The 113,346-nt window shown below is 53.0% G+C and carries 107 protein-coding genes, 1 tRNA gene, 1 pseudogene and 2 riboswitches; of the genes and pseudogenes, 57 read left to right on the plus strand and 52 right to left on the minus strand.

Going from position 1 to position 113,346, the window contains the following annotated elements; genetic code table 11:
- Positions 1-189: 189 nt before the first annotated feature.
- Together J4E70_RS14820 and J4E70_RS14825 are read right to left on the minus strand one after the other, a co-directional pair.
- On the minus strand, positions 190-642 hold the full coding sequence (locus J4E70_RS14820) for a DUF2846 domain-containing protein (protein WP_213890431.1): 453 nt from the start codon (positions 640-642) through the stop codon (positions 190-192).
- A 409-nt stretch (positions 643-1,051) separates the two neighbouring features.
- Positions 1,052-1,127 (minus strand) — tRNA-Lys (locus J4E70_RS14825).
- Positions 1,128-1,229: 102 nt separating this feature from the next.
- On the opposite strand from J4E70_RS14825, the gene dapF reads away from it, so the two are divergent.
- From dapF to J4E70_RS14840, 3 genes are read left to right on the plus strand one after another with little or no spacing between them, the layout of a single operon-like run.
- Entirely contained in the window at positions 1,230-2,072 is an 843-nt protein-coding gene (dapF, locus tag J4E70_RS14830) for a diaminopimelate epimerase (RefSeq protein WP_213890432.1), read from the plus strand.
- The gene (gene mtaB / locus J4E70_RS14835; protein ID WP_213890433.1) at positions 2,072-3,334 is read left to right on the plus strand and encodes a tRNA (N(6)-L-threonylcarbamoyladenosine(37)-C(2))-methylthiotransferase MtaB; all 1,263 of its coding nucleotides are present in this window, start codon (positions 2,072-2,074) and stop codon (positions 3,332-3,334) included. The genes dapF and mtaB overlap by 1 nt, the downstream gene beginning before the upstream one ends.
- Positions 3,331-3,960 (plus strand): glutathione S-transferase, encoded by a 630-nt coding sequence (locus J4E70_RS14840; protein ID WP_213890434.1) that lies wholly within the window; start codon positions 3,331-3,333, stop codon positions 3,958-3,960. The genes mtaB and J4E70_RS14840 overlap by 4 nt, the downstream gene beginning before the upstream one ends.
- Before the next feature lie 62 nt (positions 3,961-4,022).
- Here the strand turns inward: J4E70_RS14840 and J4E70_RS14845 are convergent, their stop codons facing one another.
- A complete protein-coding gene (locus tag J4E70_RS14845; RefSeq protein ID WP_213890435.1) occupies positions 4,023-4,457 on the minus strand; it encodes a 6,7-dimethyl-8-ribityllumazine synthase in 435 nt (144 codons plus the stop codon).
- 79 nt (positions 4,458-4,536) lie between these two features.
- A riboswitch (FMN riboswitch) is annotated at positions 4,537-4,682 on the minus strand.
- Between the two features lie 66 nt (positions 4,683-4,748).
- On the opposite strand from J4E70_RS14845, the gene J4E70_RS14850 reads away from it, so the two are divergent.
- The 8 genes from J4E70_RS14850 to J4E70_RS14885 all read left to right on the plus strand — a co-directional run bounded on the left by J4E70_RS14850 (position 4,749) and on the right by J4E70_RS14885 (position 10,622).
- On the plus strand, positions 4,749-5,372 hold the full coding sequence (locus J4E70_RS14850; protein ID WP_213890436.1) for an FMN-binding negative transcriptional regulator: 624 nt from the start codon (positions 4,749-4,751) through the stop codon (positions 5,370-5,372).
- A gap of 54 nt (positions 5,373-5,426) precedes the next feature.
- Positions 5,427-5,711 carry a hypothetical protein gene (locus tag J4E70_RS14855; RefSeq protein WP_213890437.1) on the plus strand — a complete coding sequence of 95 codons (285 nt, stop codon included), beginning with the start codon at positions 5,427-5,429 and terminating at the stop codon, positions 5,709-5,711.
- Positions 5,708-6,319 (plus strand): glutathione S-transferase, encoded by a 612-nt coding sequence (locus J4E70_RS14860; RefSeq protein WP_213890438.1) that lies wholly within the window; start codon positions 5,708-5,710, stop codon positions 6,317-6,319. The genes J4E70_RS14855 and J4E70_RS14860 overlap by 4 nt, the downstream gene beginning before the upstream one ends.
- 120 nt (positions 6,320-6,439) lie before the next feature.
- Positions 6,440-6,730, plus strand: coding sequence for a hypothetical protein (locus J4E70_RS14865; RefSeq protein ID WP_213890439.1), 291 nt, complete (start codon positions 6,440-6,442; stop codon positions 6,728-6,730).
- 344 nt (positions 6,731-7,074) lie between these two features.
- On the plus strand, positions 7,075-7,638 hold the full coding sequence (petA, locus tag J4E70_RS14870) for a ubiquinol-cytochrome c reductase iron-sulfur subunit (RefSeq protein WP_213890440.1): 564 nt from the start codon (positions 7,075-7,077) through the stop codon (positions 7,636-7,638).
- A gap of 11 nt (positions 7,639-7,649) precedes the next feature.
- Positions 7,650-8,975, plus strand: coding sequence for a cytochrome b (petB, locus tag J4E70_RS14875; RefSeq protein WP_213890441.1), 1,326 nt, complete (start codon positions 7,650-7,652; stop codon positions 8,973-8,975).
- Positions 8,976-8,989: 14 nt separating this feature from the next.
- Complete coding sequence (locus tag J4E70_RS14880) at positions 8,990-9,799, plus strand: cytochrome c1 (protein WP_213890442.1); 810 nt, start codon at positions 8,990-8,992, stop codon at positions 9,797-9,799.
- A gap of 151 nt (positions 9,800-9,950) precedes the next feature.
- Complete coding sequence (locus tag J4E70_RS14885; RefSeq protein ID WP_213890443.1) at positions 9,951-10,622, plus strand: hypothetical protein; 672 nt, start codon at positions 9,951-9,953, stop codon at positions 10,620-10,622.
- Between the two features lie 3 nt (positions 10,623-10,625).
- Here J4E70_RS14885 and J4E70_RS14890 read toward each other — a convergent pair whose 3' ends face one another.
- The 3 genes from J4E70_RS14890 to J4E70_RS14900 are packed head-to-tail and all read right to left on the minus strand — an operon-like array spanning position 10,626 to position 13,835.
- Positions 10,626-11,318, minus strand: coding sequence for a thiamine ABC transporter ATP-binding protein (locus J4E70_RS14890; protein WP_213890444.1), 693 nt, complete (start codon positions 11,316-11,318; stop codon positions 10,626-10,628).
- Positions 11,305-12,879, minus strand: coding sequence for a thiamine/thiamine pyrophosphate ABC transporter permease ThiP (locus J4E70_RS14895; protein ID WP_213890445.1), 1,575 nt, complete (start codon positions 12,877-12,879; stop codon positions 11,305-11,307). The genes J4E70_RS14890 and J4E70_RS14895 overlap by 14 nt, the downstream gene beginning before the upstream one ends.
- Entirely contained in the window at positions 12,855-13,835 is a 981-nt protein-coding gene (locus J4E70_RS14900) for a thiamine ABC transporter substrate-binding protein (RefSeq protein ID WP_213890446.1), read from the minus strand. Before J4E70_RS14900 ends, J4E70_RS14895 begins: the two co-directional genes overlap by 25 nt.
- A gap of 37 nt (positions 13,836-13,872) precedes the next feature.
- Positions 13,873-13,971, minus strand: a riboswitch (TPP riboswitch).
- A 90-nt stretch (positions 13,972-14,061) separates the two neighbouring features.
- Between J4E70_RS14900 and aroC the strand changes: the two genes are divergently transcribed.
- Entirely contained in the window at positions 14,062-15,162 is a 1,101-nt protein-coding gene (aroC, locus tag J4E70_RS14905; RefSeq protein WP_213890447.1) for a chorismate synthase, read from the plus strand.
- Positions 15,155-15,811, plus strand: coding sequence for an HD domain-containing protein (locus J4E70_RS14910; protein WP_246531780.1), 657 nt, complete (start codon positions 15,155-15,157; stop codon positions 15,809-15,811). Before aroC ends, J4E70_RS14910 begins: the two co-directional genes overlap by 8 nt.
- Here J4E70_RS14910 and J4E70_RS14915 read toward each other — a convergent pair.
- From J4E70_RS14915 to J4E70_RS14935, 5 genes are all read right to left on the minus strand, one after another.
- Positions 15,808-16,674 carry a DMT family transporter gene (locus tag J4E70_RS14915; protein WP_213890448.1) on the minus strand — a complete coding sequence of 289 codons (867 nt, stop codon included), beginning with the start codon at positions 16,672-16,674 and terminating at the stop codon, positions 15,808-15,810. The two genes, J4E70_RS14910 and J4E70_RS14915, sit on opposite strands and share 4 nt — an antisense overlap.
- Positions 16,675-16,752: 78 nt before the next feature.
- Positions 16,753-17,040, minus strand: coding sequence for an HU family DNA-binding protein (locus tag J4E70_RS14920; RefSeq protein ID WP_213890449.1), 288 nt, complete (start codon positions 17,038-17,040; stop codon positions 16,753-16,755).
- Positions 17,041-17,172: 132 nt separating this feature from the next.
- Positions 17,173-18,654, minus strand: coding sequence for an AMP nucleosidase (locus J4E70_RS14925; protein ID WP_213890450.1), 1,482 nt, complete (start codon positions 18,652-18,654; stop codon positions 17,173-17,175).
- Positions 18,655-18,656: 2 nt separating this feature from the next.
- The gene (gene ade, locus J4E70_RS14930; RefSeq protein WP_213890451.1) at positions 18,657-20,465 is read right to left on the minus strand and encodes an adenine deaminase; all 1,809 of its coding nucleotides are present in this window, start codon (positions 20,463-20,465) and stop codon (positions 18,657-18,659) included.
- Between the two features lie 13 nt (positions 20,466-20,478).
- Positions 20,479-21,369: a LysR substrate-binding domain-containing protein gene (locus tag J4E70_RS14935; protein ID WP_213890452.1), complete on the minus strand. Its 891-nt coding sequence runs from the start codon at positions 21,367-21,369 to the stop codon at positions 20,479-20,481.
- A 113-nt stretch (positions 21,370-21,482) separates the two neighbouring features.
- Here J4E70_RS14935 and J4E70_RS14940 point away from each other — a divergent pair, with 113 nt between their 5' ends.
- The 3 genes from J4E70_RS14940 to J4E70_RS14950 are packed head-to-tail and all read left to right on the plus strand — an operon-like array spanning position 21,483 to position 24,261.
- A complete protein-coding gene (locus J4E70_RS14940; protein WP_213890453.1) occupies positions 21,483-22,244 on the plus strand; it encodes a class II aldolase and adducin N-terminal domain-containing protein in 762 nt (253 codons plus the stop codon).
- Between the two features lie 44 nt (positions 22,245-22,288).
- Entirely contained in the window at positions 22,289-23,281 is a 993-nt protein-coding gene (locus J4E70_RS14945) for a sterol desaturase family protein (protein WP_213890454.1), read from the plus strand.
- The gene (locus J4E70_RS14950) at positions 23,281-24,261 is read left to right on the plus strand and encodes a sterol desaturase family protein (protein ID WP_213890455.1); all 981 of its coding nucleotides are present in this window, start codon (positions 23,281-23,283) and stop codon (positions 24,259-24,261) included. The genes J4E70_RS14945 and J4E70_RS14950 overlap by 1 nt, the downstream gene beginning before the upstream one ends.
- Positions 24,262-24,267: 6 nt before the next feature.
- Here J4E70_RS14950 and J4E70_RS14955 read toward each other — a convergent pair whose 3' ends face one another.
- Positions 24,268-25,206, minus strand: a complete 939-nt coding sequence (locus J4E70_RS14955; protein ID WP_213890456.1) for a GlxA family transcriptional regulator — start codon at positions 25,204-25,206, stop codon at positions 24,268-24,270.
- An 80-nt stretch (positions 25,207-25,286) separates the two neighbouring features.
- Here J4E70_RS14955 and J4E70_RS14960 point away from each other — a divergent pair, with 80 nt between their 5' ends.
- The 3 genes from J4E70_RS14960 to J4E70_RS14970 are packed head-to-tail and all read left to right on the plus strand — an operon-like array spanning position 25,287 to position 29,258.
- Positions 25,287-26,447 (plus strand): acyl-CoA dehydrogenase family protein, encoded by a 1,161-nt coding sequence (locus J4E70_RS14960; protein WP_213890457.1) that lies wholly within the window; start codon positions 25,287-25,289, stop codon positions 26,445-26,447.
- Position 26,448: 1 nt separating this feature from the next.
- Complete coding sequence (locus tag J4E70_RS14965; protein WP_213890458.1) at positions 26,449-28,479, plus strand: acetate--CoA ligase family protein; 2,031 nt, start codon at positions 26,449-26,451, stop codon at positions 28,477-28,479.
- On the plus strand, positions 28,476-29,258 hold the full coding sequence (locus J4E70_RS14970) for a carnitinyl-CoA dehydratase (protein WP_213890459.1): 783 nt from the start codon (positions 28,476-28,478) through the stop codon (positions 29,256-29,258). Before J4E70_RS14965 ends, J4E70_RS14970 begins: the two co-directional genes overlap by 4 nt.
- Positions 29,259-29,326: 68 nt before the next feature.
- On the opposite strand, the gene J4E70_RS14975 is transcribed toward J4E70_RS14970, so the two are convergent.
- Genes J4E70_RS14975 through J4E70_RS14985 form a run of 3 tightly spaced genes read right to left on the minus strand, consistent with a single transcriptional unit; the run spans position 29,327 to position 30,412 of the window.
- Positions 29,327-29,638, minus strand: coding sequence for a YciI family protein (locus J4E70_RS14975; protein WP_213890460.1), 312 nt, complete (start codon positions 29,636-29,638; stop codon positions 29,327-29,329).
- Between the two features lie 17 nt (positions 29,639-29,655).
- Positions 29,656-30,090, minus strand: coding sequence for an SRPBCC family protein (locus J4E70_RS14980; RefSeq protein WP_213890461.1), 435 nt, complete (start codon positions 30,088-30,090; stop codon positions 29,656-29,658).
- A 1-nt stretch (position 30,091) separates the two neighbouring features.
- Positions 30,092-30,412, minus strand: coding sequence for an ArsR/SmtB family transcription factor (locus J4E70_RS14985; RefSeq protein WP_213890462.1), 321 nt, complete (start codon positions 30,410-30,412; stop codon positions 30,092-30,094).
- A gap of 203 nt (positions 30,413-30,615) precedes the next feature.
- Between J4E70_RS14985 and J4E70_RS14990 the strand changes: the two genes are divergently transcribed.
- From J4E70_RS14990 to J4E70_RS15020, 7 genes are all read left to right on the plus strand, one after another.
- Positions 30,616-31,755 carry an ABC transporter substrate-binding protein gene (locus J4E70_RS14990; protein ID WP_213890463.1) on the plus strand — a complete coding sequence of 380 codons (1,140 nt, stop codon included), beginning with the start codon at positions 30,616-30,618 and terminating at the stop codon, positions 31,753-31,755.
- A 69-nt stretch (positions 31,756-31,824) separates the two neighbouring features.
- Positions 31,825-32,739, plus strand: coding sequence for a branched-chain amino acid ABC transporter permease (locus J4E70_RS14995; protein ID WP_377609942.1), 915 nt, complete (start codon positions 31,825-31,827; stop codon positions 32,737-32,739).
- Positions 32,739-33,722 carry a branched-chain amino acid ABC transporter permease gene (locus J4E70_RS15000; RefSeq protein ID WP_213890465.1) on the plus strand — a complete coding sequence of 328 codons (984 nt, stop codon included), beginning with the start codon at positions 32,739-32,741 and terminating at the stop codon, positions 33,720-33,722. Before J4E70_RS14995 ends, J4E70_RS15000 begins: the two co-directional genes overlap by 1 nt.
- The gene (locus J4E70_RS15005) at positions 33,715-34,470 is read left to right on the plus strand and encodes an ABC transporter ATP-binding protein (RefSeq protein WP_213890466.1); all 756 of its coding nucleotides are present in this window, start codon (positions 33,715-33,717) and stop codon (positions 34,468-34,470) included. Before J4E70_RS15000 ends, J4E70_RS15005 begins: the two co-directional genes overlap by 8 nt.
- On the plus strand, positions 34,467-35,159 hold the full coding sequence (locus J4E70_RS15010; RefSeq protein WP_213890467.1) for an ABC transporter ATP-binding protein: 693 nt from the start codon (positions 34,467-34,469) through the stop codon (positions 35,157-35,159). Before J4E70_RS15005 ends, J4E70_RS15010 begins: the two co-directional genes overlap by 4 nt.
- Positions 35,160-35,338: 179 nt before the next feature.
- On the plus strand, positions 35,339-36,385 hold the full coding sequence (locus J4E70_RS15015) for a glycosyltransferase family 2 protein (RefSeq protein WP_213890468.1): 1,047 nt from the start codon (positions 35,339-35,341) through the stop codon (positions 36,383-36,385).
- Between the two features lie 104 nt (positions 36,386-36,489).
- On the plus strand, positions 36,490-37,500 hold the full coding sequence (locus J4E70_RS15020; RefSeq protein ID WP_213890469.1) for an NAD-dependent epimerase/dehydratase family protein: 1,011 nt from the start codon (positions 36,490-36,492) through the stop codon (positions 37,498-37,500).
- A gap of 115 nt (positions 37,501-37,615) precedes the next feature.
- On the opposite strand, the gene J4E70_RS15025 is transcribed toward J4E70_RS15020, so the two are convergent.
- The 7 genes from J4E70_RS15025 to leuC all read right to left on the minus strand — a co-directional run bounded on the left by J4E70_RS15025 (position 37,616) and on the right by leuC (position 44,092).
- Entirely contained in the window at positions 37,616-38,125 is a 510-nt protein-coding gene (locus J4E70_RS15025) for a DUF2167 domain-containing protein (RefSeq protein WP_213890470.1), read from the minus strand.
- Positions 38,094-38,510: a DUF2167 domain-containing protein gene (locus J4E70_RS15030; RefSeq protein WP_213890471.1), complete on the minus strand. Its 417-nt coding sequence runs from the start codon at positions 38,508-38,510 to the stop codon at positions 38,094-38,096. Before J4E70_RS15030 ends, J4E70_RS15025 begins: the two co-directional genes overlap by 32 nt.
- A 141-nt stretch (positions 38,511-38,651) precedes the next feature.
- Positions 38,652-39,758: a 3-isopropylmalate dehydrogenase gene (leuB, locus tag J4E70_RS15035; RefSeq protein WP_213890472.1), complete on the minus strand. Its 1,107-nt coding sequence runs from the start codon at positions 39,756-39,758 to the stop codon at positions 38,652-38,654.
- Between the two features lie 74 nt (positions 39,759-39,832).
- The gene (locus J4E70_RS15040) at positions 39,833-40,909 is read right to left on the minus strand and encodes an endonuclease/exonuclease/phosphatase family protein (RefSeq protein ID WP_246531783.1); all 1,077 of its coding nucleotides are present in this window, start codon (positions 40,907-40,909) and stop codon (positions 39,833-39,835) included.
- Positions 40,906-41,748, minus strand: coding sequence for a hypothetical protein (locus tag J4E70_RS15045; RefSeq protein WP_247078473.1), 843 nt, complete (start codon positions 41,746-41,748; stop codon positions 40,906-40,908). The genes J4E70_RS15040 and J4E70_RS15045 overlap by 4 nt, the downstream gene beginning before the upstream one ends.
- 305 nt (positions 41,749-42,053) lie before the next feature.
- A complete protein-coding gene (gene leuD / locus J4E70_RS15050; RefSeq protein WP_213890474.1) occupies positions 42,054-42,659 on the minus strand; it encodes a 3-isopropylmalate dehydratase small subunit in 606 nt (201 codons plus the stop codon).
- An 11-nt stretch (positions 42,660-42,670) separates the two neighbouring features.
- Complete coding sequence (gene leuC / locus J4E70_RS15055) at positions 42,671-44,092, minus strand: 3-isopropylmalate dehydratase large subunit (protein ID WP_213890475.1); 1,422 nt, start codon at positions 44,090-44,092, stop codon at positions 42,671-42,673.
- Positions 44,093-44,392: 300 nt separating this feature from the next.
- On the opposite strand from leuC, the gene J4E70_RS15060 reads away from it, so the two are divergent.
- Together J4E70_RS15060 and J4E70_RS15065 are read left to right on the plus strand one after the other, a co-directional pair.
- Positions 44,393-45,700, plus strand: coding sequence for a mechanosensitive ion channel family protein (locus tag J4E70_RS15060; protein ID WP_213890476.1), 1,308 nt, complete (start codon positions 44,393-44,395; stop codon positions 45,698-45,700).
- 56 nt (positions 45,701-45,756) lie between these two features.
- The gene (locus J4E70_RS15065) at positions 45,757-47,166 is read left to right on the plus strand and encodes an amidase (RefSeq protein ID WP_213890477.1); all 1,410 of its coding nucleotides are present in this window, start codon (positions 45,757-45,759) and stop codon (positions 47,164-47,166) included.
- Between the two features lie 17 nt (positions 47,167-47,183).
- Here the strand turns inward: J4E70_RS15065 and J4E70_RS15070 are convergent, their stop codons facing one another.
- Complete coding sequence (locus J4E70_RS15070; RefSeq protein ID WP_213890478.1) at positions 47,184-48,206, minus strand: permease; 1,023 nt, start codon at positions 48,204-48,206, stop codon at positions 47,184-47,186.
- Between the two features lie 89 nt (positions 48,207-48,295).
- On the opposite strand from J4E70_RS15070, the gene J4E70_RS15075 reads away from it, so the two are divergent.
- The 7 genes from J4E70_RS15075 (at position 48,296) to J4E70_RS15105 (ending at position 54,956) form a co-directional block, all read left to right on the plus strand.
- The gene (locus J4E70_RS15075) at positions 48,296-49,150 is read left to right on the plus strand and encodes a LysR substrate-binding domain-containing protein (protein WP_213890479.1); all 855 of its coding nucleotides are present in this window, start codon (positions 48,296-48,298) and stop codon (positions 49,148-49,150) included.
- A gap of 306 nt (positions 49,151-49,456) precedes the next feature.
- On the plus strand, positions 49,457-49,813 hold the full coding sequence (gene rsfS / locus J4E70_RS15080; RefSeq protein WP_213890480.1) for a ribosome silencing factor: 357 nt from the start codon (positions 49,457-49,459) through the stop codon (positions 49,811-49,813).
- Positions 49,813-50,283, plus strand: coding sequence for a 23S rRNA (pseudouridine(1915)-N(3))-methyltransferase RlmH (gene rlmH, locus J4E70_RS15085; RefSeq protein ID WP_213890481.1), 471 nt, complete (start codon positions 49,813-49,815; stop codon positions 50,281-50,283). Before rsfS ends, rlmH begins: the two co-directional genes overlap by 1 nt.
- Before the next feature lie 132 nt (positions 50,284-50,415).
- On the plus strand, positions 50,416-51,936 hold the full coding sequence (gene gpmI, locus J4E70_RS15090) for a 2,3-bisphosphoglycerate-independent phosphoglycerate mutase (RefSeq protein WP_213890482.1): 1,521 nt from the start codon (positions 50,416-50,418) through the stop codon (positions 51,934-51,936).
- A gap of 14 nt (positions 51,937-51,950) precedes the next feature.
- Complete coding sequence (locus J4E70_RS15095; protein WP_377609936.1) at positions 51,951-53,075, plus strand: murein hydrolase activator EnvC family protein; 1,125 nt, start codon at positions 51,951-51,953, stop codon at positions 53,073-53,075.
- A 6-nt stretch (positions 53,076-53,081) separates the two neighbouring features.
- Entirely contained in the window at positions 53,082-54,419 is a 1,338-nt protein-coding gene (locus J4E70_RS15100) for a S41 family peptidase (RefSeq protein ID WP_213890484.1), read from the plus strand.
- A gap of 42 nt (positions 54,420-54,461) precedes the next feature.
- Positions 54,462-54,956 carry an RNA pyrophosphohydrolase gene (locus tag J4E70_RS15105; protein WP_213890485.1) on the plus strand — a complete coding sequence of 165 codons (495 nt, stop codon included), beginning with the start codon at positions 54,462-54,464 and terminating at the stop codon, positions 54,954-54,956.
- A gap of 22 nt (positions 54,957-54,978) precedes the next feature.
- On the opposite strand, the gene J4E70_RS15110 is transcribed toward J4E70_RS15105, so the two are convergent.
- From J4E70_RS15110 to dapE, 4 genes are all read right to left on the minus strand, one after another.
- Positions 54,979-56,325, minus strand: coding sequence for a lytic murein transglycosylase (locus J4E70_RS15110; RefSeq protein WP_377609898.1), 1,347 nt, complete (start codon positions 56,323-56,325; stop codon positions 54,979-54,981).
- 96 nt (positions 56,326-56,421) lie between these two features.
- A complete protein-coding gene (rnr, locus tag J4E70_RS15115; protein WP_213890486.1) occupies positions 56,422-58,680 on the minus strand; it encodes a ribonuclease R in 2,259 nt (752 codons plus the stop codon).
- A gap of 84 nt (positions 58,681-58,764) precedes the next feature.
- The gene (locus tag J4E70_RS15120) at positions 58,765-59,331 is read right to left on the minus strand and encodes a TIGR04282 family arsenosugar biosynthesis glycosyltransferase (RefSeq protein WP_213890533.1); all 567 of its coding nucleotides are present in this window, start codon (positions 59,329-59,331) and stop codon (positions 58,765-58,767) included.
- 22 nt (positions 59,332-59,353) lie between these two features.
- The gene (dapE, locus tag J4E70_RS15125; RefSeq protein WP_247078501.1) at positions 59,354-60,502 is read right to left on the minus strand and encodes a succinyl-diaminopimelate desuccinylase; all 1,149 of its coding nucleotides are present in this window, start codon (positions 60,500-60,502) and stop codon (positions 59,354-59,356) included.
- Between the two features lie 302 nt (positions 60,503-60,804).
- Between dapE and J4E70_RS15130 the strand changes: the two genes are divergently transcribed.
- Positions 60,805-62,388 (plus strand): Hint domain-containing protein, encoded by a 1,584-nt coding sequence (locus J4E70_RS15130; RefSeq protein WP_213890487.1) that lies wholly within the window; start codon positions 60,805-60,807, stop codon positions 62,386-62,388.
- Positions 62,389-62,616: 228 nt separating this feature from the next.
- Positions 62,617-63,573, plus strand: a complete 957-nt coding sequence (locus J4E70_RS15135; protein WP_213890488.1) for a Hint domain-containing protein — start codon at positions 62,617-62,619, stop codon at positions 63,571-63,573.
- 18 nt (positions 63,574-63,591) lie between these two features.
- Here the strand turns inward: J4E70_RS15135 and J4E70_RS15140 are convergent, their stop codons facing one another.
- Both J4E70_RS15140 and dapD read right to left on the minus strand, forming a co-directional pair.
- On the minus strand, positions 63,592-63,939 hold the full coding sequence (locus J4E70_RS15140; protein ID WP_247078505.1) for a hypothetical protein: 348 nt from the start codon (positions 63,937-63,939) through the stop codon (positions 63,592-63,594).
- Positions 63,932-64,759: a 2,3,4,5-tetrahydropyridine-2,6-dicarboxylate N-succinyltransferase gene (gene dapD / locus J4E70_RS15145; RefSeq protein WP_213890490.1), complete on the minus strand. Its 828-nt coding sequence runs from the start codon at positions 64,757-64,759 to the stop codon at positions 63,932-63,934. Before dapD ends, J4E70_RS15140 begins: the two co-directional genes overlap by 8 nt.
- Positions 64,760-64,861: 102 nt before the next feature.
- Between dapD and J4E70_RS15150 the strand changes: the two genes are divergently transcribed.
- Positions 64,862-65,701: an LOG family protein gene (locus J4E70_RS15150; RefSeq protein WP_213890491.1), complete on the plus strand. Its 840-nt coding sequence runs from the start codon at positions 64,862-64,864 to the stop codon at positions 65,699-65,701.
- A gap of 3 nt (positions 65,702-65,704) precedes the next feature.
- On the opposite strand, the gene J4E70_RS15155 is transcribed toward J4E70_RS15150, so the two are convergent.
- The 4 genes from J4E70_RS15155 to J4E70_RS15170 form a co-directional block, all read right to left on the minus strand.
- Entirely contained in the window at positions 65,705-66,625 is a 921-nt protein-coding gene (locus J4E70_RS15155; protein ID WP_213890492.1) for a cation diffusion facilitator family transporter, read from the minus strand.
- A 3-nt stretch (positions 66,626-66,628) separates the two neighbouring features.
- Entirely contained in the window at positions 66,629-67,816 is a 1,188-nt protein-coding gene (gene rlmN / locus J4E70_RS15160; RefSeq protein ID WP_213890493.1) for a dual-specificity RNA methyltransferase RlmN, read from the minus strand.
- 41 nt (positions 67,817-67,857) lie between these two features.
- Positions 67,858-68,913 (minus strand): Hint domain-containing protein, encoded by a 1,056-nt coding sequence (locus tag J4E70_RS15165; protein ID WP_213890494.1) that lies wholly within the window; start codon positions 68,911-68,913, stop codon positions 67,858-67,860.
- 86 nt (positions 68,914-68,999) lie between these two features.
- Positions 69,000-69,530, minus strand: coding sequence for an invasion associated locus B family protein (locus tag J4E70_RS15170; RefSeq protein ID WP_213890495.1), 531 nt, complete (start codon positions 69,528-69,530; stop codon positions 69,000-69,002).
- Positions 69,531-69,709: 179 nt separating this feature from the next.
- Here J4E70_RS15170 and J4E70_RS15175 point away from each other — a divergent pair, with 179 nt between their 5' ends.
- On the plus strand, positions 69,710-70,708 hold the full coding sequence (locus tag J4E70_RS15175; RefSeq protein ID WP_213890496.1) for an asparaginase: 999 nt from the start codon (positions 69,710-69,712) through the stop codon (positions 70,706-70,708).
- Between the two features lie 31 nt (positions 70,709-70,739).
- Here J4E70_RS15175 and serB read toward each other — a convergent pair whose 3' ends face one another.
- Entirely contained in the window at positions 70,740-71,615 is an 876-nt protein-coding gene (serB, locus tag J4E70_RS15180; RefSeq protein WP_213890535.1) for a phosphoserine phosphatase SerB, read from the minus strand.
- Positions 71,616-71,773: 158 nt separating this feature from the next.
- Between serB and J4E70_RS15185 the strand changes: the two genes are divergently transcribed.
- From J4E70_RS15185 to J4E70_RS15195, 3 genes are all read left to right on the plus strand, one after another.
- Positions 71,774-72,928, plus strand: a complete 1,155-nt coding sequence (locus J4E70_RS15185) for a phosphoserine transaminase (protein WP_213890497.1) — start codon at positions 71,774-71,776, stop codon at positions 72,926-72,928.
- Between the two features lie 74 nt (positions 72,929-73,002).
- Positions 73,003-74,598: a phosphoglycerate dehydrogenase gene (serA, locus tag J4E70_RS15190; RefSeq protein ID WP_213890498.1), complete on the plus strand. Its 1,596-nt coding sequence runs from the start codon at positions 73,003-73,005 to the stop codon at positions 74,596-74,598.
- A gap of 93 nt (positions 74,599-74,691) precedes the next feature.
- The gene (locus tag J4E70_RS15195) at positions 74,692-75,441 is read left to right on the plus strand and encodes a metallophosphoesterase (protein WP_213890499.1); all 750 of its coding nucleotides are present in this window, start codon (positions 74,692-74,694) and stop codon (positions 75,439-75,441) included.
- A gap of 4 nt (positions 75,442-75,445) precedes the next feature.
- On the opposite strand, the gene J4E70_RS15200 is transcribed toward J4E70_RS15195, so the two are convergent.
- The 3 genes from J4E70_RS15200 to J4E70_RS15210 are packed head-to-tail and all read right to left on the minus strand — an operon-like array spanning position 75,446 to position 78,252.
- On the minus strand, positions 75,446-75,634 hold the full coding sequence (locus J4E70_RS15200) for a DUF2783 domain-containing protein (RefSeq protein WP_213890500.1): 189 nt from the start codon (positions 75,632-75,634) through the stop codon (positions 75,446-75,448).
- Between the two features lie 11 nt (positions 75,635-75,645).
- Positions 75,646-77,247 carry an FAD-dependent oxidoreductase gene (locus J4E70_RS15205; RefSeq protein ID WP_213890501.1) on the minus strand — a complete coding sequence of 534 codons (1,602 nt, stop codon included), beginning with the start codon at positions 77,245-77,247 and terminating at the stop codon, positions 75,646-75,648.
- Positions 77,248-77,301: 54 nt separating this feature from the next.
- On the minus strand, positions 77,302-78,252 hold the full coding sequence (locus J4E70_RS15210; RefSeq protein ID WP_213890502.1) for an MBL fold metallo-hydrolase: 951 nt from the start codon (positions 78,250-78,252) through the stop codon (positions 77,302-77,304).
- A gap of 156 nt (positions 78,253-78,408) precedes the next feature.
- Here J4E70_RS15210 and J4E70_RS15215 point away from each other — a divergent pair, with 156 nt between their 5' ends.
- A complete protein-coding gene (locus J4E70_RS15215) occupies positions 78,409-78,975 on the plus strand; it encodes a DUF2585 domain-containing protein (RefSeq protein WP_213890503.1) in 567 nt (188 codons plus the stop codon).
- A gap of 27 nt (positions 78,976-79,002) precedes the next feature.
- Here the strand turns inward: J4E70_RS15215 and fahA are convergent, their stop codons facing one another.
- The 6 genes from fahA to J4E70_RS15245 all read right to left on the minus strand — a co-directional run bounded on the left by fahA (position 79,003) and on the right by J4E70_RS15245 (position 85,628).
- Positions 79,003-80,283 carry a fumarylacetoacetase gene (gene fahA, locus J4E70_RS15220; RefSeq protein ID WP_213890504.1) on the minus strand — a complete coding sequence of 427 codons (1,281 nt, stop codon included), beginning with the start codon at positions 80,281-80,283 and terminating at the stop codon, positions 79,003-79,005.
- Between the two features lie 10 nt (positions 80,284-80,293).
- Entirely contained in the window at positions 80,294-80,932 is a 639-nt protein-coding gene (gene maiA, locus J4E70_RS15225) for a maleylacetoacetate isomerase (RefSeq protein WP_213890505.1), read from the minus strand.
- 10 nt (positions 80,933-80,942) lie between these two features.
- A complete protein-coding gene (hmgA, locus tag J4E70_RS15230) occupies positions 80,943-82,307 on the minus strand; it encodes a homogentisate 1,2-dioxygenase (protein WP_213890506.1) in 1,365 nt (454 codons plus the stop codon).
- A gap of 118 nt (positions 82,308-82,425) precedes the next feature.
- Complete coding sequence (locus J4E70_RS15235) at positions 82,426-83,385, minus strand: PLP-dependent cysteine synthase family protein (RefSeq protein ID WP_213890507.1); 960 nt, start codon at positions 83,383-83,385, stop codon at positions 82,426-82,428.
- Positions 83,386-83,391: 6 nt separating this feature from the next.
- Positions 83,392-84,429 (minus strand): L-threonine 3-dehydrogenase, encoded by a 1,038-nt coding sequence (tdh, locus tag J4E70_RS15240; protein WP_213890508.1) that lies wholly within the window; start codon positions 84,427-84,429, stop codon positions 83,392-83,394.
- The gene (locus J4E70_RS15245) at positions 84,426-85,628 is read right to left on the minus strand and encodes a glycine C-acetyltransferase (RefSeq protein WP_213890509.1); all 1,203 of its coding nucleotides are present in this window, start codon (positions 85,626-85,628) and stop codon (positions 84,426-84,428) included. Before J4E70_RS15245 ends, tdh begins: the two co-directional genes overlap by 4 nt.
- 247 nt (positions 85,629-85,875) lie before the next feature.
- Between J4E70_RS15245 and J4E70_RS15250 the strand changes: the two genes are divergently transcribed.
- Entirely contained in the window at positions 85,876-86,820 is a 945-nt protein-coding gene (locus J4E70_RS15250; RefSeq protein WP_213890510.1) for a homocysteine S-methyltransferase family protein, read from the plus strand.
- 108 nt (positions 86,821-86,928) lie between these two features.
- Here J4E70_RS15250 and J4E70_RS15255 read toward each other — a convergent pair whose 3' ends face one another.
- Positions 86,929-87,492 (minus strand): helix-turn-helix domain-containing protein, encoded by a 564-nt coding sequence (locus J4E70_RS15255; RefSeq protein ID WP_213890511.1) that lies wholly within the window; start codon positions 87,490-87,492, stop codon positions 86,929-86,931.
- Between the two features lie 98 nt (positions 87,493-87,590).
- Here J4E70_RS15255 and J4E70_RS15260 point away from each other — a divergent pair, with 98 nt between their 5' ends.
- Positions 87,591-88,034, plus strand: coding sequence for a MarR family winged helix-turn-helix transcriptional regulator (locus J4E70_RS15260; RefSeq protein ID WP_246531781.1), 444 nt, complete (start codon positions 87,591-87,593; stop codon positions 88,032-88,034).
- A 70-nt stretch (positions 88,035-88,104) separates the two neighbouring features.
- On the plus strand, positions 88,105-89,280 hold the full coding sequence (locus J4E70_RS15265; protein ID WP_213890513.1) for an acetyl-CoA C-acyltransferase family protein: 1,176 nt from the start codon (positions 88,105-88,107) through the stop codon (positions 89,278-89,280).
- A gap of 15 nt (positions 89,281-89,295) precedes the next feature.
- On the opposite strand, the gene pbpC is transcribed toward J4E70_RS15265, so the two are convergent.
- The gene (gene pbpC, locus J4E70_RS15270) at positions 89,296-91,338 is read right to left on the minus strand and encodes a penicillin-binding protein 1C (protein WP_213890514.1); all 2,043 of its coding nucleotides are present in this window, start codon (positions 91,336-91,338) and stop codon (positions 89,296-89,298) included.
- Entirely contained in the window at positions 91,335-96,776 is a 5,442-nt protein-coding gene (locus J4E70_RS15275) for an alpha-2-macroglobulin family protein (protein ID WP_213890515.1), read from the minus strand. The genes pbpC and J4E70_RS15275 overlap by 4 nt, the downstream gene beginning before the upstream one ends.
- A 141-nt stretch (positions 96,777-96,917) precedes the next feature.
- Between J4E70_RS15275 and J4E70_RS15280 the strand changes: the two genes are divergently transcribed.
- Complete coding sequence (locus tag J4E70_RS15280; RefSeq protein ID WP_213890516.1) at positions 96,918-99,164, plus strand: response regulator; 2,247 nt, start codon at positions 96,918-96,920, stop codon at positions 99,162-99,164.
- A 782-nt stretch (positions 99,165-99,946) separates the two neighbouring features.
- Entirely contained in the window at positions 99,947-100,369 is a 423-nt protein-coding gene (locus J4E70_RS15285) for a VOC family protein (protein ID WP_213890517.1), read from the plus strand.
- Here J4E70_RS15285 and yaaA read toward each other — a convergent pair.
- The 3 genes from yaaA to J4E70_RS15300 all read right to left on the minus strand — a co-directional run bounded on the left by yaaA (position 100,342) and on the right by J4E70_RS15300 (position 103,531).
- On the minus strand, positions 100,342-101,130 hold the full coding sequence (gene yaaA, locus J4E70_RS15290; RefSeq protein WP_213890518.1) for a peroxide stress protein YaaA: 789 nt from the start codon (positions 101,128-101,130) through the stop codon (positions 100,342-100,344). The two genes, J4E70_RS15285 and yaaA, sit on opposite strands and share 28 nt — an antisense overlap.
- A gap of 5 nt (positions 101,131-101,135) precedes the next feature.
- The gene (gene recQ / locus J4E70_RS15295) at positions 101,136-103,175 is read right to left on the minus strand and encodes a DNA helicase RecQ (protein WP_213890519.1); all 2,040 of its coding nucleotides are present in this window, start codon (positions 103,173-103,175) and stop codon (positions 101,136-101,138) included.
- Positions 103,176-103,243: 68 nt separating this feature from the next.
- Positions 103,244-103,531, minus strand: coding sequence for a YggT family protein (locus tag J4E70_RS15300; RefSeq protein WP_213890520.1), 288 nt, complete (start codon positions 103,529-103,531; stop codon positions 103,244-103,246).
- Between the two features lie 137 nt (positions 103,532-103,668).
- Here J4E70_RS15300 and J4E70_RS15305 point away from each other — a divergent pair, with 137 nt between their 5' ends.
- The 5 genes from J4E70_RS15305 (at position 103,669) to arfB (ending at position 107,920) form a co-directional block, all read left to right on the plus strand.
- The gene (locus J4E70_RS15305) at positions 103,669-104,208 is read left to right on the plus strand and encodes an acyl-CoA thioesterase (protein WP_213890521.1); all 540 of its coding nucleotides are present in this window, start codon (positions 103,669-103,671) and stop codon (positions 104,206-104,208) included.
- A 63-nt stretch (positions 104,209-104,271) separates the two neighbouring features.
- Positions 104,272-105,606: an MFS transporter gene (locus J4E70_RS15310; protein WP_213890522.1), complete on the plus strand. Its 1,335-nt coding sequence runs from the start codon at positions 104,272-104,274 to the stop codon at positions 105,604-105,606.
- Positions 105,603-106,472, plus strand: coding sequence for a penicillin-insensitive murein endopeptidase (mepA, locus tag J4E70_RS15315; protein ID WP_213890523.1), 870 nt, complete (start codon positions 105,603-105,605; stop codon positions 106,470-106,472). Before J4E70_RS15310 ends, mepA begins: the two co-directional genes overlap by 4 nt.
- 117 nt (positions 106,473-106,589) lie before the next feature.
- Entirely contained in the window at positions 106,590-107,231 is a 642-nt protein-coding gene (locus tag J4E70_RS15320) for a queuosine precursor transporter (protein ID WP_213890524.1), read from the plus strand.
- A gap of 266 nt (positions 107,232-107,497) precedes the next feature.
- On the plus strand, positions 107,498-107,920 hold the full coding sequence (gene arfB, locus J4E70_RS15325) for an alternative ribosome rescue aminoacyl-tRNA hydrolase ArfB (protein WP_213890525.1): 423 nt from the start codon (positions 107,498-107,500) through the stop codon (positions 107,918-107,920).
- A 49-nt stretch (positions 107,921-107,969) separates the two neighbouring features.
- On the opposite strand, the gene J4E70_RS15330 is transcribed toward arfB, so the two are convergent.
- The gene (locus tag J4E70_RS15330) at positions 107,970-108,158 is read right to left on the minus strand and encodes a hypothetical protein (protein ID WP_213890526.1); all 189 of its coding nucleotides are present in this window, start codon (positions 108,156-108,158) and stop codon (positions 107,970-107,972) included.
- 104 nt (positions 108,159-108,262) lie between these two features.
- On the opposite strand from J4E70_RS15330, the gene J4E70_RS15335 reads away from it, so the two are divergent.
- Together J4E70_RS15335 and J4E70_RS19725 are read left to right on the plus strand one after the other, a co-directional pair.
- On the plus strand, positions 108,263-109,345 hold the full coding sequence (locus tag J4E70_RS15335; RefSeq protein WP_213890527.1) for a hypothetical protein: 1,083 nt from the start codon (positions 108,263-108,265) through the stop codon (positions 109,343-109,345).
- 20 nt (positions 109,346-109,365) lie between these two features.
- Positions 109,366-109,809, plus strand: a complete 444-nt coding sequence (locus tag J4E70_RS19725; RefSeq protein ID WP_425516553.1) for a deaminase — start codon at positions 109,366-109,368, stop codon at positions 109,807-109,809.
- Here J4E70_RS19725 and pncB read toward each other — a convergent pair.
- Both pncB and pncA read right to left on the minus strand, forming a co-directional pair.
- Positions 109,806-111,098, minus strand: coding sequence for a nicotinate phosphoribosyltransferase (gene pncB, locus J4E70_RS15345; protein ID WP_213890529.1), 1,293 nt, complete (start codon positions 111,096-111,098; stop codon positions 109,806-109,808). The genes J4E70_RS19725 and pncB overlap by 4 nt on opposite strands.
- Before the next feature lie 87 nt (positions 111,099-111,185).
- Positions 111,186-111,794 carry a bifunctional nicotinamidase/pyrazinamidase gene (pncA, locus tag J4E70_RS15350; RefSeq protein WP_213890530.1) on the minus strand — a complete coding sequence of 203 codons (609 nt, stop codon included), beginning with the start codon at positions 111,792-111,794 and terminating at the stop codon, positions 111,186-111,188.
- 101 nt (positions 111,795-111,895) lie between these two features.
- On the opposite strand from pncA, the gene trhO reads away from it, so the two are divergent.
- Complete coding sequence (trhO, locus tag J4E70_RS15355; protein WP_213890536.1) at positions 111,896-112,798, plus strand: oxygen-dependent tRNA uridine(34) hydroxylase TrhO; 903 nt, start codon at positions 111,896-111,898, stop codon at positions 112,796-112,798.
- A gap of 102 nt (positions 112,799-112,900) precedes the next feature.
- Positions 112,901-113,214: pseudogene (locus tag J4E70_RS15360) on the plus strand (flagellar motor protein MotB); the annotation flags it as partial.
- Between the last annotated feature and the right edge of the window lie 132 nt (positions 113,215-113,346).

Below are 113,346 nucleotides of genomic sequence, written 5' to 3' on the forward strand. Positions count from 1 at the left end.
CACCGATCCCACATCTCAGATTTCTGTTTGTCCGTGTAAAACGTCCGCGTCCGATATTTCATCTCTAACACTCCATCTTTCCAAAAAGACTAAAGTGTTGCGACCACCCGTTGAAACCGCCGGACAATCCAGGCATTTGTTGCGCAAATGTTGCTCGGCGACTGACGGGCGCGTTGTTAAGTGAGGAAGTTACATTGAACCGATTTCGTACAGACCACTGAAGGCCAAAGCACCAACTTTACCCATGCCTGTTTCTCTCGGAACAACTTTTAGATCGACCCGGCCTACAAGTATGCCGAAGCTAATGGTGCATTCAACATACGCCGTCTGACCAGCCCCGATAACCACCGTGAGGGTCTCCGTGTTCTCAGTGGCCGCAGTAATGGTGTTGCTTCCCGTGGGAACGTCGACGAAGAACACCTTGTTGGGTTGGCAAGTATCCGTTCCCTTGCCATTCACAGATATCATTGGCTGAACCGCAGCTCCCATCACCTGAGTGCGATAGAAGACCAGTCTCGCCTCGTTATTCTGGACCGCAGGAACCGAAGGTGCTGACTCCGACAAGCTATTACCTGAGGCACAGGCCGAAAGCCCGAGGGCTAGTACGCTGAAAATACCAGCTTTCCCAATTGATTTCTGCATGCTTCTCTCCCCCAGAGCTTTGCTACAATTTCGTTCAGCCTAGATCGACAGCACCAGCATTGCCAGCACCGATACTCATTAACCATGGTCAAGTGAACTTTTTGCCCGGAAAGGCCAATCTCGCTGTCGATTGGAATTCCTGATTGAACCTTGAATGTTCGCTTTGGCTCCAACCAGCCGTTCGCTGCGGTTGGGGCGAAAGGTCGCTTTGTTCAGCGGCTCTTCATGGGTGTTAGGCTTTGACGCCTTTTTTGAGGCGGTCTATGGGGAAAGGAAAGATACCCTAAATTAGGGGAATTTCGTGGATAATGTCCCCCATATGTCCCCCAGAATCGTTACTGGGGGAAAAGAGACAGGGCTACGTTGAACATATACAGCGTCAAGCCGTTGATTTAAAATAGAAAAGATGTGGTGAGCCCTACTGGGTTCGAACCAGTGACCTACTGATTAAAAGTCAGCCGCTCTACCAACTGAGCTAAGGGCCCTCACGAGGCGCCGTCTTAGGCAAGCTGACCGCAGGGGTCAAGGACGAAATTGCCTGAATCAGCCCTCTGGATTGATTTTTCCGCTTAACCTATATGATGCGCATGGCAGATTTGACTCTCCAGACGGGCGGGCTTCCGTTTCGCAAGATGCACGGGCTTGGCAATGACTTTGTTGTTGTCGACGCAAGAAGTGCGCCTGATTTGGTGAATGAAGATACCGCTCGGGCAATTGGGCACCGGTCTTTCGGGGTCGGCTTTGATCAGCTTGCGGTGTTGCGCGAGTCTGACGTTGCGGATCTGGATGTAGAATTCTGGAACTCTGATGGGTCAAAAGCAGATGCCTGCGGCAACGCCAGCCGTTGTGTTGCAAGGATCATAATGGACGAAACCGGGCAGAAAGCTGCCAGCATCCGCACGGGACGCGGAACCCTGCAAGCCGTAGATGCCGGAGAGGGCCTGATCAGCGTGAACATGGGACAGCCGCAACTGGAGTGGGATCAGATACCACTTGCCCATCCTGTTGATGATCTGAACGCCTTGCCAATTGAAGGGGCCCCCGGTGCTGCTGGTATTGGAAACCCACATATGGTTTTCGTCGTTAATGATGCAGAAGCTGTACCATTATCAGACGTCGGCCCAGCGCTGGAACATCACCCGCTATTCCCGGAGCGCACGAACGTTGAATTCATTCATGTGATTGACCGTCAAACCTTGCGAATGCGCGTCTGGGAACGCGGCGGAATGATAACCCTCGCTTGTGGGTCTGGTGCCTGTGCTTCTGCGGTTGTGGCGCATCGCAAGGGTCTGACCGACCGCAAGGTGACGATCCATCTGGATGGTGGTGATCTCGAAATTGACTGGCGCGATGACGGTGTCTGGATGACTGGTCCAATTACGCATGTCTTTGACGGCGTAATCCGTCGTGAGTTTCTGGAAAACATCTGATGTCAGGCAGCCCCCCCCTTTTCACGACGCTTGGCTGTCGCCTGAACGCCTATGAAACCGAGGCGATGAAAGAACTGTCTGCCGCCGCCGGTATCGAAAATGCTGTTGTCGTGAACACCTGCGCCGTCACGGCAGAGGCTGTACGCAAAGCCCGGCAGGAAATTCGCAAACTGCGCCGCGCGCATCCTGACGCGAAACTGATTGTGACAGGCTGTGCAGCGCAGACTGAACCGCAAACCTTTGCCGAGATGGGCGAAGTCGACCTTGTCATCGGCAATACAGAAAAGATGCAGGCCAGCATCTGGGCATCCATGCGCGGCCCGGATTTCATCGGGGAAACGGAGCGCGTGCAGGTTGATGACATAATGTCAGTCACCGAAACAGCCGGGCATCTGATTGACGGGTTTGGCACAAGGTCGCGCGCCTATGTTCAGGTTCAGAACGGCTGTGATCATCGCTGCACCTTTTGCATTATCCCTTATGGACGCGGCAATTCGCGGTCTGTCCCTGCTGGTGTTGTCGTCGATCAGATCAAGCGACTGGTCAACAAGGGTTACAATGAGGTCGTATTGACCGGTGTAGACCTGACAAGCTGGGGTGCTGATCTGCCCGCAACGCCACGCCTTGGCGACTTGGTGATGCGGATTCTCAAATTGGTTCCAGACCTGCCCCGCTTGCGGATTAGCTCGATAGACTCCATCGAGGCTGATGAAAACCTTATGCAGGCGATCGCAACAGAACCACGTCTTATGCCGCACCTTCACCTTTCCTTGCAGGCGGGTGATGACATGATCCTGAAGCGCATGAAACGGCGCCATCTGCGGGACGATGCAATCGCGTTCTGCGAAGAGACGCGTCGTTTGCGCCCCGACATGACTTTTGGCGCTGACATCATCGCGGGCTTTCCGACGGAAACGGAAGAAATGTTCGAAAACTCTCTGAAACTCGTGACCGAGTGTGACCTGACATGGCTGCATGTGTTTCCCTATTCAGCTCGTGAATGCACACCTGCAGCGAGGATGCCGGCTGTCGATGGGCGTGCAATAAAATCACGGGCGGCACGTTTGCGTGCGGCGGGCGAAGCTCAGGTTGCGCGCCATCTTTCCGATCAAGTCGGCAAAACCCACCATATTCTGATGGAAAACCCGCACATGGGGCGGACAGAGCAGTTTACCGAGGTGAATTTTGCGGCTGATCAAACCGAGGGTAGCCTCGTCACAACCCGGATAACGGGTTATGACGTTCATCGGTTAACAGCATGACTCTTCCGATTCTTTACTCCTTTCGGCGCTGCCCCTATGCGATGCGCGCACGATTGGCGATTGCCAGCGCCGGGATCACCTGTGAACTACGAGAAATCGTTTTGCGCGATAAAGCACCGGAATTTCTAGCGGCATCCCCTAAGGGAACGGTTCCGGTGGTCGTTGCCGATGGTGAGGTGCTTGAAGAAAGTCTTGACGTGATGCACTGGGCACTTGGCGAAAATGACCCCGAAGGATGGCTGAATGTGCCGCAAGAAGCCCATAGCCTGATTGATGAGGCGGATGGTCCCTTCAAGTCTGCCCTTGATCGCACGAAATACGCAACGCGCTACAAAGATGCAGACCCATCGGTCGAGCGGGAAAAGGCTTCTGTTTTCTTGCGCAAACTCGACATGATGCTTGTTGAGCAACTCTATCTGTTTGGTGAAAGCCCGAGTATCGCAGATACGGCTATTGCACCCTTCGTACGGCAATTCGCCAATATCGAAAAAGATTGGTTTGACGCGCAGCCCTGGCCGAACCTTATTGAATGGCTCGAGAGGTTTCTTTCCTCAGAGCGGTTTACGGCAATCATGAAGAAAAACCCAAAATGGCAGGCCGGTGATCACGTCGTGTTGTTTCCCTGAAAGCGTTGCCAGAGGCAAAAAAGATTAATGCCTCCGGCGGGGATATTTTTCGGAAAAAGAATTCAGGCTGCTAGAGAAGCCCTTGTCTTGCCAATCATCAACGCTGCCTTTGCGGCCTCGCGTCCTTTTTCAACAAAATGCGCGCGGTATATTTCATTGTGGTGATCGGTTTCCTGATAGTGGTGCGGGGTCAGAGAGACTGACAGCACTGGAACACCTGTATCCATGCCTGCACGCATCAAACCATCGACCACAGCTTGCGCCACAAAGTCGTGCCGGTAAATGCCGCCGTCAACCACGAATGCGGCTGCAGCCACAGCGGCGTAACGACCGGACGCCGCGAGATCACGTGCCACAAGCGGCATTTCAAACGCACCAGGCACATCAAACACATCGACCTGAGAGGCCGGGATCAGCTCGCAAAACCCATCAAAGGCGCGATCAACAATATCTGAGTGCCAGTTTGCCTTAATAAAGGCGTAGCGGGTGGGTGTCATAGTTCTTTCCTTTCATTCCAGACACGTCACCCAGAGCGTGCAAACGAAAGGAACGCCAAGGCACCATGCCTTACCACCCAATCGTCCTCTTCCATCCGGACTATGACCGTCGGCTCTGGAATCACACCAGATCTGCTGACACCCCGATATCCGGGGCCGCTCGCGGGCTTATGGCTTGCGCCACACACCGCCGGTGGGGAATTTCACCCCGCCCTGAGAACACAGCCAAAATGGCTAAGCCTTGGCCTGAAGGCAAGACCCGGATAAGACATTTTCAAACAGAGACGCGACATGCACCCAAACCCTGCCTTCAGACAGATGCCAGATAAAGCGAATCGAAGTTTTGCGCAGAAGTGCGGTTTTGGCATTCTTTCTGTAAACGGATCGGAAGGTCCGCTGCTGTCACATGTTCCGTTTTTACTGTCTGATGACGGTAAGGTTGCAGAGTTGCATCTGGTAAGGTCAAACCCGATTGTTCGCACGCTAAGTGAACCAGAGCCGGCGGTTGTAGCTGTTTCTGGTCCGGACAGTTATGTTTCACCTGACTGGTATGGAATCGATGATCAGGTGCCAACATGGAACTATGTTGCGGTACACTTGCGTGGTCAGTTGATAAAAGAGCCACAGGAAAAGTTAAGAGGTTTACTCGACCGGCTTTCGGCGCGGTTTGAGGCGGACCTGCTGCCAAAAACCCCTTGGGTTTCTGGCAAAATGAGCGATGGCGTTATGGACAAGATGATGCGCCAGATCGTTCCAATTAGACTCGAGATCACCAGCATTGACGGTACATGGAAGCTTGGCCAGAACAAGACTGATGAGGTCCGCAGCAACGCAGCGTCTCAGATGGATGCATCTGGAACAGGTCACGAAACACGCCACCTTTCGGCGCTGATGATGGCCCCATCCAAAGCTTGATTGGACATCGGCAGACTGGCTTCTTACATTTGAAACACAGATTGGGAGGAGATAATGCCGTTACCCCTTGCCCCGGTTGCAGGTCTTGCATTGCGTTATGGCGCCGTTGCGTTGGCGGCTTACGCTGTCACGCGCACCATTGAACGAGGCCGCCGCGATCAACGCGCTGAAGACGCGCTCGACGAACTTGAAGAAGGTGCAACGTTGCGTAGCGATGGTGACCAGACCAACGCTGGCTTTCATTTTAAAAGAACGATCCGGCTGGGAACAATGGGCCCCGGTGTGGATATAGACATTTCGGCTTTGGGCCGTATACGCATCCGAAAGGCATCTGAATGAAACTATACTACAGCGCGACCTCGCCCTATGTACGCAAGGTCATGGTCCTATTACATGAGGCAGAACAGACCGAAGCGGTCGCACTGGAACCCACACACGGTACTCCATTTGAAGCGTCAGCAAGCGCAATCGCGCAAAACCCGCTTGGTAAAGTTCCCGCATTGGCGCGCGACGATGGCCCTTCGCTGTATGACAGCCGTGTCATTTGCCGCTATCTAGACGCGCGTTTTCAAGCGGGCTTCTACCCAGACGGTGCCAGACTGTGGGATGCCCTCACGCTCGAGGCCACTGCGGATGGTATTCTCGATGCAGCACTTCTGATGGTTTACGAGGGTCGTTTACGCCCCGAGGAAAAACAATTTCCAGATTGGGTTGAGGCGCAATGGAGCAAGGTATCCAATGCCGTCGATGCCGTTAACAGCCGCTGGATGAGCCAGCTGAACGGCTCTCTTGATATGGGGCAAATTGCAATAGGCTGTGCACTTGGGTATCTCGACTTGCGCCACGATGCACGGGGTTGGCGCACGGGACATGAGGCACTGGCAGACTGGTACGAAAGATTCGCAGAACGTGAGTCGATGCTAGCAACGGTCCCTCCTGCTGGCTAGCATTTCACTGCATTGAGCTGGATTAGGCGTTTCTCCGAAATTGGACTAAGCTCAGAACCCTGAAACGAGTTGTACTGAACAACTCTGCTTGGCAGAGCGAATATACTTGGGGGGACTGAAATGTTTGCACGGATAACAACCTACAAACTTAAACCAGGAACGGTTGAAGCATCTGAAAAAATGCTTGAACGGATCAAGCCGCAAATTCTGGCGCTGGCCGGATTGAAGCATTTCATCAATGCCGTGGACGCGGACGGGAACGGCTACATCATCTCGATTGTCGAAAGCGAGGAAATTTCAAATGCAAATCAGGCAAAAGTTGCTGAGCTTTGGCAATCATTTGGCGAATTCCTTGCAGAACCCCCAAAACCGGGTGGATACAGAGTCATAATGAATGAGTCGGTCGGCTAAAACCGAACTCTCAATTCGAAAAACATGTACTGGCGATTTGAGGTTTTCTTACTTCTGCCGGGTGATTTCTTGTGCTGGTCGACTGGAGTTGACGCAAATTCAGGGTCCAGAGGCGTTTTGGATGCGAAGTTAAACACAAAACGGCAATTTTTGTCTTCCTGACCCTCGAATACCACTGTAAATTGCACTAATGAACCGCGACAAAACCGCATCTTTTTTATTTGAGCCGCATTGTCTTCTGGACGGAGCGCATTTGGGCGGATAAACAGCCGCGCGAGAAGGCTACGTTCACGCGTGGTCATTTTAACGTTAAGGCCGTTCGGCCAGGGAAGGGAGAAACTCTCGTGTCTCACGCAGAAGATCACGAAGGCACCCGCCGGGATTTCCTCTATTATGCAACGGCAGGCGCAGGCGCTGTGACAGCCGGAGCAGCGGTTTGGCCGCTTGTAAATCAGATGAATCCAAGTGCCGATGTTAAAGCGCTGGCATCGATTCGTGTTGATATTTCAGGTATCGAAACCGGAACGCAGCTGACCGTCAAATGGCAGGGTAAGCCAGTTTTCATCCGTCGTCGTACGGAAGAAGAAATCGAGGCTGCCCGCAATGTCGATATGAGCACGCTGATCGATTCGAGCGCGCGCAACGACAATGGAAACGAATCCGCTGACGCATCAGATGAAAACCGCGCGCTTGACGAAAACGGCGAGTGGCTGGTGATGATGGGTGTATGTACGCACCTTGGTTGTGTGCCGCTTGGTAACGCAGCTGGTGAATTTGGTGGCTGGTTCTGCCCATGCCACGGGTCGCACTACGATACGTCTGGTCGTATTCGCAAAGGTCCGGCTCCGGAAAACCTTCCGGTGCCTGTCGCCAACTTCGTCGATGAAACGACGATCGAGCTGGGTTAAGGGAGGCACAAATGTCCGGAATTCCGCACGACCATTACGAGCCCAAGTCGGGTATCGAAAAATGGCTCCATTCACGCCTGCCTGTGGTTGGCCTTCTCTATGATACACTGATGATCCCCACACCCAAAAACCTGAATTGGATGTGGATCTGGGGTATCGTCCTTACATTCTGCCTCGTATTGCAAATTATCACCGGCATCATTCTGGCGATGCATTACACGCCGCATGTCGACATGGCGTTTGCCTCGATTGAGCATATCATGCGCAATGTGAATGGCGGCCACATGATGCGCTACGTTCATATGAACGGTGCATCACTGTTCTTCGTGGCGGTTTATGCACACATCTTCCGCGGCCTTTACTACGGATCTTACAAGGCGCCGCGTGAAGTTACGTGGATCATCGGGATGCTGATTTACCTTTGCATGATGGGCACGGCGTTTATGGGTTATGTTCTGCCCTGGGGTCAGATGTCTTTCCACGGTACTGCTGTGATCACCGGCCTCTTTGGTGCGATCCCGGGTATTGGTGAAGCAATTCAGACATGGCTTCTGGGCGCAAGCGCAGTTGGGCAACCGGCACTTAACAGGTTCTTCTCACTTCACTACCTGCTGCCGTTTGTGATTGCTGGGCTTGTGGTTGTTCATATCTGGGCATTCCACTCAACCGGTAACAACAACCCAACCGGCGTCGACGTACGCAAGGACTCTAAGGCTGTTGCGGAAAAAGACACCCTTCCGTTTTGGCCATACTTTGTGATCAAAGACGTCTTTGCACTGGCCGTTATCATGTTGATTTTCTGGGCGATCGTCGGCTTTATGCCGAACTACCTTGGCCACCCGGACAACTACATCGAAGCGAACGCGCTGGTGACGCCTGCACACATCGTTCCCGAATGGTATTTCCTGCCATTCTACGCGATCCTGCGGGCCTTCACGGCTGATGTCTGGGCTGTTCAGCTTGTAAGCTTTGTCACCGGTGGCATCATCAACGCCAAGTTCTTTGGTGTTCTGGCAATGTTTGGCGCAATCGCCGTTCTGGCGTTGGCTCCTTGGCTCGATACTTCATCTGTACGCTCGGGTCGTTACCGTCCGATGTTCAAATGGTGGTTTGTGCTTCTTGTGATCGACTTCTTTGTTCTGATGTGGGTTGGCGCACGCCCTGCTGAGTTCCCGTATGACTGGATCTCACTGATCGCATCCGCCTATTGGTTCGCCTACTTCCTGATCATCCTTCCGCTATTGGGTGTGATTGAGAAACCAGAGGCACAACCGGCCACCATCGAAGCAGACTTTGACGCACACTACGGCGCCAAAGCTGAAACGCCGGCCGAGTGAAAGGGACAATGACAATGATCAAAAAACTAGCGATCACCGCCGTCACGGCCCTTGGCCTTTCAACCGGAGGCGTTTTTGCAGCCGGTGGCGAGCAACACATCGAAGATTTTGCTTTCTCGTTCGAAGGACCTTTTGGCAAATTCGATCAGAACCAGTTGCAACGCGGCCTGCAAATCTACACCGAAGTCTGTTCAGCCTGCCACGGCATGCAATATGTCTACTTCCGCAACCTCGCGGATGAAGGCGGACTTGGGTATTCAGAAGACCAGGCACGGGCTTACGCTGAAAACTTCGAAGTCTGGGATCCCGAGCTTAGCGACGGTGACGGTGATTTTCGCACGGCGACCCCGGCGGATCACTTCCCTGCAAACACTGCGGCTGGTGCGCCTGACTTGTCTTTGATGGCAAAAGCGCGCGCGGGTTTTCACGGGCCATATGGCCTAGGGATCAATCAGGCCGTTCGCGGCATGGGTGGTGCTGAATATATCGCTTCGATCCTGACTGGCTACACCGGCCACGAAAAAGAAGAAAACAACGTCACTTTCTATGAAAACACTGCCTTCCCGGGCGGCTGGATTTCAATGGCGCCGCCGCTGGTTGGTGAAGATGTAGAGTACGCCGACGGCCACTCTAACGATCTTCACCACGAAGCAATGGATGTTTCTGCCTTCCTGATGTGGGCTGCAGAACCAAAAATGATGGCTCGTCAGCAAGCAGGCTTCATCGGTGTTTTCTCTCTCTTGATTCTGTCGGTGCTGCTCTATCTCACCAACAAACGGATTTGGGCACCAATCAAGAAAAGAGCGAAATCTGGCGAAGCATAGAACTCGTTGATTTTAAAATGAACAAACCCCGCCATTCGGCGGGGTTTTCTTTTGTTAGCCTGTATCACTATCCTGTCAGTCGATCGTGATACGCTCCACCTTTTTTGCTGTGCTAGGGTGAACCTGCACAAATTGATTAAAGGCGCACAGCATGGCTGCGGGCACACTAATAAAGCATTTCTCTAACCATAGACGCCGTTTCGTGGTCCTGATCATATTTCTCGCGATTCTGTTTTTGGGTTGGTACTTTGGGCAACGCGCCGCAAGTTATGCGTCCAGCGAAGCCGTACTCAATGACGAACCCCTGATGCGGATGATGATACTGACCATTGCTGGTCTCTACATCGTCACATCGGCGATACCCTTTGTCCCCGGTGCAGAGATCGGGTTTGGTATGCTGATGATCTTTGGCGCAAGTGCCGCGATACTGGTCTATCTGTGCATGGTGGCCGCTTTGCTGATCGCCTACCTGATTGGCCGGTTTGTACCTGCCGCACTTATTGCCAGAGCATTTGCATATCTGGGATTCGAACGCGCACGAACTCTGGTGGAGAATCTGGCTGGTCTGGACCACAAAGAGCGCCTTTCCTATTTGGCAGAGAACGCACCGAACCGTATTATTCCGTTCCTGCTAAAGCACAGGTATCTTGCGCTGATCGCTGTGTTAAACCTGCCGGGTAACGTTGTTCTTGGCGGCGGTGGCGGCATTGCATTTGCAGCAGGCATGTCCGGGCTATATCCACTGCCCGCGTTTGTTATTTCACTCCTGATTGCCGTCGCGCCAGTGCCTTTGATGTTCGTGCTGTCGCACAATTTTTTCTGAAGGCTACCCCAGATACCTTTTCAACGCGTCTGGCGGGTTGGCAAATAGCGTGGCCGTATCTATTGGCGGATGCGCAATACCCTCTGCCACAAGGATTGTTTGGCTTGAAATGCGCACTGCATCATCCGGGTCGTGGCTAACCATCAGCAGGGTTGCGCCTGTCTCATCAAGCAGGTCTGCCAGAAGGGTTAGCATCTCACCCTTTAATGCCGGGCCGAGCGCACCGAATGGCTCATCCAGCAACACAAGTGGTTTTTGACGCAAGATCATACGTGCCAACGCAACACGAGCGATCTGCCCGCCCGACAAAGCGGCTGGTTTGCGGTTGCCGAACCCTTTCAACCCCACTCGTTCAAGAGTATTACTCACGGCCTCTTTTTGCGAAGAGGATAGCCTCAAATCAGAACGCAGGCCAAGGCCAACATTCTCCGCAGCACTTAAATGTGGGAACAGGTTATTGTCCTGAAACAACAAACTTAGCGGTCTTTCTCCCGGCGGAAGGTCAGCCAGATCAACCCCATCCCACAGGATTTTGCCACTTCCGGGTTTCAGGAAACCTGCGATGGCTGCGAGCAAGGTTGATTTGCCCGCCCCGGATGGCCCGATTACAGCAACCCTTGCTCCTGTTGGGACTGACAGATCAGCCGTAAGGCAAAAATCGTCCTGAACAATTTCCAATCTTTCAAGTGTCAGCATCAACACGACCCCCACGATCAAAAACCCAAAACAGACACAGGCTGAGCGCCAACAAGACTAGCGCCGCTCCTGCCGCGTCGCCCATCCGGTAGGCCGTCATTAAACGAAACATCTGTAACGGTAGTGTCGCGCTTTCAGGATCAGCAAACAATGCGATAACCCCAAGGTCCCCCATAGACAACGCTGCCGCAAGACCAGCAGCGAACCCAAGCGGTCTGCGCATCCGTGGCAAGATCAGCAACCGCATCCGGGACCAGCCTGACAGACCAAGACTGTCAGCGAGGCGACCAAAGTCATTTTCGATGTCGCGCAGTGCGGGGCTCAACGCGCGCAAGGCGAATGGCAGGCTCATCGCGGCGTTTACGATAGCTGTTACCGGCAGCGCCAGATCGGACGGGCGCGCAAACGGGAAGATCATGATAAATAACCCGGTCCCGACAACCAAAGGTGACGCAGCAATCGTCAGATATCCAAAACCCTCGACAAATCCGGCGGTTCGTTTCTGGCCAAGTTTGACTGCAAGCAATGCCAAGGACAAAGCCAGGCTGATCGCGAGTGCTGCAGAACCCAAGGCCACCAGTACTGATCTGAACGCAGACCACCAGACAACATCAGGCAGCGTCCAGACTGCTCCGGCACCTTTAAGAAAGATCACGACCAGGGGAGTGAGCAAAAACAGCTTGGCGAACACAAGGACAGTAAAATCCTGCGCGCGAAGCACCGGATTGCTCGTGTCCCACCGTTCAACAGTCCGGTCAAGGCCTGCCCCCATGCCTGCAGGTGTTGCCACACGCCACGCGATAACCGCAACAACCGCGCATAAACCAAATTGAATGACAGCAAGAAGAGCCGCTTTTCCAAGATCAAAGTCAAACCGGAACGCCTGATAAATCGCGAGTTCCAGCGTTGTCGCCTTTGGCCCCCCACCCAATGCAAGAACAACCGCAAAGCTGGTCATGCAAAGAAGGAAGATCACCATGAAGATACCCGGGACAACTGCGCGCAGCATTGGCCATTCCAGAACACGCTGTATGTCTGCATTGTCAAAGCCAAGCGAGGCTGCAAGACGAAACCGCTCTGCCGGGATGGCCAGCCAACCTTGCAAAATAAGGCGTGTCGCAAGGGGGATGTTGAAAAAGACATGCGCCAGAACGACGCCGTGTAATCCATAAATATGAACAGGCGGCAAACCCACCCAGCCAAGCATCGTGCTGAGTATGCCTGACCGGCCAAACACCGCGAGCAATCCCAGCACCGCAACAATAACCGGCAGGATAAACGGCGCGCCAAGCAATGTAACAAGCGCTGAGCGTCCGAAAAACTGCCGCCGCGCAAGCGCGCGTGCCACCGGCACTGCAAGAAGCACGCTTAGAGATGCCGAAAGGAACGCCTGCCAAAGCGTAAACCTTAACGCAGCCCAATCTGCTGGGCGCAAGGCGGATACCCCCTCTGCCCGCGTTACTACGGCAGCCAATGTGCCGAGCGTCAGCAAAAGGATGAGGGCGGCAGAAACCGCCCCCAAGCCGTAGACCGGCTTTATTGGGACAAGGCGTTTCGCCATTCTTCCAGTGCTCCGTCCCGCACGTCATTCGCTTCTTGTTCGGACAAGAAGATCGCCTTTTCAGGCGTTCCTAACTGCAAAAACTGTGCGGGTAGTTTCTCTGCATCAAGCTGGGCGGGGTAGGACCAGTTGCTTGTCGGGATCATAGACTGGAACTCCTCTGACAGGACGTATTCCATAAACGAGTCAGCAAGTTCCGGCTGATCGGTCGTCGCGATTTTCCCCGCCAACTCGACAAGCACATAGTGGCCCTCATCAAAAATCGCCGCCGATTTTGTCAAATCCTCTTCGGCTATGATATGATAGGCGGGCGACGTGGTGAACGACAAAACCATGTCAGCTTCGCCATCCGTGAACATACCGTAGGCTTCGGACCAGCCTTTGGTCACGGTCAGGATTTTTGGCGCAAGCCGTGTCCAGGCGTTTTCCGCATCATCCCCGTAAACCGATTTCACCCAAAGCAACAGGCCAAGACCAGAGATCGAACTCCGTGGGTCCTGAATAACGATTTTCACATCGTCCGGCATCTCTAGCAGCGCTTCAAAGCTGGTGGGTGGGTTTTCAAGCTTGGTGTTGTCGTAGACGAAGGAAAGGTAGCTCCAGTCAAAGGGCAGAAACACGTCATCCGACCATTCAATCGGCAGCGTGAGGCCACTGGTGTCTTGACCATGTGTACCAAACAAGCCTGATTCCCGCGCCTTCAGCGTGACATCGGTGTTCAGGCCAATGACAGCATCCGCCTCTGTCCGTTCCCCTTCAAGCAATAGCCGGGGCAGAACATCACCCGTGATAAATTGCAAATCACAGGCGCAGCGTTCTTCAAACCCTGCTTCAATGCCGGGGCCCGGGCCCCATTCAGACGCAAAGTAGTCTGGTGCGTAAACTGTCAGAACGGGTGCCTCTGCCGCAGCCATGCTGGCTGCACAAAGTCCCGCGGCGATCAGTGGATATTTCATATCTCATCCTCTATTTGCCGACGGGCGGATATCGGGATGAGTGCATCTCAACCTTCCCTCCGCCGGTCTTAACCGGTTCAGGTTCAACGGGTCCGCTATTGCATCTCAGCCAGTAAAGGCCCCCCGAGGTAAGGATGTCTCTAGGGCGGCATAACGCACTTGGCAAGCCAAAACCCCTTGAGACAGGCGCCGCCGCCCGGTAGAGCAGTTGAAAAGGAGCGTTTGCATGAGCATCAATACATTCGGGCATCTCTTTCGTGTAACTACGTGGGGCGAAAGCCACGGGCCCGCTTTGGGCGCGACAGTGGATGGCTGCCCCCCCGGTGTGCCGGTCACTCCCGAAATGCTCCAGCATTGGCTCGACAAGCGCAAACCCGGCCAGAGCAAGCACACCACGCAACGGCAAGAGGCCGATCTGGTACGCATTCTGTCCGGAGTGTATGAGGGCAAAACCACAGGCACGCCGATTCAGTTGATGATTGAAAACACCGATCAGCGGTCTAAGGATTATGGGGATATCGCCGAAACCTTTCGTCCCGGCCACGCAGACATCACCTACCATCAAAAATACGGCAACCGTGACCCGCGCGGTGGCGGCCGGTCGTCGGCACGTGAAACCGCTGCACGGGTTGCAGCGGGTGGGGTTGCGCGCGAAGCGATCAAGGCTTTGGTGCCTCATGTCGAGATCAGGGGTTACATGGTTCAGATGGGCGAAATGCACATTGACCGAAGCAGATTTGACTGGGACGCGATTGACCAGAATGATTTCTGGATTCCCGATGCAGGTGCCGTTGAAGATTGGGACGCCTATCTTGGAAAAATCCGAAAATCAAAAAACTCGGTTGGGGCCGTTGTCGAGGTTGTGGCGCGTGGCGTCCCGGCAGGCATAGGCGCGCCTGTCTACGGTAAGCTTGATACCGACCTTGCCGCCGCGATGATGTCAATCAATGCCGTAAAGGGTGTTGAGATTGGTGAAGGCATGGCGGCGGCAGCGCTAAAAGGCACTGACAACGCGGACGAGATATTCATGGGGCCGGATGGACCCGAGTATAGCTCTAACCATTCGGGCGGCATTTTGGGTGGAATAAGCACTGGTCAGGATCTCGTCGTTCGTTTCGCCGTAAAGCCAACGTCATCGATCCTCACACCACGCAGATCGATCCGCAAAGATGGCACCCCGATCGAGGTGGTGACCAAAGGCCGGCATGATCCCTGCGTTGGGATTCGCGCAGTTCCGGTCGGCGAAGCAATGATGGCCTGCGTTATACTGGACCACCTGCTGTTGCACCGTGGCCAGGTTGGTGAAAATCAGGGCAAGATTGGCTGATTTACACCAACAGTTTCGCCGGATCGTTGCGGATCACATGGCGAATGATGCTGCGCATGACCTCGCGCATCTAGACAGGGTCTGGCGAAACTGTCAGCAGATTGCCGAAGGCGAAGGTGTGGTTGCTGGAAGCACCCTCTTAGCAGCGGCCTATTTTCATGATCTGGTAAACCTGCCAAAAGATGACCCAAACCGGGTGGGTGCGTCGACTATGTCCGCAGATGCAGCTGAGGGGCTACTTGCTCCATTTTCGTTTTCCGAGGAAGGCATTGCAACAATCAGACACGCGATAGAGGCACATAGCTACTTTGCGAACATTCCTGCGCGAAACATAGAGGCGAAGATTTTGCGGGACGCTGATCGGTTAGATGCGCTGGGAGCCATTGGTATCGCGCGCGCCTTTGCTGTCGCGGGTTCTTTAGGGCGTGAACTTTATAATCCAACCGACCCATTTCCAACAATCCGTGCACTTGATGATCTACGGTTCTCAATTGATCACTGGGCCGCAAAGCTCTTAAAGCTTCCTCGTAAGATGTCGACCGATACCGCCCGTAAGCTGGCAACAGAGCGGGCCGCAATTATGTGCAGGTTTTTGGAAAATCTCGCGAATGAAATTGGCCACAAATTACCCGAAAACTGGGGTGGCTAAGCGCGTTGTTTAGACAACTGCACCGCCAGAATGCCCACAGTGATGATCGCGACACCAATCAGGTCTATCCCGCCTATCGCTTCGCCAAGTAAAACACCGGCGATTGCAACACCAAAGAATGGATTCAGGAAGTGAAAGGTCGCTGCGCGTACAGCACCTATTCTGCCAACCAGTGCGAACCAAACCCAGGTTGCCAGTACACCCGGAACCAGCGTTGTGTAGATAAACGCAAAACCCAGCCTCCAGGTGAAGTTAACTTCAATTGTTTCCAGCCCGGCTGACGCGACGGCAAGGATACCCGCGCCAACAAACATCTGCAGCCCGACAATCATCATGACATTTCCGCCGGATGATGCCCCCCGCACCGAAAGTGTGGCAATGGTCAGGGCTACGGCGGCGATTCCGCACAGGCTGACGCCGTAGAGGTCAACTCCACCGTTAATCCGCGTACCCATAATCAGGCCAACGCCAATTACGCCCGCCAGCAGGCCGAGTACCGCAAGCGGGCGAAGCCGTTCGCGGAAAACCACCCAGCCAGCAAAGGCAACCATCAGTGGCATCATCGATGCGATGATAGAGGCAAGCGACGCTTCGATGGTTTGCATCGCAACAAAATTAAGCCCCAGATATAGCGCGTTCTGGCACAGCCCAAAAACAAATGTCGCACGCCATTGGTCGCGCGTCAGGGTCCAGCATTGGCCCATCATCCGGGCGAGCCCCACGCCGATGATTCCAGAGATAAGGAACCGAAGCGCCAGTGAGCCCAACGGAGGCGCATCCATCACGATGACCCGTGCAGAGGTAAAGGCCGAAGACCACATCAATGCAAAGGCAAGCCCCATGCCTATCGCACGTATGTCCATTCCTGCCTCCAAATGAAAAGGGTCGCCTGTGTCAGGCGACCCTAATGTATTCAGCGTTGGGGACAATCCCCGAACGTATTAGCCGTTGACGCCGTCTTTCAGCGCTTTCGCGATTGTCATTTTGACAACTTTGTCGGCGTCTTTTTTGATCTGCTCGCCAGTAGCGGGATTGCGAACCATGCGCTCTGGGCGTTCGCGGCAGTAAATTTTACCAACACCTGGAAGGGTCACAGCGCCGCCGCCGGTTACTTCGCGCGTGATAACCGCGATAACTGCGTCCAGTGCGCCGTTCGCTGCTTTTTTGTCTGAGCCCATTTCGTCGGCCAGAGCAGCTACAAGCTGGGTCTTTGTCATTGGTTTTGCCATTGTATGTCTCCTCATGAAGCCCTGATAACTTGGGCATTATTGGGCGCATTTAACGGCATGTTGTGATGGGACACAACAATTAGTGGTAAAATTCTTCAGTTTTTCATGTATTTTGTGCTGATTTTCGCCGTCTCAGAGGAACGCGGTCTCTTCAAAGCTACGCAATTTGCGTGAATGGATGCGTTCCAGTGGCATTTTCCGCAATGCTTCCATAGCGTGTATACCTATTTTCAAATGCCGCGACACCTGTGTTTTATAAAAATCCGAGGCCATTCCCGGTAATTTCAACTCACCATGAAGAGGCTTGTCTGAAACACACAGTAATGTCCCATAAGGGACGCGAAAGCGAAAACCATTTGCTGCGATCGTTGCACTTTCCATATCCAAAGCGATGGCGCGCGACTGTGAAAGACGCTGAACCGGGCCTGACTGGTCTCTCAACTCCCAGTTGCGGTTGTCAATGGTGGCGACGGTCCCCGTTCGCATGATGCGTTTAAGCTCAAATCCTTCCAGTTTGGTAACTGACGCAACTGCCTGTTCCAAAGCGATTTGAATTTCCGCAAGCGGTGGAATCGGAACCCAGATTGGCAGATCGTCATCCAGAACATGATCTTCGCGCAGATAAGAATGCGCGAGCACGAAATCCCCAAGGTTCTGAGAGTTCCGCAGCCCGGCGCAATGCCCGACCATCAGCCAGGCATGAGGCCGCAAAACCGCAATATGATCTGTTGCGGTTTTGGCGTTTGAAGGACCCACCCCTATGTTCACCAGTGTGATTCCCGTCCCATCCGCGCGTTTCAAATGATAGGTCGGCATCTGCGGCAATTTCGCTGGTGCGTCCATTATTTGGTTTGGCGAAGAGATCTCCGCGTTTCCCGGCCCAACGAAACCTGTGTAGCCGTTGTTTGGGTCGGCAAGCATTTCACGTGCGTATGCCTCAAACTCTTCTATGTAGAATTGATAGTTGGTGAACAAAACGTGGTTCTGGAATTGTTCAGCCGGTGTTGCCGTATAATGTGCCAACCGCGCCAAAGAATAGTCCACGCGCTGTGCAGTAAACGGACCAAGCGGGCCTGACTCGTCCGGATTTTTGTAACCAAAGCCATTCACTATATCATCATTTGTGGTTGAAAGATCTGGCACATCAAAGACGTCGCGCAGTGGATACTCCATGCACCCTTCTTGCGGAACATTCACCTCTGCGTCACCCGCGACCGCGAAATGAACCGGCATTGGTGTGTCAGATATGCCTATCACCACGGGAACACTATGATTGCACATCAACAAATCTATTTGCTGGCACAGGTAGTTTTCGAACAAATCGGGCCGAGTAACAGTGGTTGAATAAGTTCCCGGAACTGCGACATGGCCGAAACTCAGACGGCTGTCGGCTTGGGCGTAACTTGTCGTCGTAACCCGAATTTCGGGATAAAATGCTCTGTACCGTCTATCGGGCCGCGGGCCTGTCGCTTTTTCTGAAAACCTCTCGCTCAGGAACTGAGTGGCTGTGCGATAAAGGTCTTTCAGCCTTTCCACTGCTGCCTTGGCGTCGGTGAAGCTTTCATGTGCGGGAACGGCCGGGGTTTCTACATCTATTTCGAAATGTGCTGTCATTGTTATTTTCCTTTTTCAAACAGCTCTGTCAGCTCAAACTTTGTGACGTCCACCAAGCCCAAATCAGAGATACGTAGTTCTGGGATAACAACAAGTGCCAGCAGTGAATGCTGCATATAAGCATTGTTCAGCGTGCAGCCACAGACCGCCATAGCGGCGACCATTTTATCAGCTGTTTCTGCCACCTCTTGTGCGGGTGCATCTGACATGAGACCTGCAATTGGCAGTTTCACCAAGGCCAGTTCGCGTCCGTTCTGCCAGACAGTGATACCACCGCCAACATCTTGCAGCCTGTTCGCAGCCATCGCCATATCAGCATGATTCGTACCGACAACGATCATGTGATGGCTGTCATGCGCGACCGTCGACGCGATCGCCATATCACCAGTATATCCGAACCCGGACACAAAACCATTTACCACACCACCAGTACCCTGATGTCGTTCCACCAGTGCAATTTGGCAAACATCCTGAGCGGGGTCCCCTTCGACCATTCCGTCCACGACGGAAAGTTCTGCTGTCAAAGCTTTGGTTGGGGCTTGATTTTCAACAACGCCGATAACTTTTGCAGTAACCGTGTTCGCGCCTTTCGGGGCTGTGATATGGAAGTCAGCACCAATCAGCATGCGTCCCATATTCACGGTTTTCCGTACCTTTTCCGGCCACTTCAGATGCGGGCATTCAACCTTTACCACCCCATTTTCCGCCACTGTTACTCCACGTGCAATGACGCGGTTTATTTGCAGTGTTTTAAGGTCCGACGTCAGAACAACATCAGCGCGGCGCCCAGGGGCGATCGACCCAAGTTCCCGCTCCAACCCAAAATGGGTTGCTGTATTGATTGTCGCCATTTGCAGTGCGACCAGCGGGTCGCATCCACATTCGATTGCATGGCGCACAACGCGGTTCATATGGCCGTCGTTGACCAGCGTGCCTGAATGGCTGTCATCGGTGCAAAGAATAAAGTTGCGGGAATCGAGCCCTTTTTCCGTAACCGCTGTTATCTGGGTTTCAACGTCGTACCAGGCCGAACCAAGCCGCATCATGTGCCGCATTCCCTGCCGGGTACGGGCAATTGCATCCGCCTCGCAGGTTCCCTCGTGATCATCTGCGGGTCCGCCTGCCGCGTAGGCGTGGAAAGCCGGGCCAAGGTCCGGGCTTGCGTAATGCCCCCCAACGGTTTTACCCGCGTTCTGGGTCGCTGCGATTTCGGCCAACATTTTTGGGTCAGCATTGACCACGCCGGGAAAATTCATCATTTCCCCAAGCCCAACAATACCGGGCCAGCTCATCGCCTCGGCAACGTCCTCGGGTTTGATTTCATAACCCGTTGTTTCAAGACCTGGGGCTGACGGCGCGCAACTTGGCATCTGCGTAAATATGTTAACGGGCTGCATCATCGACTCGTCGTGCATCAGGCGTACACCTTCAAGCCCCATGACATTCGCAATCTCATGCGGATCGGTGAACATCGAGGTGGTGCCATGCGGAATGACAGCGCGGGCGAACTCTGCGGGCGTCAGCATGCCGGATTCGATGTGCATATGCGCATCACATAGTCCCGGGATCATATACTGACCCTTTGCATCGATCACCTCAGTTGCGGGTCCGATGCAATGACTGGCATCTGGGCCGCAATAGGCAAATCGACCATCAGCAATTGCGATATCGTGGTTTTCGAGAAGCTCGCGGGTGTGAACGTTAACCCAGACACCGCCCTTTAGAACCAGATCCGCCGCTTCGCGCCCGGCCGCAACGGCGATTAAACGTGCGGCGCTTTCGGGCCATGTTTTAATTGAATGTGTTTCCATGGACCAATTGTCCTTACATTTGTTCGGTGTTCAAGCCCCTGATTTCACTCTTGAGCCAATCGGAAAAAGCCTGAGATGCAGGTGACGCGACATGTCCCGCCGGATGAATCAGATAGTAGGCCTCGCTTACGGGTGCAACGTGATCAAATGGCTGTTTTAAAATGCCATCACGCAACATGTCTGCCACAAGAATATCATGCCCAATCGCAACACCGCTGCCAGCGCGCGCTGCTGAAAACGAAACTGTGTAAGTGCTCGCATAGGTCAAATGCGCCTTTTTAGGGAAAGATATCCCTTGTCCTGTGCACCAGGATTCCCAGTTGCAGGAAAGCCCTGCACAGTCAAACAACGGCCGATCAAACAGCGTGTCGAGCGTTACTGAATCGCCCGGGGCGCAAATCGGAAAATAGTTTGCCCGTGTAAGAAGCTCGTACATCAGCCGAGAATCTGGTTCACGCCCAAATCGAATCTCAAGGTCAGCAGACTGTGAAGTATGATCCAAATGCCAGATTGGCGTTGTGAAATTTAAACGAATTTTGGGATGTGCCGCGAAAAACTTTGGTAATCGCGGCGCCAGCCAATGCACCGTGAAGGCAAGGTTAGAGACGATCTGCAACGTTTTCGCCCGATCAGGGCCAAGCAATTGTTGCGTACCCTTTGTCAAAACAGAAAAACTATCCTGAACCCATGGAAGATACAGATTACCCGCGTCCGTCAGTTCGAGCCGCCGAACAAGTCGGTAAAACAATGCCTTACCCAAATATCCCTCTAACGCCTTGATCTGCTGACTGACGGCAGATTGCGTCATGTTTAGTTCCTGAGCCGCACTTGTGAACGACAGGTGTCGCGCCGACGCTTCAAACGCGCGCAACCAGTTCAGCGGGGGAAGGCCGGTATCATCCATTTTTTATCATAAGCTATGCATAAGTTCTGCTAATAGCATGACGCCTTTTTTTTCGTTGGTAAAGATCAGCCAGCATCGCCACGATGTTGCTCAAGGATTTGAAAGGAAATGAAATGGCGACGCCTACCCCTCTCCACAAAGCAAATATTGATCACTGGCAAGAACGCGTCGATATGGCCGCTGCGTTTCGCTGGACCGTACGGCTTAATTTTCACGAAGCGGTGGCGAACCATTTCAGCCTGGCGGTGAACGAGGACGGAACTGAGTTTCTGATGAACCCAAATCAGGCGCATTTTTCGCGTATCAAAGCGTCTGATCTGCTGCTGCTGGATGCCAACAATCCGAATGCGCTGGACACACCGGATGCACCTGATCCAACCGCGTGGGGGCTGCATGGATCGATTCACCGGCGCTGTCGGCATGCGCGCTGCGTGATGCATGTGCATTCGATCCATGCAACTGTTTTAGCCTGCCTTGCGGATTCAAACCTCCCACCAATCGACCAGAACACCGCGACCTTCTACAAGCGCTACGTTATTGACGAAAGTTTTGGTGGCCTCGCCTTTGAGGCAGAAGGCGAACGCTGCGCGTCTATGCTGTCCGACCCGAAAGTCAAAGTGATGATCATGGGCAATCATGGGGTGCTGATCATCGGAGATAGCGTCGCCGATACGTTTAACAGGCTCTATTATTTCGAACGCGCAGCAGAAACATACATTCGCGCACTTCAAACCGGTAAACCGTTGCGCGTTTTGTCAGATGAGGTCGCTGAAAAGACTGCGCAGGAGCTGGAAGATTACCCTAGTCAGGCTGAACGCCACTTGGCGGAGTTAAAGGCAATATTGGATGAAGAAGGCTCTAACTATGCCCAATAAGGCATATTCCGCGTTTGACTAGACTCCAACAAGGACCTTCAGAGATGCCTGAAAAACTGAAGACGGAAAACCTATCCGGTAGCTGGAACTACCATCCTGACCTGCCGCTACAGGACCCCTCAATTTTCCAATGGCCACCACGGCCAGCCTATCTTGTGAAATGGCTCACCTTTAACTGGCTGATGCTGTCCGAACGCGTGATCATGCTTCTGATGGCTTTCGCGCTTTGGGCGTTCTTTTATCCATCGCTTGAGACAACGCAAACCTTTGTCGTTGGTTGGATTCTACAGATCTGGGCAATCAACTTTGCAATGGTTTTTATCTGTTCGGGCGGGCTGCACTGGTATTTCTACATACATAAAGGCCAAGGTAAGAAACTGAAGTTCGAACGCCGCGATCAGGGGAAAAACAACCGGCTGTGGAATTTTTCGGATCAGGTACGGGACAATATGTTCTGGTCTTTGGGGTCAGGTGTGCTGCAACTCACCGGGTTTCAGGTGGTCACAATGTGGTTGATGGCCAACGGATACGCACCAACGATTACATTCGCCAGCAACCCAGTCTGGTTCATTCTTGCCCTGATCCTCGTCCCTATCTGGTCTGCGTTTCATTTCTATTGGGTGCATCGGCTGCTGCATGTTCCGTTTCTTTACAAACGTGTGCATTCGCTTCACCATCGGAACGTCAACATCGGGCCGTGGAGTGGGTTTTCAATGCATCCTGTTGAGCATTTCATCTACTTAACAACGCTGTGCATCCATTGGGTCGTGGCGACCCACCCAATTCACTTGTTTTTTCACATCGTGTATCAAGGGCCCGGTGCCGCGATGAGCCATACAGGATATGAGGACCTGCTGATCAAAGATAAGCGGCGTCTGGCGCTCGGAACCTTTTACCATCAGCTTCACCATCGTTATTATGAGTGTAATTACGGAAACCAAGAGATGCCCTGGGACCGTTGGTTTGGCACTTTCCATGATGGTTCGGAAGCGGCGACTGTGGAAACACGCGCGCGCAAGAAACGGATGCATGCCTGATGGCAGAACCACGACGAGAATGGAACTATACCCCTGATTTGCCTTTGGGGGTTTCTCCTCTGTGGCAATGGCCCCCAAAACCGCTGGCGGTGCTGCGCTGGTATTGGGATGGCTGGTTCCTGATCACCGTTAACCTGATAATCCTTGGGCTAAGCATTGCCAGCTGGGTTTGGTTTAACCCCTCTTTGGAAACCGCTCAGACCTTCGCAGTTGGTTGGATTCTTCAGATCATTTTACGCAATTTGGCCTTATTAGTGACTGTTGCAGGTGGCTTACACCTATATTTTTACACGTTCCGAAATCAAGGAAACGACCTTAAATATGACACTCGCGAATTTGCCAAAAAGGGCGGAATGTTCACCCTGAACAATCAGGTTCTGGACAATATTTTCTGGAGCTGCACCAGCGGTGTTCTAGTTTGGAGCGCCTATGAAGTTTTGATGTTCTGGTGCTTTGCCAATGGATATCTGTGGTTACTAAGCTGGGACACGAACCCTATCTGGTTTGTAGCAATCTTTTTTCTGATCCCGATATGGGAAAGCTTTTATTTTTATTGGATTCATCGCTGGCTGCACTGGCCCCCACTTTACCGTGTTGCCCATGCGCTTCATCATCGGAATACCAATGTCGGTCCCTGGTCCGGACTTTCGATGCATCCGATCGAACATATCATCTACTTTGGATCGGTTCTGATCCACTGGGTTATCGCTTCTCACCCTTTGCACATGATGTTTCACCTACAGTTTTACGCGCTGTCTGCCGTGACAACACATACCGGGTTTGAAGAGTTGTTCATCAAAAACAAAAAACGTCTTCGGTTAGGTATGTTTCATCACCAGATGCATCATAGGTATTTTGAATGTAATTACGGCAATCTGGACGTGCCTTGGGATATTTTGTTCGGATCGTTTCATGATGGAACACCAGAGGCAAAAGAACGGATGCGTCACCGCTTGAAAATCAGAAACTCGGCGCGCTGAACCTGCCTATCCAACTCGCATATGCCGCGGGGCAGTTCCAAATTCTTCTCTGAAGGCCCGGGTCATCGCGCTTGCGTTCTGATACCCGGAACGTAGCGCAATTTCGCCAACTGGCAATTCTGTTTCAAGAACCAGTTTTCGAGCCAATATAAGCCTAAAACGCCTGTATACGGTCTGCGGAGACGCTCCAAGATCCGCCTTCATGCGCGCTTCCAAATCCTTTTGGCTGCGCCCGACACGCCGTGCTATTTCACCAATACTTAACGGTTCTTCCAAATGCTCCTGCATCAGCGCCACGGCGCGTGAAACGGTCTTTGTTCGTGCCAGCAGCACATTTTGCGGCGCAGAAACACCTGGTGACATGAAGAGGGTCGCAACCTCCAACCTCAACGCTTCGCCGCTTGTTTGCGCGATCATCTCCATCACAAGATCAAAAGCCGCCATTGCGCCGCTGCAGGTGATGCGATTTGAATCAATGACATATCGTTCACGCACAGTTTCGACATCCGGGAACTTTTCAGCAAAGCTACCCAGTTCTTCCCAGTGAATCGTAGCGCGACGTCCTGTCAGCAGCCCTGCTTCGGCCAACAGCCAACTGCCTGTATCAAAGCCCGCTAAGGTTGGAAATCTTCGTGCAGCACTGCTAAGGCCACGTACTGTTACCGTGTTTGCATGCCGCTTAAAATCATAACTTGGCATCACAGCCAACATATCGCCTGACGCCTCCGCCAGTTTTCCGTGCGGCGCAATCTGCAACCCGCTGGACGAGGTAACCGGAGCCCCGTCCAAAGACAGGAAACGCCAATCATATAAGACGCGTCCAGAAAGCGTGTTTGCAGCGCGAAGCGGTTCAACAGTATTGGCAAGGCAATGGTTCGAAAAGGACTCGAACAGCAACACGCCGATACGCTGCACTGCGGCGTTTTGATTTTCCCAGTTTCGCATGATTTTTACCCAACTTTGCACAGCCATACTGGGCGTGCCCAATAACCTTTGCAAACAAATTCAGCAAATCGGAGCCCGTGATGCAATTCGGCCTGAACGAAGAACAAGAGATGATCGTTTCAACTGTCCGCAGTTTCGTTGAAAACGAGATCTATCCGCACGAAGATTTGGTAGACCGTACAGGTGAAGTACCAGAAGAGGTTGCTGAGGAAATTAAGCGAAAAACCATCGAACTTGGGTTCTACGCCTGTAATTTTCCTGAAGAAGTGGGCGGTGCGGGTCTGAGCCACCTTGAGTTTGCATTGGTGGAACGTGAACTTGGCCGCGGGTCAATGGCGCTAAATCACTTTTTCGGGCGTCCACAAAACATCCTGATGGCATGCGAGGGAGAACAGAAAGAACGTTACTTGTTCCCCGCTGTTCGTGGAGAGCGGACGGACGCGCTTGCAATGACTGAACCCGGTGCGGGTTCGGACGTGCGGGGCATGAAATGCAGCGCGGTCCGTGACTGTGGTGATTGGGTCGTGAATGGAACAAAACACTTCATATCAGGCGCAGATCACGCTGATTTCATAATCGTTTTTGTTGCAACAGGCGAAGATCAGACACCGCGCGGGCCTAAAAAGCGCATCACGACCTTCTTGGTAGACCGGGGAACGCCAGGGTTTACCATCCGGGATGGCTATAAATCTGTCAGCCACCGTGGATACAAGAACATGGTGCTTGAATTTGATGATTGCCGTTTGCCCGACGCTCAAGTTCTAGGTGAGGTTGATGGAGGCTTTGCTGTGATGAACGAATGGCTCTACGCCACCCGAATTACGGTTGCCACCATGTGTGTGGGCCGGGCGCGAAGGGCCTTTGACTATGCACTGGATTATGCCGCCCAACGCCATCAGTTCGGCCAGCCGATTGGTAAGTTTCAGGGGATCGGGTTTCAGATTGCCGATATGATCACCGAAATTGATGCCGCTGACCTTTTGACGTTGGCGGCGGCTGAAAGACTTGACCGGGGTCTGCCTGCCAACCGGGAAATTGCCTCCGCCAAGCTCTATGCCTCGGAAATGCTGGCACGTGTTACCGACGCTGCGATTCAGGTGCACGGCGGCATGGGCTTGATGGATGACTATCCGCTGGAACGGTTCTGGCGGGACGCACGGGTTGAGCGTATCTGGGACGGTACAAGCGAAATCCAACGCCATATTATAAGCCGCGATCTGCTTCGCCCTCTCGGGGCTTAACATGACCAAAGACCTGTCGCGCCTGTTCCGGCCAAAATCGATCGCTGTTGTCGGCGGTGGAGCGTGGTGCCGGGCGGTTATCGAACAATGCCAAAAGATGGGGTTCAACGGGGCGATCTACCCCGTTTACCCTAAAGCGGCTAAAATTTGCGGAATAAGAGCCTATTCAGGCCTAAATCAGCTTCTAGAAGCGCCGGATGCCTGTTTCGTTGGGGTCAACCGACAAGCAACAATTGACGTTGTCGGCACTCTTGCAAAACTCGGCGCAGGCGGTGCCGTTTGCTTTGCATCAGGTTTTGCCGAAGCCAAAGCAGAGGACGAGGCGGCAGGTGGTTTACAATCCCTTTTGCTGGAAGCGGCGGGTGATATGCCAATCCTTGGCCCGAATTGCTATGGTTTCATAAATGCACTGGATGGCGCACTGCTTTGGCCTGACCAACATGGATGCACAACCGTTAAATCCGGCGTTGCTATTCTAACCCAATCCTCAAATATGGCGATCAACCTGACCATGCAGAACCGCGGCTTGCCAATTGCCTACATGGTAACCGCTGGAAATCAGGCGCAGACTACCCAGGCCGAAATGGCTGCAGCCCTGATTGATGATCCGCGTGTTACCGCGATTGGGATGCATATTGAAGGCTTCGGAGATCTGCGCGCATGGGAGATGCTGGCAGACAAAGCCTATGCAGCGGGTAAGCCCATTGTCGCAATCAAAGTCGGCCAATCCGAACAGGCACGAGCGGCGACGATTTCTCATACGGCTTCTCTTGCAGGGGAGGACGCTGGCGCCGCTGCGTTTTTAAAACGGCTTGGAATTCCGCGTTTACATAGCCTTCCAGCGTTTCTCGAAACACTCAAACTGCTTCACATCACGGGTCCCCTTCCGTCAAACCGACTCGCGTCGATTAGCTGTTCTGGTGGCGAAGCGTCCCTTGCGGCAGATACTGCGATTGGCCGTTCGGTTGTATTTCCGGAGCTCAACGAAAGACAGAAGCACGATTTGCGCGATGCGCTTGGACCGATGGTCGCGTTAGCCAACCCGCTTGACTACCACACTTACATCTGGCGCGACGGCCCAGCCATGACACGGGCCTGGGCGGCCATGATGGACCCCTCTGTCGCGCTAACCTTGCTGATCGTGGACTTTCCTAGATCAGACATTTGCGATGCCGGTGACTGGGAGTGCGCTATTGAAGCAGCGTTGGGCGCTAAGGAATTAACAGGAGCGAATGTCGCAATGGTCGCGACGTTGCCAGAGTTGATGCCCGAAGAGGTCGCGAAACGGCTCATCTCAGGTGGGGTTGTCCCAATAAGCGGGTTGGCCGAAGCGATTATTGCAGCCGAAGCAGCCGGTTCTTTCAAATCGCCAACGTCTACACCCGTTTTCTTGGAGAGCGGGCCTGATTTGGTTTGTTTAGTCTCTGAAATGGACACAAAACGAAAGCTTTCGACCTTTGGCCTTGATACCCCAAAAGGTACGCATGTTGATGATAAATCCAAATTGAAAACCGCTGCAGATACTCTGAACTTTCCATTGGTTCTTAAGGGTGAAGGCATTGCACATAAGACAGAGGCAGGTCTTGTCGCCTTGAATTTGAAAGACGCTGATCAGGTTTCTGAGGCTGGCATCAACATGCCTTGTGACAGTTTTCTGTTGGAAGAGATGATCTCCGACAGTGTTGCTGAGTTGCTGATCGGCGTAACACGTGACCCGGCCCACGGGTTTGTTCTGACGCTGGGCGCGGGTGGGACGCTGACAGAATTGCTTGATGATAGCCAATCATTGTTGTTGCCGACGGACGAAAACTCGATAAAAGAGGCTCTAACTGGCCTGAAAGTCACAAATTTACTAAACGGTTATCGTGGAAAAGCAGCAGCCAATCTGCCAGCTATTTTGCACGCGGTTCAGGCGGTACAAGCTTATGTTCTTGCCAATGGCAGCCATGTCGAGGAAATTGAAATTAACCCGCTGATCTGCACCCCTACACGCGCTGTAGCGGCAGACGCTCTACTTCGAGAGGCTCCATGACCGACCCTGTAAAAACCCGCTGCGATGGACCAATACTGGAAATCATCCTCGATCGCCCAAAAGCGAATGCGATTGACCTTGCGACCAGTAAGATCATGGGCGAAACGTTCGCTGCTTTCCGTGATGATCCAAAACTGCGCGTCGCTATCGTTACCGGCGCCGGAGAAAAATTCTTTTGCCCGGGCTGGGACCTTAAGGCCGCTGCAGATGGTGATGCCGTAGATGGTGATTATGGCGTTGGGGGGTTTGGTGGTCTGCAGGAATTACGTGACATGAACAAACCGGTGATTGCCGCAGTCAATGGTATTGCTTGCGGTGGCGGGCTGGAACTGGCCCTTTCTGCTGACATTATTCTTGCAGCAGATCACGCGTCTTTCGCGCTTCCCGAAATCAGATCCGGTACAGTGGCCGACGCAGCCAGCATTAAGCTGCCAAAGCGCATTCCCTATCATATCGCCATGGAACTGCTGCTAACAGGACGTTGGTTTGACGTCGACGAGGCACATCGGTGGGGTCTGGTAAACGAAATACTGCCTGCGGATAAGCTCATGAAACGCGCATGGGAGCTTGCAAGAGTCCTCGCATCCGGCCCGCCGCTCGTCTATGCCGCAATCAAGGAAATCGTTCGCGACGCCGAAGACAGCAAGTTTCAGGATGCTTTAAACCGGATAACCGGGCGGCAGTTGCGTACTGTTGATGCGCTCTACAGCTCCGAAGACCAGATGGAAGGCGCACGCGCCTTTGCTGAAAAACGTGACCCAATCTGGAAAGGTCGCTAGTGCGCGTGTTTTACGGAGTGTACCACAAGAATAGACCCTAATAAGGGTCTATTCTGCGTTTCCCTGATCTACATTTCCATCGCTTCCGCAACTTCGACGGTTCCACCATTTTCCAGAATTGGGCATCCCTTGGCCATTGAAGCCGCAATCTCAATACTGTCAGCGGCGACCAGTGAATATCCCGATATCGGGTTCGCCCCTCCGTCATCCACGACTCCGGAGGCAGAAACAGTTTTGGACATACCAGCAGGGTTTCCGCCATCGACGACCGCGTCGCCCATGTCCTGAAACCACGTCATCCAATTTGCCATGACTTTTTCGATTTCATCCGGTGCGTCAGGCTTACGCCCACCGTGGTAAACAAAAATGTACTTGGACATTCTTAATCCTCCCTTATCTATGAATTTACAAACTGCTCAAGCTTGCGGAGCGACGATGTCCAGCCTTCATTGTGTCGAACACCCGCTTCTTCGTCCGTCAGATCGCGGTGCACCAATTCGAATTTCGTTCCACCTGATTTATCTGCGCTAAGCGTTACTGTGACATGGCTTTCTGCACCACGAATGTCCCGATCATCATGCCACCCCCAGGTAAAGCTGACAGAGTTTGGTGGATCTACGGACGTGACCAGCCCGGAAACCTTGAACCTTTCACCTTCTCCATTAACCATCACAGAGAACCACGGACCGCAGGCTGAGAAATTCAGATTGTTTTCGGCTATCGTAATTCCTTCTGGCCCCCACCACTTCAAAAGGTTTTCGGTTTCAGTAATGAAGGAAAACACCTTTTCCTGTGGGGCGGAAAACACCCTCTCTATTGAAACATCAGTCATTCTAGTTGCTCTCCTTCTTCAATGCCGCCTCGAGACGGTCCAGACTTTTTGCCCAGAACTCCTGATGGGAAATAAACCAGCTCCCCACCGTCGCAAACGCTTCGGGTCGCAAAGAATAGAGCCTCTGCTGTCGATTTATCTTTCGGTTTACCAGCCCGGCCTCGTGCAAGACTTTCAAATGCCGCGAGATTGCAGGTGCTGAAATATTCGCGACATCCTGAAGTTCGCCTGCGCTTTGCTCTCCGTTTGCTAAAAGCCGCTCTATGATTGCAAAGCGAGTCGGGTCGCCCAGCGCTGAAAAGATAGATGCAAGATTTTCCATGATTCTTTATTAGCACTCGTGTTAATTAATATAAACAGGAAATAATAGATTTGTTGGATAGGTGCACGTTCTTAAGACAAAGACCCGCCTCGCAACCTTGAAAACTCTTTACAATTGCTTGCGCACACTGGCCGATGCATTAACTTGCGTGCCCAGACCCAACGACAGATAAAATTACAGAATAAATCCAACGGGAGGACATGATGGGACTTTTGAAAACATTTACAGCGGCAGCGACCGTGCTTGCGATTGCAGGCATGGCGTCTGCTGAACCTGTGAAAGTCGGAATGATTACAACTTTGTCAGGTGGCGGAGCAGGCCTTGGTATCGATGTACGCGACGGCTTCATGCTGGCAGTCGCACAATCCGGAAATTCAGATATCGAAGTGGTGATCGAAGACGATCAGCGCAAACCTGAAGTTGCTGTTCAGTTGGCAGACGAAATGATCCAGTCAGAGAAGGTTGACGTTTTGACTGGTATTATCTGGTCAAATCTTGCGATGGCTGTTGTTCCAGCGGCAACGGCGCAGAACGTTTTTTATCTGTCTCCCAACGCGGGCCCATCAGCCCTTGCAGGTCAGGGGTGTCACAAAAACTATTTCAACGTTGCCTGGCAGAATGACAATCTGCACGAAGCCGCAGGTGCCTATGCCAACAGTGCAAACTACGCAAATTCATTTATCATGGCGCCAAACTACCCTGCGGGGCAGGATGCGCTGACAGGGTACAAGCGGTTCTACGAAGGCGGTCTTGCGGGCGAGGTTTACACCCAGCTTGGCCAGAAAGACTATGCCTCTGAGATCGCGCAGATCCGGGCAAGCGGCGCGGATAGCGTCTATTTCTTCCTGCCCGGCGGCATGGGCATCGCCTTCATGAAGCAATACGCACAATCAGGTGTTGATATTCCGCTGCTTGGGCCAGCATTCTCTTTTGACCAGGGGATATTGCAAGCGGTCGGTGAAGCTGCGCTTGGTGTTCGCAACACGTCTCAGTGGAACAAAGATTTGGACAACCCTGCAAACGCAGCGTTCGTAGAAAACTTTCAGGCAGAATACGGTCGCCTCCCGTCACTCTATGCGAGCCAGGGGTTTGACACCGCAAACCTCTTGCTTTCGGCAATGGCAGCGGCAGATGTCTCAGATGCAGACGCCTTCCGCGCAGCATTGGAGGCTGCAAATTTTGACTCGGTTCGTGGTGACTTTGCCTTTGGGCCAAATCATCACCCGATTCAAAACATCTACGTGCGCGAAGTGATCAAAGAGGGTGATGTCTTCACCAATCAGATCATCGCAACCGGCCTTACAAACCATTCGGACGCTTACGCTGCCGACTGCAAAATGTAAGATCACAAATGCGGCGGGCTGCTCAATTGGGTAGCCCACCGTTTTATTGAACGGGCAAATTTCTTGGCAATGACCCTGATCATTGAACAGCTTTTAAACGGGCTGCAACTTGGCGTTATGCTGTTCTTGATGGCAGCAGGCCTAACACTTGTGTTTGGTGTTATGGGGCTCATCAATCTTGCGCATGGTTCGCTTTACATGGTTGGCGCGTTTGCCTGTGCTGCCGTCGCGACGGCGACAGGCTCTTTCTGGCTGGGTGTCATTGCAAGCCTTGCTGCTGCTGCCGCTGCTGGTGCCATCGTTGAACTGGTGGTGATACGACGCCTGTACAGTCGTGATCATCTGGATCAGGTGCTGGCGACATTTGCCCTGATCCTGGTATTTTCCGAAGGCACGCGATGGCTGTTCGGGTCCTTTCCGCTGTTTCTTGACGTGCCTGCCGCGTTCTCCGGCCCTGTTACCCTGCCTGGCGGAATTGAATATTCCCGTTACCGGCTGGCAATTATCGCGGCTGGTTTGCTGATTGCCGTAGGGCTCTACGCCCTGATCACCAAAACAAGGCTCGGTATTCGTATTCGCGCGGGCGAAAGTGATCGGGAAATGATCGCGGCACTTGGTGTTGATATTTCGAAGCTTTATACCATTGTTTTCGCACTTGGGGCCGCCCTGGCCGGTTTCGCCGGGGCGCTGGTTGGAGCCATTCAATCGGTTCAGGTTGGCATGGGCGAACCGGTTCTTATTCTGGCTTTTGTTGTCGTTGTGATTGGCGGTATCGGTTCGGTCAAAGGGGCTTTTGTCGGCGCACTTCTTGTTGGGATGACTGATACGCTTGGCCGTTTCCTTTTACCTGTTTTCTTTGGCACCTTCATGGACCCGTCAAGCGCAACTTCTGTCGGCTCCGCCCTTGCATCAATGTCTATCTACATTCTGATGGCGTTGGTTTTGGTCGCAAAACCCAGCGGCCTCTATGGGGATGCAATCTGATGCTGCGCGAACGCATTCTGAACTTTGTGTTCGCGTTTGGTTTGCTGGCTGTCCCTCTGATTGCTTACGTAAGTGATGCGCCTTTCGTAATTACACTAGCGACGAAAGTCGCGATCCTCGCACTGGCGGGTGTTGGCCTCAATATCGCGCTTGGACTTGGCGGTTTAATATCACTGGGCCATGCAGCATTCTTTGGCATCGGCGGTTATGCGATGGGAATCTTAGCAAGCCACGCGCAAAGCTACACCCTTCTTACAACATGGCCGTTTGAAATTGCTGGCACGAAATCGATGTTAATTATCTGGGTTGTCGCGCTGGCTTCGAGCGGTCTGGCCGCCTTGATTATCGGCGCACTTTCTTTGCGTACCAGCGGCGCCTATTTCATCATGATTACACTCGCCTTTGGACAAATGCTGTTTTTCTTCGCAATCTCCTGGCCTGCATATGGGGGTGAAGATGGGTTGCCTATTTATCTGCGAAACGGGTTTCCGGGTCTGAACACGCTCGACCCTATTCAGTTTTTCACGATTACCTATGTGATCCTCGGCCTCGCGCTTTTCCTGTCATCACGCCTTTCCAAGTCGCGCTTTGGACTAGCACTGCAAGCAACACGCCAAAACCCTGAGCGGGTTGAAGCGGTCGGGATGCGACCCTTCAATATTCGCCTCACGGCCTTTCTAATTTCCGGCATGATCACTGGGTTGGCTGGCGCGCTTTTTGCCGACCTTAATCGCTTTGTCAGCCCATCGATGTTTAGCTGGCAAACCAGCGGCGAGATTATGGTGTTTGTGATCCTTGGCGGTGTTGGGCGGCTATATGGGCCGGTCGCCGGGGCAGCACTATTCATTCTGTTGGAACATTGGCTGGGTGGCATTAACGACTACTGGCAATTCTTACTAGGGCTCATACTTCTCGGCGTCGTGTTGTTTGCACGTGGTGGGCTGATCGGAACCCTTGTTGGGCGCGAGGTCGCGCATGACTGATCCAGTCCTGTCTGTACGCAATATCTCAAAATCTTTCGGAGCATTGAAAGCCAGTGACGAGGTTTCCATTGGTCTTCTGCCCGGTGAAATCCACGCTTTGATCGGCCCAAATGGCGCTGGCAAATCAACCCTGATCAGCCAGATTGCAGGCGGACTGAGACCTGATAGCGGCACAGTTGAATTTCTGGGGCAGGATGTGACCACCCTTGGTACGGCGGCACGCGCGCGGATGGGTCTGGCACGCAGCTTCCAGGTGTCATCCGTAGTGCCTGATTTTACTGTCTTGCAGAACGTTGTTCTGGCTGTTCAGGGTGCTACCGGACATTGGATGGGATTTTTACGACCTGTGATGAAAGCAACTGGTCTGACTGAGGCTGCAATCAACTTTATTGACCAGGTCGGGCTGACAGGCCGCTATACTATTCATGCCGCTGATCTTGCTCACGGCGAACGCCGCAAGCTGGAAATCGCGATGGCACTGGCGCTTTCCCCGAAAGCTTTCCTGCTTGACGAGCCTATGGCAGGATTGGGCGTGGAAGGCACAGGCGAGATGACAAAGCTTCTGGACCAACTTCGCCACAAAGCACCAATATTGCTCGTCGAACATGATATGGACGCCGTCTTCAAACTTGCAGACCGGATCAGTGTTCTTGTTTATGGCCGGGTGATCGCCACCGGATCGGTTGACGAAATACGTACAAACTCTGAGGTACAGCGCGCGTATCTGGGCGAGGAGGCCGTGTTGTGACCGCCCTTCTGACCGCGTCAAATATTACTGCATTCTATGGGGCCTCTCAGGCGTTGTTCGGTGTTGATCTGCAGGTGGGAGAAGGAGAAGTCGTTGCCTTGATGGGTCGCAACGGCATGGGGAAATCCACAACCATCCGAACAATTTGCAGGATGGCCCCACAAAAAAGCGGCAAAATTATTTTCGCAGGGCAATCGCTCAACCGCCTGCCATCTTACAAGGCCGCGCAACTGGGTATAGGTTTGGTACCGGAAGGGCGACGGTGTTTTACCAATCTAACGGTTGAGGAAAACCTTATTGCCGCTGCGCGAGAAGGTTTCTGGTCACTCGCAACAATCGCAGATCTTTTCCCGAGACTCGGCGAGCGACGCGGTCAATCTGCCCGGTCTTTATCAGGGGGCGAGCAACAGATGCTTGCCATCGGCAGAGCTCTGATGACGAACCCAAAGCTCTTGATTCTTGATGAGGCGACAGAGGGACTCGCCCCTGTGGTTCGGCAAGAGATATGGGCCGCGATCCGGCGGTTAAAATCAGAAACCGGGCTTGCCATTCTGGTGATTGACAAGTCCCTGAAAGAGCTTTCGTCAGTCGCGGATCATGCAGTGATACTGGAACGCGGGAAAACCGTTTGGGCAGGCGCAACGGCAGATCTGAATGACGACCTGACGCACCGCTATCTGGGTGTCTGAACCTGCCTTCCGTCATTTACCAATGTCTGGACAATATTTCGCACTAACCGTTAGGGTGACCATACGCAGTCGCGTGATTTCAGCCGTAAATTCGGAAGGAAAACAGTGAGCACCATCCGGACAGCTTTGGAAGCACAGGAAACCTTGGCTGACAGTCGCGTAGAACAATGTGGCGATTCATGAGAGTTCTCTGCATCACCACGGTCCGAAATGAGGGCCCCTTTCTGTTGGAATGGATTGCCCATCATCAGGCTGCGGGCGTGACTGATTATCTGATCTATTCCAACGATTGTGATGATGGAACTGGCGAGATGCTGGATGCTCTGGCTGCAGCAGGGGAGATTGTACACCTACCCCAAACCAAAACAGGCAGTCAAAGCATTCAGTGGCAAGCTTTGCGCGATGCGTGGAAACACCCGTTACGAAAAGAATCCGACTGGATTTTGGTCAGCGATGTTGATGAATTTCTGAACATTCACGTGGCCGGACATCAGATTTCAGATTTGCTCAAAGCACTTCCCGACGATACAGATGCTGTCGCCTTGCCGTGGCGGCTGTTTGGTAACAACGACATTGTCTTTGCAAAAGATGCCCCCGTTACCGCGCAATTTACCGCTTCAGCCCCTACAGACTGTTCCTCTCCGATAGCCGCAACCTTGTTTAAGTCACTGATCCGCGCGGGCGGGCCGTTTAACCAGCTTGGTGTTCATCGGCCAAAACAAAAACCCGCGACCAAAGCCGGTCTGCCAAAATGGGTCGACGGGTCCGGCAATCAAATGCCGGGAGTGTTTGCGGCTAACCAAAAGCGGCTTTCGCTTTATAGCCTGCCCAATGGTCGCTCGCTTGCCGAGATGAACCACTATTCCCTACGCTCTGCAGAGTCGTTTCTGATCAAGCGTGATCGGGGCCTGCCCAACCGAAAGGACAAAGAGATAGACCTGACTTATTGGGTTGAGCGAAACTTCAACACAGAACGAAACGAAACTATTTCCGCTATGCGGCCAGCAACTGAAAAGCGGCTTAATGCGCTGCATCGCATTCCCGGTGTATCAGACTTACATGAGTGTTCGGTGAACTGGCATCATGAGAAATTTAAAGTGCTTATCACCCAGATCGACCTTTATAAGCTGTTCAACCGAATTGTGCTGACCGGAAGCAGCAAGGTGCTATCAAAGCAGTTAACGCAACAGCTTGTTCGATGGTATAGCGAGGCATACCGCTCGTGACCGAAAAGTCGATATGAATAGGGCGGTCTCGGAAACCCCGTTTGCAGGTTTCTGAAATTTATGCGACCTAATTCTTAGGCAAATAAAAAACGGCAGGGCATCGCATGGCAAAGTACCTCGTAACCGGATCGGCTGGCTTTATCGGCTTTCATGTTTGCCAGCGACTTTTAGCTGATGGGCATGATGTGATCGGTTTTGACAGCCTTAGCCCATATTATGACCCCGCATTAAAAAAAGCGCGGCATGACATTCTAAAGCAATCGAACCACTTTCAGGAGCAGATCGGCTCGCTGGAAACACCGCGCCTTTTGGCGATGTTGTTTGAGGAAGAAAAACCAGAAGTGGTGATCCATCTGGCCGCACAAGCGGGTGTGCGCTATTCGATTGACGAACCACGGTCTTATGTCGAGTCAAACCTTGTCGGAACATTTGAGCTGCTGGAAGCGGCTCGTACCCACCCACCAAAGCACATGCTGCTGGCTTCAACTTCGTCAGCATATGGCGCAAACACCAAAATGCCCTATGCCGAGACAGATAAAGCAGACCATCAGATGTCGTTCTACGCCGCCACCAAAAAAGCAACCGAAGGAATGGCGCATTCTTACGCGCATCTCTATGGGCTACCAATAACGATGTTCCGGTTTTTTACCGTCTATGGCCCATGGAGCCGCCCGGATATGGCCCCCTTGAAATTTGCGAATTTGATAACAGAGGGTCAGCCAATCGACATCTACAACCACGGCGATATGCAACGAGATTTCACATTTGTTGATGATCTGGTTGAGGGGATCATACGTCTAGTTTCGGCACCTCCTGTCCGATCTGACAATGCTCCGGACCCCGGTGACAGCCTATCCCCCGTCGCGCCCTGGAGAGTGATTAATATTGGCGCAGGGCAACCCGTAAACCTGATGGATTTCATAGACGCATTAGAAACTGCGCTTGGTCAGACCGCAGAAAAGAACTTTCTCGAGATGCAACCGGGTGACGTGCCAGCAACATGGGCAGATGCGCAATTGCTGGAAAAACTGGTTGGCAAGCTGCCACAAACGCCGCTGGAAACGGGCGTTGAGCAGTTTGTTGACTGGTTTAAGAGCTACTACAAAAAACCCTGAAGCACAGGAATGCCTCAGGGCGATTGCAACAAATGGCTCGGTGGAGCCAAATTTTTCACAAACCGGAAGAAATTTCAGAAGTGGCTTACAGGCTACCTCTGGCTCTTAGGCTTTCTTAACCTGAATTTCGACGTTTGGAGATTACACTCTTAAGCCAAAGAAGCGGTAGAAAAAGTAAGAACCAGAACTTCTTGAGCAAAACCAGCGCAACAACAAAGATGCCCGTTTTGGCCATAACCTTACCCGCTATCAACCCGCCGATTCCAACAGCTGCAACAGTGTCAATCGAAGGGTCAAAATCGGAATATTTATTACCCTCTGCAAAATCTGTCATCGCCAGAATGCGGGGAACGTCGTTGTTGACCGCAGAAAGCTGATCCATGTTGGCGATGAAATTCAGGACAAGTACACCTCGCCGCCCCAAGACACGGATGTTATAGTTTAGCGTGTTTTGAGCCTCCCCTTCAAAAGCCAGCTCTTTGGCCCAATAAAGCTTGCGCGTAGCGGCATCATAAAAAGGCTCTGCCGCCCAACCAACCAGTTCAACAGTTTGAAAACTGTTCTCACGACGCCACTTGTTCTCCTCGGCCGCATCATCCCGCATTTCCTGTAAAAATATCGTCATAGTCGTAGCTACCCGCGTCTTCATCAGAGACGTAGCCGATATCTTCATACTCAATATTGATTCCCCATGAATCATCAATCGGCGTAAAATCGGCAGGAAAAATCATTCCAAGAGACGCTTGTTCTTCTGGATTTCCCCAGAGTTCCGTCAGCACATAGCTGGCATCACTCGGTTCTAGGTAGTAAAAATCCTCATTCAGCGTCAAAAGGCCAATGCCGTCACCTATCACGATCTCACCCTGTTTAAAGTCCAGATCACGCAGCAGCACGATTGCTTCTTCGGTGTAACGATCAGAAATATCGGGAAACATTTCGTTCAGAGGTTTTGAACTCGCCGGAAATGACAAACTGATTGCAACAATTGCAATTAAAAAAATTCTGGACATGAAATCTCTCCTATAGTGGTCACCTTCAAATATGATCACTATAATTGAATACCGAACTCAACCTTTTGGCGAGTCAAATTTCTAACTTCTAAAACTTTAAGCAGACTAGTTTCGCCAAAATCAGGTTAACTTCGACCGCAATCAGAGTGACGCGTTCAAAGCAGCAATAACTGCATCACCCATTTCAGATGTAGTGGCGGGCGTTCCATCACTTGCTTGCATCAGATCACCTGTCCTTACACCATCTGCAAGTACCTTTTCGACCGCGCTTTCAAGACGCTTTGCTTCAGTACCCTGGTCAAAGGAATAGCGCAGCGCCATTGCAAAACTCAGGATACAAGCGCAAGGGTTTGCCTTGCCTTGCCCCATAATATCAGGTGCTGATCCGTGCACTGGTTCATAAAGCGCCTTTGGGCGGCCGTTTTCCATGGGTGAACCAAGGCTGGCCGAAGGCAACATACCAAGCGAACCGGTCAGCATTGCCGCGCAATCCGAAAGGATATCGCCAAACAGATTGTCGGTCAGGATGACATCAAACTGCTTGGGGGCCCGGACAAGCTGCATCGCGCCGTTGTCTGCGTACATATGCGAGAGTTCGACATCCGCATAGTCAGCTTTATGGACGGCGGTCACAACCTCGCGCCAAAGGATGCCGCTTTCCATGACGTTGGCTTTTTCCATTGAGCAGACTTTATTGCTCCGGCGTCGTGCGAGTTCGAATGCTGCTCGCGCAACACGGTCAATCTCAGACTCTGTATAGCGTTGTGTGTTGATCCCGACGCGTTCCCCGTTTTCTACAAAAATCCCACGCGGTTCTCCGAAATAGGAACCAGAGGTCAGTTCGCGCACGATCATGATATCAAGGCCGGAAACGATATCTTTTTTCAGCGACGAGAAATCTGCAAGCGCATCAAAACATTGAGCCGGGCGCAGGTTGGCGAACAGGTCCATTTCCTTGCGGATCCGCAGCAAACCGCGCTCGGGTTTAACGCTGAAATCAAGATCATCGTATTTTGGGCCGCCCACAGCACCCAGAAGAACCGCATCAACCGCCTGTGCCTTTGCCATCGTTTCATCGGATAAAGGCGTGCCATGTGCATCATAGGCGGCACCCCCAATCAGGTCCTCTGAAACATCAAATTTCAGATCGCGGTTTTCGCCATACCAGCCAATGATTTTGCGTACTTCGACCATAACCTCCTGGCCAATACCGTCACCGGGCAGAATAAGAAGCGAAAGGTTGCTCATTGACATAATTCCTTGAATAGCAGGGTTGTCCCGACCTAACGGGTTGGCCCGGCATGGTCAAGAAACCAGCAGCTTCAAAATTCCAGATCGACCCAAACCAACCTGTGTCGCGATGCGTCAGTGACAAGCGTATCGTCCAACGGCCAAAAGACACCTGAATCGGCAACCCGCAGATCTGCTGAGGGAAGCACATAGTCAACACGAAGATTGCCAGGCCTACCCGTAAAGTCAGGCCAGTCCACTGTATCCAGAGCGGGATCGCCGCGATGTGCGTCGTTCACACCAGACTGTTTGCGCGCTGCATCTGCGCCACCTGCGCTTGTGGGTGCGGGGTCCTGAATTCGGTGGTGCTTCAACAGTGATGATAGCGCTGCGTGTCGCCCGTCACCATCCAGTGGATCAAGGTTTGCATCCCCCAAGATAACGAAAGGCGCCTCTGTCTTTCTTTCCGGCAAAGCCCCATCTAAATAATGTTGCCAAAAGGCCGTTTCATCGTGATTACGGCGTCCGTTACGATCTTCGGGACCATCAAAAACTGGTGGTGTGGCGTGATACGCAAACAAGTGGAGTGTTTGGCTGTTCGAAAGTTCGATAGGTACATCCCAATGCGCCACAGAAGAAAGACGCTGCACCTGCTGTGCCTCTTCCGAAGGAAAAGGCTTACCCTCCACCTCCGGCATTAATGCCTCTGGCAAATCACGCCAGAGAAAGGACGCGAAATCGCGGACTTCGGTTTCCAGAATAGGAAATACTGACAAAAGAGCCATTCCACCCTGACCCGAAAACCGCCCATACCCTTGCCCGTCTTCCGGCTGCCCAGAACGCCCATCCCCGTTCATATCGATCCCGGTTTGCAGCCCGGTGTTTGGCCGTAAGGCGAAAAGGTAAGGGTATTCCTTGCCTTGCTTCCCCAGCAAAGCTGCGAAAGCCTTCAGCGCTTGCCGTTCGAAATCATAGTCAAAACTTTGCAAAAGCAACACGTCAGGTTGAACCGCAATAATCACCTGAACGACAGCGTCTATCTGTGTGTCATCCCCTCTGAGAATGTCACGAAAAAGCAGGCCGGGGCCTGCTCTGTTCAGTTCGGTATTAAAACTGGCAACGCGAATTGCATCTGAAATGCATGCGGTGGCTGTTACCCACCAGATCAGGAAGGCGCAAAACCCTGTTCCAGCGCGGCCAGTTCGTAAGCTTGCCGTCTTTGTTCGCGGATCATTTCTGCAATTCGGTGCATGGCGATACCGCGCATAAACAGACTTGCGGGAAGAAACGCCCATGCAGATACCGTCCAGATCAAAGTTTGCGGCGATCCTACAGTAACCGGAGTAAACAAAGTCGATGCAGAGCTAACCACTACGGGAGTCAAGAATGGTAAAACAAAGCCTAATATAATGTTAAGGCGCGCGTCCCTTATCAAACGTACAACAACATCACCCCCTGCTGTCGGGTCAAATGTTGGAAGGTTAACCCAAACGTTGAAAGATCGGCCTTGAACTGGCCAGCCTTGCAACCGCAAGATGATAATAAATATCGTCAGGGTGATCAGCGATATAAGATAGGCCAAGCCTGCGGCAGTTCTTACCATGAAAATATTATCAGCACTGGTGTCCGTCGGGAACATCTGCAGGACAAGCCGGACTGGGCTATACGGGAAATCAATCGCGTAACCGATCAAGCCGCCGACTGCCTGTACAAATTGCGTCAGATTAGTGGGCTCGATTTGCCCACGACTGATAACAGACAACAAAAACACCGTCACAAATAGCGACATAAAGCGCACCCTGTTAAAAGGCGGCGCATCCCGAAATTCTATCAGGCTCGGATAAACAGAGGCGTACTCGAATATCACAAGGGCGGCGCTGAATAGCGCGATTAACGTTACAATCTGGGTGGTTTCTGGGGAAGACGAAGGCAACAGCAGTGAAGGCGTCGCAATTAGCAACGCTACCAATATTGCGCGTAAGATTGCGCCTGCTAATCTTGAAAACACAGCCCGTCTGTCCTCAGTTTGGTCGAACGCAATACCGTGTCGCGCCCTTATCCCATCGTTAACTGCTCATTGCGGCAGCTTTATTAGCTCTTTGTGGCACTCTGCCTCATTCTTGCCCTATTGTGGCACTTTGCCTCATTCTTGCCTTATTTCTGCCCACTTTCGCTTCTCACTGCAACATCCTGTTAATCCATATGAATCTTTCAGGGCGTTTCCAAAGCAAACTGGTGCGGCTTTGCATCATTAGATTGAAAAAAGGAGGGCAGATATCTGCCCCCCCTCAACATATTGTATCTACAAGAAAATCAGACCCAAGGTCGCGAAACGCTCGCTTCTGCCTCAAAGCTGTCAATCGAAGTAACATTCTTCATCGTCAGCCCGATATCATCGAGCCCTTCAAGTAAACAATGTTTTTTGAAGCTATCAACTTCGAACGAAAAAATTTCTCCGTCGGATGTAATAATTTCCTGTTTCTCCAGATCAATGGTCATGCGAGCGTTTTCGCCCTTTTCTGCGTCCTTCATCAGGACGTCAACTTGCTCTTTTGGCAACGCGATTGGTAAGATCCCGTTTTTAAAGCAATTGTTGAAAAAGATGTCGGCAAAACTGGGTGCAATCACGCAACGAATGCCAAAATCCTTGATCGCCCAAGGCGCATGTTCGCGCGATGAACCGCAGCCGAAGTTTTCGCCAGCAACCAGAACTTCTGCTTTACGGTAAGCTGGCTGGTTCAGCACAAACTCTGGTCGTTCGTTGCGATCATCGTCGTAACGCATCTCATCGAACAGGTTCAGACCAAGCCCCGAACGCTTGATGGTTTTCAGAAACAACTTCGGGATGATCATGTCTGTATCGACGTTAATCATCGGCAACGGGGCTGCAACTCCAGTGATTTTTTCAAATTTTTCCATGTTGCTGCTCCTTAAGCCAATTCACGAACATCAGTCAGGTGTCCCGTAATCGCTGCTGCGGCAGCCATTGCGGGTGAAAGCAGATGGGTCCTGCCTCCGCGGCCCTGGCGCCCTTCGAAGTTCCGGTTCGATGTTGCTGCGCAACGCTCTCCCGGTTCCAACTGGTCCGGGTTCATCGCCAGGCACATGGAACAGCCCGCAAGCCGCCATTCGAAACCGGCTTCGATGAAAATATCCGCAAGCCCTTCTTCTTCGGCCTGCGCACGAACGAGACCAGACCCGGGAACGATCATGGCACGCATCCCTTCCTTGATCTTCCTGCCTTTCAGAACTTCCGCTGCTGCGCGCAAATCTTCGATCCGGCCATTTGTGCACGACCCGATAAAGACCGTGTCAACCTTGATGTCTGTCAGTTTTTCGCCTGGGGTCAGGCCCATATATTCGAGCGACCTTTGCGCAGCATCCACTTTACCCCCGGTAAAATCAGAAGGGCTCGGAACGGTTGCGGTAATTGGAAGTACATCCTCTGGCGAGGTTCCCCATGTCACGACAGGCGCAATATCTTCGCCCTTCAGCGTGATGACCTTGTCAAAGTGCGCGTCTTCGTCTGTGTAGAGCGTTTTCCACCAGTTCATCGCCGCTTCCCACTGCGCACCTTTTGGCGCGTGAGGGCGACCCATAACATATTCAAAGGTCTTTTCATCTGGCGCGATCAGACCAGCACGCGCGCCACCTTCAATCGCCATGTTGCAGACGGTCATGCGACCTTCCATGCTGAGATCGCGGATCGCTTCGCCGCAATATTCAATCACATGGCCAGTGCCACCTGCTGTGCCGGTTACACCGATCACAGACAGGGTAATGTCCTTGGCCGTCACTCCGGGGCGTAGTTTGCCCGTAACTTCGACCTTCATGTTTTTCGATTTTTTCTGGATCAAGGTCTGGGTTGCCAGAACATGTTCAACTTCAGACGTTCCGATGCCGTGCGCAAGTGCGCCAAAGGCACCGTGCGTAGCAGTGTGGCTGTCGCCGCAGACCACTGTCATGCCTGGTAAGGTCCAGCCCTGCTCTGGGCCGACGATATGCACAATACCCTGACGCACATCAGAGACGGGGTAGTAATGGATTCCGAAATCCTTGGCGTTCTTGTCCAGCGCGTCGACCTGAATGCGGGATTCTTCGTTGTCGATGCCTTTGGCCCGGTCAAGCGTTGTTGGAACATTGTGGTCGGGAACGGCAATGGTTTTATCCGGGGCGCGGACAGCGCGGCCGGTCATGCGCAGACCTTCAAAAGCCTGTGGGCTGGTTACCTCATGAACAAGGTGACGGTCGATGTACAACAATGTTGTTCCATCGTCAGCCTCATGGGCGATATGGGCATCCCATATCTTGTCATAGATTGTTCTAGGGCCGGTTTTACTTTGGGCGGTCATGTTAATTCTCTTTTGAAGAGTGACTATTGGGGTGACTTATGTATGAGCGCTGCACACGCCTGACCATCATAGGTCGGCGGTGACAGAAAGCGTGAGACCGTGAAACCGCCATGGCAGGCGTGAACGGTCGTCCATGTCAAAAACAAGAGTCATGCGCCTGCCTTACATCGGAATGTCGGTTTCATCAAGCAAGATAGAGTCAGATCAACTGATACCGGCAGGTGAAAGATACAGACAGAGTTGTCGGACTCGAAATCCCATGCAAGAGTGGACATAGCAGTATAGGAAACGCAAAACACCGTGACAGAATTTCAAACTCTTCTGACTCAGATACAGGTTTTTCTGGCAAATTTGCTTTTGCCGTCGAGGCTTTACCAGATCGCGATTGCGATCGCTCTTTTCGCCGTTGCGCAGATGATAAATATGTTTATCGCGCCGCGTCTTCACGCGTGGATGCGCAATCTTGAAGACAGACCAAAATGGCAGTTGCGCTGGCTGGTTGTTCTGCACCGAAGGCTGTACCTGATTATTTTTGTATTGCTGATCTGGACCGTGATCACCTTCATGCGCGAAGTGCTGAACACGTTCCCATCACGCACTTTCTTGTTGTCTATCATCGGCACAATCGCCGTTGCGTGGTTGGCCATCGCGATGATCGCCCGCCTGATACGAAATCGGTTCATGCGGCGTCTGGCGACATGGGGGGGGTGGGCCTATGTGACGCTCTATTATCTGGGTTTCATCGAGGCAACCTCAGATCTGCTAGACAATGTTGCAATAGAGTTTGGTGATTTCCGATTGTCCGCCTTTGGCATTTTGAAGGCGCTGGTTGTAACCGGGTTATTGTTCTTTTTTGCGCGTCTTATTTCGACCCAGTCAAAAAGTCAGATCGAAAAGAACCAGGACATCTCACCTTCGATGCGGGTTCTTATGGTCAAGTTCCTGCAAATCGTATTATACGGCGCCGCCTTTTTCATCGGTTTGAAAGCTGTCGGATTTGACCTGACAGGTCTTGCAGTTCTGTCTGGTGCGATTGGTGTCGGTCTTGGTTTTGGTTTGCAAAAGGTGGTCTCAAACCTCGTTTCCGGGGTGATCATCCTGCTCGATAAATCCATCAAACCCGGCGACGTTATCAGCCTTGGTGAAACCTTCGGCTGGATCAATTCACTGGGCGCGCGTTATGTTTCTGTCGTCACACGCGACGGGCGGGAATACCTTATTCCAAACGAAGACCTGATCACCAATCAGGTGGTCAACTGGTCTCATTCGAATGATTTTGTGCGGTTGGATATCTTTTTTGGCGTCGCTTACGGCGATGACCCACATAAAGTGCGGGCCTTGGCGATCGAGGCCGCGTCCGCAGTAGGGCGCATTCTTACGACGAAACCGCCGGTTTGCCATATCGTTGGGTTCGGTGACAGTTCGGTCGACTACATCCTTCGGTTCTGGATAACCGATCCGACTGCGGGGCTGACCAACGTGCGTGGCGCCGTTTACCTGGCACTATGGGATAAATTTAAGGAGAACGACATCTCCATCCCATTCCCCCAAAGAGAAGTTCGCATGTTGCCGGATGAGATGGAAAAACCGCCAAAACCGCTTGACTAACCTGCCACGAAATCCCTGAGTGTGCTGTGTATGGAACACAAGATTATAACCTGATCATGAGCAATCCAATTCTCAATCTCGGCGCAACAGAACTCGGCACGGCAATTCGTACCGGCACTCTGACTGTCGAAGATGTTGTGTCAGCCTACCTTGATCAAATTGACGCATCGAACACCGCAATTAATGCAATCATATCACTTCGCCCGCGTGATGAAATCATGGCAGAAGCTTCTGAAATGGGCAACTCTGACCCGGCCGGTGCGCTTCACGGTCTGCCTATAGCTGTAAAAGATCTTGCCGATACGAAAGACCTGCGCACCACGCACGGTTCACCTATTTTTAAAGATCATATTCCTAAAGCCGACAGCCTGATGGTCAGCCGTCTGCGTCAGGCCGGTGCTCTGATCATCGGCAAGACCAACACACCCGAATTTGGACTTGGGTCACATACTTACAATCCCGTCAGCGGGCCAACCCGCAACCCATATGATCTGACCCGCTCTGCTGGCGGCTCAAGCGGAGGTGCGGGTGCTGCCCTTGCGGCGCGGATGGTGCCGCTTGCTGACGGGTCGGACATGATGGGGTCGCTGCGCAATCCTGCGGGGTGGAACAACGTTTATGGGTTTCGGCCAAGCTATGGGCTCGTTCCGCCAAACCCGGTGGGCGAGGTGTTTCTGCATCAACTTTCAACCGCTGGCCCAATGGCGCGGTCTGTTGAGGATCTGGAGCTTTTGTTGCGGGTTATGGCCGGGCCTGACCCGCGCAGCCCACATTCAGGCGCAACGTTCGCGCAAATGGATGCGAGATCGGCCAAGGGAACACGCATTGGCTGGATCGGAGATTGGGGCGGGTATTTCCCGATGGAGCCGGGTGTTCTGAATCTTTGTGAAAATGGCCTAACGACATTGGCTGATCTCGGCTGCGATATCGAAACGATAAAACCTGAGTTTTCACCGGAAAAACTTTGGCAGTCGTGGATCACACTGCGCAGTTGGGACATTGCCGGATCATACAGCTACCTCTACGAAAACCCCGAAACGCGTGATCTGTTGAAACCTGAACTTATCTGGGAAATCGAATTGGGCCTCTCGCTCTCGGCGCAAGAGATAAACAATGCCAGTGACATTCGGTCTGACTGGTTCAGAGCGGTCGCAACCATGACCGATGTCGACATTCTGGCTTTGCCCAGCGCGCAGATTTTCCCATTCGACGTCACGCTGGACTGGCCTAAGGAAATCGCCGGTCGCAGGATGGATACGTATCATCGCTGGATGGAAGTCGTAATTCCTGCGTCGCTGATCGGACTACCTGCATTGTCCGTTCCCGTTGGTTTTAATCAAATTAGCCTGCCTATGGGCCTGCAACTGATCGGGCATAGAGGCTCGGATGCCAGGGTCCTCGGGCTTGGGCATGCCTATCATCAAAGAACACTCTGGCCACAAAAGCACACCCCGGTGTTGGGGTAACTTCGTTTTGAGGTCCGTCAGGACACCCAATCAAAGACGTACCCAGCGATCAACGAGCCGGTAACTGCCAGCGAAAGATACAACAGGAATGGTCTGATCCTCAGGACAGGGAAAATTGCCATTGCTCCCCAGATACTGACAACACCGCCTGAAACCAGAAACGCCATGGCTGCCCCTTGTGACATCCCGTGTTCCATTAAACCACGTGTCAGCGGAAGTGCGGCATAGCCATCCAGATACGCCGGGGCGCCAACAAAAACCGCAAACGGAATTGCCCACCAGACATCTTCGCCAACGTAGTCAGAAAGCGCTTCGGGTTGCAGAACCGCGTTCAAAGCATATTCCGCCGCAAAGGCAGGGATCAGGCAGATCAGAATGAGCTTTGTTGTCGCGATGAAATTGCGACGAAAAATTACCCTGCGTTCTGCATCACCCCAAATACCGGCTTTGAAAGACAAGGCTTTTGCACAGGCGTTTTCTGACAAATGACCAACGATACGGTTGCTGCGCAGAGATGTCTTATACCAGTCGCGGTCTGAAAACCCCAACGTAACGACCCCCCCGAAAAGGCCCAGACCAAAGGCTGCAAGCGTTTTGCCAACCGCGAAACTTATACCCAGAGTCGCCGCAGTTGTCGCCAACATCGCAGGGTCGGTGACCGGCGAAGACAGCCAGAACGCCATTACGGGCGCAAGCGGCACACCTGCCGCCAGAAGGCCAGCCATCAAGGGAAGGACAGTGACGCCACAGACCGGCGTGATCGCCCCAATCGCTGATGCTGCAACGATCGCGTAAAGCAAGCGCCCTTCGAAAGCGCGGGCAATGTAAGAATCTGCACCGCTGGCAATAATCCATGCTGCAAGCACGATTCCCGGGATGACCAATGGGGCGACCAGCACCATGCTTTCCGCAACAAACCAAGTCATATCCAAGATTGATCGCGGCCAAATCAGGAGCGAGATGCAGAAAATTACACCCAAGATCAACGAGATCATCGACAGGTTCAAAGAACGGCTTGGAATTTTTGTTTGATCTGACATCGCGCACCTCTGTTTCGGTATTCGACATATAGATCTCGCGTAACTATATGAGAAACGAGTAATACAAAGCCCAGACATGAGGTTTTTAAATGGATCATCTGAACAGTGACTTGCTTCGCACCTTTCTGGCCATTGCTGACACTGGCAGTTTTACGGAAGGTGCAGCGCGTATTTACCGGTCGCAATCTGCGGCGAGCCTCCAGATAAAGCGGCTTGAAGAAATCGTTCGCCAACCCGTTTTTGAACGGCACGGTCGTGGGGTTGTCCTTACCCCTGCCGGAGAGCAGTTGGTACCTGTGGCACGTGATGTAACCGGTATTCTTGAGTCAACGCTGCGTGAACTGACATCCGATGATCTGCATGGAAAACTCAGACTTGGGATACCCGACGACCAAAGCAGAGATACAATTTCGCGAATTGTCGGTGAGTTTGCGCAGTTGCATCCCTCTGTCGAACTGAACGTGACCTGTGCAATTAGCAGTGGGTTTCCAAAAGCCATAGAGAATGGCGCGCTTGATCTTGCGGTTTATGAAGTTGAACACCTGCACGAAGGGGTTGAACTGCTGGCAGAAGAAACAACACATTGGATGGTGTCACGCTACCACGATCTTTTATCGCGAGATGTTATTCCTGTCGCATTGTTTGACCGGGACTGCTGGTGGCGGGATGCTGCTCTCAATTCGCTAAACGAACTTGGTCGGCCTTTCCGCATCGTGTTTTCAAGCCAAAGCGTCACAGGTGTCGCTGCGTCTATCGAAGCAGGTATCGCGATCGGCCTGCTAGCGAAGTCGTCACAAAGTGCAAGCCTGAGACTTTTGGCGCCAAACGAAGGATTCTCTGAGATGCCGGCTTCCAAACTGGTGCTTGCAAATTGCAAAACCGCGAATGGCCCGGCATTCACCGCAATGAAAACCGCCATACGAAACGCTTTCAACACAATGTGACAGTGTTTGTTTCTTTGTTTTCGAAACACGTAAGTGTGCTGATTCCCATCAATGGAACACGAAAAAATTCTTTAGGTCGTTAATGGGGAAGGTCAATTTTTTCTATTTTTACCAGTAGCTTAAACTGAAAAGACACCCCGGAAAACAAAATTTTAGCGTCGCGCAACCGTGCATTGAGCTTTACCAAATGCAGTGATACCTTTTTCTTATGCTCAGCGCCGGAGCATGTCGGCGCGCTGAAAGGAGGACATTGTCCTGTCTCACTCTGTAAACGCGGCTGGTAGATCGGCCGCACCGGACGCGCCAATGACTGGCACGCCGGCGGATATATCAAGCGAAGAACTGCTTGAACAAATTCTTTCCTCTCTCAACGATGACAAGGCTGAGGACATTGTGTCCATCGACCTGCGCGGCAAATCCGAAATTGCCGACTATATGGTCGTTTGCTCTGGCCGTTCGACACGTCAGGTTTCCGCAATCTCGGAAAAACTGGTCGACCGGTTGAAACAGCGCTTTGCACGTCTTTCAAAGACCGAGGGCAAGGATCAGGGCGATTGGGTTTTAATCGACACCGGAGATGTGATTGTGCATATCTTCCGCCCCGAAGTTCGCGAGTTCTACCAGCTTGAAAAGTTGTGGCAAAGCCCTAGCCCGCAAAACTGATGCGGGTTCACATTTGCGCAGTTGGCCGCCTTCGGGCGGGGCCGGAGCGCGAGCTTATAGAAGATTATTTCACCAGATTTGACCGTACTGGCCGCGCGCTCGGGCTCGGGCCGGTCACGTTGCATGAAGTCGAAGATAAAAAGGGTGGTGGGCAGGTCACCGAAGCTCTGCTGCTTGAACGGGCGATACCGGAGCGCGCGACAATCTGTGCGTTGGACGAACGTGGCAAAGGGCTAAGCTCACCCCAATTTGCAACGCAAATGGCGCAGTGGCGCGACAATGGATGCAGCGATCTGGCGTTTGTTATCGGTGGGGCTGATGGTATCGCACCAGACCTTCGGTCCCGTGCAGACTTTAAACTTTCGTTTGGTGCAATGGTTTGGCCGCATATGTTGGCGCGTGTCATGTTGTCAGAACAACTCTATCGCGCCGCCACAATTCTTGCAGGATCGCCCTATCACCGAAGCTAATTCAGCTTTCAGCTTGTTCTTGCGTCGATGTTAGCGAAAACAACAATTTAGCCAGTTGCAGAACAAACCTGAAACCTTGCTCTTTCACCGCCTCACCCATAGATAGAGGGCGAGCAGAAGACGGACCTTATAATGAACACACCTAAACCTGTCGTTCTATGCATTCTTGATGGATGGGGCAGTCGCGCTGAGACCGATGCGAATGCACCTGCATTGGCAAATACCCCTAATTTTGACGAGGTGATGGCCACTTGCCCAAACGCAACGTTGCTTACACATGGGCCTGACGTTGGCCTTCCAAGCGGACAGATGGGGAATTCGGAAGTTGGTCATACAAACATTGGTGCCGGACGTGTCGTTGCAATGGACCTCGGACAGATTGACCTAGCCATTGAAGACGGATCGTACTTTGAAAACAAAGCTCTTTTGGACTTTATTGCCAAACTAAAAGAAACCGGGGGAACCGCTCACCTGCTTGGTCTTGTGTCAGATGGCGGCGTTCATGGCCATATCTCGCATATAAAAGCGACGGTTCGTGTGCTTACGGATGCTGGCATACCTGTTGCGCTTCACGCAATAACGGATGGTCGCGATGTGGCCCCAAAATCAGCTTATGGGTACCTCGGTGATCTGGCGGGCAGCCTTCCTTCTAATGCAAAAATCGTAACCGTTGTCGGCCGATATTTTGCGTTTGACCGCGATCACAGATGGGAGCGTGTCAGTGAGGCATATCATGCGATTGTCAGGGCAAAAGGTCCGGTTTCAAAAGACGCACATTCCGCAGTAACGGCCGCGTATAACAGAAGCGAAAGTGACGAATTTATCAGCGCAACGGTCATCGGAGACTACGCAGGAATCAAAGACGGAGATGGCATTTTCTGTCTTAACTTTCGCTCTGACCGCGCGCGTGAAATTCTTGCGGCCATAGGTGACCCAGAGTTTGATGGCTTCGAGACAGGTCTGCGGCCAAAACTGGCCGCGTTCCTCGGGATGGTCGATTATTCAGACAGCCACCGAACTTACATGACGACTTGTTTTCCCAAACGCGAGATCGTGAACACGCTTGGTGCCTGGGTTGCAAAGCACGGGTTAAAACAATTTCGCCTCGCCGAGACGGAGAAGTATCCGCATGTGACCTTCTTTTTGAACGGCGGCGTTGAGGTGCCGGAAAAGGGTGAGGATCGCTTTATGCCAAAATCCCCAAAGGTAGCGACTTACGACCTGCAACCTGAAATGTCGGCCCCTGAAGTCACCAAAAAATTTGTCGAGGTCATCGAAGCTGGTTACGATCTGATCGTTACGAATTATGCGAACCCGGATATGGTTGGCCATACCGGAAGCCTTGAAGCCGCAATCAAAGCCTGCGAGACCGTTGATCTTGGGCTTGGCCGGGTGCTGAAAGCCTTAAAGCAAGCGGGTGGGGCAATGATAGTGACCGCAGACCACGGCAATTGCGAAGTCATGGTTGACCCGGCAACGGGTGGTCCACACACGTCACACACAACGAACCCGGTTCCTGTTGCCTTGGTCGGAGGCCCTGAGGGCGTCACTTTGCGAAATGGGCGGCTTGCAGATATCGCACCAACACTTCTGGAATTGATGGGTCTGCCAAAGCCTGATGAAATGACCGGGGAAAGCCTGATTGCCCGATGAGAAAAATGCGTGGCATTTTCCTGGCCGTTTTGATGGCCCTGACCTCCCCTTTCTCAGCCGGGGCCGAGACGGACCCATCTCTGATCGCCCGCCGTGCTGCGGGCCAGCTTGAAGCCGCCTCTGTTGCGTTGCAGGAAGCAGAGGGCGCAAGAGACCGTGTTGCCGCGCTAACCCAAACGATACACGCTTATGAAGAAGGGCTTGTTGCGCTGCGTCAGGGCCTGCGTCAGGCCGCAATCCGCGAAGCTGCCATCCGGCTGGAGTTTGATTCAAGGCGTGATCGGGTTTCCCGACTTTTGGGGGTTCTGCAAACAATGCAGAACTCGCCCACGCCCCTTCTTTTGATGCACCCTTCGGGACCGGTTGGCACCGCGCGGTCTGGTATGATCCTTGCGGAAGTGACACCTGCAATTCAGGCGCAGGCAGAAGACCTCAGATATCAACTAGAGGAACTTTCGCTGTTACGCGCGCTGCAGGAAAGCGCCGCAGACACATTGAATGAGGGGCTTCAAGGAGCGCAAAACGCGCGAACTGCGCTTTCGCAGGCGGTTTCAGACAGAACAGAGCTGCCGCGCCGCTTTACAGAAGATCCGGCACAATTGCAGAGCTTGCTAGAAGGAAGCGAAACGCTTGAAGGGTTCGCTGGGGGTCTCGCATCCCTGCCAGAAAGTGACAAGGCGATCCCGATTCCCGATTTCGAACTTGGTCAGGGCAATCTTCCGCTACCCGTCTCGGGAACTTTGCTTCGGGGATACAACGAAGCCGATGCTGCAGGAATTCGCCGCCCCGGCTTTCTTATTGCGACATTACCTCTCTCTATCGTCACTGCTCCGTGGCCGGCCACAATCAGATATCGTGGACCGTTGCTTGACTACGGAAACGTGATGATACTTGAGCCGCATCAAGACTATCTAATGGTGTTTGCGGGCCTCGGGCGTGTTTATGGTGAAGTCGGTGAAGTGGTCTCTGCCGGTGCGCCTCTTGGGTTGATGGGCGGCAGTTCTGAAGGAATTGAAGCGTTTTTGCCAAATAGTGCTGATGGTGCTGGTGCTGACCGGACAGAAACGCTTTATATAGAGATAAGAAATGGGCAAAGCCCGGTGGACCCGTCAGGCTGGTTCAATCTGAACAAGGATTAGAATGCGATGAAGAAATTTGTGATGGCCGCAATTGGTGGCACCTTGGCCGGGGTTGTAGCGACCACCCAGATTGCCGGTCCTTTGATTGCACAAGAAACCACTCGTAACACCAACGTTTATGAACAGCTGGATCTTTTTGGCGATATTTTTGAACGCATTCGCGCACAGTACGTCGAAGAGGTGGACGAAGCTGACCTGATCGAAGCCGCGATAAACGGAATGCTGTCGTCACTTGATCCGCATTCAAGTTATCTGCCCCCTGCTGATTTTGATGACATGCAGGTGCAAACACGTGGAGAATTTGGCGGCCTTGGGATCGAAGTGACCCAGGAAGAAGGCTTTGTCAAAGTCGTCTCGCCAATTGACGGAACACCTGCCGATGCCGCTGGAATGGAATCTGGTGATTTCATAACCCACGTAGATGGCGAAAGTCTGCTGGGTCTGACCCTTGATCAGGCTGTTGAAATGATGCGTGGTCCGGTTGGTTCTGAAATCATTATTACTGTCGTTCGTGAAGGAGCGGATGAACCGTTTGATGTTTCCATCATCCGCGACACAATCAAACTAACAGCAGTGCGCGCACGCACTGAAGGCGATACAGTTGTTCTTCGCGTCTCAACCTTCAATGACCAGACCTATAGCAACCTGAAAAACGGGCTCGAAAAAGAAATCGAAGCTGCGGGTGGGATCGATAATATCAACGGTGTGGTTGTTGACTTGCGAAACAACCCCGGCGGCTTGCTCAATCAGGCGATCCGGGTGTCTGATGCGTTCCTTGATGCAGGTGAGATCGTATCAACCCGCGGCCGTGCACCTGAAGACGGAGAACGGTTCAACGCCTCTGCGGGCGATCTGGCGCAGGGCAAGCCGATTGTCGTTCTGATTAACGGTGGGTCTGCTTCGGCTTCTGAAATTGTGGCCGGTGCGCTGCAAGATCACCGCCGTGCAATCGTGGTTGGCACAAAGAGCTTTGGGAAAGGGTCTGTCCAGACCGTTATGCCATTGCGCGGCGACGGTGCCATGCGCCTGACAACCGCGCGCTACTACACACCTTCAGGCCGTTCGATCCAAGCTTTGGGCGTGGAGCCAAACGTTGTTGTTCCACAACCCCGCAGACAGCCTGAAAATGACGAGGACGAAAGTGCAACACCGCGCACCCGTACAGAGGCGGACCTGCGTGGCAGCCTCGACAATGACTCGTTCACCGAAGAAGAACGCCGGTTGCTGGAAGAAGAGCGCGCGCGCGTTGAAGCCGCAGCTGAACTTCGTGAGGAGGATTTTCAACTGTCTTATGCAATCGACCTGCTGACGGGGCTATCGGCCCTAGCATCTGCAACCGAATAAGGAAAAGGGGCCGGTTGTAAAACCGGCCCTCCTTCTACCATCATGAAACCAGATGACATTTCTGCCCTTCCCTATCGCCCCTGCGTCGGAGTGATGCTCGTAAATTCTGCTGGCCTGATCTTCGCTGGCCAACGGATTGATAGCGAATTGCCAGCGTGGCAGATGCCTCAGGGTGGAATCGACGACGGTGAAGACCCGCGGGATGCGGCGATGCGTGAATTGTGGGAAGAAACCGGTGTAACCACTGATCTGGTTTCAGTCAGGGCACAGACAGATGATTGGCTGACGTACGAACTGCCGCACAACATCATACCCAGAATTTGGAAGGGACGGTTCAAAGGGCAAAAGCAATTGTGGTTCCTGCTTCAATTCTTGGGTCAAGATGCCGACATCCAAATTGAAACCGACCACCCGGAATTTTCAGAATGGCGCTGGATTGGCCCGGATGAAATGCTGGAAAGCATCGTGCCGTTTAAACGAGATTTGTACAGACAGGTGATTGATGCTTTTCGCAACCACCTGAACAGCGACCGTTAGTCAGCGATTTTTATGCGCTCTGCTAGCGCAATCGCCGCAGAATATCGTATGACGCATAGCCATCCGGAATCATCCCGACAGAACTCTGAAACCTTCTGATCGCTGCAATTGTGTTTGGCCCGATGATGCCGTCAACACCGTCGGTGTTGAACCCGGCAGCGGTCAGCATCCGCTGCATTTCCTGTTTCTCGGAAAACCGCAATGGCCTGTCGCCACGTGGCCAGTCTGATCGTAGTGGCCCTGCCCCAGCAATCCGATCCGACAAGTGCCCAACGCCGATAACGTAGGCATCGGCTGTATTATACCGCTCTATCACGTGAAAATTCTGAAAGATCATAAAGGCGGCACCCTGCGCACCCGCTGGTAACAAGATAGAGGCACGCCCGTGTTCAGGTATTCGATTGCCGTTTGCATCCCTGATGCCCAGCGCCATCCATTCACGAACCGGTTTCTTTATCCTTTCACCCGTCAGGCCATAATTAAACCCGCGCGGAAGCTGTACCTCTACACCCCAAGGCTGGCCCTTGGTCCACCCAAACCGTGCAAGATAAGCCGCAGTAGACGCCAGAGCGTCGGCAGGATTGTCGGACCAGATATCACGCTTACCGTCACCGGTAAAATCCTGCGCATAAGCAAGATAACTGGTTGGTATGAACTGTGTATGTCCCATGGCCCCCGCCCAGGAACCCGTCATCTGGTTCGGGCGTACATCACCGGACTGAATGATTTTCAACGCCGCAATCAGCTGCGATTCAAAGAACCGGCCACGCCGCCCATCAAAGGCAAGCGTCGCCAACGATTCGATCAGCGGCTCACTGCCGCGATACTCTCCATACGCGCTTTCCAACCCCCAAATCGCGGCGACAACTTCCTTTTCAACGCCGTAGCGCGCTTCAATCTGTTCAAGTAAGCGGCGATGCTGGCGCACGGCCGCGCGCCCATTGTTTACGCGCGTATCCGAAGCTGCACTATCCAGATATTCCCAAATCTGTTTGGTGAATTCAGATTGATTGCGGTCTTTCTGGATCACTCCGGTGTTGTACTGAACACCCCGGAAAGCGGCGTCAAACGTCTGGGACGTGATACCTGCCGCTACCGCGCGAGACCGAAAACTTCTGATCCAGCGTTGAAACCCTGCATTGCCGACTGCGGGCTGCACCTGAACACTCTCTTCTCTCTGAGGGCGTGCGGCAGGGCGCGGAAGCGCGATCACACCTGACGTTGCGACTGTTGCGACAACAGTTTCACCTGCAACAACAGGCCGCTCGACGGGCCGCTTTGAAACCTCGACAGCTAGGCCAGATGCCCCAGCCACTACGGCTGGCAACAAGCCCGCAACAAACCCGAAGATCATTACCCAATTGCGCAATTTGACACCTGTATGTTTTTGTTCTTTTACTAAGTGTACCCTGTCTGAAACCCATCGAAAAGCACCCTGATAAAAACGCGCAGGCTTTCGCCGGAGCTAGCCACGCCGTTTGCGCGCAACTTTCTTTTTTATCTTGGCTGACTTCTTCTGTGACCGGTTCGTTGCACGTCCCTTGTAGCTGCCACGCCCCCCGGCCTGGCCCCTTGGCAAGGCCTTGCCCGCCACTTCGACCAATTCCAGCAAGAGACCCCCGGTTACCGGTGCGGCCTCTGACAGCCGAACCAGCACGCGCGTGCCAATTCCAAGCTTGAGGCCGGAATGTTCACCCGTCAAAGTCTGCTCTTCGGCATCGAAATGGAAAAACTCACGTCCGAGCGTTCGTACAGGAATGAGCCCGTCTGCCCCGGTCTCATCCAGACGCACAAAGGCGCCAAACCGTGCGATTCCCGAGATGCGACCGGGAAACTCTGTTCCGACACGCTCTGATAGATACGCCGCTAAATAGCGGTCTGTGGTGTCCCGTTCCGCCATCATACTGCGGCGTTCGGTTTCTGAAATATGCGTACCTGTTTCGGCGAGATTTTGCACGTCAGCATCGGTGAGCCCGTCATCACCCCAACCATGTGCCCTGATAATTGCACGGTGCACGACAAGGTCCGCGTACCGCCGGATAGGTGAGGTGAAATGCGCATACGCGCGCAACGCCAAACCAAAATGCCCAAAGTTTTCAGGTGCGTAATAGGCCTGTGTCATAGATCGCAGAGTGGCCATATTGATCAGTTCATCCTGATCGGTGCCTTCTGCTTCCTTCAGCAATCGGTTCAAATGCGCCGTTTTCAATACCTGTCCCTTGGCGAGGGTCAGGCCAGAGGCCTGTGCAACCTCGCGCAGACTATCCAGCTTTTCAGGGCTGGGCTCTTCATGCACCCGGAAAATCAGGGGTTGGCGTTTTTTGATCAGCTCTTCGGCGGCGGCAACATTCGCAAGCACCATGAATTCTTCGATCAGGCGATGTGCGTCCAACCGTTCGTAGAAGTTGACGGAGGCGACTTTGCCATCGTCACTTATAACAACGCGACGCTCTGGCAAATCAAGGTCAAGCGGTTGGCGTTCCGCACGCGCCTTTTTTGTCGCTTCATAGGCGGCATAAAGTGGTTTTAGAACCGGTTCCACCAAAGCTTCGGTTTTCTCGTTTGCGTCACCATCAATCGCGGTCTGAACTTCATGATAGTGAAGCGATGCCACAGATTTCATGAGACCCCGTGTAAACCGATGACTAATTTTGTGGCCGCTCGAATCTAAAACCATTCGCACGGCCATACAGGCACGTGGCACCCCTTCGTGCAAACTACATAGATCGCCGGACAGGTGATCGGGCAGCATAGGCACCACCCGATCCGGGAAGTAGGTTGAATTGCCGCGTTTACGGGCCTCGCGGTCTAATGCCGAACCGGGCGTGACATAGTGAGCAACATCTGCGATAGCCACCCAAACAACATGACCACCCTTGTTCTTTGGGTCGTCATCCGCGTGCGCATAGCAGGCATCATCACGGTCGCGCGCGTCGGTCGGGTCAATCGTGATCAGGGGAAGATCACGCAGGTCCTCACGTTTACCGAGCGGCACAGGTTTCGCATTGTCTGACTCTGCAACGACATCATCAGGGAAATCGTCGGGAATACCATGCTGGTGAATAGCGATCAGCGAAACAGCCTTTGGTGCTGTCGGGTCCCCCAGACGGCTTATGATACGCGCTGAAGGAAGGCCCATCCGGTTCTTTGGCCCGGCCTGTTCAGCCTCGACCAGTTCGCCGTCTTTCGCGCTAAGGCTTGCACCTGGCGTGACACGCCATTCCTTGTCACTGCCTTTCTCGATTGGCAGAACGCGTCCGCCTTCAGCCCCTTTCCTGAAAACGCCCAATATCCGGTGCGGGTTCGTTCCGATCCTGCGGATCAGCCGCGCTTCGTACTGATGCGCTTCTCCGCTTACTTCGCTTAGACGTGCTAATATTCTGTCGCCTTCACCCAACGCAGGATCAGACTCACGCGCAACGAACAAAACCTTTGGTTCGGGGCTATCGCTGATCCACTCAAGTGGACGCGCGTATAGGTCACCATCCTCAGAAGGGGCCATTATCTGTAAAACAGAAACTGGCGGCAGCCTATCCGGATCACGATAAGAGTGTTTTCTTTTCTGAAGGTGTCCTTCGGACTCCAACTCTTTCAGTAAACGCTTCAGATCAATGCGCGCAGCACCCTTGATGCCAAAAGCACGGGCGATATCACGTTTATTGGTTTTGGTCGGGTTATCGGAAATCCATGCAAGAATTTCGTCTTTTGTCGGTATGCGCATCATGAAACCCGATTAACACGCCGCTGCTGCGACGTCATTGCAAATCGGTCTGTTACAGATCGCCTCTTTTGACTTTCCGTTCCGGGTTCAATTTGACCGGAGCTTCTCCAGATCGGCAATGCTGTCCACGTCCTGCATTTCATCAACCAATGCGATCCGTGCGCACCCAAGTGTTTCACATGTGTCAGACAAGGTATGTTCGCTAGACCAACGCACGCCGTGGAAAAGCGTTGTTGGCACGGGACCAACACGCTTTAACCCAACCAGCCAATACCCTCCATCCATTGCAGGGCCAAAAACCGCGTCATGATTTCCGAGGGCACGAAATGCTTTGTTTATGTGTTGACGCGTCACACCCGGAATGTCGGCGCCGATAATGACAACCGGGCCATTTGGCATCATATGAAAAATGCGACCCATCCGGTCGCCAAGGTCGCCCGTTCCTTGCGGGATGCGTGGCAGATGCGTTGGCCAGACGCGGCTTGTCAAACCATCGGTATCTGGCGCGACCGAAAGTACAACATCCCAACGCGGATCAGTTACATCGCGAAGCAATCGCCGCACCTGATGGCGAAACCACCAAGCCGCGGCTGTCTTGCCAATACCTCGCCCAAGCCGCGTTTTTACCCGACCGGGGCGCGGCTCTTTCACCATCACCACCAGTTGTTGACGGTATCTAGGCGAAATAGTCACGCAGGATCCGCCCGTAGATCGCTTTCAGTTGCGGTATCTGTTCAACTTCAACCCGCTCATCAACCTGATGCATTGTTTTGCCAACAAGCCCGAACTCCACCACCGGGCAATGGTCTTTGACAAACCGCGCATCCGAGGTTCCACCCGACGTTGACGCGATTGGCCGCACGCCACATTCCGCTTCGACCGCTGTTGCGATCAGTTCTGACAGCGGGCCAGGTGGTGTTAAGAAGCTTTCCCCGGAAACCTGCGTTTCCATCTGGATATCAACGCCCGTCTGTTGGGTTACGACCGCTGCTTCCTTTGCCAGCCATTCGATCAGACTGTCGGAGGAATGCGCGTCGTTAAACCGAATGTTCACGGTTGCCTTGCATTCAGCAGGAATAACGTTGTTTGCCGGATTGCCCGCATCAATCGTTGTAACGGCAAGTGTGGATGCATCAAAATGGCCGGTACCTGTATCGAGTTCATGGCCTGCCAACCGATCGATCAACCGTGCCATGGCGGGAAGCGGGTTTAGCGCACGATGTGGATATGCTGAATGACCCTGAATACCTTTCGCCGTAAAATAGGCGGTCATGGAACCGCGCCGCCCGATTTTCATCATCTCGCCCATGTGGTTCGGGCAGGTCGGTTCGCCCACCAGACAGGCGCTCATCGCTTCGCCGTTCACCTTCATCCAGTCAAGAAGTGCAACGGTGCCGTCAATTGCATCGCCTTCTTCGTCGCCAGTTATGGCCAATACAACCGCACCATCCGGTGGCGTCTGCGTAACAAATTCAATTGCAGCGGCAGCAAATGCTGCGACACCCGACTTCATATCAGTTGCGCCGCGCCCCCACAAAAATCCATCTTTTTCCTCGCCACCAAAGGGATCGACTGTCCAAGCGGCTTCGTCGCCAACAGGCACAACATCGGTATGACCATTGAACCCAAAGGTCTTCGGATGACCCTTTTCACCCCAACGTGCGAAGAGGTTTACTACTTCTCCGCGATCAACACGGGCGCAATAAAAACCTGCGCGCGATAAATGCGTTTCCAGAAGTGCGAGCGCACCCCCATCAGCAGGGGTAACCGAAGGGCACCGGATTAGCTCCGCACAAAGTTCGACAACATCAATATCTTGGGTCACCTTACCCCTCCTTTATACCACCGATAGACATTTCCTTCTGACGAGGCAATGTCAACCGCCTGACAATACTGTTGCCCCAGAGAGACACGCAAATTTGCGGAAACTACAACCAAGGCATTCTTTTGTTAACAATCTGTCAAACACTTGATTTAGTGCAAAATAATAACAGACCCGAGGCAGGGCAAACTTAGGACCAAAAATAAAAAACGGTCCGATCGAGCGGTAAGAGACTAATATCGATGATGGCTGGGCTATGCCCGGCTATATGTTTGCGTTGCCTCCTTGCAGGGCCGGGGGCAGACATGGTTACAGCATCGGAACTTCCGATCAACACCAAAGCTAACGCCGTTAGCATGGCAAATACGATATTTGGCGACGGTGTTACTGTTGTCGGCGCAAGTTACTCAGGCGACAAGAACTCATCCGGTACTTACTCAGACGGCGATAACACCTCCCCCGGTGTCACGCCGGGCGACACGGGCGTTATCCTGTCAACTGGACGTGCCAAGGATTTTACCAATTCATCGGGGCAGTCCAACCAATCGACCAATACATCCACCAACACCAAGGGTGTAAATAACGACCCAGACTTTAATTCTCTTGCCGGCACTAAAACCTACGACGCGTCAATGCTGGATGTCGATTTCATTCCGGACAGCAACATTTTGACAATGCAGTTTGTGTTCTCGTCTGATGAATACCCGGAGTACACAAATTCAATTTATAATGACGCGGTCGGTGTTTGGGTAAACGGCAACCCCGTTCAACTGGCAATTGGCTCTGGCCAGACGAATGTCGGAAACGTCAACGACACCAACAACGTAAATCTCTACAATGACAACACGTCTGATGCGTTCAACACTGAAATGGACGGCTTTACTGTCACAATGACGCTCAAGATGGTTGTTGTACCCGGCCAATTGAACTCGATCCGGATCGGCATCGCGGACGTCGGGGATTCAAACTATGATTCAAATCTGCTGATCGCTGGAAACAGCGTTCAGACTGCGCTGATCGCATCAGATGATACAGTTGATATTGGAATAAGCGGCACTAAAACTCTTGACGTTCTCGCAAATGATACCGGCCCAAACGGAAGCTCGTTAACAGTTACACATATCAATGGAAACGCTGTCGTAGCAGGCGATACCGTGACACTGGCGACCGGGCAGCAGGTTTCTCTGAATGCGGATGGAACGTTTTCCATTACAACAGACGCCGACGAGGAAAGTGTCAACTTCACTTACACCGTTGCAAATGGCGGTGGAAATGGGATTTCTGATACCGCATTTGTGACCGTCAACACGATACCGTGTTTTGTGGCTGGCACCATGATCCTTACGCCTGACGGTGAAGTGCCTGTTGAAACGCTTGAGCCCGGCAATCTGGTTATCACCCATGACGACGGCCCCCAGCCCGTACGATGGATAGGCCAGCGACGTGTTCCAGCCAAAGACAATCTTGCGCCGATATGCATCAAGGCAAATACGTTTGGCTCGCATCGCGAACTTTTGGTGTCGCCGCAGCACCGGATTTTGATCAGCGATAGTCTTGCAGAACTGCTGTTCGGAGAAGCCGAAGTTTTGATCGCCGCTAAAGACCTCGTCAACGACTACACGGTACGTTCGCAAGAAGGCGGTATGGTTGACTATGTGCATATCCTGTTTGACCGCCATCAGGTCGTGTTCTCAGAAGGCCTGGCAACCGAGAGCTTTCTGCCCGGCCCTCAGACAACACGCAGCTTTGAACGGGAATGTGTTGAAGAGATATGTTCAATTTTTCCTGAACTTAATCCGGATACTGGCCTTGGATACAGCCCGGCCGCGCGCCGAACCCTGCGCGCCTATGAAGCTCGGGTCTTGATTGCAAGGAGCGTTGCAGCGTAACAGGGGCGAAGACAAGAAAGAAAACCCTTGCTTACCTGTCAGACGCAACAGCCAAAACTGTGCATTTGCGCCGATACCGGACACCTGCAATGGGGCGAGCTGAAAAGAGTGTGATAATCCAAGATGACCTGGCTGGCGCTTTGCGATTTTTCTAACTCATTTTTTTCTCCTCTTGGGATATCACATCCGTCGGCAGTAGGCGGTTCCAAACCATCTGACGAGCAGCTTTTGGCAAAGGGTAGCCTTGTCATCGAAATTTCCACGCTTGAAGAAAATTCAAACGCATTGGAACTGATAAATTTTTATTCAGTTTCCGATTGGGGAACGCAGCTAAAAATCAGTCTTACACAGAACGACACTGTCATTTTACGACATATTCAGGGGTCACGTCAGATTACGTTGGAAACGGGGGAGGGCGCGCTTGTTCGCGCGCAACCCTCCAGGATCATTTTCTCCTGGGATGCCCCGCAACGCTGGGGGCAGCTAACGATTGAAAACCTTGATGACGGGTCTGTGCATACCAAAGACGTGTCGGATCCGTTGCCAGTTCCTGTCGTTGACGTCCATCACATGACGATGTCACCCGAAAGCACGCGTGCTGTTTCAGAAGTTCTGTTTTTTACGTTTTCGGACCAGATTGAAGAACATGGCCTTATCCCCGGAATTGTCGCGTCTTCACCGGTGGAAACGCCAAATGGGCCAGAGCTTGTGCAAAACCTGCGCGTGGGTGATTTGGTTTCAACACTGGACAGTGGTCCTCAGCCTATACGCTGCCTTATGGTGCGTGATGTTCCGGCGCATGGTCACTATCAGCCTTTGCGGCTTCGCGCCCCGTATTTCGAGCTAAACCAAGATATCATGGTTGCGCGGAATTTGCGTCTTTTGGTCGAAGGTGACATGGTCGAGTATCTTTTCGGAGAAGAAGAGGTCCTGATCAATGCAGAGCATTTGCAAGACACCTATTCCGTTTTACCCGAAACGCGATTGAAAACTATTCGCTACTATCAGTTACTGTTTGACCGTCCAGAGATTTTGAACGTGGCGGGAAGTAGTGTTGAGAGCCTGTTCAGGCCACAACCATCTGGCGAAGATTTTTCAGATGAATTACCGGTTCACACCGAACCATCGCGACCAGTTTTACGCCCCTTCGAGGCCTACACGTTGAAATCTATGCGCGCAGGCTAGGTGATCTGGGCCTGCCGATCAGGTATCATAGAACGGTGTCATCTGCGCAACGATTACAGAGTTTTCAATAAGCGCACGGTTCATCAGGTCTTTTTCCTCGTCCCCGATATCGTGACCTTCAGCAAGCCGTTCCTCAAGTGTGCCGTACCCGGAAACATCCAGTGGTGCCATCTCTGCCTGCTTGAGGATCGCGACAGTTTCACGCACGGCCTCTGCTTCATCAACGCCCGACGCATAGATCATCAACGCCGCACCTGTTGCGGTTTTGGGTAACCCGTCACCCGTAGAACGGCCGACCTCGACCAGCAGGGTATAGACCTGCTGGCGAGATTTTTTCTTAGGCTTATCAGCTACTTTCTCAGTCACGAAGTAACTCATTAATAGAGGTTTTTGACCGCGTCTGTGCGTCTACCTTTTTCACGATAACAACACAGTATAGGTTGACGCCATTCTTTGACGGCATCGACCCCGAAACAACGACAGAGCCGGCAGGAACTTCACCATAAGTTACGGCGCCAGTTTCACGGTCGACGATCTTGGTGGACTGGCCAATGTAAACGCCCATCCCTAGAACAGAACCTTCGCGAACGATACAGCCTTCCACAACCTCGGAACGCGCGCCAATGAAACAGTTATCCTCAATAATCGTCGGTCCTGCCTGCATCGGCTCAAGAACGCCGCCAATGCCAACACCGCCAGAAAGATGCACGTTCTTGCCGATCTGTGCGCAGCTTCCGACGCTGGCCCATGTGTCAACCATTGTACCTTCATCGACATAGGCTCCAAGGTTCACGAACGATGGCATCAAGACCACACCGGGCGCGATAAATGCGGATTTGCGGGCGATACTGCCGGGCACTGCGCGAAAGCCTGCAGCACGCCACTGGTTTTCACCCCAGCCGTTGAATTTACTATCAACCTTATCCCACCAGCCGGAACCTTGCGGCCCGCCTGCGTGTGGCTCCATATCCTTTATGCGAAACCCAAGAAGCACTGCTTTCTTTGCCCATTGGTTGACGTGCCAGTCCCCGTTTTCACGGCGTTCCGCCACGCGCAGCTTACCGCTGTCGAGCGCATTCAGCGTGTCTTCAATCGACTCGCGGGCTTCGCCAGTCGTTGACGGAGTGATAGTATCACGCGCCTCCCAGGCGGCTTCGATGGCAGTCTCTAGTTGTTCATTCGACATCGGGCGTATCCAATTCGTGTATGGCCTCGGTTGGGCGAAGCCTATAGACCAAAAGAGAGTAACCGCGCAATGCAGGACAGTAAGTAAATAAGGAACGCGCATATGAAAGATGATAGCCGTCGGCATCCGTTTCGCCATTCTCACGAGGACATGAAAACGGCCCGCGAGATTCCGGACACCCCACAAACCCGCGCGCCATCTTATCGACTGGCTTTTGCGGATGAGGAATTTCTTTGCCGGGACGAATTGCGGCCCGTCCGGTTGCAACTGGAACTGCTAAAGCCAGAGATGCTTCTGGATGAACATGGCATTCAAAGCACAATTGTTCTTTTTGGCGGTGCGCGCATACCCGAACCTTCAAAAAAAGATTCAGCGCGCACAGAGACACTGGCCGATCTGTCAAAATACTACGACGTGGCGCGTGAATTTTCCCGACTGATGACGATAAAATCCCAAAAAAGCGGTGGCCGCGAAGATGTCATCGCAACGGGTGGCGGCCCTGGCGTCATGGAGGCTGGAAATCGCGGGGCGGCTGACGTGGGCGGACATTCAATTGGTCTCAACATTGTACTGCCCCATGAACAAGCACCCAATGAATATGTGACTCCCGGTCTATGCTTCAACTTCCACTACTTCGGCATTCGTAAGATGCACTTCCTGATGCGCGCCAAGGCAGTTGCTGTCTTCCCCGGTGGATTTGGAACGCTGGACGAAATGTTTGAAAGCCTGACACTGATTCAAACTGGCCGGATGAAAGCCGTACCCTTCCTACTGTTTGGTGAATCGTTCTGGCGTAAAATCATCAACTGGGAGGCGCTATCCGAGGCGGGAACAATTTCGGCAGAGGATTTAAAGCTGTTTCAATTCGTCGATACGGCGCAACAGGCCGTGGATATTATTGAAAACTGGCCAGAGAACCATTCGCCTACAATTCTGGAGTAAGGCTTAGTGGCCGACCACAGGTGTATCAAGACAAACATGCCGCGAACATTCCATTTCAAGCGTGCTATGGTCGATCTTTAGGTCGGCCAAAACAGTGCGGATGCGGGTTTTGATCGCATCCGCATCACCCCAGCGTCCTTCGCCAATGACAACATGCGCCTGAAGGGCGGCTTTCTTTTCTTCCAATTGCCAAAGATGCACGTGATGCACGCCTGTAACCCCGTCTATATTTTTCATAGCTTTAAGCACGTCATCCATCTTGACCGAAGGCGGACGGCCCAGCATCAGGACGCGGATCACATCACCAATTTCGACTGCGGCATGCCAAAGGATATAGGCCGCGATCATCAGGGTTACGATCGGATCAACGATCATCCAGTCGTAAAGTATGATCAGCGTTCCCGCGACAATCACCGCGACAGAGCCCAGCGCATCCGCGAGATTATGCAAAAAGGCGGCGCGAATGTTCATGCTGTCCTTGGACATTGTGTACGTCAGCGCTGCCGTCACAAGGTCAACTGACAGTGCAACGGCAGCAATTATGACAACGATCCAGCCGTCAATTCCGACGGGATCAAAAATCCGCATCACCCCTTCGTAGATCAGATAAATCCCGATCACGATCAGCGTGGTGTAGTTGATAAGTGCAGCGACTGTTTCGACGCGGGCATAGCCAAAGGTCATGTCGCTATCCGCAGGGCGTCTGGCAATTTTCCGGGCACCAAAGGCAATCACCAGCGACACGGCATCGCTGAGATTATGAATCGCATCTGCGATCAGCGCGAGCGAACCTGACAGCAAGCCGCCGACGATTTGAACAAAGGCCAGACCAAAGTTGACCAGAACAGCCAGTGCGACACGCCGATCACCTGCATCAGGGTCTATGTGGGCGTGACCATGGTGGCCGTGATGGTCATGCGGCATTCGTCACTTCCCAAGCCCGGCATCAGCTTCGATCTGTTTGCGGCTTTTACGCGCACGCTCGGTTGCAGATTTCAACTGTCCACAGGCGGCCATGATATCCTCGCCCCTTGGTTTACGCACTGGCGAGGCATAGCCAGCATTATGAACGATATCGGCAAAGGCGCGAATACGGTTGTTGCTTGAACGTTCGTACGGCGCACCTGGCCATTCGTTGAACGGGATCAGGTTGATCTTGGCCGGGATGCCCTTGATCAGTTCCATCAGGCGGTGCGCATCTTCGTCGCTGTCGTTTACTCCCTTGAGCATCACGTATTCAAAGGTGATGCGTTCTGAATTAGACGCCTTGGGATAAGCGCGTAGGGCGTCAAGCAAGGCCTGCAGATTCCAGCGTTTGTTGATTGGAACCAGCTTGTCACGCACTTCATCGGTTGTGGCATGAAAGGATATTGCCAGAAGGCAGCCGATCTCTTCAGCGGTACGTGCAATTTCCGGCACGACACCTGAGGTCGACAATGTGATGCGCCGACGCGAAAGTGATATACCTTCGGGGTCCATCGCGATTTTCATCGCGTCGCGGACGTTTTCAAAGTTGTAAAGCGGCTCCCCCATGCCCATCAGTACGATGTTGGACAACAACCGTGCTTCTGGCGGGTTTGGTTTTCCAAGTTCAGGCCATTCGCCCAGATCATCCCTTGCGACCATCACTTGCCCGATTATTTCGGCCGCCGTCAGATTTCGCACAAGTTTCTGAGTACCCGTGTGGCAAAACGAGCAGGTTAAAGTGCACCCAACCTGAGAGGACACGCAGAGCGTTCCGCGACTTTCTTCGGGGATATAGACGATTTCCACTTCGTGTCCGCCGGCGATCTGCACCAGATACTTGCGAGTCCCATCTTCGCTGACTTGCTTGGTTACTACCTCGGGGACTTCTATAATAAAGTGTTCTTCCAACAACGCGCGGTAGTCTTTGCTGAGGTTGGACATCAGATCAAAGCTGCGCACACCCTTTTGATAGAGCCACTGCCAAACCTGCCCAGCCCGCATCTTGGCCTGTTTGTCGGGCGTCCCAGCCGCAATCAAGGCAGCGTGCAACGCATCGCGTGTAAGGCCGACAAGATTGGCCTTACCACCTTCAGGTTGCTTGCGCGGGATAGTCAGAACATCCTGCGTTATAGGGGTATTGGCCGACATGGCGCATTCTCCAGAGACTCGGACGCGCGTTCTACACCAATTCAGAGAAGATGAGAACCACCATAGCCAGTGTCGCCAATCCTGCCGACACCCTGCCAGTCAGAAGAATGCAGGGCTGCGTGTGTCTCAAAAGACTTCAGACAATAGGAATGGACCGGACCAATTGAAATCGGGTTTGTAAACAGCTCTGGGAAAAGTGAACGGAGTTCTTCCTGCGCTTCTTTGGCAAAACCGGACGCGGCGGCGACACTTGGGTGAAAGCTTTCCGTCAGTGCGCCTTCCGACCAGACAAGTTCGTGCTCTTCAAACAGGATATGAAAATATTCGGGCTGACGGAGATGTGTACAAACGCGAATTCCGTTTGTTCCAACCAGATGCCGCGCCGGAACCAGCACATCTGAAGAGAAAAACATCAGGTTGAATACAGGTGCGCGCAGCAAAACCCGATGACTTGGCGACACAATAAGATCGCGTTCAGGCGTATCTTTTCCAAGGCTTCCTTTTGGGATGAGAATGGGTAACAGATGACGGTCGCGTGAGCCCTGAATATCCAATTTTCGCGACGCCACCCATTCTATCGCCGCAAAATCACTTTCTGCGGTCAGGACTTTATCTCCGACGCACAAATCTTCTATAGGGCAGAGACCTTTGTCAGTTTCGATCAAGGTCCCCTTCAGAAAACAGGGGACAACACCGGGGTCGGGCGGGGTCTGGTCTGAAAAATTGACCCCATCAATCGAAACAAGCGACGCATTCTGTGAGTTTGATTCACCGATCTGGGTTGAACTGCTACCAGACGCGGGGCCTTCGGATGCATCCACCACCCTAGCGAAAGAAACGAACGATGTGACCGTTCCGTCAACAACCAGTGCAACAGCACCATTTTTGTTGATAGCGGCATCAACAACATAGATGTCATCACCCGCTATCGTACCGACAACCGAGCCAAGATCATTTATAGACCTTATCGTTCCGTTCGAATTGTAGATAACGATCTGAACACCAGAAGAATCAGCACCCTCATCCAGAACCACTTCGACAAAATCCTGCGCACCAGGGCCCAGATATTTGATTTCTGAAAGAAAAGGTGCAGGCATTTTCAGTCTCGCCCTTCACACGTCGGGAACATATTTCACAAACTTGGCATGCGAGGGAAACTAATCATGCCACACCTAAATACATCTTAACTGCCACAACGATTTTCGGCTTCGTCAAGTGCTGCAGTAAAGCCCAGCAAAGAAAACGTATCACGTGTAACCGTCCCACGTGCGGAACGCCCGGTCACGACTGCTTGGGCACCACGTTTCATTGCAGTTATGATTTTTGCGTCATCGGCACTTGAGGCTGGCCATGCGTTTTCACCCGTTGTGAAAAGCTCAAAACCGCTATCCCCAATTTGAAGCTGAACGGTTGAGCCACCTGCAAACGGATAGCCACCGGTAAAGGAAACTTCACCATTTACGTTTGACCCCGGACGATATGAGACAAAAAGCAATATCTCACTGCGCCGGACGGCGACCACCCTGTTGTCCTTGGTATTTACGGTTTCTTTCGGGCTTGAAACGGCCCAGCATTCTGTCGGGTTATCTTCGACAAAAACGCTCCAATCGGTGCTCGCTGCGACACGGTTATCTGATGTTTCCTGTGCAAAGACGCCTGTCGCTGCCAGTGCAAAAATCGCACCACCCAGTCCACGTGCTAAAAGTGATTTCATGGTTCTCACAGTCTCCAACTGTATGTGCCTCAGATGAGCCTAGCCAAATTAGCCCTTTCCGGACCTTATTTATTCATCAGGCTGTTTACTATTCGATGCGATCACATTAGCGCATAACTGCTTATATTTAAAAGCCCTGTTAGCGGAAAATTGCGCAGGAGCCGTTGGGAGGAGCAAGAATGACCGATCCGGTAACCTTAGTAGAAGTATGGCGTGGCCCTTTTTTGGAATCCACGCACCGTGGTCATGCTGTAATTTGCGATTCCTCTGGCGATATTGTTCAGGCGTGGGGCAACCCTGACCGGGTGATCTTGCCACGGTCTTCCTGCAAGATGGTGCAGGCGCTTCCCCTGATCGAAAGCGGCGCGGCGGCGGCGGCGGGGCTGACCACAGAACAGCTTGCACTTTCTTGCGCATCCCATCAGGGCGCCCTCATTCATACAAGCAGGGTTTCTGCATGGCTGTCCGATCTTGGGCTTGGCGAAGGTGATCTGCGTTGTGGTCCGCAAGAGCCGGACGATACAGAAGCGCGTAATGGGTTGATACGGGCGTATGAAGAACCCTGCCAACTGCACAACAACTGCTCGGGCAAGCACGCAGGCTTTCTTACGCTAGCCAAGCATCTGAACGCGGGTTCCGAATATATTGAGCCTGACCACCCGGTACAGAAGGCAGTCAAAGAAGCCTTTGAAGAGGTCACCGGACAGGAAACACCCGGCTACGGTATTGACGGCTGTTCCGCCCCGAACTTTGCGACAACCGTTCACGGGCTGGCGCGGGCAATGTCGTTTTTTGCGTCCTGTTCCGCCGATGGCGCATCCGTGCGTGAACGCGCGGCAGCGCAATTGGTACAAGCAATGGCCACCTATCCAGAGCTTGTTGCGGGAGAAGGCCGTGCCTGCACCGAAGTGATGCGGGCAATGGATGGCAAGGTCGCAATCAAAACTGGGGCAGATGGTGTTTTCGTCGCAATTATTCCGGAGAAGAAGCTTGGCGTTGCGGTCAAAATCGTCGACGGTGGGACCCGTGGTTCAGAATGCGCTATTGCTGCGATTCTGACGAAATTAGGTGTGTTAGACCCTAATCACCCTGCCACATTGAAGCGGATGAATGGCCCAATGTTAAATCGGCGCGGTATCGAAGTCGGCTCTGTACGGCCTTCGGCGGCGTTGCTCTGAGGCCAAAGTGTTTTGCGTTTACACGGCGTATTCAGTTCACAAATTCATCACGGGAATAGCCTTGGATAAACAAGAGTGCGGTAAGGTCACCGTGATTGATGCGAATGTCGCATTCGGCGGCCACAATGGGTTTTGCGTGGAGCGCAACGCCTGCTCCGGCTAGCCCCAGCATTCCAAGGTCGTTCGCGCCATCGCCAACGGCCATCACATCTTCTGCGTTCAGGCCAAGGCGCGTTGAAATCTCTTTCAACGCTGTAACCTTTGCTTCGCGGCCAAGAATTGGAACCCCAACCTCTCCGGTTAGCTTTCCGTCTGATACGAGCAGTGTATTCGCCCGATTTTCGTCGAATCCCAGCGTTGCAGCAACGCGCGCGGTGAAAGCCGTAAAGCCGCCAGATACTAAAGCGGCATGTGCACCGTTCGCTTTCATTGTCGCAACCACTGCCTTGCCACCCGGCATATAGGTGATCCGGTTTGCAAGAACTTTTTCTATTACCTTTGCGTCTAAACCCTTTAGTAAACCAACCCGTTCGCGCAACGCATCTTCGAAATCCAGTTCGCCATTCATGGCCCGTGCGGTTATACCTGCCACCCGTTCGCCGACGCCCGCTTCCGCGGCCAGTTCGTCCACGCATTCCTGTTGGATCATGGTGCTGTCCATATCCGCCAGAAGCATTTTTTTCTTACGGTTCTCAACGGGTTGAACCACAAGATCGATACCCAGTTTTTGCATCTCTCCCCAGACATCCCAACGGTTTCCCGGCACCGTCGCAATGGCAAATTCTGCGGCAACATCTGGGGAAAGCCACTGTGCATCCCCCCCGCCCCAGGCATTGCGTAATGCATCGACCGTTGCAGGTTCCAGCACAGGGTTTTTGGGGTTGGTCAGAAGAGTGGCAATGAACATAGACAGGTTTCCGATAGTGGACGTTTGGGTCGTTTTTTGCAGCTCAAGCGGCGCAATATCGCCTTTTTGTGACTTGCGCCAGCCTGTTTCCGCCCGTATGTCCGGCAGTGGGACACCCTTCCCCAACGAAGGGCGAATATCTGAGAGGATATCCATCAATGGATACGAAACAACCGGTAACGCGGCCGGCTAACCCGCGTTTTTCTTCTGGCCCTTGCGCCAAACCCCCCACATGGACTCCTGCCAAGCTTGCTGACGCGCCTTTGGGCCGTTCGCACCGGGCTGCTATTGGCAAGGACAAGCTGAAAGCTGCGATCGAAACGACGCGCGAAGTGCTTGGTATTCCGGCTGACTACCGTATTGGCATTATGCCTGCGTCCGATACCGGCGCGATGGAAATTGCGATGTGGTCTTTGCTAGGTGCCCGTCCGGTTGAAATGCTGGCGTGGGAAAGTTTTGGCTCCGGATGGGTTACAGATGTTGTTAAACAACTGAAACTCAACGCAAATATTCGCACGGCTGACTATGGCCAACTCCCTGATCTCGCGACGACAGACTTCACCCGCGATGTGGTTTTCACATGGAACGGCACCACATCCGGCGTGCGTGTTCCGAACGGTGATTTCATCCCGGCGGACCGTGCGGGCCTGACAATCTGCGATGCGACTTCGGCTGCATTTGCACAGGATTTGCCTTGGGACAAGCTCGACGTTACAACATACAGCTGGCAGAAAGTGCTTGGTGGTGAAGCGGCGCATGGGATGCTCATCCTTAGCCCGCGCGCGGTTGAACGGCTCGAAACTTACGTCCCGGCCTGGCCTCTGCCTAAAATTTTCCGCCTGACCAAAGCTGGTAAACTGATTGAAGGTATCTTTCAGGGCGCAACCATCAACACCCCCTCGATGCTATGCGTTGAGGATTATTTGTTCGCGCTTGACTGGGCAAAATCGGTTGGTGGCCTAAAGGGTCTGATTGCCCGCGCAGACGCAAATTCCGCAGTAATAGAGACGTTTGTAGCCGATCATGACTGGATCGATTTCCTGGCAGAAGTACCGGCAACACGGTCTAACACCTCTGTCTGTCTGAAGTTCGCAGACACCCGTATCAAAGACGGCGCAACTTTTGCCAAGGCCATAGCAAAGCGGCTGGAAAGCGAAGGTGTGGCTTATGACATTGGCGCTTACCGCGATGCCCCAGCGGGTTTGCGGATCTGGTGCGGTGCGACGGTTGAAACCTCTGATATCGAGGCGATGTTGCCGTGGCTTAACTGGGCGTTCAGCGCTGAAATTGCCGCGCTGTCCGAGGCGGCCTAAACGACAGGAACTTGCAACTCTTTAAAGGTTGCAAACCCCGAATTTTAAAGTTTTACAATATTCAGGAGAGCCCAATGGCCCCCAAAGTACTCGTCTCTGACAAGCTCAGTGAAACCGCCGTTCAGATTTTCCGTGATCGCGGGATCGATGTGGATTTTGAACCCAACCTAGGCAAAGACAAAGACCGCCTGCTGGAAGTGATTGGACAATACGATGGTCTCGCTATCCGGTCCGCCACCAAGGCGACGGAAAAGCTAATCAATGCCGCAACAAACCTGAAGGTGATTGGCCGCGCGGGAATCGGCGTCGATAACGTTGATCTGAATGCGGCGTCCAAAAAAGGTGTGATCGTGATGAACACACCGTTTGGTAACTCGATCACGACGGCAGAACACGCCGTTTCGATGATGATGGCCGTCGCCCGGCAAATTCCCGAGGCGAGTGCCTCTACCCATGCCGGAAAATGGGAAAAATCAAAATTCATGGGCGTTGAGCTAACAAGCAAAACACTTGGCGTAATTGGCGCAGGCAATATTGGCGGTATCGTTTGTGACCGGGCGATTGGCCTTAAGATGAAGGTCATTGCTTATGACCCCTTCCTCAGCGAAGAACGCGCCGCGCAACTGGGTGTGAAAAAGGTTGAGCTGGATGAATTGCTCGAGAGGGCTGATTTCATCACGCTTCACGTACCTTTGACCGACAAGACCCGTAACATCCTGAGCCGTGAAAACATCGCAAAGACGAAAAAAGGCGTGCGGATCGTGAACTGTGCTCGTGGTGGCCTGATTGACGAAGAAGCCTTGGCAGAAGCGCTTAAGTCCGGACATGTTGCCGGGGCCGCCCTGGATGTGTTCGCAGTCGAACCTGCAACCGAAAGCCCGGTTTTCAACCTGCCAAACGTGGTTTGCACCCCGCATCTGGGTGCTGCAACAACCGAAGCACAGGAAAATGTGGCGCTGCAAGTTGCTGAACAGATGTCAGACTACCTGCTGACGGGTGCCGTCAGCAATGCGCTGAACATGCCTTCGGTCACTGCTGAAGAAGCCATGGTCATGGGACCGTGGATCAAACTGGCCGAACATCTGGGCGCTTTCATCGGTCAGATGACGGAAGAACCGATCAAGGCAATCAACATCCTCTACGATGGTGTGGTGTCTACTATGAACCTCGAGGCCCTGAATTGCGCAGCGATTTCAGGGATCATGAAGGCCTCGAACCCGGATGTGAACATGGTGTCTGCTCCGGTGATTGCAAAAGAACGCGGAATTTCCCTGTCTAAAACCACACAGGAAAAATCTGGTGTGTTTGATGCTTATATCAAGCTGACGGTTGTCACGGACGAGCGCGAGCGTTCGATCGCGGGGACGGTATTTAGTGATGGAAAACCAAGGTTTATCCAGATCAAGGGCATCAATATTGATGCTGAGATCGGGCAGCACATGCTCTACACCACAAACAATGACGTACCGGGTATCATTGGCACACTCGGCCAGACCATGGGCGAGAACGGTGTAAACATCGCGAACTTTACGCTTGGCCGTGCTGCGGTTGGCGGCGAAGCGATTGCGCTGCTTTACGTTGATGACGTGATTAGCGACCCGGTGTTGAAAAAGCTTTGCGATACAGGCCTGTTCAAATCTGTGAAACCGCTTGAATTTGACGTTGCCTGAACCTGAACAGGTGTTATCTGAGTATGACGCAGCCCCATTGTGGGCTGCGTCATTGCTTTTGCATACTCGTGCCCGTGCCGGGCCGGAGGACATATGACAAACCGGACCTACGCCATAGGCGACATTCACGGCTACCTAGATAAACTGAAAGCTATTCATCAGCTTATCGAGCAGGATCGTGCGCAAATCGGTGATTTTGAGGCACCTGTTATCCATATCGGTGATTTGACGGATCGTGGCCCTGATAGCCGGGGTGTCATCAACTATCTGCTAAATGGCATTACAGAGGGAAAACTCTGGCGCGTGCTAAAAGGCAACCACGACCGCATGTTTGCCGGATTTATGCATGACGCAAACCACCAAGACCCCCTGTTGAACCCGACATTGGGCTGGCTGCACCCTCGTTTGGGCGGGAATACCACGCTGATGTCATATGGAATCGAAAATGCAGATGCCCGCCCACAGGCAGACGTGTTCGCGGAGGCGTTGGCCAAAGTTCCGGAAGCACATGTAAAGTTTCTTCAGTCTCTGGAGCATTTTGTCGCCCGGGGTGACGTGTTTTTCGCCCATGCGGGCATACGTCCCGGAGTGCCGCTGGCAGAGCAATCAGAAGATGACTTGCTTTGGATTCGGGCAGAATTTCACAATAGTACCGCTGACCATGGCCCACTTATTGTGCATGGCCATACCCCGGTTGAGGCAGTCACACATTATGGCAACCGGCTAAATATCGACACGGGCGCTGGTTACGGTGACGCCATTTCCGCAGTGGTGCTTGAAGGGCGTGAAGTTTGGCAAATCACACCCGCTGGTCGCATCAAAATAGACCCTATTAAGGCTTAGTAGTTCATTTTTTGAGCTTCGCGGCAGTGATCGCTTCGCTCAGCACCTTGCGATCACCGATATGATTTGCAAGCAACAGAACAAGCCGTGCATTCAGCGCATCGCTTTCTTCCTTGGTGTGGGACTCGTGCAGATCAAGCAGTTCCGCATAAAAGCCGTCGGCGTCAGGAATATTAGGGGTGGTGATTAACATAAGGACTCTCCTCAAGCCTGGGCTGTTGCGCGAAGGACGGCGTTACGTACGGCCGCCTCGTCATATTCGACCCAACGGGCGGCAACATGTTGATCTGGCCGCATCAAGTAGATTGCCGATGATTTTTCACCAAGATAGCGGTCATCAAAAGTTGGACTTTCGCCCGGTGCGACGCGCAGGGTTTCGACCCGAATACCATCAACATCCAGAAAATCAGGCGCATCTGTCCCGATCGCGAGCAATTGAAAATGGTTGCCAAGCGCATCCAGAAGCCAGAAATCTGCCAGAGGTGCGTCAAGTGCAGGTGCGCCGGGGCGGGTGTCTTCCGGCAATGTTGTTTCATCCGGGGTGTTCAGGCTTGAGCCATCGTAGACACAAGGTACGGACAAACGGCCGGAGTTAACCAACGGGCGGGCAAATTCGTGCTGCTCGGCCAAATCAAGCACCGCATCGCGGAAAATTCGGCTGATATCGGATTTTGGTGTGATGAAATCGGTCGAACGGGAAGAGTTAAGTATGTTCTCTTCCGCGCCATAGACCCTTTCGGCATCATAAGTGTCGAGCAGGGTATCCGGCGCTTTACCGTCTAACACCAGTTTCAGCTTCCAGATCAGGTTATCGGTGTCTTGCAGACCGGAATTTGCCCCGCGGGCACCAAAGGGGCTGACCTGATGCGCGGAATCGCCCGCAAACAATACGCGACCATGGCGGAAATTTTCCATCCGCCGGCACTGGAACGTGTAGATAGAGACCCATTCCAGATCAAAACGCGCGTCTTCACCAAGCATCGCCCTCAGCCGCGGAATAACGTTTTCAGGGCGTTTTTCCCGCTCTATGTCGATGTCCCAACCAAGCTGCAGGTCAATGCGCCAGACACCATCGGGCTGTTTGTGCAACAGGGCTGATTGCCCTTTGTTGAACGGCGGATCAAACCAGAACCAGCGTTCTGACGGAAAATCTGCTTCCATGATAACGTCAGCAATCAGGAAGTTATCCTCAAAAATGCGGCCAACAAAGTCGAACCCCAACATCCGGCGGGTTGGTGAATTTGCCCCATCACAGGCAATCAGCCATTCCGCTTCGAGGTTATAGGGTCCCTCGGGCGTATCAATTTCCAACGTCACCTGATCATCATGCCGCGCAATTGCAGAGACCTTGTTTCGGCCACGAATTTCGATTGGTTTACCTTCTGCTTCAAGCTCGCGAACGCGATTTACCAAATATTCTTCTAAGTAATACTGTTGAAGGTTGATGAAAGCGGGGCGTTTATGGCCAGCGTCGGCCTGAAGATCAAATTTATAGGTTTCGCGCTTACCAAAGAACACTTTGCCGGTGTTCCAGGTGACCCCCTTGTTCACCATCGGGTCACCACATCCGAGTCTATCAAGGATTTCGAGCGGTCGTTTGGCGAAACAAATGGCCCGTGATCCAAAGCTGACCTTGTCGTTGTCATCCAGAACAATGACCGGAACATCCTGTTGGGCAAGGTCGATCGCAGCAGCGAGCCCGACCGGACCCGCCCCAATCACAACAACCGGGTGCCGTATCCTGGATACATCCTGATCCGGCGAACGGGTGTATGGATAGAGCGGTGTTTCAAATATTTTGGTCATCGTCTTTGCCTTTTCTAGCCGTCCAGTTCTTTGCCAGTTCCGTCTGTTTGGTGTTTAACCTTGCAACGCATCCCACATTTCCAGATCGCGTTGTGCGGTCCAGATACGAGGGGTGTCTATGCCGCGTGCTTCGTCATAGGCGCGGGCCACGTTGAAGGGCAGGCAATGCTCATAAATCGCATATTCAGCAAACTTAGGGTCACATTCTGCACGAACTGCGTCCCATGCTTCTTTGAGTGTACCACCTTTCGCAGCAACCCGAGCGGCGGGGCGATAAGTGCTTTCTACAAAGTCACGGGTGCTTTCAATTGCCGCATAAACCATCTCGCGGCCAACCAACGCGTCCCCTCGCCCCGGTGCAATTGAGGACGGATCAAAGAATGCAATGTTGTCCAGCGTGTCCCCCCAGTCACCAAAATGTCCGTCACCACAATAGCAGGCAGAATGGTATTCTACGATATCGCCGGTAAACATCACTTCGGCATCCGGCACCCAGACAACTGCATCGCCAGCAGTATGGGCGCGGCCCAATTGCATGATATCGACCCTGCGATTGCCCAGATAGACGGTCATGCTGTCTGAAAAGGTTGTTGTGGGGTAGGTCAGGCCTGGAATGGATTCATGGCCTTCAAACAGCCGCGGAAAGCGCTGAAACTCACTGTCCCAGTCTTCCTGGCCGCGTTCCACGACCATTGATCGCGCAACGTCTGACATGATGATCTGCGATACGCCATAGGCGCTGGCGCCAAGAACTCTGACTGCGTGGTAGTGCGTCAGAACGAGATGGCTGATCGGTTTGTCAGTGACTTTGCGGATCTCCTCGATCACCTTTTTCGCAAGGCGCGGCGTGGCCTGAGCTTCGATCACCATGACGCTGTCATCACCGATGATAACACCTGAATTGGGGTCCCCTTCTGCGGTAAAGGCCCACAGCCCATCGCCCACCTCAGTAAAGCTGGTTTTCTTCTCGCTCATATCGCCTTGTGATGCGAATGCTTTGGCCATCAAGTTGCCCTTTCAAAAAATTCTAAGCGGTTTCATCGGTTAGAGGCGAATGTTCCGCCCATTTCCCATTGCGATTTCAACACAGGATGCCAGACGCCCGCACATTTTAGCACGATACCGATGGACACAGTCTACAACCTGTGATTCCGTCGCCAAATGATCTGGAACAATCGCACATTCCCCTATTGGCTGACGGGCTTCATCGTTCTTGCGGCGGCTGTTATCTTGCTGAGCATGGGCCGTGTGCCCATTTGTGACTGTGGTTATATCAAGTTTTGGCACGGGCAGACGATGAGTTCTGAGAACTCGCAACATCTGTCGGATTGGTACACACCGAGCCACATAATTCATGGAATTTTGTTTTATGCCGCCCTTTGGTTGGTTGCGCGCCGGGTACCAATTGGATGGCGTTTGGTTGTTGCGACGCTGATTGAATGCGCGTGGGAGATACTGGAGAACACCAATGCGGTGATTGAACGGTACCGCGAAGTAACCATATCGCTTGATTACTATGGTGACAGCGTCATCAACTCGGTTGCCGACATTCTTGCGATGTTTGTCGGTTTCTGGCTGGCAGGGCGGCTGCCTGTTTCGCTTAGCATCGCGATTGTGATCGGCTTCGAGGTGTTGACGGCCATTGTAATCCGCGACGGGCTCGCGCTGAATATTATTATGCTGCTCTGGCCGCTTGATGTGATCAGAGATTGGCAAGGCGCGCTCTGACACCGGATATGTCGTTATCGCGGACATCTATGTTTTGGGGGGGAAGTTGATTGCCGGCAGAATTTTACCGGTACATTCACCAAAACCAATCGTGAACCCATCGCCCCGCGCGTGACCTCGCAGCGTCAGCGTGTCACCGTCTTCGATAAAGGTTCTGGTCTCACCCGTATCGAGCGAGATCGGTTCTTTTCCGGCCCAGCTAAGTTCCATCAGAGAGCCATATTCGTCTCTATTGCTGCCCGAAATGGTGCCAGAGCCCAACAAATCACCTGCGTTCATCGCGCAACCGCAGACCGCGTGATGGCACAATTGTTGTGCTGCTGAGTAATACATGCGCGCGTAATTTGTCTGGCAAATCGTGGTTGGTTTTGCGGCACCCTCTGGCTGCATATCAACTTGAAGCGATATGTCATAAAGTCCGGGTTTGTTTTCGGTCAGATAAGGTAGCAGTTCCTTTTCGCGGGGCGGTGTTGGCTTGCGAAATGCCTCCAGTGCCTCTGCGGTTACGATCCATGGGCTTATCGTGGTGCCAAAGGCTTTGCCCTGAAACGGACCAAGCGGCTGATACTCCCACCCCTGAATGTCGCGCGCGGACCAGTCATTGAGCAGCACGTACCCAAAGATCATCGCGTCGGCCTGATCAACTGTGACCGGTTGGCCAAGCGCGGTAGTTGTGCCGACAATGGCCCCCATTTCAAGCTCTATATCAAGCCGTTTGGTCGGGCCAAAGGATGGGATGTCTGCATCCGGGGCCTTGGTTTGGCCAAGGGGGCGGTGAATTTCGGTGCCCGAGACTACGACAGACGACGCACGGCCATTGTAGCCGATAGGAATATGCAACCAGTTCGCCGGTAGGTCAGGGGAGCCGCGCAGGATTGCACCCATATTCTTGGCGTGTTGCATGCCTGCGTAAAAATCCGTGTATTCGGAAACGACCAACGGCAAGTGCAAAGTCGCGTCTTTCATGGGCAGAAGCGCCCGAGCCCGCATTTCCGAGTCAGAGGAAAGCACGTCATCGCCACCCTCTGCCAAAATCTCTGTCAATCGGGCACGCAGTGCTGACCAGTTTTCAGGGCCCGTTTCCATCACTTCGTTCCAGAATGGCAGATCAAGCACTGGTTCGTCGTCGATTGAAATAACGCCTTCTTCTTCCAGATATGCCACATCCAGAATCATATCTCCGATCGCAACTCCGCAGCGGGGCTCTTCATCATACATGCTGAAAACGCCGTAGGGCAGGTTGTTAAGCGGAAATTGGGTTTCTGCCGAATTGGCACTTTCAACCCAGGATTTGAGCAGTCCGGACATAGTGTTCCTTTCAGGCGGCGTCTGGCTGGGCCTCTGGCCGTGCATCGGCAAAGGGTTTCAACGCAAGGCAGCCATCTTCTATTTCAAGAAGACGGGCATATGGTGCAAGGTCAAGACCCCAACGGTGCGCATTATACATCTGCGCGACGATACAGATGTCTGCGAGACTAGGATTTTCGCCTGCCGCAAAGGGTTTGTTAGGCTCTAACAGGGCAGAAAGTGCATCAAATCCGATTTTCATCCAATGGCGCATCCACTCTGCTTTTGCATCTGCAGCTGCGCCAAACTCAGCGCTCAGATGTTGTACCACGCGAAGGTTGTTTACGGGATGAATATCCATCGCGATCGTGTGTGCAATCGCTAGTTCCTTTGCGCGCTTCACCGGATCAGTCACCAACAAGGTGGGTTCTGGCACAAGCGCATCCAGATAATCAATGATCGCAAGCGATTGGGTCAGAACAGTTCCGTCAGGCAATTCCAGTGACGGAACAAGATGCGCCGGGTTTTTCGCAACATAGTCAGGCGCGTGTTGCTGGCCGCCATCCTTGACCAAATCCACCGGAACGGTTTCGTGGTCGATACCCTTCAGGTTCAGCGCAATTCTGACCCGGTAGGCGGCCGTAGACCGCCAATAGCTATAAAGCTTCATTTTTGCCAACTCACTTCAAACCGGGGGTGCCATCGAATTTCTTGTGAATACCGGTCCAGCAGTCGATGTAATCATCCTGCAATGGTGCTTCGGTTGCTGCAAATGGTGTCAGTTGTTGCGGGAAGCGCGTTTCGATCATGAAGGACATGGTGTTGTCGAGCTTTTCAGGCTTGAGGTCAGAGTTTGAGGCACCCTCAAACGCGTTTTCGTCAGGGCCGTGTGGCAACATCATGTTGTGAAGCGACATGCCGCCGGGAACAAAACCTTCGGGTTTTGCGTCATACTGGCCATAGATGTTGCCCATCAGCTCGCTCATGATGTTCTTGTGATACCACGGCGGACGGAAGGTGTTTTCAGCAACCATCCAGCGTTCGCGGAATAACGCAAAGTCGATGTTAGCAGTACCGGGAACACCGGAAGGTGCTGTTAATACAGTAAAAATCGATGGGTCAGGGTGGTCAAACAAAATAGCGCCAACCGGACAATATGTTCTGAGATCATATTTGACCGGTGCGTAGTTGCCGTGCCATGCGACCACATCAAGTGGGCTATGACCGATGTTAGTTTTGTGGAACTGGCCGCACCATTTTACTGTCACTGTTGACGGAACTTCGCGGTCTTCAAATGCCGCCACGGGGGTTTTGAAGTCTCTCCGGTTCGCCATACAGTTTGCACCAATCGGGCCGCGACCTGGTAATTCAAACTTTTGACCGTAATTTTCACAGACGAAACCGCGCGCAGGCCCTTCAAGCAGTTCAACCCGGAACACGAGACCGCGTGGAATAATTGCAATTTCCTTTGGCGCAAGATCGATTGTGCCAAGTTCAGTGTGGAATCGAAGTTTTCCGTCCTGCGGAATAATCAGCATCTCTGAATCAGCCGAGAAGAAGTAATCATCCTCCATAGAGGCGGTAACAAGGTAGATGTGGTTTGCCATTCCAACCTGAGTGTTCACATCGCCAGCGGTAGTCATTGTGTACATGCCGGTGACAAAAGTCAGCGGCGTGTCTGTATGCGGCACCGGATCCCAGCGGTATTGGCCAAGAGAAATGATATCAGGGTCAATGCAGGGCGCTGATTTCCACATCGGCACGTCGATCTTTTCGAATCGATGTGTGTGTTTGACGGACGGGCGAATGCGATAGCACCATGTCCGTTCGTTTTGATGGCTGGGCGCGGTAAACGCGGTCCCGGTCAGCTGCTCACCATAGAGCCCGTAGTTGCATCTTTGTGGGCTGTTCATGCCCTGCGGCAGGGCGTCCGGCAGGGCCTCTGTTTCAAAATCATTCCCAAAACCTGGCATGTAATACGGATCGATACTGCCTTGTGGCGCCGCTGCACGTGTCATTTCGCGTGTGGATTTCTGGACATTCATTCGCGTTTCCTCCCGTCAGGTGACAAGACCAAGCCTGCACAATCATACACTCATTCTGTAATGAAGATGGCGCAAAGTATATCGTTGCAAATGCAACGAAGTCAAGCGGGGAACGATCCTAATCCCATAGATCAGTAGACAAATACTTTAGTCCACTGTCGCAGATTACGATCGCGATGGTCATTCTCGAAAGTTCACCCGCCAGCAATTGTAAAGCGGCCGCCAAATTTGCGCCGCTTGAAAATCCGGCAAAAATTCCTTCTTCCTTTGCCAATGCGCGTGTGGCTTCACGTGCTTCTTCACCAGTTACAATCAGGGTTCCGTCGATGGGCGCGCGTTCCAAGAAAGCCAAATCCGGCATCGCGTATCCGCCACCCTGAATTGGATGATTAAGGCGTGTCAGAGCCTGTTTTGATATAACCGCAGCACCATCCGGTTCAACAATGTATCCACGTATTTCCGGTTTCACTGCTTTAAGCCCCCGGATCGTCCCGGTGTAGGTTCCGCCAGACCCTGCAAAATCTACAAAGGCATCAAGGGTGCCGCCAGACTGCTCCCAAATCTCGGGCGCCGTGCTGTTTGCATGTGCGTCCGGATTGCCAAGCCTGTGAAACTGATCCGCGCGAAAGGCACCGCGGTCAACAGTGATCTGCGTGGCCACGTCATCCACCTTTGAGAGGTCCCCGCCCGAAACCTCTCCTGGGATAGAACCTTCACACTGGTCAACCAGAACAACCTCTGCCCCAAGTGCCCCCATCATTCGGGCCCGTTCGGGGGAGTTGCCACGCGACATGACTGCAACGAACGGATATCCTTTGACCGAACAAACAATGGCGAGACCGGTCCCCATATTACCAGAGGTCAGCTCTACCACTGTCTGGCCGGGTTTAAGGCTGCCGTTTCGTTCTGCCTCTTCTACAATTCCCAAGGCGGCACGATCTTTTTTCGAAAAGCCGGGGTTTAAGTAGTCAAGTTTTGCAAGGATGCGTCCGTTCAGACCGCGTGACGCCACGATACGATCCAGCCAGACGGCTGGGGTATTCCCTATAGCCCCGAGTATAGAGTCATGCGCTTGCACCGCACGCTACCCCCAATCAAGAACAACCTTGCCGGATGATCCGCTTTTCATCGCGGCGAAACCTTCGCGAAAATCATCAACATGAAAACGATGCGTGATCACGCCAGAAACATCCAGCCCGTTCTGCAACATGGCGATCATCTTGTACCAGGTTTCAAAAATCTCGCGCCCGTAGACACCTTTGATCGTGATTGCCTTGAAAACGATGCGCGACCAGTCGACCGGGGATTTGCCAGGCGGAATACCAAGAAGCGCGATCCGCCCGCCCATAACGAGCGCTTCGACCATCTGGTCAAGTGCGGCCTGATTGCCGGACATTTCAAGCCCGACATCAAAACCTTGTTTCATCTTAAAAGACTCTATTACGTCTGAAAGTTCCTCTTCCAGCACATTCACCGGGCGTACATCTGCAACGCGGCCGGCCAGTGCAAGACGGTCAGGGTTAACGTCTGTGATCACAACGTGGCGCGCGCCAACATGCCTTGCAACTGCAGCCGCCATAATGCCGATGGGTCCTGCACCGGTGACCAATACATCCTCGCCCACAAGATCAAATGACAAAGCAGTGTGAACAGCATTTCCAAGCGGGTCAAGGATTGCTCCGATGTCATCGGAAATTTCGTCCGGAAGGGGAACAACGTTAAAGGCGGGAAGCCGCAGATATTCAGCGAATGCGCCCTGTTCGTTCACACCAATACCGCGAGTTGCTGGATCAAGGTGAAATTTTCCCGCCCGCGACTGACGGGATGTTTTACCGATAAGATGCCCCTCACCCGAGCAACGCTGGCCGATTGTCAGCCCTTCGACGTTTTTGCCAAGTTCGACAATCTCTCCCGCGAATTCGTGACCTGTGATAAGGGGCACGGGAACGGTTTTGGCCGCCCATTCATCCCAATTCCAGATATGGATATCCGTGCCGCATATTCCTGTTTTATGGATGCGGATCAGAACGTCATCCGGGCCGATCTCCGGAACCGGGTGGTGTTCCATCCAAAGGCCTTCTTCTGGTTTGGCCTTTACCAGAGCCTTCATCATATTCGTCATGACAACACTCCCGTTTTTCGACCCGCCTCCGCAAAAGCATCAAGCGCAAAATCCAGATCGGCCCTTGTTAGAGCCGCATTCATCTGCGTTCTGATCCGTGCACGACCTTTTGGTACCACCGGAAAAAAGAAGCCGGCGACATAGACACCCAGGTCAAATAAGGCGGCGGCCATGTCTTGTGAAAGTCGTGCGTCGCCCAGCATCACCGGAACAATCGGGTGTTCGCCCTGCAAAAGATCAAAACCCAAATCGGTCAAACCGGCACGCCAATAAGCCGTGTTTTCAAAAAGCTGCTGGCGCAGATCATCACCCGCTTCGACCAAGTCGAGCGCTTTGAGGCCTGCCATGACAACAGCCGGCGGCAGAGAGTTTGAAAACAGGTAAGGTCGCGCACGCTGGCGCAACAGGTCAATGACTGGCTGAGGGCCAGCGATGTATCCACCGATAGCTCCGCCAAGCGCCTTGCCCAATGTGCCAGTCAGAATATCAACATCAACGCCGAAATGCGCGGGCATCCCGCGCCCTTGTGGACCCATGAACCCGGTTGCGTGGCAATCGTCGATCAGGACAAGTGCCTCGTATTTTTCCGCAAGTGCGGTGATCTCTGGCAACTTCGCAAGATACCCATCCATCGAAAACACACCGTCGGTGGCAATCATGATGTGGCGCGCACCGCCTTCGCGCGCTTCTTTCAAACGATCCTCGAGTTCGCCCATATTCGAGTTCGCGTAGCGAAACCGCCGTGCTTTGCACAGGCGGATGCCGTCGATGATAGAAGCATGGTTCAGCGAATCTGAAATAACAGCGTCTTCCGGTCCTAAAAGCGGCTCGAATACTGCACCATTCGCGTCAAAACAGGCTGCAAACAGAATGGAATCGTCTTTGCCAAGAAAGCCAGCAAGACGTTGCTCCAACTGTCTGTGAATATCCTTTGTTCCGCAAATGAATCGGACCGACGCCATGCCATAGCCCTGTGCGTCATAGCTGTCTTTTGCAGCTTTAATCAGATCTGCGTTATCTGCCAGACCAAGATAATTGTTTGCGCAGAGGTTCACGACATTTTCACGGGTCTTCCCATTTTGAGACACCGTTATACGCCCGCCCTGGGGCGATGTGATAAGTCGCTCGCGCTTCATCAACCCATCAGCATCGATCTGAGTCAGTGTCTCACGTATCTGGTCTAAGAATCGCTTTGTCATGCTCTGCTCCCTTTGGGTGCTTTCTACCATAATAGCGAACTTATGCAATATAACGGATTTCATTCCGTGATATAGGACAATTCACAGCCGGGCAATTGATTGAGAGTGGGCATTTGCCGACGCATCGAACCATACATTAGAAAAACTAATCTATCGTGCGAATTAATATCGTTTGTTGTCAATCAGGCGGTTGAAATAGCATCTCTGCATAAGCCAAGTTGGCAAGTTTCTTAGTCAGGAGATCAAGATGACACGGCCATCACCAACATTACCCCATGAAACACATAAATTATATCTGACCGATGGCGGCACCGAAACCTGGCTAATGTACAAACGTGGGTTTGACCTGCCGGAGTTTAGCGCATTCCATTTGTTGAACGACGCAACAGCCACCAAGGCGCTACGGTCCTACTACCGCGCATTTGCTGATATCGCAAAAATTCGGAATACCGGGTTCATCTTTGACAGCCTGACTTATAGGGCCAGTCGGGACTGGGGGCATCTGCTCGGATATACGGATAAATCACTGGCCGAAATGAACCGCCGATGTCTTTCGCTTTACCAGGAGGTTGCTGAAGAAGCCGGTTTGAACGCAGAGGATACGGTTTATAGCGGCTGTATCGGGCCCAAGGGCGATGCGTACCAACAAAATAAGACTCTGACGTCAAAAGGTTCTGCGGATTATCACGCGGAGCAAATTGAAACATTCAAGGACGCCGGTTTTAACATTGTCACTGCGCTCACATTAAATTCAACGCAAGAAGCGATTGGCATTGCACAGGCGGCAAAGTCATCCGGTCTGCCTTCTGTAATCTCATTCACGTTGGAAAAGAACCGGCGCCTTAGAAGCGGCGAAACCCTTGGAGAGGCAATCAATCTGGTTGACGATGCCACGGGCAATGCACCAGCGTACTACATGATAAACTGTTCACACCCTTCCGATTTTGGGCCTGCGCTTGCGCAAAAAAAATGGTCAAAGCGCATTCGCGGTATTCGTGCGAATGCCTCTTCTCTTGATCACGGAACATTGTGCCAACTCGGGCACCTGGATGAGGGAAACCCAGATGAGTTGGCGCACCAGTATAGCGACCTGAAAATGAACTACCCGCACATGAACGTTTTCGGTGGGTGCTGCGGCACTGATTACACACATATGGAAAAGATCTGCAAAGCTCTGGAAAAAGCCCGATAGCGTCCTCAGTGCAACGGAACCGCTACGCAGGTGCCAACTCGTCATTTGCTACTTAAATACGAAAAAATAGAGCCTAACTATGCCTGTTGGTCGTATGGATTGTTCGTTTTAAGCATTCTGGACAGTCAAAAATGCACGGGCAGGACCATCAAGCGCCTCAATCCTGTGGGTGCAGTCCGCGGCGTAATGTCCGGTATCGTCTTCGTTCAATATTTCACTGACCTCGCCCGAGGTCACGCGGACTTTTCCAGAAACAACGGTTAACGCTTCACGCGCACCCTGGGCATGTGGCTGGCTATCAAGAACGCCACCAATCTCGAACCGTAAATCGTAAACCTCGTGCCGCCCCGCGTCTTCGGGGGGCGATAGTATGCGAATACGGCACCCTTCGCCGCGTTGCACAATTGTCGGAGTCTGATCTGCACGGATCACTTCGATCTGATCAACCGTATCGCCTCCCTCAAGAAGCCCTGCAAAATCCACCTGTAGCGCCTGTGTCAGGTTCCAGAGCGTTGCAACCGTTGGCGAAGACTCGCCTCTTTCAATCTGACTGACCATCGACCGGGACACGCCGGACAGTTTCGAAACGGCTTCCAGCGACAACCCCTTCGAGCGGCGGGTTTCTTTCAGCCGCATCGCAAGACGATCGAGTATTTCGGTGCTTTCAGACATAACCGGACCCTGCGCTGTGCGCCCTCTATGTGTCAATCACTTGAATCAGGCGTGGAAACATGCAGTCATATTAGATGCAATGAAATAAGGGCTGGATGATGACCGAATTTGTTCTGGACAGTTTTTTACCCTACCAGCTTGCAGTGGCGTCCTCGCGCGCCAGCCGTATGTTTTCGGCTCTATACAGGCAGAAATATAATATTTCCGTACCGGAATGGCGGGTTGTTGCGCATCTTTCGCAGGCTGGTGCTGTCAGCGTACGGGAAATTCACAATCGGGTTGATATGGACAAATCCAAGGTAAGCCGGGCCGCAAGCCGTCTAGAGGCGTCCGGCTATGTCACGAAACGCGTGAACAAAACCGACCGCAGGCTCGTTGAACTGGCGCTGACAGATAAGGGGCGCAGTATGATTGACGATATCGCACCGATGGCGCGCGCCTATGAGGACGACGCAATGCAAAGCCTGGGCGATGACGCAGGAACGTTTCGAGCTCTGCTTAAACGATTTCTGGACAATACAGAAAATTGTGACCGCTTGTGACGGAACGTCATGCTGCGCAGACGTGGTGCTTGGCGTTAGACTACCATCAAAATTTCGATGAGGAACACCCATGACTGATATTGTGATACTTGATGGCGCACGCACGGCAATTGGCACCTTTGGCGGATCACTCGCTGGTACACCCCCCATCGAGCTTGGAACGATTGCTGCGAAAGCGGCGATGGAGCGCGCCGGGGTTGACGGCAAGCAGATCGGTCATGTGGTTTTCGGCCACATCATCAATACCGAACCCCGCGATATGTACTTGTCTCGCGTCGCGGCGATGCAGGCAGGTGTACCGGAAAGCACCCCGGCGATGAACGTTAACCGGCTTTGTGGTTCTGGCGTGCAGGCAATTACTTCTGCGGCGCAGGCGCTTGCAGACGGGGATGCAGATTTTGCTCTGGCCGGCGGTGCTGAATGCATGAGCCGTTCTCCCTACATCATGCCCGCCGCGCGATGGGGGCAAAAAATGGGCAATGTGGTATCGCAGGACATGATGCTTGGTACATTGCAATGCCCCTTTGGCACCGGCCACATGGGCGTAACCGCCGAGAATGTCGCCTCCGAGCACCAGGTCAGCCGCGAGATGCAGGACGCCTTTGCACTGGAAAGCCAGCGGCGTGCAGCAACTGCAATTAAAGCAGGGCATTTCAAATCTCAGATCGCAACGGTCGAAGTACGCGCCGGGCGGGAAATGATAGACTTCGACACAGATGAACACCCCAAAGAAACCAGCGCAGAAGCTTTGGCTGGCTTACGCACCGCTTTCCAGAAAAACGGCTCTGTTACCGCCGGAAATGCCTCTGGTATTAACGATGGCGCAGGCGTGGTTATCCTTGCGCGGGCCGATGCGGCAGAGCGTGCGGGTTTGCGCCCAAAGGCGCGGATCATCGGGTATGCCCACGCGGGTGTGCGACCCGAAGTTATGGGCGTTGGGCCAATTCCGGCGGTTGAAAAGCTGCTCAAGAAAACGGGCCTCACCGTAGATGATTTTGACCTGATTGAATCCAACGAAGCTTTTGCTGCGCAGGCGCTTGCCGTCAGCAACGCGCTTGGCTTTGACCCGGCAAAGGTCAACCCAAATGGTGGCGCGATTGCTTTGGGTCACCCGGTGGGTGCGACGGGTGCCATTTTAACCGTTAAAGCCCTCTATGAGCTGGAGCGGATAAGCGGAAACAAAGCATTGATCACGATGTGCATTGGCGGCGGCCAGGGCATTGCCTTGGCGATAGAGCGACTTTGATCTGCTTGCGCTGGTCTATCTGAGGGAAATATCCGCCCGTGCTGCCTGACCTTCGGCATCAATAACGGAAAGATGTAAAAAGCCGGGGCCCGCCAGCGGTATCTGGGATTGTCTTTCGTAGGTCGACACAACAACGGGCTGGCCGTTCATCAACCATGTGAAGGGTGCAAGGCCATTGCGGACCTTCACGACCAAAGTGTCAGATAAATCAAGCACCGCGCCGTCTGGTGGAAAGGCGAGCTTTGGTGCGTTGTTGTCAGGCTCAAAGACAGCGGTTCGGCTGCGGAACCGTTGCAAGGGTTGTGGCAGGTCTGCATTGCCGACGATCAGCGTTGCGGGTGGTGGTGGCGGGAGCGGGGCCAGCTCTGGCTTCAGACGCGCAAATGCATCAAACAGCAATGGGGCTGCAAGATCTCCGCCAAACACTCCGGGGACAGGTGTTCCGTCAGGGCGACCAAACCAAACACCAATCACATGTTTACCATCATAACCAATGGCCCATGCGTCCCGGTGGCCGTAAGAGGTGCCTGTCTTGTAGGCAAGCCTGTTGCGCGGCGCATTCGGCGGAGGGGCAAGACCCGAGAGTATGTTTCCCACCTGCCACGCGGCCTCGGGTGACGTCACATTTGCATTGTTTTCAGCCTGAATAGAGCCTGTTTTCCAACGCAATGGCTGCGACATACCGCCATTCGCAAGGGCACCGTAAAGCTGCACCATGTCCGTCAGGGTGATCCCGACCCCACCCAGAGCAACAGCAAGTCCTGGTTGACCGCCAGGGACGACTGGCGTGGCACCCGAGCGACGCAAACGCGCCATCAAATGCGCGGGTCCCAACGCCTCTGTCAGCGTCACCACGGGGATATTGAGGGACTGCTGAAGCGCATCACGCACCCTCAGTGTCCCGCGAAACGCCCCATCAAAATTTTGTGGCATATAGCTGCCAAAGGCTGTCGGGCGATCGTCGATCAGTGTTTCCGGATGCGCGAGCCCTTGCTCAAACGCGAGAGCATAAACAAGCGGTTTAAGGGTGGAGCCCGGAGAACGCAGTGCCTGCGTCATATCGACAAATCCCTGCCGACCGTCGGCGCGGTACGAAGCCGACCCAACCGAGGCGAGGATTTCGCCAGTTTGATGATCTGCAACCAGCATTGCAACAGACAGACGGTCGCCATGCCCGGCCACTGCATCACTGGCGAGTTTTTCCAAGGAAGATTGTAGCGCGGCATCAAGTGTCAGATCGTGACGATTCTGCTGGGAATTCTCCGCAATAGCGCGATCCGCAATATGGGGGGCCAAGGCAGGAAAACTACGCCTTTCCGCCGGAACAGACTCTGTTTTTGCGGCAATTACGTCGCCAGCATCCAATATTCCAGCGCGACTCATGCGCTCCAAAACACGATCCCGAGCAACTGTTGCACGACCTTGGTAACGGTCTGGCCTACGTGTTTCCGGGGCCTGAGGCAAAGCGATCAACACCGCAGCTTGAGCCGGGGTTAACCGACGCGGATCTTTACCAAAATATGCGCGTGTTGCCGCGCGCAATCCTTCCAGATTTCCGCCAAACGGTGCTCGATTGAGATAAAGCGTCAATATCTGCTCTTTTGTGAGCTGTCTTTCCAGGGCCAGTGCGACCCTGATCTGGCGCAGCTTTCCGGCCCAATGGCCGGTACCACTATCTTCCAGCAAACGCGCAACCTGCATGGTCAGTGTGGAGCCGCCTGAAACCACCCGCCCATTCCATATGGCTTGCCCTAGCGCGCGCAGCATGGCACGCAAATCAACGCCGGAATGCTGGAAGAACCTTTTATCCTCAAACGCGATAAGCATCTGAAGGTAGCCGGGGTCTGTTCCGTCAAGCGTGGTCGCCAACCGCCAGCGCCCATCGGCAACGGTATATGCCCGCAACAATGTTCCGTCGCGCGCCAGAACCTCGACCGATGTTTCCGTCAGCAAAACTGGCAGTTCTGTCGCGTTCACCCAGCGATCAAATTCATCGCGAACGGCAGCCGTAATCAACAACCCCGCAACCAGCAGGAAGATGCCAAAGCGGCGTATCATTCAACAACCTTGATCTGCCCCGCAGCAGTGCGGGCGCGGAACGCTGGGCGATACATATCTTCAACGCTTGCCGCCGGATGGTGGAATGAGCCCGGTGAAATCGCTCGGACGATATAGGCAAGCCGGAAAGGCTTATCGCTGCGCCAGTCAACAGCGGCAAGAAAACGATCTTGCCGAAACTCCGTAGTTTCCACGTCCTCATGCAATTCCAACCACTCAAGTGCGCCGATATCACCCCCACGCATCAGGTTCGGGTTATCAATTTCAAACCCAGCCGGAAGCGGGTCATTGACCATCAGGCGTGCCTCGATTTTCGCGAAGGGTGAGACCTTGATAACAGTCACAAGACGCGTCCCGACAGGAACACGATCTGGCGCTACTTCAGCACCATCTAAGGTGTAATAGAGCCTTTCTATAGCATACCCATTGCCGCCCGCCGGCTCTGGTTCCGAGGGGATACCAAAGGTAGTTACCGTAACTGTGGCTTCATTTTCACTACCGTTACGGATTTCAAGTGAACCGGTATTTGTCTGGCTCTCGAGAACACGCACAAGTGGGCCATCAACCGATTCACCGCTCACCGTGAAGCCCTGCATCTGCGGAGACTGGATCAGGGCGTTTGCCGCCAGAAGGGTCCACATCGCCTCTTGCGTTGATCGGTTGCGAGAACCCTGCAAAGGCGCAATTCGATCCGCAAGCGTGGCACGATCAATCACCTCTGTCCCGGCCTCAACCGCAAGGGTCAACACCGCAGCCGCATCGCGCAGGTTGGTGCCATAATCGGTGCGCCAAAGCTGCGCGGTCTCGTCACCCATCCGGCTGGCCATCAGGCGCGCAGCGCGGGCAAACATTGCATCTGCGCGAGTCTGGTCACCATAGCTTGCCAATGCCGCAGCAAGCTGCGCGGCGGCAAGCGGCGTGGAAAAGGCATCGCCTTTTACATCGGCGTAGTAACGCAAGTCGCCCGTGGCTGCGGCCCCTTCGCGTGCCAAAACAAAGAGCGCATAGGCAATCTCTTGCCCGCCCTCATCAAAATCAGGGGCGTAGTTGACCTGATTTCGCAGATTATTCAGGGCCTGCCGGAACGCCAGATCAGGAACGGTAAAGCCCTGCGTTCGGGCGCGACCCAGGAAGTCTGTGACATAAGCATCAAGCCAGAAGTCACCTGTATCTGCGCGCCACAGGCCAAACGCCCCATTCGAGGATTGGTTGGTCAGAACCTCTGCAATCGCCTGATTAATGCGCAAGGCAACCTGATCACGCGTTGCAAGGCCCATCACCTCTGCAACCTGATCGAAATACAGCAGCGGCAGCGCTCGCGATGTGACCTGTTCGGTACAGCCATAGGGGTAACGATCAAGCGCCTGCAAAAGACCCGGCGCATCGAACCGTGCAAGCGGGCCAACTGAAAGGGTTGCAGTGCCAGTTCCGGAACGCAGATCAGCAAAAACATCCGCATCAAAGCTGAAACTTTTCCCCGCAGCGAGTGTAAACCGGCTGGTGCGCGCGATCTCAGGATCGCCAATTTGCACCGGAATAGTGACTGTTTTGGTGAGCTGCCGACCATCGGGTGTGGTTAGCGCAATGTTGATCGTTTGCAGGCCAACATCCCCTGCCGTGACGGGTACGGAAACTGTGAATTTGCCTTGGTCACCGATATCAAAGCCCGATGGAAGCGTGCCAAGCGTTACCCCATCTGCCGTTACATCAAGCCCAACCCGACCGGATGGCCCGGTGGCATGCACCACTTCCAATAGCATCCGGGTCTCATCCCCCGGCGACAGGAACCGGGGCAAACTGGCGGTAACTACAACCGGATCGCGCACCAGAATGTCTGCCTCTGCCTGACCCACGCCAGTGCCCGACCAGACCACAGCCATCAGCCGAACGGTGCCATTGAACGACGGCATGTCAAAGCTGGTGCGCGCAATACCATCTGCGCCAACCGTGACCGGGCCGGAGAAGTAGGCAACGAGTTCCTCAGTCGGCGGCGGGGATTGCAGCCGGCCTTGCGCACCAGCGTCTCCACCAGAGCGCACGGTGCCCATTGCCCCATTCATTCCGTCAATCAGGCGGCCATAAAGATCACGCATTCCCATGCCCAGCTTGCGCTGACCAAAGTAGTGATCCGATGGGTCCGGGCTTTCAAAGGCTGTGAGATTGAGGATGCCAACATCTACAGCGGCAATTGTCGCATAAGCGGTTTCGCCCGGAGAAATCTCGTCAACTTTCAAGGCGACATCAAGCGCAGACCGCGGAGCAGATTCTGCCGGAACATCGAACGATGCAGTAAGCTTGTGCAGCCCCGGATCAACTGGTGCATACGAAAGGCCCAGCGCGCGGGCAGGGTTATGCCCTACTGCAACATCCATCGGGCGAATGACTGTAGCGGTGACGTAAGCCCCGGCACCCCAGTCATCCGTCACCGTAAGCGGGATCAGGTTTTCACCCTCAGACACCTCGACCGTCTGCATATCAATAAGGCGGTTTGAAACGACCGTGATCAGCGCCTTTCCCGCATATCGTGGCACAACACGCAAAGTCGCGGTCTCACCGCTTGCGTAAGCTGGTTTGTCTAGCGACACGGCCAGCGTATCAGGTGTGGCCGACGCATCTGCCGGTGCGTACCAGCCCGCGTAAAAGTCTGTAGAGCTGGCAGTATAGTCACTGCCAAGGCGTTCTACTTTAACTTCATAGCGACCCCATTCGACTGGTGCGCTAATCTCAAGCGGGGTGCCGTTCAGGTCAGCCTCACCACTTGCCACACGACTACGTGTAACCGTTGGCTCCCAGTTCCAGTTGCCGTAAAGTCGATACCACTGATAGTGTGTTTCGACCCGGTTGATTGACCAGCGTACCCGCATTGGGGTTGGGGTTTCTGTTTCATCAATAGCGATCACATTAAAATGGGCTTTGCTGCCTTCGGCGACAACGCCGTCAAACAAGGGCTTGATCCCAATAAGCGAGCTTGCAGGGGCAAGGCGTTGTGTCAGTTCACGCTCTACCGGGCGACCGGACCCTTCGGCCACACGCACGGTCAGACGTGCCTCAAGTGGGCGATCAATCACGCCTTCGAACTGTGGAAAGGTCACTGGCAGCATCGCGCGGCCAGCGGCATCTGTGCGCTGCCCGAATGGCAGAACATCTATCTGTGGTTCGAACCTCTGGTCATATCGGCCAAAGACATACCCGGGAAAGTCGGGCAGCCCGTTTGTTGCACGGACCAGAACTTCGCCTTCAACAGGCAATTCCGCGCCGGGTGCCCCGAACAGGTATCGCGCATCAACAGTCAGTGTTGGCTGATCGCTTAGACGCAACGGCGTGTCGGGGAGTGCGAGGATAAAGTCGATCCGCTCTGGCAAAAGATCCTCAACCAGAAAACTGGTGCGGGTCAGCGCCGGCGCATCCGGATCAGCGTAAAGCGCCAGTCGCCAGGTGCCTCGTGGTGCCGAAGGAATGATGGGCAGGTCGAAAACATGGCCTCCTGCCTGTGCATCGGTCGAGGTTTCACGGCTGTATTCCACACCATCGGGGCGGGTCAGTACCGCGGTTAGCGGCAGACCAGAAAGCGCCTCTGCCTTTCCATCACGCGCTAGTGCAGTCGCATGCACTGTTTCACCAGCGCGGTAGGCGCCCCTGTCAGTCGTTACAAAAACATCGATGGCCCCGGCAGGTGCACGGCCTTCGACCCCGCGATCCGAGAGGTCAAACTCTGGGTCAGTCAGCGACAGAAACGCAATGTCTGTTTTCCGGTCTGCCACTGTCAAAAGTGCCGGAGCAGACGCGCCGCGCCCGCTGATCAGACCCTCTGCGAAATGCGCATAGCCACGCGCATCGGTCATAGTCTCAGCCAATACCGCGTTCGCACGTGAAAGCAGGGTGACGGCTGTGCCTTCTTTTGGCGCAGCGCTTCCCAGGCTTCGCACAAAGACATGCAGCCCATCTGCACCGCTCAGCGTGGCAATTCCAAGGTCAGAAAGAACAAACCATTGCGTCGCTGTAGGCGTATCACTGTCGGAACCCGGAACTGACGCACGCAGGGTATAAATGCCCGCTGGCAACTCCCCGATAACATCGCCCATTGGCAGGCGCGTGGTCATATCCTGATTGAGCGTCATCTCAACGCTGCCAGTACCCTGCCATATCTGTTCGGCAATATCAGAACTGAAGTTCTGTTCCTGCCAATAATTCATCGGACGGCCAAAGTAATTGTCCTGAATGGCACGCAGAAGGTTACGATCACTCACTCGGCTGAGTGTCAGATCAACAGTATCAACGTTGACCGATTCAATTGGCAGAGCAGCATCGCCAGACTTTGGCAATACGTAGGCTCTACCTGAGAACCTAACAGCAGGGCTGCGATCGCGAACGTAAAGGTTCAGTTCAACCGATTTGCTAAGCGCTTCGCCACTGGCGGCAGGCAGTCCTTCACGGAACTGAACGCGGTAGCGGCTGCCATGTTCGACACCCTCTATGCAAATCTGTTGCCCGTTCTGTTCAACGGTCATCCCAGCTTCAGGCAATTGCACATAAGGTGAATAATCTAACCCAGCCTGCACCAGATCTTCGGAAAACACAGCGCAGATCCGCGGGGTTGCGGCGTCGCTGTCAACGGTGTGCTCTGTGATGCGGAAACCATATTTGCCAATTGCGTCTTCCAGCGCGGCTTGTGTTTCGTCCCGTGGCTGCGTGGCCTGTGCAAGCCTTAGAGCCGGGATCATATCACGCCCACGATTCTGTCTTTCAAGTGCTTGCGCCAGGACAGTCAGTGCAGAAACCTGTTCTGCTGTGGTCGATGCCCGCAGATAGCTATTGACCGATGCTGACACTGCACGAGCGTTATAGGTATAGCTTTGGTCGCGATCCTCTGTCGCCAGTTGAAGCGCAAAGCGCGCATACTCGGCCCATTGATCAGGTGCATCAGTCAGGTTAAGCGCAGCACCGGTAAACCATAATGCGTTTCGTGTTTCACCCGCTGCGGCGCGGGTACGGGCGGCATTCAGATGTGCCTTTGCGGTCCATTCGCCAGTCACATGCAAACCAGCCAGCTCCCCTGCCAGTGAACGCGCGGCCGCTAGATCATTCTCATTCAAAAACCCAAGCGAAGCCTGTCGCGTTGCGGCGGTTGCTAAAACAGTGGTGTCTGTCCGCAAAACCCGACCCGAAACCGCACCTTCATAAGGCTGCGCCTCGGTCACCGTGCTTTTTGGAAAGCAAGCATTCGAGCGTGTGTTGAAGGTAAAAGCGCTGCAATCTTTGTTCGAGAGGCAAATGCGCTGACAGGCCTCCAGCGTTGTATCAAAAATATTCTGCAGGTCTGAGCCATAGAAATCCAGATCTCGGGTCAATGTAAGACGCCTTTCAGGCATAGCACTTTCGGCCCAAAGCGTGGTGGCTGAAAAGAATAAAACAACAAATGAATTGAAAATAAAACGCATCGGACACCTCCTCGGCTTTCGATCAATGGTCGCACGGCTACAGCGGGTTTGGCAACATTTTCCCCGTCGCGGTTAAGTGCCTGTTCAGGCTGTTCTGGAATAGTCCGTCAAAGACGATTCGGAATTTTCCGAGGTGATGGAATGAGCCTTTCAGAAAAACTCGCGCAGGAAAGACGCGCGCGATTGGCAGCAGAGCGGCTTTTGGAATTGAAACAGACGGAACTGTTTCAAGCGAACCAAAAGCTAAGTCACCATGCACGCGCGTTATCAGATGAAATTATCGAAAAACGTCAGGAAATGAATGATGTTCGATCTGTGGCCGAAGCATTGAAAGGTGAAAACACCAAGGTTCGGTTTGATCTGAAGACTGCAGAAAGCAAAGTGGTGATCGCCGAACGAAGGTTGTGGGATTCCATTGAAACGATCGAAGACGGCTTTGCCGTTTTCGACAAAGAGCACAGGCTGGTCGCCGCGAACAAAAGCTATCTTGCAGCCTTTGACGGTATTGAAGAAGCCGCACCTTTTGTCACCTATACACGCCTGCTGGAACTGGCAACCGAAGAAGGCATTGTCGATATTGGCGATCAATGCCCGTCCGCTTGGCAGACGGAAATGCTCATACGCTGGCACAAAGAAGAAATCCCACAACAAACTATAAAGCTGTGGAATGGGCACTACCTGAAACTGGTGGATAAACGGTCACGCGATGGCGAGACCGTGTCCCTTGCACTCAACATCACCGATACGATCCAACACGAAAAAGAAATGAAGGAAGCGCGCAAAAAAGCAGAGGCTGCAAACCGCGCGAAATCTACCTTTCTGGCAAACATGAGCCATGAAATTCGCACCCCGATGAATGGGGTTGTCGGAATGGCCAACCTGCTGCGCGAAACTGCGCTGAACGAAGAGCAGCTGTTATACGCCAACACAATCAAAAGCTCCGCTGAGGCATTGTTGGTGATTATCAATGATGTTCTGGACTATTCGAAAATTGAAGCGAAAAAACTGACGCTTAATCCTGCACCATTTGATCTGGAACGTTGCATTTATGAAATTGTTTTTCTTCTGCTTCCTTCTGCGCGCGAGAAGGGCATCGACCTGCTTGTTGACTTTGATTTGTTGCTTCCAACCGTCTTTATCGGGGATGTTGGGCGCATTCGGCAGGTGCTGACCAACCTCATCGGAAATGCGCTTAAATTCACGCTTGAAGGGTACGTCGTGATCAACGTTGTTGGTTTTGAGAAGACTGAACCTGGCGTTACGCAAATTCATATATCTATCGAAGACACCGGTATCGGCATTCCCGCGGACATGGTCGATCATGTTTTTGGAGAATTCAATCAGGTCGAAGATGAGCGTAACCGCAAATTTGAAGGCACCGGGCTTGGCCTTGCGATTAGCAAAGAACTGATCGAATTAATGGGTGGTGAGCTTTGGGTAGACTCTGTCGTGGATGAAGGGTCTTGCTTTGGGTTCATGGTGTCGCTTCCGGTTGCAGATACGCAGCAAAGGGCGCTCTCGGCCTTGCCCAACCATTTAATGCATGCCGCAATCGTAACGCCAAACCCCATGACTGGCGAAATCCTTAACCGTCAACTTTCTGCACTTGGTGTTCAATCAAGTGTCTACCTCCGGGCGAAAGATCTGTTTGGCGGTAACACCGACAAATTTGATGTAGCCATAACCGAAACAGACCTGATTGATCTGACACCAGAGGAATTTGCCAATAAGCTGCACCAAAAGACCCCCGCACTTCCCATCATTTTCTTAACACATACGAACCAGCTGCAACTCAACAATTTTAGAGACACCGGGGTGCGCAAGCTCTTGCAGAAACCTGTGCCCCGCAGCCTGCTGTACAGTACTTTGTTAGATCTGTTCCCCCTGGAACAGTCGGTCGCAGATCTGGAGACCCATGGCGCAACGGGCCTTAAGCGACCCGGAGAACCTGGCAGAAGGATGAGGGTTCTCACCGCCGAAGATAACAAAACGAACCAACTCGTTTTTCGAAAATATGTAAAATCGCTGAACATCAAATTGAAAATCGTGAACAATGGGCAGGAGGCGATTGACGCCTATCAGGACTTTCAGCCTGACCTGATTTTCATGGACATCTCAATGCCTGAAATTGACGGGAAAGAAGCAACCCGAAAAATTCGCAAAATAGAGGTTCTTGAACAGAGACCACGCATCCCGATCATTGCCGTAACTGCGCATGCTTTAATGGGGGATGGCGCTGAAATTCTGGCAGCAGGGCTTGATTTCTACCTGACGAAACCTTTGGACAAAACCGCCATTCATAACAAAATCACCTCCGCAAAACCCAAAGATTGCGCTGATGTTTGGCCTTCTGATTACGTCCCGGTGTCAGCGAAGGCCGCCGTCTAGGCGGGCGACCGAAAGGGATTGCCATTCGGCGCAACGACGCACACCGAAAGTTAACTTTTTCAGAATCTCATTCCCAGGCTGAAGGCTAATCAACTCAACATGCTCAGTTCGACATCTGATGTCCATTTAACGCTACGCAGCCTGATCGCCCAAAAAACAAAGCCTGTCAAAGAGAGCGCCACCATGCCCGAATCTACGCCTCCCCCAAGTTCAAAGCGTTATCACTATTTCAAGATCTTCTATGCCTTATTCCTTTTAGCTTCCTATAGTGTGAGAATGGATGAATGGGGCGATCTCTGGTTTTTTGCCCTTACCACTGCATTCTGGGTGTTTGTTTGGGACATACGCCGCTACGTCCTATGGGAGCGGGCTTCAAAGCAACATTAAACTAGGACAGCATTACATCCGTCGCGTTCCATTTGTTCCAAGACATTCAGACGACTTTGATTCATACGCCCGATGTTTTCCAACTCATTCTTAACTTCAGATTTCAAACGCTCTAACTCACGCCTTGGCCCAGGGGTGGCGAGGAGGTTTATTGCGGCAGCTCCTCCTAAAGCCGTTAAAATTCCATTGGTGATATTCCGACCATTATTAATGGCCTGAGAAATTGAAACGCCAGTTCGTATTTTCTCGATATTGATTGCGAAAACGAGCAATACAAACGGTGGATTAATGCTTTAGAAACTGTGCGTGCGGAGCGTGACCGCTATCTTATGCACCGCCCTAGTCAGAAGAGAAAAAGGCTTGTCGCGCAGCGACGCAATTAAGAAACTGTTTCCATGACAGACCAAAAGGGCTTTCGCCCCCGCGCGCTAGGAGAAATAGCTATTCGGTGCAAAGACGTGCATCTAATGGCGCAGTTTTATCAGGACGTCGTCGGATTGACGCGCTTAAGCGGCGACCACAACACCAGTATTATCTTTCTCAAAATTGCAGATGGTTTTAACGGCCACACAGCCGTACTTGCACTGTTTCCCGGTGACGAACAGGATGAAGCGGGTGCACAATCCTCTCTCCACCACATTGCTCTGTCACTGCCCTATAAGGAACAAGAGGCTGTAATGACCTGGTATGAACAGATTAAACAGCCCTATACGGTGGAGCATTTTGGCTGGATCGGCTGGTGCGGGATTTTCACCAAAGACCCCGAAGGAAACACCGTAGAACTGGTTGCTTACGATGTTTCCGAATTCTCCGGATAGTCACGCAGGAAAACCCAACGGTCCTTTTCCGACATGTCAGGGATATAGCGGTAGCCGCCGCTGTCGAAATCTTTCAGACCTTCCGGGTCTGTCAGGCGGCGTTCGATCACAAAACGCGCCATCGCGCCGCGTGCCTTTTTGGCAAAAAAGCTTACGATCTTTACCTGTCCGTTTCTGTCTTCCATGAACACAGGGGTTATTACCCTGACATTGAGGGCTTTTGGATCAACCGCCGTAAAATACTCAACCGATGCGCAATTTACCAACACGTCAGTGTTTACTGCGGCTGCTGCCGTGTTCAGCGCATGGGATATCCTGTCGCCCCAATAGTCATACAGCGATTTGCCACGCTTCGTGGCAAGGCGGCTACCCATTTCAAGGCGATAGGGCTGCATCTGATCAAGCGGGCGCAAAATGCCGTATAGACCAGATAAAATGCGTAGATGATCCTGCGCCCAGTTCATTTCGTCGTCAGAAAGGGTTGCAGCCTCAAGCCCCAGATAGGTATCCCCCGCAAACATCAGTGCAGCGGGCGCAGTTTCCTCTGGCTCGGGTTCCGCCTTGAAACCGGCGAAACGGCCCGCGTTCAGGCGTGCAAGGTTTTCGCTGATCCCCATAAGTTTTTGCAGCTTCGGAACCGAAAGCTTGCGTGCAACATCTGCAAGGGTGACAGCATCATCCTGAAACACAGGGGCGGTCTTTGGCAGCTCTGTCCCTGCCTTTTCGTTCAGCCGTTTGGCCGGGGAAACCACCACCAACATCTGCGTTATCCTTCCGTAAGAACTTCAAGAAATGCAGGGCCAAACCGTTCTGCCCGCTTGTCACCCAGCATTCTGGTAATACTACCGATCTCTTTTGGGCGCATTGCCGCAATTTTAGCAAGTAGCGAGGCAGAACAGCTCATCGGTTTATCCGTCCCGTCCGGGCCGCGCTGTAACTCTGCCTGCACTTCCAACAACTGGTCATAAAGGGTACCGGCATTGCGCCCGGATAGCTTTCGTCTGGCAGGGTGCGAAGCTTCAGTTGCATCACCCGTGATGACCTGCAAAAACTCGGACCCATAGCTTTCCAGCTTCTTCGCTCCGACGCCACCAATACCGGCCATCTGATCCATCGTGGCCGGTCTGGTTTCAGCCATCTCTATCAGCGTGCGATCATTAAAAATTATATAGGCTGGCACATTTGCAGCTTCAGCCAATGCGCGGCGTTTCGCCTTTAGCGCAGACAATAGCGGGGCATCTTCGTCGCTGACCAGCGACTTTACAGCAGGACGGCGCAGCGCATTCTTTATCGTGTCACGACGCAGTTCAATCCTAGCCTCGTCCCGCAAGATCGGCCTCGCGATGTCTGTCATGCGCAGCGCACCGTGGCGTTCTGAATCGGGACGCACAAGGTCATGACCCATCATCTGCCGGAAAATTGCCTGCCATTCCGGGCTGCTGTATTCCTTGCCGACACCAAAGGTTGGCAAGGTTTCGTGCCCGCGCTGACGCACCTTGTCAGTTTCTTTGCCTGTCAGAATGTCGATCAGATGCCCGGCGCCAAAATACTCGCCCGTGCGCAGAATTGCGGACAGGGCTTTCCTGACGGCAACGGTCCCGTCAAAAACATCGGCTGGGGTTTCACAAAGATCGCAGTTGCCACAGGGGTCCGGCGTTTCACCAAAATAGCGCAGCAAGGTCTGTCGACGACACCGCAGCGATTCAGCCAGCCCCAGCAGCGCGTTCAGACGCGCATGGTCTGCCATGCGGCGTTCTGCTGGTGCCAAGCTTTCGTCAATTTGAGTTCGCCGCAGACGAATATCTTCCGGACCAAACAAAGTAAGCGTTTCTGCAGGCGCACCATCGCGACCCGCACGGCCAATTTCCTGATAGTAAGCCTCGATCGACTTAGGCAGATCCGCGTGCGCTACCCAACGGATATCGGGCTTATCGATACCCATGCCAAAGGCAACGGTTGCAACAACAATCAAACCATCTTCTCGCTGAAAACGGGATTCGACCACGCGGCGGTCTTCGGCTGCCATGCCACCATGATAATGGCATGCCAGATGTCCGGCGTCTGAAAGGGCACGTGCGAGAGATTCCGTTTTGGCGCGGGTGCCACAATAGACAATGCCCGGCTGACCTTTGCGCGCGCTGGCGAACGACAAAATCTGTTGGCGCGGGCTGTTCTTTGCCTGAAACGCAAGGTTTATATTGGGCCGGTCAAAACCATAAAGAAAGCTGGCCGGCGGCTCACCCTCAAACAGACGGGTGACAATCTCAGCGCGCGTTTCTTCATCCGCTGTTGCGGTAAATGCGGCAAGCGGAACATTTAGGTTCTTCCTCAGCTCACCAATACGCAGGTAATCGGGGCGGAAATCATGCCCCCATTGGCTGACGCAATGCGCCTCATCCACCGCTATCAGACTGACACCAACACGCCGAAGCATATTTTGTGTACCACCCGCTGAAAGACGTTCGGGTGCCATATAAAGAAGTTTCAGGCGACCCGCATCGAGCGCCTGATACACCTCTTCAGTTTCTTCATCTGTGTTTCCGGATGTAAGCGCCCCGGCCTCTACCCCGGCTTGACGCAAGGCACGCACCTGATCGCGCATCAGGGCAATCAGCGGGGAGATCACAACCGTTACGCCTTCGCGGCAAAGCGCAGGAAGTTGAAAGCAAAGCGATTTTCCACCACCCGTCGGCATGATTGCCAGCGTGTTCTGACCCGCAATCACAGCATCAACAATCTCGGCCTGTCCGGGGCGAAACTCAGAGAATCCAAAGACAGATGACAGAAATTCCTGCGCGCGGGACATGGGCCTCTAATTTTGTTTATTGCTCGATTTGCCCGGACTATTTCACACCGCCTGCGCGGCGACAATCCCTAGTAGAAAAGTGCAGCGTTGTTGCGCAGGATTATCCGAACGGCAATCAGCGCGATGAACGCAACCAGCGGGGCCAGATCAAGGCCGCTTACCGGGGGTAAAAACTGTCTGATACGGCTGTAAACCGGCTCTAACAAACGGTTCAGGCTGTCCCAGACCTGCGCAACGATTGGCTGGTGCAAGTTCAGTACCTGAAAGTTGATCAGCCAGCTCATGATAATATGTGCGATCATGATGAACCAAAGCACATCAAGGATCATCATCAGGATTTGGTAAAGTGAAGTCATGCGCGCGGTACCTTTGTTCAAAAACCCGTGGCCAAGACCTAAGCATTACGTTGCTATGACGCAAGCTATGTTCCGCTACGTTGGGCTTGACCTCTGCAATTCTCTCACGCACCAGAGCAGTCGAAGGAGAGTTGCAGATGTACCCGTTTTTCCGCATGACAAAAGAGTTGTACGTAAGCCGAAATGCCGATCCGCTGCCTTTCACGGGAACACATGTATCGCATCACAGGTGCTGGCCGTGGGATCTTGACCTTTGGCTGGAGCTGAACAATGGGCGCACGCTTACGCTTTTTGATCTGGGCCGTATTCCCCTTGCCCGTCGCGTTGGGTTGATAACAGCGCTTCGTAAAAACGGCTGGGGTCTGACGATGGCAGGTGTTTCCGTGCGCTACCGACAACGCGTGCGGGTCATGGACAAGGTCGAAATTCACAGCCGTGCGGTCGGTTGGGACGACAGGTTTATCTATATTGATCAGACAATGTGGAAACGTGGTGAGTGCACCAGCCAGGCGCTTTATCGAACTGCCGTCACCAGCAAGGACGGCATCGTCACGCCGATACGCGTGATGGAGACGATAGGCGACGTCGTCGAAAGCCCCGCTTTGCCAGCCTGGGTTAAGAACTGGATCGATGCGGATGCAACCCGGCCCTGGCCACCGGAGCGAACCGCGGACTGAACCATCGCTTGCGCAGCGTCTGCTTTGGCTATCTTATCAAGGAAAAGAACCGGGGTACGAGCAATGGCGGAAGTCACGCTGAAGAAGAAAATCTGGGGTTGGTTCTTCTTTGACTGGGCCAGCCAACCCTATAACACGCTATTGCTGACGTTTATTTTTGGCCCTTACATTAAATCTATCATCGGTGACGGCGCCGATGCGCAGGCTATTTGGGGGTTTGGTGTTGCGGCGGCGGGCATATTGATTGCGCTGTTTGCTCCGATACTTGGCGCAATCGCCGACAACTCTGGCAATCGCATACGCTGGATCTGGCTGTTTTCACTCATGTATTTCGTAGGGGCCTTCGGGCTTTGGTGGTCAGCACCCGACAATTTCAACCTGACATTTATTATGGTGTCATTTGTGATTGGGCTGATCGGGATGGAGTTTGCCACCATCTTTACAAACTCCATGCTGCCTGACCTTGGCCCACGTGAAGAGATCGGCCGTTTGTCTGGCAACGGCTGGGCCTTTGGCTACGTTGGCGGTTTGCTAGCGCTTATCACAATGCTGTTGTTTTTTGCAGAACAAGGGAACGGCAAAACGCTGGCAGGGCTTGATCCGTTGTTCGGTCTGGATGCGACCGCGCGCGAGGGAACCAGGTTTGTTGGCCCGCTCGCCGCAATCTGGTTTGCTGTTTTCATGATTCCGTTTTTCCTTTGGGTAAAAGACCCCAAGCAAACCGGGATATCTGTTGCTCGAACCTCGGGGGCAATGTCTGATCTTTGGAAAACGATCAAACGGCTTCCCCGTTCACCCAGCCTGTTTGCCTACCTCGGCTCATCCATGTTCTACCGCGATGCGCTGAACGGGATTTACACCTTTGGTGGAATTTACGCGGCAGGGGTTCTTGAATGGAGCACGGTTGATACCGGGATATTCGGTATTCTGGCGATTATCACCGGTGCGGTCTTTGCATGGATTGGGGGTCGTGCAGATGCAGCCTATGGCCCAAAACCGGTGATCAAACTATGCGTGGTTACCTTAACAATCGTCGCTGTTCTGGTGGTGTTTGTTTCGCGCACTCATGTCTTTGGCATCGCGGTTGATGCGTCCTCAAAACTGCCAGATATTGCTTTTTATGTTCTCGGAGCAGCAATCGGGGCCGCTGGTGGGGCTCTGCAATCGGCAAGCCGAACGATGATGGTCTATCAAGCGAATCCCAACCGCATGACAGAGGCGTTTGGACTTTACGCACTCTCAGGTAAGGCAACGTCATTCATTGCGCCTCTTTTGATAGGGACGGTTACCGCGATAACCGGTAGTCAGAGCCTCGGAATATCGCCGCTTATCGCACTCTTTGTTTTAGGACTGGTTTTGCTAAGATGGGTCAAACCAGAAGGAGATCATGGCGCATGATGTATCGAGCGGTTGCAGCCTTTGTTCTGAGCATCTGCTTGGCAGGATCTGCTGCTGCAGAACAACCTGCAAAAGAACTTTTTGGCGCAATGCGAAGCGGGTCTGAGCAACACGCGGCACCGCTTGGCAGTTACGCACGCGGATGCGTTGCGGGGGCAGTTCAGCTTCCCGAAACCGGGCCGACCTGGCAGGCCATGCGGCTTAGCCGGAACCGCAATTGGGGACACCCCGAAACTGTTGCATTCATCGAACGGCTTAGTCGTCATGCCCGCAGTTTCGGCTGGAATGGGCTCTACATCGGTGACATGTCGCAGCCGCGGGGCGGGCCGATGCTGTCTGGTCACAGATCGCATCAGATTGGTCTGGATGCAGATATCTGGATGCGGCCAGCGATGAATTTGACACTTAGCCGCCGCCAGCGCGAAAACCTGTCTTCTGTTTCGATGCGGCGCGCTGAAGGGGCTTATGTCAACAACGATTGGACGCCAGCGCATCACGCCATTCTCCGGGCTGCCGCAAGTGACCCTGCGGTCGCCCGGATTTTCCTATTTCCGGGCGCGAAGGTTCAGATGTGCAACGACGAAACCGGTGACCGGACGTGGTTGCGCAAGATCCGGCCATGGTGGGGACATCACTATCATTTCCACGTGCGCCTGAAATGCCCAAGGGGAGCGCGCAATTGCACGAACCAAGACCCACCGCCCGCCGGAGACGGATGCGCAGAGGCACAAAAATGGGTTGATGACATTCTGAACCCGCCCCCGCCACAGCCGGTTGACCCGAATGCACCACCGCCTCGTGCGCGGCGCGAGCTTACTTTGGCGGACCTGCCGCAGCAGTGCAGAAGCGTGTTGTCGGCGAACTGAGAGGCACGTGACCCGCTAAGAATGCCTTGATCTGGCGCATCAGCCTGTGCTACGTGCGCCGCGTCCTGCATGTTGCAGGGCCAAGTCTCCGCTACCTTGATAAAACGGACCAGATTTATGACCAGAATTCTTCCCGGCGTAATCGCCATGGCTGCCATTGTTGTGGCGTCCAACATCCTTGTGCAGTTCCTGTTTGGCAACTGGCTGACGTGGGGTGCCTTCATATACCCGCTTTCGTTTCTTGTGACTGATGTGATGAACCGCGTTTATGGCTCTGACGCGGCACGCAAAGTTGTGTTCGTCGGTTTCATCGCGGGCATTGTTTGTTCCCTGATTGGCTCGCAAATCATGATCGAAGTTGCACCCGAAGTTCTGGTGCCTGCCGTTGCATTGCGTATCGCAATCGGCTCTGCAATTGCCTTTTTGGTCGCCCAATTGCTGGATGTTGCGATTTTCAACCGACTGCGCGACGGGGCATGGTGGCGTGCACCTTTGGCGTCCACACTGGTCGGGTCAACCATCGACACGGCCCTGTTCTTCTCTATCGCTTTTGCCGGATCAATAACCGTATTTGGAACCGCGGCGAACGAAGCTGTCGCATGGGCCGGTGGCGTCGTACCCTTCCTTGGCGTGGGTGCCGAAGCACCGCTTTGGGTGTCGCTTGCCGTCGCTGATTGGGTTGTGAAAACGACAATCGCACTGATCGCACTGGTGCCTTTTAGGCTGCTCGTTGGCAAAATGATGGCAAATGCTGCGTAATTTCTTTTGACAAACACAAAATATGTGCCACGCTCCTAGTTGTGAATATCAACCAGAAAGGAGGTGCCAATGATTATTGGGAAACAGGAGCAACTGGTAAAGGTTACAGGCGAGAGGACGATTTAGGGGGCAGCCCCTCTACTTAACAATCTGGCTACAGGCGCACCTCCGGGTCCCTGCTTGCCACCTCCAATTCTCGAGGAGAGCCCGTGCGAAGCTCGCGCGGGCTCTTTCCGTTTTTACGTACCGACGATAGACTTTGAACCATGTTGCAGATCAACGATGACATAACGCTGGCCGATTGGGAGCTGAGCGAAAGCTTCACCCGCTCGTCCGGCCCCGGCGGGCAGAATGTGAACAAGGTCTCGACAGCGGTCGAGCTACGGTTCGAGGCCGCGCGCAGCCCAAATCTGACACCTGCCGTGAAGACCCGGCTTAAGCGACTCGCAGGACGGCGCTGGACACTGGACGGCGCACTCATCCTGCGGGTCGAAGACACCCGCAGCCAGACCCGCAACCGCGAAATCGCGCGGGAACGGCTGACAGAGTTGGTGCGAAAAGCACTGGTCGCCCCGAAACGCCGGATCGCGACAAGACCAACGTTAGGGTCGAAAAAGCGACGGCTGAAGGCCAAGAAGGTGCGCGGGGAAGTGAAGACGCTGCGGGGACGGGTTGAGGGGGAGCAATGAACGGTGTTTAGTATCTATTCTCCGAACTAACAGTCTGGTGATTAGGCTTTCAATTGGCGCGGAACCTTCCTGACAAATAAGCTCTAGTTGACGGCGATTGCGCACTCAAAGATTTTTGTATCTGCTTAAATTCATTTGTAACTTCACTTATTATTTCTGCCGCTGATCTCCCTACACCAGATTCTTTCGATGGAATTTCTGCTTGTGGTTTAGCAATTGAGGTTGCAAGCTTGCTCATAAATATCTCCCAAAACTTTTTGTTCACAATGAATCAAGACGTGAATCGTATCAAGCATATAGTTGAGAAACTCACCAACTCCTAAAGAGGATTTAAAAAACCATATGTCCGACCCACATAATTTTCCTGAGCTAGTATTCGGTTTGGTTGGCCCGATTGGATGCGACATTCACGAGGTTGAGCAAGCACTAGCTAACGCTCTAAAGGAGGTAGATTATTCACCTCATCTAATTAGTTTGAGCGAGTCGATTGCCGACTTGTTAGCAATAAAGAAAAATGAAAGACCGATACTCAATACTCTTGAGAAAAAGATTGATGCTGGAAATGAAGTGCGAGAGCTATTTGGTCAAAAAGGTATACTTGCGGTTGAAGCAATTCGAAGAATTAGACATTCTAGAAATCAAGAGCATTCCACACGCGGTACCAAAATACCAGCTGTCGAAGGTGCGAACGAACTTATTGAACTAAGCGACTTTCCTGCGACCAAAACAGCTTACATAGTCAGGCAACTCAAAAGACCAGAAGAAATTGAACTTTTGGAAAGAGTATATGGAAAGCAATTTATTCAGGTGTCGATCACTCAAGAGAAATCCAAACGGCATGCGAATATATCTCAAAGGACCAGAGTTGAGCTGCCGAATCTGGATAACGATGCTTGTGATGAGCATGCCAGAAAGTTAATAAAAAGAGACGAAAATGAAGACGAGGACGGTAACGGAAACAAGTTGATTTTCGGCCAAAAACTTGGAGTAATTTTTCAGTTTGGAGATGTTTTTATTGATGCTTCAACGCAAGATACAATTTCCAATACATGCCGTCGCTTCATACGAGCTCTGTTTGGCCAAACTAGCATTGCGCCTACACGAGACGAATTTGGTAGTTATCTCGCTAAAGCTGCATCGTTAAGATCCGTCGATCTGTCTCGCCAAGTTGGCGCTGCAATTATTTCAAAAGATGGGGACCTTATTACAATCGGTTGTAACGAAGTTCCCAAACCCTCCGGTGGAAATTACTGGGACGAAGATGAAAACAAAGCACGCGATGTCGATAAAAAAGCAGAAGCTAACAAAGAAGAAACAAATAGAATTATTTTTGATTTTCTGAGAGTTCTGAAAGAAAAAAACGTTATTCGAAAAAAAAGACGCCAGAAAAAATTCTATCTAAAAGCAAAATCCGCGATGCGATAAACGACTCACTAATTGGAAGTATTACTGAATATGGTCGAATGGTTCACGCCGAAATGAATGCAATAACAGACGCGGCAAGACTTGGGCGCGGCGTGAAAAACGCAATTCTATACGTTACGACGTTCCCATGTCACAATTGTGCGAAACATATTATCGCCGCAGGCATAAAACGTATCGTGTTCATTGAACCCTACCCCAAAAGCAGAACGGAACTATTATATGGCGATGCAATTGCGACGAGCCAGAAAGATACAGATTCCCTTCAACTTGAGCACTTCTCCGGAATTTCACCAAGAAGATATCGTGACATATTCGAGAAAGGTAAAAGACGCGACAAATCTGGAAAAGTTTTTGATTGGTATGAGAATGTCTGCAAGCCCCGAATTGGTCGCCGAGAAACAGACTATACCGTCGCTGAAAGACAGGCCTTAATAGACAACCCTTATAACATAGAGAATGGCTAAACCACCACTTCCACCGCCTCCTGCTCCCCTACCCCAAACACACGTTTATACCGGGCAATCTCATCCGCCGGACCCATTGCTTTGTTTGGGTTGTCTGACAGTTTGACGGTTGGGCGTCCGTTGGCCGAGATGGCTTTGCAGACCAGCGAGAATGGTGCGAGGGCGTCGTTGGGCACAAGGCCACGAAAGTCATTGGTCAGCAATGTGCCCCAGCCAAATGCTATCTTTACCCGGCCTTCGAATTGCGTGTTCAGTTCCAGTATCTTTTCAACATCCAGCCCATCAGAAAAAATCACCAGCTTTTCGCGCGGGTCTTCACCGCGACTTTTCCACCAGTTAATCACAATTTCTGCACCTGTCGCAGGGTCGCCTGAATCGATCCGGATGCCTGTCCACTGGTTCAGCCATTCTGGTGCGTCGTTCAGGAAGCCTTCTGTTCCGTAGGTGTCAGGCAGAATGACCTGCAGGTTACCGTCATGTTCATCCTGCCAGTCGGCAAGCACCTGATAGGGGGCCTGTGCGAGTTCTTCGTCACTGTCCGCCAATGCAGAATACACCATCGGGAGTTCATGCGCGTTGGTGCCGATCGCCTCTACCTCGCGGTGCATGGCGATCAGGCAGTTTGAGGTGCCGACAAAGCTGTCGCCCAGCCCTTCCAGCATTGCCTGCACACACCAGTCCTGCCACAGAAAGCTGTGGCGGCGGCGGGTGCCAAAATCGGCGATTTTGAGCGAGTCTACATCGCGCAGGCGTTCAACCTTTTCCCAGACCTTGGTCATTGCACGGGCGTAAAGCACCTGTAGCTCAAACCGGCCCATGCCTTTCAACACCGCGCGGCTGCGCAGCTCCATCAGCACGGACAGAGCGGGAATTTCCCAAAGCATGGCCTCTGGCCAGCTGCCCTCAAACGTCAGTTCATATTGGTCATTCCGGCGTTCAAGGTGGTAGGCGGGCAGGCGCAACTGTTCGAACCATTCCATAAAATCCGAGCGGAACATCTGGCGTTTGCCGTAGAACATGTTGCCGCGCAACCAGGTGCTTTCCCCGCGCGACAAGGACAGGGTGCGAATGTGATCTAGCTGTTCGCGTAGTTCGCCTTCGTCAATCAAATCTGCAAGCGGGATATGCGTGGAGCGGTTGATCAGTGAAAAGGTAACATTCGTGTCAGGCTTGTTGCGAAACACCGACTGGCACATCAGAAGTTTGTAAAAATCGGTATCGATCAACGACCGGACGATTGGGTCGATCTTCCATTTGTGGTTATAAACCCGGGTTGCGATATCAACCATTACCAGACTCCTGTGCCAACGGCGTTGATACGCCATCGAACGGCGCAGGTGTAGCATTTTTCATAAGAGACAATGGGCGCGATCTGATCAGTCAACAAGCTCAACGCCTACAGCCTTCATACCTTTAATGGCCGCATCAAGTGATCCATCAAGATCGATCGCGCGACAGGCCGGGGTGACAACAGAAACGTCAAATCCAAGATTGGCCGCATCAACAGCGGAAAAATTCACACAAAAATCAGTGGCGAGGCCAACCATCGTAAGCGTCGTAACACCGCGCGTGCGAAGATACCCTTCCAGCCCGGTTGGTGTTTTATGGTCATTTTCGAAAAAGGCGGAATAGCTGTCTATTTCAGGACGGAACCCCTTGCGGATGATCATATTCGCTGGGTCCGTTTCAAGCGCTGAATGAAACGCCGCCCCTGTAGACCCCTGAACACAATGATCCGGCCAAAGCACCTGTGGGCCATAAGGCATCTCTGTCATCTCAAACGGCGATTTGCCAGTATGACTGGACGCAAAGGATGAATGCCCAGCCGGGTGCCAGTCTTGCGTGAAAACGCGCACGTGAAAGTCACGCAGCATCCCGTTTATCAGCGGCACGATTTCATCACCCCCCGCAACGGCAAGGGCACCACCGGGGCAGAAATCATTTTGCACATCTATGACAATCAGGGCTTCGTTTGCAGGTCTCATTCAGATGCTCCTTCTGTGCCTGTACCTTGCCTATTCAGCACCCGGCCCTGCGTCAATGCTGCACTCTTGCATAGACGCGCAGACAGGAATAAATGACGGCCATGATTATCGTAGCTGCTCTATATCATTTCACCCGGTTCGACGACATCGCCGCCATCCAAAAACCCTTGCAGGCGCTTTGCGACACGTATGGCAACAAAGGGTCCTTATTGCTGGCACGCGAAGGCATCAATGGCACAGTAGCCGGAAGCCGCGAAGGTCTGGATGCCATGCTGGCGCATATTCGCACCCTGCCCGGTTGTTCCGATCTGGAGCACAAGGAAAGCCCCGCTTCAACGATGCCATTCAACCGCATGAAAGTTCGCCTGAAGCGCGAGATCGTGACCATGGGCCAGCCTGATGTGGACCCGCTGGCAGCTGTTGGAAACTATGTTGCGCCAAAAGACTGGAACGACCTGATCCGCCAGGATGATGTTGTCATCATTGATACACGCAATGATTACGAGGTGGCGATTGGTACCTTTGAGGGTGCAATTGACCCGCTGACCAAAAGCTTTGGCGAGTTTCCGGATTGGTGGCAGGAAAACAAAGACCGTTTTCACAACAAACGCGTCGCGATGTTCTGCACTGGCGGTATACGTTGCGAAAAATCAACTAATTACTTGATTGGTCAGGGTGTGGAAGACGTCTTTCACCTGAAAGGCGGCATACTCAAATACCTCGAGGACGTCCCGGCAGACGACAGCACATGGAATGGTGAATGTTTCGTTTTTGATCAGCGGGTGTCAGTGGGCCAGGGTTTGGTGGAGGGACCGCACGAGTTGTGCTTTGCCTGCCGTCGGCCAATCTTGCCCGAAGACAAGGCTCGTCCCGAGTATGAGGAGGGCGTAAGCTGCCATCTTTGTGTTGACGAGCAAACTGAAAGTCAGCGCGAACGTTTTCGCGAGCGGCAAAAACAAATTGCGTTGTCAAAGGCCCGCGGCGAAAGCCACATGGGGCCTTAAGCGGCAGGTTTTCGCATCATTTGTACGAACAGTTTTCCAGATTAAGATTGCATTCATGCCTCTCTGTTACCCCTAAACACGGGTGAGAAAAGAGGTGGTGGGATGAGCGCGATGCCAAACGCGCCAGTCATCATAAAGCGGAAGAAGATTGTTGTAAGCACCGGCCACCATGGGGGGCCTGGAAGGTTGCTTACGCAGATTTTGTAACGGCCATGATGGCCTTCTTCATGCTTATGTGGCTGCTGAACGCAACGACTGAACAACAACGCAAGGGGCTTGCTGATTACTTTAGCCCCACCATTCCAGTGAACCGGATTTCCGGTGGGGGTGATGGTGCTTTCAGCGGTGACAGTGTCTTTTCAGAAGAAACACTGGCGCAAAACGGGACAGGCGCATCATCACACAAACCAACCGAAGAAAATTGTCTAGCCCCCAATTTCAGTACCAGTAATTTTCGTTTTCTCTAATAAGGTTTCAAGCACTGGCGGGCGCATGTTCAATGCGTGATGTGGTCTTATCCGGTTGTATTGCCTGAGCCAAACATTGAT

The sequence above is a fragment of the Pseudohalocynthiibacter aestuariivivens genome (assembly GCF_018457175.1).
Taxonomy (GTDB): Bacteria; Pseudomonadota; Alphaproteobacteria; order Rhodobacterales; family Rhodobacteraceae; genus Pseudohalocynthiibacter; species Pseudohalocynthiibacter aestuariivivens.

Coding starts and splice junctions, on each gene's coding strand:
- J4E70_RS14820 (WP_213890431.1), bottom strand. CDS start 642: ATGCAGAAATCAATTGGGAAAGCTGGTATTTTCAGCGTACTAGCCCTC.
- dapF (WP_213890432.1), top strand. CDS start 1,230: ATGGCAGATTTGACTCTCCAGACGGGCGGGCTTCCGTTTCGCAAGATG.
- mtaB (WP_213890433.1), top strand. CDS start 2,072: ATGTCAGGCAGCCCCCCCCTTTTCACGACGCTTGGCTGTCGCCTGAAC.
- J4E70_RS14840 (WP_213890434.1), top strand. CDS start 3,331: ATGACTCTTCCGATTCTTTACTCCTTTCGGCGCTGCCCCTATGCGATG.
- J4E70_RS14845 (WP_213890435.1), bottom strand. CDS start 4,457: ATGACACCCACCCGCTACGCCTTTATTAAGGCAAACTGGCACTCAGAT.
- J4E70_RS14850 (WP_213890436.1), top strand. CDS start 4,749: ATGCACCCAAACCCTGCCTTCAGACAGATGCCAGATAAAGCGAATCGA.
- J4E70_RS14855 (WP_213890437.1), top strand. CDS start 5,427: ATGCCGTTACCCCTTGCCCCGGTTGCAGGTCTTGCATTGCGTTATGGC.
- J4E70_RS14860 (WP_213890438.1), top strand. CDS start 5,708: ATGAAACTATACTACAGCGCGACCTCGCCCTATGTACGCAAGGTCATG.
- J4E70_RS14865 (WP_213890439.1), top strand. CDS start 6,440: ATGTTTGCACGGATAACAACCTACAAACTTAAACCAGGAACGGTTGAA.
- petB (WP_213890441.1), top strand. CDS start 7,650: ATGTCCGGAATTCCGCACGACCATTACGAGCCCAAGTCGGGTATCGAA.
- J4E70_RS14880 (WP_213890442.1), top strand. CDS start 8,990: ATGATCAAAAAACTAGCGATCACCGCCGTCACGGCCCTTGGCCTTTCA.
- J4E70_RS14885 (WP_213890443.1), top strand. CDS start 9,951: ATGGCTGCGGGCACACTAATAAAGCATTTCTCTAACCATAGACGCCGT.
- J4E70_RS14890 (WP_213890444.1), bottom strand. CDS start 11,318: ATGCTGACACTTGAAAGATTGGAAATTGTTCAGGACGATTTTTGCCTT.
- J4E70_RS14895 (WP_213890445.1), bottom strand. CDS start 12,879: ATGGCGAAACGCCTTGTCCCAATAAAGCCGGTCTACGGCTTGGGGGCG.
- J4E70_RS14900 (WP_213890446.1), bottom strand. CDS start 13,835: ATGAAATATCCACTGATCGCCGCGGGACTTTGTGCAGCCAGCATGGCT.
- aroC (WP_213890447.1), top strand. CDS start 14,062: ATGAGCATCAATACATTCGGGCATCTCTTTCGTGTAACTACGTGGGGC.
- J4E70_RS14915 (WP_213890448.1), bottom strand. CDS start 16,674: ATGGACATACGTGCGATAGGCATGGGGCTTGCCTTTGCATTGATGTGG.
- J4E70_RS14920 (WP_213890449.1), bottom strand. CDS start 17,040: ATGGCAAAACCAATGACAAAGACCCAGCTTGTAGCTGCTCTGGCCGAC.
- J4E70_RS14925 (WP_213890450.1), bottom strand. CDS start 18,654: ATGACAGCACATTTCGAAATAGATGTAGAAACCCCGGCCGTTCCCGCA.
- ade (WP_213890451.1), bottom strand. CDS start 20,465: ATGGAAACACATTCAATTAAAACATGGCCCGAAAGCGCCGCACGTTTA.
- J4E70_RS14935 (WP_213890452.1), bottom strand. CDS start 21,369: ATGGATGATACCGGCCTTCCCCCGCTGAACTGGTTGCGCGCGTTTGAA.
- J4E70_RS14940 (WP_213890453.1), top strand. CDS start 21,483: ATGGCGACGCCTACCCCTCTCCACAAAGCAAATATTGATCACTGGCAA.
- J4E70_RS14945 (WP_213890454.1), top strand. CDS start 22,289: ATGCCTGAAAAACTGAAGACGGAAAACCTATCCGGTAGCTGGAACTAC.
- J4E70_RS14950 (WP_213890455.1), top strand. CDS start 23,281: ATGGCAGAACCACGACGAGAATGGAACTATACCCCTGATTTGCCTTTG.
- J4E70_RS14955 (WP_213890456.1), bottom strand. CDS start 25,206: ATGCGAAACTGGGAAAATCAAAACGCCGCAGTGCAGCGTATCGGCGTG.
- J4E70_RS14960 (WP_213890457.1), top strand. CDS start 25,287: ATGCAATTCGGCCTGAACGAAGAACAAGAGATGATCGTTTCAACTGTC.
- J4E70_RS14965 (WP_213890458.1), top strand. CDS start 26,449: ATGACCAAAGACCTGTCGCGCCTGTTCCGGCCAAAATCGATCGCTGTT.
- J4E70_RS14970 (WP_213890459.1), top strand. CDS start 28,476: ATGACCGACCCTGTAAAAACCCGCTGCGATGGACCAATACTGGAAATC.
- J4E70_RS14975 (WP_213890460.1), bottom strand. CDS start 29,638: ATGTCCAAGTACATTTTTGTTTACCACGGTGGGCGTAAGCCTGACGCA.
- J4E70_RS14980 (WP_213890461.1), bottom strand. CDS start 30,090: ATGACTGATGTTTCAATAGAGAGGGTGTTTTCCGCCCCACAGGAAAAG.
- J4E70_RS14985 (WP_213890462.1), bottom strand. CDS start 30,412: ATGGAAAATCTTGCATCTATCTTTTCAGCGCTGGGCGACCCGACTCGC.
- J4E70_RS14990 (WP_213890463.1), top strand. CDS start 30,616: ATGGGACTTTTGAAAACATTTACAGCGGCAGCGACCGTGCTTGCGATT.
- J4E70_RS14995 (WP_377609942.1), top strand. CDS start 31,825: ATGACCCTGATCATTGAACAGCTTTTAAACGGGCTGCAACTTGGCGTT.
- J4E70_RS15000 (WP_213890465.1), top strand. CDS start 32,739: ATGCTGCGCGAACGCATTCTGAACTTTGTGTTCGCGTTTGGTTTGCTG.
- J4E70_RS15005 (WP_213890466.1), top strand. CDS start 33,715: ATGACTGATCCAGTCCTGTCTGTACGCAATATCTCAAAATCTTTCGGA.
- J4E70_RS15015 (WP_213890468.1), top strand. CDS start 35,339: ATGAGAGTTCTCTGCATCACCACGGTCCGAAATGAGGGCCCCTTTCTG.
- J4E70_RS15020 (WP_213890469.1), top strand. CDS start 36,490: ATGGCAAAGTACCTCGTAACCGGATCGGCTGGCTTTATCGGCTTTCAT.
- J4E70_RS15025 (WP_213890470.1), bottom strand. CDS start 38,125: ATGACGATATTTTTACAGGAAATGCGGGATGATGCGGCCGAGGAGAAC.
- J4E70_RS15030 (WP_213890471.1), bottom strand. CDS start 38,510: ATGTCCAGAATTTTTTTAATTGCAATTGTTGCAATCAGTTTGTCATTT.
- leuB (WP_213890472.1), bottom strand. CDS start 39,758: ATGAGCAACCTTTCGCTTCTTATTCTGCCCGGTGACGGTATTGGCCAG.
- leuD (WP_213890474.1), bottom strand. CDS start 42,659: ATGGAAAAATTTGAAAAAATCACTGGAGTTGCAGCCCCGTTGCCGATG.
- leuC (WP_213890475.1), bottom strand. CDS start 44,092: ATGACCGCCCAAAGTAAAACCGGCCCTAGAACAATCTATGACAAGATA.
- J4E70_RS15065 (WP_213890477.1), top strand. CDS start 45,757: ATGAGCAATCCAATTCTCAATCTCGGCGCAACAGAACTCGGCACGGCA.
- J4E70_RS15070 (WP_213890478.1), bottom strand. CDS start 48,206: ATGTCAGATCAAACAAAAATTCCAAGCCGTTCTTTGAACCTGTCGATG.
- J4E70_RS15075 (WP_213890479.1), top strand. CDS start 48,296: ATGGATCATCTGAACAGTGACTTGCTTCGCACCTTTCTGGCCATTGCT.
- rsfS (WP_213890480.1), top strand. CDS start 49,457: ATGACTGGCACGCCGGCGGATATATCAAGCGAAGAACTGCTTGAACAA.
- rlmH (WP_213890481.1), top strand. CDS start 49,813: ATGCGGGTTCACATTTGCGCAGTTGGCCGCCTTCGGGCGGGGCCGGAG.
- gpmI (WP_213890482.1), top strand. CDS start 50,416: ATGAACACACCTAAACCTGTCGTTCTATGCATTCTTGATGGATGGGGC.
- J4E70_RS15100 (WP_213890484.1), top strand. CDS start 53,082: ATGAAGAAATTTGTGATGGCCGCAATTGGTGGCACCTTGGCCGGGGTT.
- J4E70_RS15105 (WP_213890485.1), top strand. CDS start 54,462: ATGAAACCAGATGACATTTCTGCCCTTCCCTATCGCCCCTGCGTCGGA.
- rnr (WP_213890486.1), bottom strand. CDS start 58,680: ATGATGCGCATACCGACAAAAGACGAAATTCTTGCATGGATTTCCGAT.
- J4E70_RS15120 (WP_213890533.1), bottom strand. CDS start 59,331: ATGGTGAAAGAGCCGCGCCCCGGTCGGGTAAAAACGCGGCTTGGGCGA.
- J4E70_RS15130 (WP_213890487.1), top strand. CDS start 60,805: ATGGTTACAGCATCGGAACTTCCGATCAACACCAAAGCTAACGCCGTT.
- dapD (WP_213890490.1), bottom strand. CDS start 64,759: ATGTCGAATGAACAACTAGAGACTGCCATCGAAGCCGCCTGGGAGGCG.
- J4E70_RS15150 (WP_213890491.1), top strand. CDS start 64,862: ATGAAAGATGATAGCCGTCGGCATCCGTTTCGCCATTCTCACGAGGAC.
- J4E70_RS15155 (WP_213890492.1), bottom strand. CDS start 66,625: ATGCCGCATGACCATCACGGCCACCATGGTCACGCCCACATAGACCCT.
- rlmN (WP_213890493.1), bottom strand. CDS start 67,816: ATGTCGGCCAATACCCCTATAACGCAGGATGTTCTGACTATCCCGCGC.
- J4E70_RS15165 (WP_213890494.1), bottom strand. CDS start 68,913: ATGCCTGCACCTTTTCTTTCAGAAATCAAATATCTGGGCCCTGGTGCG.
- J4E70_RS15170 (WP_213890495.1), bottom strand. CDS start 69,530: ATGAAATCACTTTTAGCACGTGGACTGGGTGGTGCGATTTTTGCACTG.
- J4E70_RS15175 (WP_213890496.1), top strand. CDS start 69,710: ATGACCGATCCGGTAACCTTAGTAGAAGTATGGCGTGGCCCTTTTTTG.
- serB (WP_213890535.1), bottom strand. CDS start 71,615: ATGTTCATTGCCACTCTTCTGACCAACCCCAAAAACCCTGTGCTGGAA.
- J4E70_RS15185 (WP_213890497.1), top strand. CDS start 71,774: ATGGATACGAAACAACCGGTAACGCGGCCGGCTAACCCGCGTTTTTCT.
- serA (WP_213890498.1), top strand. CDS start 73,003: ATGGCCCCCAAAGTACTCGTCTCTGACAAGCTCAGTGAAACCGCCGTT.
- J4E70_RS15195 (WP_213890499.1), top strand. CDS start 74,692: ATGACAAACCGGACCTACGCCATAGGCGACATTCACGGCTACCTAGAT.
- J4E70_RS15200 (WP_213890500.1), bottom strand. CDS start 75,634: ATGTTAATCACCACCCCTAATATTCCTGACGCCGACGGCTTTTATGCG.
- J4E70_RS15205 (WP_213890501.1), bottom strand. CDS start 77,247: ATGACCAAAATATTTGAAACACCGCTCTATCCATACACCCGTTCGCCG.
- J4E70_RS15210 (WP_213890502.1), bottom strand. CDS start 78,252: ATGGCCAAAGCATTCGCATCACAAGGCGATATGAGCGAGAAGAAAACC.
- J4E70_RS15215 (WP_213890503.1), top strand. CDS start 78,409: ATGATCTGGAACAATCGCACATTCCCCTATTGGCTGACGGGCTTCATC.
- fahA (WP_213890504.1), bottom strand. CDS start 80,283: ATGTCCGGACTGCTCAAATCCTGGGTTGAAAGTGCCAATTCGGCAGAA.
- maiA (WP_213890505.1), bottom strand. CDS start 80,932: ATGAAGCTTTATAGCTATTGGCGGTCTACGGCCGCCTACCGGGTCAGA.
- hmgA (WP_213890506.1), bottom strand. CDS start 82,307: ATGAATGTCCAGAAATCCACACGCGAAATGACACGTGCAGCGGCGCCA.
- tdh (WP_213890508.1), bottom strand. CDS start 84,429: ATGACGAATATGATGAAGGCTCTGGTAAAGGCCAAACCAGAAGAAGGC.
- J4E70_RS15245 (WP_213890509.1), bottom strand. CDS start 85,628: ATGACAAAGCGATTCTTAGACCAGATACGTGAGACACTGACTCAGATC.
- J4E70_RS15250 (WP_213890510.1), top strand. CDS start 85,876: ATGACACGGCCATCACCAACATTACCCCATGAAACACATAAATTATAT.
- J4E70_RS15255 (WP_213890511.1), bottom strand. CDS start 87,492: ATGTCTGAAAGCACCGAAATACTCGATCGTCTTGCGATGCGGCTGAAA.
- J4E70_RS15260 (WP_246531781.1), top strand. CDS start 87,591: ATGACCGAATTTGTTCTGGACAGTTTTTTACCCTACCAGCTTGCAGTG.
- J4E70_RS15265 (WP_213890513.1), top strand. CDS start 88,105: ATGACTGATATTGTGATACTTGATGGCGCACGCACGGCAATTGGCACC.
- pbpC (WP_213890514.1), bottom strand. CDS start 91,338: ATGATACGCCGCTTTGGCATCTTCCTGCTGGTTGCGGGGTTGTTGATT.
- J4E70_RS15275 (WP_213890515.1), bottom strand. CDS start 96,776: ATGCGTTTTATTTTCAATTCATTTGTTGTTTTATTCTTTTCAGCCACC.
- J4E70_RS15280 (WP_213890516.1), top strand. CDS start 96,918: ATGAGCCTTTCAGAAAAACTCGCGCAGGAAAGACGCGCGCGATTGGCA.
- J4E70_RS15285 (WP_213890517.1), top strand. CDS start 99,947: ATGACAGACCAAAAGGGCTTTCGCCCCCGCGCGCTAGGAGAAATAGCT.
- yaaA (WP_213890518.1), bottom strand. CDS start 101,130: ATGTTGGTGGTGGTTTCCCCGGCCAAACGGCTGAACGAAAAGGCAGGG.
- recQ (WP_213890519.1), bottom strand. CDS start 103,175: ATGTCCCGCGCGCAGGAATTTCTGTCATCTGTCTTTGGATTCTCTGAG.
- J4E70_RS15300 (WP_213890520.1), bottom strand. CDS start 103,531: ATGACTTCACTTTACCAAATCCTGATGATGATCCTTGATGTGCTTTGG.
- J4E70_RS15305 (WP_213890521.1), top strand. CDS start 103,669: ATGTACCCGTTTTTCCGCATGACAAAAGAGTTGTACGTAAGCCGAAAT.
- J4E70_RS15310 (WP_213890522.1), top strand. CDS start 104,272: ATGGCGGAAGTCACGCTGAAGAAGAAAATCTGGGGTTGGTTCTTCTTT.
- mepA (WP_213890523.1), top strand. CDS start 105,603: ATGATGTATCGAGCGGTTGCAGCCTTTGTTCTGAGCATCTGCTTGGCA.
- J4E70_RS15320 (WP_213890524.1), top strand. CDS start 106,590: ATGACCAGAATTCTTCCCGGCGTAATCGCCATGGCTGCCATTGTTGTG.
- arfB (WP_213890525.1), top strand. CDS start 107,498: ATGTTGCAGATCAACGATGACATAACGCTGGCCGATTGGGAGCTGAGC.
- J4E70_RS15330 (WP_213890526.1), bottom strand. CDS start 108,158: ATGAGCAAGCTTGCAACCTCAATTGCTAAACCACAAGCAGAAATTCCA.
- J4E70_RS15335 (WP_213890527.1), top strand. CDS start 108,263: ATGTCCGACCCACATAATTTTCCTGAGCTAGTATTCGGTTTGGTTGGC.
- pncB (WP_213890529.1), bottom strand. CDS start 111,098: ATGGTTGATATCGCAACCCGGGTTTATAACCACAAATGGAAGATCGAC.
- pncA (WP_213890530.1), bottom strand. CDS start 111,794: ATGAGACCTGCAAACGAAGCCCTGATTGTCATAGATGTGCAAAATGAT.
- trhO (WP_213890536.1), top strand. CDS start 111,896: ATGATTATCGTAGCTGCTCTATATCATTTCACCCGGTTCGACGACATC.